Source organism: Mucilaginibacter sp., assembly GCF_035492695.1.
Lineage (GTDB): Bacteria > Bacteroidota > Bacteroidia > Sphingobacteriales > Sphingobacteriaceae > Mucilaginibacter.
The window spans coordinates 1-90824 of record NZ_DATJJC010000029.1 but is presented as its reverse complement, the minus strand read 5'-3'; the positions used below and the strand labels follow the sequence as shown (position 1 = coordinate 90824).

85 protein-coding genes, 1 tRNA gene and 1 pseudogene are annotated in these 90824 nt (G+C 45.6%); 41 read left to right on the top strand and 46 right to left on the bottom strand.

Going from position 1 to position 90824, the window contains the following annotated elements; all coding sequences use genetic code 11:
* The 3 genes and pseudogenes from VL525_RS18500 to VL525_RS22850 all read right to left on the bottom strand — a co-directional run.
* Positions 1-675, bottom strand: a pseudogene (locus VL525_RS18500) (hypothetical protein); the annotation flags it as partial.
* Between the two features lie 673 nt (positions 676-1348).
* Entirely contained in the window at positions 1349-2662 is a 1314-nt protein-coding gene (locus VL525_RS18495) for a TlpA disulfide reductase family protein (protein ID WP_325388520.1), read from the bottom strand.
* A gap of 60 nt (positions 2663-2722) precedes the next feature.
* Complete coding sequence (locus VL525_RS22850) at positions 2723-2923, bottom strand: bacteriocin-like protein (RefSeq protein ID WP_414684789.1); 201 nt, start codon at positions 2921-2923, stop codon at positions 2723-2725.
* 360 nt (positions 2924-3283) lie between these two features.
* Between VL525_RS22850 and VL525_RS18490 the strand changes: the two genes are divergently transcribed.
* Both VL525_RS18490 and VL525_RS18485 read left to right on the top strand, forming a co-directional pair.
* A complete protein-coding gene (locus VL525_RS18490; RefSeq protein WP_325388519.1) occupies positions 3284-5050 on the top strand; it encodes a DUF885 domain-containing protein in 1767 nt (588 codons plus the stop codon).
* A 238-nt stretch (positions 5051-5288) separates the two neighbouring features.
* Positions 5289-6209, top strand: a complete 921-nt coding sequence (locus tag VL525_RS18485) for a DUF6263 family protein (protein ID WP_325388518.1) — start codon at positions 5289-5291, stop codon at positions 6207-6209.
* Between the two features lie 507 nt (positions 6210-6716).
* On the opposite strand, the gene VL525_RS18480 is transcribed toward VL525_RS18485, so the two are convergent.
* The gene (locus tag VL525_RS18480; RefSeq protein ID WP_325388517.1) at positions 6717-6899 is read right to left on the bottom strand and encodes a hypothetical protein; all 183 of its coding nucleotides are present in this window, start codon (positions 6897-6899) and stop codon (positions 6717-6719) included.
* A gap of 526 nt (positions 6900-7425) precedes the next feature.
* Here VL525_RS18480 and ligA point away from each other — a divergent pair.
* The 3 genes from ligA (at position 7426) to VL525_RS18465 (ending at position 12950) form a co-directional block, all read left to right on the top strand.
* A complete protein-coding gene (ligA, locus tag VL525_RS18475; protein WP_325388516.1) occupies positions 7426-9438 on the top strand; it encodes an NAD-dependent DNA ligase LigA in 2013 nt (670 codons plus the stop codon).
* Between the two features lie 388 nt (positions 9439-9826).
* Positions 9827-10129, top strand: coding sequence for a GIY-YIG nuclease family protein (locus VL525_RS18470; protein WP_325388515.1), 303 nt, complete (start codon positions 9827-9829; stop codon positions 10127-10129).
* A gap of 370 nt (positions 10130-10499) precedes the next feature.
* Positions 10500-12950 carry a DUF5686 and carboxypeptidase regulatory-like domain-containing protein gene (locus VL525_RS18465; protein ID WP_325388514.1) on the top strand — a complete coding sequence of 817 codons (2451 nt, stop codon included), beginning with the start codon at positions 10500-10502 and terminating at the stop codon, positions 12948-12950.
* Positions 12951-13041: 91 nt separating this feature from the next.
* Here VL525_RS18465 and VL525_RS18460 read toward each other — a convergent pair whose 3' ends face one another.
* The 4 genes from VL525_RS18460 to VL525_RS18445 form a co-directional block, all read right to left on the bottom strand.
* Entirely contained in the window at positions 13042-13305 is a 264-nt protein-coding gene (locus VL525_RS18460) for a type II toxin-antitoxin system RelE/ParE family toxin (protein WP_325388513.1), read from the bottom strand.
* A complete protein-coding gene (locus VL525_RS18455) occupies positions 13302-13496 on the bottom strand; it encodes a hypothetical protein (protein ID WP_325388512.1) in 195 nt (64 codons plus the stop codon). The genes VL525_RS18460 and VL525_RS18455 overlap by 4 nt, the downstream gene beginning before the upstream one ends.
* 115 nt (positions 13497-13611) lie before the next feature.
* Positions 13612-14472 (bottom strand): sugar phosphate isomerase/epimerase family protein, encoded by an 861-nt coding sequence (locus tag VL525_RS18450; RefSeq protein WP_325388511.1) that lies wholly within the window; start codon positions 14470-14472, stop codon positions 13612-13614.
* Positions 14473-14479: 7 nt separating this feature from the next.
* Positions 14480-16075: a Gfo/Idh/MocA family protein gene (locus tag VL525_RS18445; protein ID WP_325388510.1), complete on the bottom strand. Its 1596-nt coding sequence runs from the start codon at positions 16073-16075 to the stop codon at positions 14480-14482.
* A 212-nt stretch (positions 16076-16287) separates the two neighbouring features.
* On the opposite strand from VL525_RS18445, the gene dapA reads away from it, so the two are divergent.
* Positions 16288-17187, top strand: a complete 900-nt coding sequence (gene dapA / locus VL525_RS18440; RefSeq protein ID WP_325388509.1) for a 4-hydroxy-tetrahydrodipicolinate synthase — start codon at positions 16288-16290, stop codon at positions 17185-17187.
* Between the two features lie 34 nt (positions 17188-17221).
* Here dapA and VL525_RS18435 read toward each other — a convergent pair whose 3' ends face one another.
* The 16 genes from VL525_RS18435 to mraZ all read right to left on the bottom strand — a co-directional run bounded on the left by VL525_RS18435 (position 17222) and on the right by mraZ (position 36526).
* Positions 17222-17398, bottom strand: coding sequence for a histone H1 (locus VL525_RS18435; RefSeq protein WP_147031674.1), 177 nt, complete (start codon positions 17396-17398; stop codon positions 17222-17224).
* 317 nt (positions 17399-17715) lie between these two features.
* Positions 17716-19140 carry a glycoside hydrolase family 125 protein gene (locus VL525_RS18430; RefSeq protein WP_414684791.1) on the bottom strand — a complete coding sequence of 475 codons (1425 nt, stop codon included), beginning with the start codon at positions 19138-19140 and terminating at the stop codon, positions 17716-17718.
* A gap of 86 nt (positions 19141-19226) precedes the next feature.
* A complete protein-coding gene (locus tag VL525_RS18425; RefSeq protein WP_325388507.1) occupies positions 19227-20471 on the bottom strand; it encodes an aminotransferase class I/II-fold pyridoxal phosphate-dependent enzyme in 1245 nt (414 codons plus the stop codon).
* 218 nt (positions 20472-20689) lie between these two features.
* Positions 20690-22285 (bottom strand): cell division protein FtsZ, encoded by a 1596-nt coding sequence (gene ftsZ, locus VL525_RS18420; RefSeq protein WP_325388506.1) that lies wholly within the window; start codon positions 22283-22285, stop codon positions 20690-20692.
* Between the two features lie 136 nt (positions 22286-22421).
* The gene (ftsA, locus tag VL525_RS18415; RefSeq protein ID WP_325388505.1) at positions 22422-23762 is read right to left on the bottom strand and encodes a cell division protein FtsA; all 1341 of its coding nucleotides are present in this window, start codon (positions 23760-23762) and stop codon (positions 22422-22424) included.
* A 1-nt stretch (position 23763) separates the two neighbouring features.
* The gene (locus tag VL525_RS18410) at positions 23764-24621 is read right to left on the bottom strand and encodes a cell division protein FtsQ (protein ID WP_325388504.1); all 858 of its coding nucleotides are present in this window, start codon (positions 24619-24621) and stop codon (positions 23764-23766) included.
* Positions 24614-25969: a UDP-N-acetylmuramate--L-alanine ligase gene (gene murC, locus VL525_RS18405; RefSeq protein WP_325388503.1), complete on the bottom strand. Its 1356-nt coding sequence runs from the start codon at positions 25967-25969 to the stop codon at positions 24614-24616. Before murC ends, VL525_RS18410 begins: the two co-directional genes overlap by 8 nt.
* Positions 25970-26038: 69 nt before the next feature.
* A complete protein-coding gene (gene murG / locus VL525_RS18400; protein WP_325388502.1) occupies positions 26039-27157 on the bottom strand; it encodes an undecaprenyldiphospho-muramoylpentapeptide beta-N-acetylglucosaminyltransferase in 1119 nt (372 codons plus the stop codon).
* 109 nt (positions 27158-27266) lie between these two features.
* Entirely contained in the window at positions 27267-28427 is a 1161-nt protein-coding gene (locus VL525_RS18395) for an FtsW/RodA/SpoVE family cell cycle protein (RefSeq protein ID WP_325388522.1), read from the bottom strand.
* Positions 28428-28508: 81 nt separating this feature from the next.
* Positions 28509-29858, bottom strand: coding sequence for a UDP-N-acetylmuramoyl-L-alanine--D-glutamate ligase (gene murD, locus VL525_RS18390; protein WP_325388501.1), 1350 nt, complete (start codon positions 29856-29858; stop codon positions 28509-28511).
* A 60-nt stretch (positions 29859-29918) separates the two neighbouring features.
* Positions 29919-31160, bottom strand: coding sequence for a phospho-N-acetylmuramoyl-pentapeptide-transferase (gene mraY, locus VL525_RS18385; RefSeq protein ID WP_325388500.1), 1242 nt, complete (start codon positions 31158-31160; stop codon positions 29919-29921).
* Positions 31161-31180: 20 nt separating this feature from the next.
* The gene (locus VL525_RS18380) at positions 31181-32641 is read right to left on the bottom strand and encodes a UDP-N-acetylmuramoyl-L-alanyl-D-glutamate--2,6-diaminopimelate ligase (RefSeq protein ID WP_325388499.1); all 1461 of its coding nucleotides are present in this window, start codon (positions 32639-32641) and stop codon (positions 31181-31183) included.
* Positions 32638-34767 (bottom strand): penicillin-binding protein, encoded by a 2130-nt coding sequence (locus tag VL525_RS18375; protein ID WP_325388498.1) that lies wholly within the window; start codon positions 34765-34767, stop codon positions 32638-32640. The genes VL525_RS18380 and VL525_RS18375 overlap by 4 nt, the downstream gene beginning before the upstream one ends.
* Positions 34757-35170 (bottom strand): FtsL-like putative cell division protein, encoded by a 414-nt coding sequence (locus VL525_RS18370; protein WP_325388497.1) that lies wholly within the window; start codon positions 35168-35170, stop codon positions 34757-34759. Before VL525_RS18370 ends, VL525_RS18375 begins: the two co-directional genes overlap by 11 nt.
* Complete coding sequence (rsmH, locus tag VL525_RS18365) at positions 35167-36069, bottom strand: 16S rRNA (cytosine(1402)-N(4))-methyltransferase RsmH (RefSeq protein WP_325388496.1); 903 nt, start codon at positions 36067-36069, stop codon at positions 35167-35169. Before rsmH ends, VL525_RS18370 begins: the two co-directional genes overlap by 4 nt.
* Positions 36062-36526: a division/cell wall cluster transcriptional repressor MraZ gene (gene mraZ / locus VL525_RS18360; protein ID WP_325388495.1), complete on the bottom strand. Its 465-nt coding sequence runs from the start codon at positions 36524-36526 to the stop codon at positions 36062-36064. The genes rsmH and mraZ overlap by 8 nt, the downstream gene beginning before the upstream one ends.
* 230 nt (positions 36527-36756) lie before the next feature.
* Here mraZ and VL525_RS18355 point away from each other — a divergent pair, with 230 nt between their 5' ends.
* From VL525_RS18355 to purU, 3 genes are all read left to right on the top strand, one after another.
* Positions 36757-37332, top strand: a complete 576-nt coding sequence (locus VL525_RS18355; protein WP_325388494.1) for a thioredoxin family protein — start codon at positions 36757-36759, stop codon at positions 37330-37332.
* Positions 37332-38033, top strand: a complete 702-nt coding sequence (locus VL525_RS18350; protein WP_325388493.1) for a hypothetical protein — start codon at positions 37332-37334, stop codon at positions 38031-38033. Before VL525_RS18355 ends, VL525_RS18350 begins: the two co-directional genes overlap by 1 nt.
* Before the next feature lie 69 nt (positions 38034-38102).
* Positions 38103-38927 (top strand): formyltetrahydrofolate deformylase, encoded by an 825-nt coding sequence (purU, locus tag VL525_RS18345; protein WP_325388492.1) that lies wholly within the window; start codon positions 38103-38105, stop codon positions 38925-38927.
* A 3-nt stretch (positions 38928-38930) separates the two neighbouring features.
* On the opposite strand, the gene VL525_RS18340 is transcribed toward purU, so the two are convergent.
* The 12 genes from VL525_RS18340 to VL525_RS18285 form a co-directional block, all read right to left on the bottom strand.
* Positions 38931-39359 (bottom strand): hypothetical protein, encoded by a 429-nt coding sequence (locus VL525_RS18340; protein ID WP_325388491.1) that lies wholly within the window; start codon positions 39357-39359, stop codon positions 38931-38933.
* A 57-nt stretch (positions 39360-39416) separates the two neighbouring features.
* Positions 39417-39761, bottom strand: a complete 345-nt coding sequence (locus VL525_RS18335; RefSeq protein ID WP_325388490.1) for a DUF1801 domain-containing protein — start codon at positions 39759-39761, stop codon at positions 39417-39419.
* A complete protein-coding gene (locus VL525_RS18330) occupies positions 39761-40105 on the bottom strand; it encodes a DUF1801 domain-containing protein (protein WP_325388489.1) in 345 nt (114 codons plus the stop codon). Before VL525_RS18330 ends, VL525_RS18335 begins: the two co-directional genes overlap by 1 nt.
* A gap of 3 nt (positions 40106-40108) precedes the next feature.
* The gene (locus VL525_RS18325) at positions 40109-40507 is read right to left on the bottom strand and encodes a cupin domain-containing protein (protein WP_325388488.1); all 399 of its coding nucleotides are present in this window, start codon (positions 40505-40507) and stop codon (positions 40109-40111) included.
* Between the two features lie 75 nt (positions 40508-40582).
* Complete coding sequence (locus VL525_RS18320; RefSeq protein ID WP_325388487.1) at positions 40583-42451, bottom strand: CocE/NonD family hydrolase; 1869 nt, start codon at positions 42449-42451, stop codon at positions 40583-40585.
* Positions 42452-42538: 87 nt separating this feature from the next.
* The gene (locus VL525_RS18315; RefSeq protein WP_325388521.1) at positions 42539-42829 is read right to left on the bottom strand and encodes a PIN domain-containing protein; all 291 of its coding nucleotides are present in this window, start codon (positions 42827-42829) and stop codon (positions 42539-42541) included.
* 99 nt (positions 42830-42928) lie between these two features.
* On the bottom strand, positions 42929-43159 hold the full coding sequence (locus tag VL525_RS18310) for a hypothetical protein (protein WP_325388486.1): 231 nt from the start codon (positions 43157-43159) through the stop codon (positions 42929-42931).
* Positions 43160-43242: 83 nt separating this feature from the next.
* Positions 43243-44433 (bottom strand): phosphoglycerate kinase, encoded by a 1191-nt coding sequence (locus VL525_RS18305; protein WP_325388485.1) that lies wholly within the window; start codon positions 44431-44433, stop codon positions 43243-43245.
* 158 nt (positions 44434-44591) lie between these two features.
* Positions 44592-45026, bottom strand: coding sequence for a GNAT family N-acetyltransferase (locus VL525_RS18300; RefSeq protein WP_325388484.1), 435 nt, complete (start codon positions 45024-45026; stop codon positions 44592-44594).
* Positions 45004-46020, bottom strand: coding sequence for a type I glyceraldehyde-3-phosphate dehydrogenase (gene gap / locus VL525_RS18295; RefSeq protein WP_325388483.1), 1017 nt, complete (start codon positions 46018-46020; stop codon positions 45004-45006). Before gap ends, VL525_RS18300 begins: the two co-directional genes overlap by 23 nt.
* A 110-nt stretch (positions 46021-46130) precedes the next feature.
* Positions 46131-47234 carry an MraY family glycosyltransferase gene (locus VL525_RS18290; protein WP_325388482.1) on the bottom strand — a complete coding sequence of 368 codons (1104 nt, stop codon included), beginning with the start codon at positions 47232-47234 and terminating at the stop codon, positions 46131-46133.
* Positions 47235-47304: 70 nt separating this feature from the next.
* Positions 47305-48051, bottom strand: coding sequence for a glycosyltransferase family 2 protein (locus tag VL525_RS18285; protein ID WP_325388481.1), 747 nt, complete (start codon positions 48049-48051; stop codon positions 47305-47307).
* 88 nt (positions 48052-48139) lie between these two features.
* On the opposite strand from VL525_RS18285, the gene VL525_RS18280 reads away from it, so the two are divergent.
* The 30 genes from VL525_RS18280 (at position 48140) to VL525_RS18135 (ending at position 79460) form a co-directional block, all read left to right on the top strand.
* Complete coding sequence (locus VL525_RS18280) at positions 48140-48958, top strand: polysaccharide biosynthesis/export family protein (RefSeq protein WP_325388480.1); 819 nt, start codon at positions 48140-48142, stop codon at positions 48956-48958.
* Positions 48959-51379 (top strand): GumC family protein, encoded by a 2421-nt coding sequence (locus VL525_RS18275; protein ID WP_325388479.1) that lies wholly within the window; start codon positions 48959-48961, stop codon positions 51377-51379. It abuts the gene before it with no gap.
* A complete protein-coding gene (locus VL525_RS18270; RefSeq protein ID WP_325388478.1) occupies positions 51380-51898 on the top strand; it encodes a UpxY family transcription antiterminator in 519 nt (172 codons plus the stop codon).
* Between the two features lie 178 nt (positions 51899-52076).
* Positions 52077-53864: an asparagine synthase (glutamine-hydrolyzing) gene (gene asnB / locus VL525_RS18265; RefSeq protein WP_325388477.1), complete on the top strand. Its 1788-nt coding sequence runs from the start codon at positions 52077-52079 to the stop codon at positions 53862-53864.
* A complete protein-coding gene (locus VL525_RS18260; protein WP_325388476.1) occupies positions 53857-54990 on the top strand; it encodes a glycosyltransferase family 4 protein in 1134 nt (377 codons plus the stop codon). Before asnB ends, VL525_RS18260 begins: the two co-directional genes overlap by 8 nt.
* Positions 54974-55840 carry an ABC transporter permease gene (locus tag VL525_RS18255; RefSeq protein WP_325388475.1) on the top strand — a complete coding sequence of 289 codons (867 nt, stop codon included), beginning with the start codon at positions 54974-54976 and terminating at the stop codon, positions 55838-55840. The genes VL525_RS18260 and VL525_RS18255 overlap by 17 nt, the downstream gene beginning before the upstream one ends.
* The gene (locus VL525_RS18250; RefSeq protein ID WP_325388474.1) at positions 55840-57093 is read left to right on the top strand and encodes an ABC transporter ATP-binding protein; all 1254 of its coding nucleotides are present in this window, start codon (positions 55840-55842) and stop codon (positions 57091-57093) included. Before VL525_RS18255 ends, VL525_RS18250 begins: the two co-directional genes overlap by 1 nt.
* Positions 57077-58063 (top strand): class I SAM-dependent methyltransferase, encoded by a 987-nt coding sequence (locus VL525_RS18245; protein WP_325388473.1) that lies wholly within the window; start codon positions 57077-57079, stop codon positions 58061-58063. The genes VL525_RS18250 and VL525_RS18245 overlap by 17 nt, the downstream gene beginning before the upstream one ends.
* A complete protein-coding gene (locus VL525_RS18240) occupies positions 58060-59385 on the top strand; it encodes a glycosyltransferase family 4 protein (RefSeq protein WP_325388472.1) in 1326 nt (441 codons plus the stop codon). The genes VL525_RS18245 and VL525_RS18240 overlap by 4 nt, the downstream gene beginning before the upstream one ends.
* Positions 59385-60323 (top strand): glycosyltransferase family A protein, encoded by a 939-nt coding sequence (locus VL525_RS18235; RefSeq protein WP_325388471.1) that lies wholly within the window; start codon positions 59385-59387, stop codon positions 60321-60323. Before VL525_RS18240 ends, VL525_RS18235 begins: the two co-directional genes overlap by 1 nt.
* Before the next feature lie 2 nt (positions 60324-60325).
* The gene (locus VL525_RS18230; RefSeq protein WP_325388470.1) at positions 60326-61303 is read left to right on the top strand and encodes a glycosyltransferase family 2 protein; all 978 of its coding nucleotides are present in this window, start codon (positions 60326-60328) and stop codon (positions 61301-61303) included.
* A 4-nt stretch (positions 61304-61307) separates the two neighbouring features.
* The gene (locus tag VL525_RS18225; protein ID WP_325388469.1) at positions 61308-62009 is read left to right on the top strand and encodes a hypothetical protein; all 702 of its coding nucleotides are present in this window, start codon (positions 61308-61310) and stop codon (positions 62007-62009) included.
* Positions 62010-62024: 15 nt separating this feature from the next.
* Positions 62025-62903: an FkbM family methyltransferase gene (locus VL525_RS18220; protein ID WP_325388468.1), complete on the top strand. Its 879-nt coding sequence runs from the start codon at positions 62025-62027 to the stop codon at positions 62901-62903.
* A gap of 10 nt (positions 62904-62913) precedes the next feature.
* On the top strand, positions 62914-64065 hold the full coding sequence (locus tag VL525_RS18215; RefSeq protein ID WP_325388467.1) for a glycosyltransferase: 1152 nt from the start codon (positions 62914-62916) through the stop codon (positions 64063-64065).
* Positions 64062-65312: an acyltransferase gene (locus VL525_RS18210; protein ID WP_325388466.1), complete on the top strand. Its 1251-nt coding sequence runs from the start codon at positions 64062-64064 to the stop codon at positions 65310-65312. The genes VL525_RS18215 and VL525_RS18210 overlap by 4 nt, the downstream gene beginning before the upstream one ends.
* Positions 65281-66258, top strand: coding sequence for a glycosyltransferase (locus VL525_RS18205; RefSeq protein ID WP_325388465.1), 978 nt, complete (start codon positions 65281-65283; stop codon positions 66256-66258). The genes VL525_RS18210 and VL525_RS18205 overlap by 32 nt, the downstream gene beginning before the upstream one ends.
* The gene (locus VL525_RS18200) at positions 66248-67459 is read left to right on the top strand and encodes a glycosyltransferase (protein WP_325388464.1); all 1212 of its coding nucleotides are present in this window, start codon (positions 66248-66250) and stop codon (positions 67457-67459) included. Before VL525_RS18205 ends, VL525_RS18200 begins: the two co-directional genes overlap by 11 nt.
* A complete protein-coding gene (locus VL525_RS18195) occupies positions 67459-68436 on the top strand; it encodes a hypothetical protein (protein ID WP_325388463.1) in 978 nt (325 codons plus the stop codon). Before VL525_RS18200 ends, VL525_RS18195 begins: the two co-directional genes overlap by 1 nt.
* Positions 68433-69710, top strand: coding sequence for a glycosyltransferase (locus VL525_RS18190; protein ID WP_325388462.1), 1278 nt, complete (start codon positions 68433-68435; stop codon positions 69708-69710). Before VL525_RS18195 ends, VL525_RS18190 begins: the two co-directional genes overlap by 4 nt.
* Positions 69707-70600, top strand: coding sequence for an FkbM family methyltransferase (locus VL525_RS18185; RefSeq protein WP_325388461.1), 894 nt, complete (start codon positions 69707-69709; stop codon positions 70598-70600). The genes VL525_RS18190 and VL525_RS18185 overlap by 4 nt, the downstream gene beginning before the upstream one ends.
* Positions 70597-71754, top strand: coding sequence for a glycosyltransferase family 4 protein (locus VL525_RS18180; RefSeq protein ID WP_325388460.1), 1158 nt, complete (start codon positions 70597-70599; stop codon positions 71752-71754). The genes VL525_RS18185 and VL525_RS18180 overlap by 4 nt, the downstream gene beginning before the upstream one ends.
* A 25-nt stretch (positions 71755-71779) precedes the next feature.
* Complete coding sequence (locus VL525_RS18175; protein ID WP_325388459.1) at positions 71780-73183, top strand: exosortase Y-associated Wzy-like protein; 1404 nt, start codon at positions 71780-71782, stop codon at positions 73181-73183.
* Positions 73180-74319, top strand: coding sequence for an XrtY-associated glycosyltransferase XYAG1 (locus VL525_RS18170; protein ID WP_325388458.1), 1140 nt, complete (start codon positions 73180-73182; stop codon positions 74317-74319). Before VL525_RS18175 ends, VL525_RS18170 begins: the two co-directional genes overlap by 4 nt.
* Positions 74312-74932: a class I SAM-dependent methyltransferase gene (locus VL525_RS18165; RefSeq protein ID WP_325388457.1), complete on the top strand. Its 621-nt coding sequence runs from the start codon at positions 74312-74314 to the stop codon at positions 74930-74932. Before VL525_RS18170 ends, VL525_RS18165 begins: the two co-directional genes overlap by 8 nt.
* Positions 74929-75801 carry a glycosyltransferase family 2 protein gene (locus VL525_RS18160; protein WP_325388456.1) on the top strand — a complete coding sequence of 291 codons (873 nt, stop codon included), beginning with the start codon at positions 74929-74931 and terminating at the stop codon, positions 75799-75801. Before VL525_RS18165 ends, VL525_RS18160 begins: the two co-directional genes overlap by 4 nt.
* On the top strand, positions 75782-76348 hold the full coding sequence (gene xrtY / locus VL525_RS18155; protein ID WP_325388455.1) for an exosortase Y: 567 nt from the start codon (positions 75782-75784) through the stop codon (positions 76346-76348). Before VL525_RS18160 ends, xrtY begins: the two co-directional genes overlap by 20 nt.
* Positions 76335-76886, top strand: a complete 552-nt coding sequence (locus tag VL525_RS18150; protein WP_325388454.1) for a putative colanic acid biosynthesis acetyltransferase — start codon at positions 76335-76337, stop codon at positions 76884-76886. The genes xrtY and VL525_RS18150 overlap by 14 nt, the downstream gene beginning before the upstream one ends.
* Before the next feature lies 1 nt (position 76887).
* Positions 76888-78459 (top strand): hypothetical protein, encoded by a 1572-nt coding sequence (locus tag VL525_RS18145; protein ID WP_325388453.1) that lies wholly within the window; start codon positions 76888-76890, stop codon positions 78457-78459.
* Positions 78460-78471: 12 nt separating this feature from the next.
* Complete coding sequence (locus VL525_RS18140) at positions 78472-79035, top strand: Crp/Fnr family transcriptional regulator (RefSeq protein WP_325388452.1); 564 nt, start codon at positions 78472-78474, stop codon at positions 79033-79035.
* Between the two features lie 68 nt (positions 79036-79103).
* Positions 79104-79460 (top strand): DoxX family protein, encoded by a 357-nt coding sequence (locus VL525_RS18135; protein WP_325388451.1) that lies wholly within the window; start codon positions 79104-79106, stop codon positions 79458-79460.
* Between the two features lie 71 nt (positions 79461-79531).
* On the opposite strand, the gene obgE is transcribed toward VL525_RS18135, so the two are convergent.
* The 6 genes from obgE to VL525_RS18105 form a co-directional block, all read right to left on the bottom strand.
* On the bottom strand, positions 79532-80530 hold the full coding sequence (gene obgE / locus VL525_RS18130; protein WP_325388450.1) for a GTPase ObgE: 999 nt from the start codon (positions 80528-80530) through the stop codon (positions 79532-79534).
* A 120-nt stretch (positions 80531-80650) separates the two neighbouring features.
* Positions 80651-81223, bottom strand: a complete 573-nt coding sequence (locus VL525_RS18125) for an adenylate kinase (protein WP_325388449.1) — start codon at positions 81221-81223, stop codon at positions 80651-80653.
* Positions 81224-81283: 60 nt separating this feature from the next.
* Positions 81284-81357, bottom strand: a tRNA-Arg gene (locus VL525_RS18120).
* An 85-nt stretch (positions 81358-81442) separates the two neighbouring features.
* Positions 81443-81904, bottom strand: coding sequence for a redoxin domain-containing protein (locus VL525_RS18115; protein WP_325388448.1), 462 nt, complete (start codon positions 81902-81904; stop codon positions 81443-81445).
* Positions 81905-82054: 150 nt separating this feature from the next.
* Entirely contained in the window at positions 82055-82480 is a 426-nt protein-coding gene (locus VL525_RS18110; RefSeq protein ID WP_325388447.1) for a hypothetical protein, read from the bottom strand.
* Positions 82481-82670: 190 nt separating this feature from the next.
* The gene (locus tag VL525_RS18105; RefSeq protein WP_325388446.1) at positions 82671-83747 is read right to left on the bottom strand and encodes a glycoside hydrolase family 76 protein; all 1077 of its coding nucleotides are present in this window, start codon (positions 83745-83747) and stop codon (positions 82671-82673) included.
* A 90-nt stretch (positions 83748-83837) separates the two neighbouring features.
* On the opposite strand from VL525_RS18105, the gene VL525_RS18100 reads away from it, so the two are divergent.
* Entirely contained in the window at positions 83838-84821 is a 984-nt protein-coding gene (locus tag VL525_RS18100; protein WP_325388445.1) for an NAD(P)H-quinone oxidoreductase, read from the top strand.
* Between the two features lie 2 nt (positions 84822-84823).
* Here the strand turns inward: VL525_RS18100 and VL525_RS18095 are convergent, their stop codons facing one another.
* The 4 genes from VL525_RS18095 to VL525_RS18080 form a co-directional block, all read right to left on the bottom strand.
* Positions 84824-85243 carry a DoxX family protein gene (locus VL525_RS18095; protein WP_325388444.1) on the bottom strand — a complete coding sequence of 140 codons (420 nt, stop codon included), beginning with the start codon at positions 85241-85243 and terminating at the stop codon, positions 84824-84826.
* A gap of 89 nt (positions 85244-85332) precedes the next feature.
* Complete coding sequence (locus VL525_RS18090) at positions 85333-86244, bottom strand: AraC family transcriptional regulator (protein WP_325388443.1); 912 nt, start codon at positions 86242-86244, stop codon at positions 85333-85335.
* A 148-nt stretch (positions 86245-86392) separates the two neighbouring features.
* Positions 86393-87727, bottom strand: coding sequence for an SGNH/GDSL hydrolase family protein (locus VL525_RS18085; protein WP_325388442.1), 1335 nt, complete (start codon positions 87725-87727; stop codon positions 86393-86395).
* Between the two features lie 19 nt (positions 87728-87746).
* A complete protein-coding gene (locus VL525_RS18080; protein ID WP_325388441.1) occupies positions 87747-88970 on the bottom strand; it encodes an OmpP1/FadL family transporter in 1224 nt (407 codons plus the stop codon).
* 282 nt (positions 88971-89252) lie between these two features.
* Here VL525_RS18080 and atpD point away from each other — a divergent pair, with 282 nt between their 5' ends.
* A complete protein-coding gene (atpD, locus tag VL525_RS18075; RefSeq protein WP_325388440.1) occupies positions 89253-90758 on the top strand; it encodes a F0F1 ATP synthase subunit beta in 1506 nt (501 codons plus the stop codon).
* The last annotated feature ends 66 nt before the right edge of the window (positions 90759-90824 follow it).

Below are 90824 nucleotides of genomic sequence, written 5' to 3'. Positions count from 1 at the left end.
TTCGCCGGGTAAGGTGATAATGGCTTTATAGGTTTTGCCGGCTTCTGGTATGAGTGCAAATGTTCCCATGCCCAGGTGTTGGGTGGTAAAGTCGGCTACTACATTACCGGTATTGTCTTGTACGGTTCCTTTGATGTTTTCACCAAGCCCGTTTGTCCCGGTGCATTTGACGGCTACCCTTGACCGTACGCCGTTCACCAATTCGCCGCCTTCGGGGAAGAACTGGATATCGGGCTGTTCTGTGGTTGCTTTGTTAGTCGTTTGCGGGGCGATGCCGCCTATCCTGATCTTTTGCTCATCGATGTATTCCGGCTTGTTTTGCATCCAGCGGGTGTAGGCGCGCAGGCGGTAGGTGCCTTGTTTCAAATTATGTTCCAGCGGTATTTCGCTCCAGCTGACGCCGGAGGCCAGCGGCAGGGCTTGCCGCGTTACCAGTGAGTCTTTCGGGCTGATGAGTTCGACATAAAGGACGCCGCTTAGTGCCGATAACTGGTGCTTTTGACCGATGACGGTATAGGCTTTGTACCAGATGGTGTCGCCGAAAGCGTAGTTGGGTTTGTCTAAGTGCAGGTAGATTTTTTCTTGTGCGGGCTGGCGGGTGAGGGTTGCGGTGGCGCGGCTGAGGAAGGCGCTATCAATTTGGGCAGCGGCAGAAAAACAACTAAATAATCCCATTATCAATAGCAACCGATACATTATATTTTTCGATTAGTTAGCAGTTTGATTTAATTAGTCAGCAGTCAGCTTTACGCCAAGCTATCGGAGCCCAATTTTTTTACGATGCGTCACTAGAGCCAAGCAGATATATAAACTCGCGTTTGAAGTTGCAAAGCTCGCCCAACCAATGGAGATTGAAGCCACGGCCACAATTTTTATTCACTAATCGTAGGCAACTGGCGCAGGAACCCATTCGTTAGGCTTGTTTGTAACACGAAAAAGACATGGTAGCAGAGTTGCTTTCTTACAAGTAATTCATATTCCAACAAATCCCTCCATACTATAGTATGGAGGGTACTGATCGTGTCTTGTTTTACCCACAAGAAAACGCTTGATGCGTAGTTGATCCATCCGCGTTTGTTGTACTTGACGAACAACCTTCATTATCCACCGACACGCAACTGCTCCCTGAACAAGTGACGCTTGAACCATCCGAACAACTTGCAGTACAGTCTGCAGGTTGCCCTACTCTACCGACAATCCGGCGCATATCGTTTCTGTCAAGCTTAACGAATTTTTCCATAACTCTATCTATTAGATTAACAATTTATATCGAAACCAAGCCCCGATATTTAGGCTGCATTTGTCTTTTAGGTAAATGCTACTTAATTGCTGGTCAACAAATACTTTCTTAATTAGATACTATTTTTGTTATTTTTTCCAAGTCTTCATCACTATCACCTGAAAAAAGCAGCCGGCCTGTTTGGTCGTACAAGCGATATGTCGGGTAAGACTGTACGTCCAATGCCTTAACTAAGCCATCGGGACTACCTCGGTCAATAAAATAACTACTCCAATTAATTTGATTTTTTTCATCAAAGCTGTCCACGGCTGCTTCCTGATAGTCATAAGCAATGCTTATGACTATTAATTTCTCCTTATATCTACTCTGAATATCTTTTATATGAGGAATTTTTTCTATACATGGCTTACACCATGTTCCCCAATAATCAACTAAAATATACTTATTGGAGTTGAGAAAGGGCTTCAATGATTCTATTTTTTTTGTTTTTACATTGCTCAAAAACATTGAAAATGTTGTATCGTTATGTCTTAATGGTGGAGAATGGTAAGTTATAAAAGCATTGATTTTTATATCATTTAGTTTTCTTACTGAATCGACTATTAATGAAATCTCATCATTATTGTATTCATCATTTAGTCCATATATTTTTTTCGATATTACACCGCGATCTTCGACCCTAAATTGGAGTGTCTGAATCTCATTACTAAACTGTTTTGATTCAAAAAAAAGATTATATCTCCTTTCTAATATCGAACATGAACCTTCCCAATCTTCGTTTCTGAGAAGGTAAAAACTAGTGAGCTTTTTTTGTTCATTGGGGTATTTATTGAAAGGCGGAAGTGGCACAATCCGAACGAACAAGGTTCTCTCCGAATCAAAGGATTTTTGCCTTAACACAATATCATTTCTGACCTTATCAAAAGTTTGATCTTTAATAAATTCGGCTATGTCGGATTGGGTAAATCTAAAAATTTCATTTTCTGAAATATCTCCGCTCTGATCTGCATCCGCCAGAATTATTTTGTTATCGTTTTCGTCGATTCCAGCTACGAAATGTATAATAGACGATCCAAATGTCTTTAGATTAGTCGCCATTAAGCTGGAATCTATTTTATAATGAGTATATAGTTTTAATCTTTTTATAAATTCGGCGCTATCTAATTCACCAGCTTTGTGCTTCCGAAAAACCTCTTCAATAGGCGCGATGTATGTATAATAGCGATTGTAAAATTTAAAATGAATACTATTTGGAATCTTTAAAGCACTTGAGTCTTCATCTGAAACAGGCTTACTTGAAGTAGACTGTGGTACTCGTCCTAATTTCTTTTCCAGGCTGATTTCAATATGTTGAGCACATAAGCAAATGCTTTTAAGCATGAAAGCGCTAAGTATTATGCTCCTCAATATATATTCTTTCATAAATACGTTTTCCTACAATTTGGCGCCAAGGGTTACCTACCGTTAACGCCAAATTAATGTTTATAAATCTGCACAACTATGCGAATCAGCGGTACCGGCGCTAGTTACCGCGTTGCAACCAGTTCCGTCCTGGGCGTAACAATCGGTTCCAGTGCATGTCACAGTCTTATTATCACCACAACTCGCGGAACAGGAGCCTGTAGTGACGCCCCCCTTAATTACTCTCATCTGATCGCGATTTAATCGCTTAAAATTTTTCATTTTAGTATAGTAAATTAAAAATATATTCCCGACACTAAGCCCCGGTAAATAGGCCACATGTATTATCAAAGTGCATGCTCCTTCATTTTGGCCAAAAAATATCTTATTGCTTATAAAGCATTGATTTAAATATAATTGCCCGGTGAACGGGATTATTCAAAAGCATAGGTTCAGATAATGTGCCTAATTTATGACCTCTATTTTCCCCGGTCAACCCGTGTTTTCACCGTATTTTTAAAAACGGACGAATAAGTATGTGCAGCCGTTAAAGGCTCGTTTAATAATTTTACTCCTCTATTTTACTTTGCCTTTGTGCAAATTGTTTTTAAGTTTATCCATCCAAGTTAAAATCCATCCGACGTGATAAAAAAGATAACGATCTTATTCCTGCTGACCTCCACCCTTATTGCATGTAAAAAAGACTCAACCGGGCCTTTGCAGGGTAGTATAGACGATGCCGCCTTCAACGATTATGAAAAGCATTTTCTCGACGAGTTTTGGAAACTGAATCCCGACTGGGCTACCAGCGTCGGTTATCATAAATACGACAGTGTATTGCTGGTTCCTGATAAGAAGAACCGGGAAAAGCTGATCAAATTTGCTAAAGTCCAGCTGGATTCACTTGGCCGCTATAACGCCGCTAATTTCCTGGAGTCGAACAAAATGGACTACGCCATTATGCAAAACCAGATGCAGTACATGGTATGGCGCGAACAGCAATTAAAAGCTTACGAATGGGACCCGTCATCATACAATGTCATCGGTACTTTTGCCTATATCCTGAACGAACATTATGCCCCGCTTGCCAAACGTTTAACCAGTTTTTATGAAAAAATGTCGGCCATCCCGGCCTTTTACAAAGAGGCTGAAAAACAGATAAAAAACCCCGTTACCGAGCTTACAGAACTGGCCATAGATCAGCATCTTGGTGGTGTAAGCGTGTTTGAAACGGACTTTGCCGACTCGCTCAAAAAAACAAATATCCCCGAGGCGACCAAAAAACTGATGCTCGACCGGGCAAAACTATCTGCTGATGCCATCAAAGGGTTTGCCGATTTTCTAAAGAACCTGAAAAATGACAAGCCCCGCAGTTTCAGGCTGGGTAAGGACCTTTACGAAGATAAATTCAAATACGAGATACAATCGGCAAAAACAGCGCAGCAGATCTACAACGCGGCTGTCGACCGTAAAAAAGCCGTACACCACGAAATGGCGAAGATCAGCGTTAAGCTATGGCCGAAGTATTTCGGAACAACACCTATGCCCGCCGACACGCTGGAACTGATCGGCAAAATGATCGATACATTATCGTCAAAACACGTACAGCCAGGCGAGTTCCAAAGCGCTATTGAACAGGAGCTGCCAAAGCTTACCGCGTTTGTAACCCAGAAGGATCTGCTTACGCTCGACCCGACCAAGCCGCTGATGGTGCGTAAAGAACCGGCTTATATGGCGGGCGTTGCGGGCGCATCAATGAGTTCGCCGGGACCATACGACGCCGGACAGAACTCGTATTTTAATGTAGGCAGTCTTTCAGGGTGGTCGCCGGACCGCTCTGAGAGTTACCTGCGGGAGTATAACGATTATATTTTACAGATACTCTGCATCCACGAGGCCATACCCGGTCATTATGTACAATTGGTATACGCCAATAAAGCACCCAGTATGATCAAATCCATCTTCGGCAATGGTGCTATGGTGGAAGGATGGGCCGTATATAGCGAACAAATGATGCTGGACGCCGGTTTTGGCGATAACTCGCCCGAAATGTGGCTGATGTGGTACAAATGGAACCTGCGCTCGGTATGTAATACGATATTGGACTACAGTGTGCATTGCCTTAATCTTTCCAGGCAACAGGCTATAACTATGCTCACCCGTGAGGCCTTTCAGCAGCAGGCAGAAGCAGACAACAAGTGGAAGCGCGTAAGCGTATCGAGCGTGCAACTGGATAGTTATTATACCGGCTACAAAGAGATCATAGACCTGCGCGATGATTATAAGAGCAAAATGGGTGATAAGTATAACCAGAAGGATTTCAATGAGCGGTTTTTGAGTTACGGAAACGCGCCGGTTAAGCTGATAAAAGAAGCCATGCTGGCTAAGGAAGCTCCCGCTCAGCATTAAGCCGGCATTCCCTGAAAAATGTACAGCGATAAATAAAATTTATCGCTGTTTTTTTATTGTATCAATTTAAACGCCACCTTAATCTTAATCCTTACAAAAATACTTTACACCAGTTGAAACTTTTTTTCCCGTAACGTGTTGTCAGATAGAAATTTACGCGAAACCCTAATGGACCCTGTTCGTATAAATATATTAATAATCAACGGCTTAGGCGTTCAAACGGTTTCTTACCCCTGTCATGAAAAAACTTATATCACTTAGCATACTGTTGCTTACGGGCATATACTCCTTTGCACAAAAATCAACCCTGGCGCTGCACCTAACCAAAGGTAACACCTATTATATGGTCACCAATACCAATATGGCGGTCAGCCAAACCATCAGTGGCCAGTTTCAAAATGTTAATTCCACCATTACGGCAAAAATGGCGTTCACGGTAACTGCTGTTATGGATACCGCCTATGCCATGCAGGTGCGATACGACCGTATAGGCATGCAAATGAGCCTGCCCGGCGGCACTATAAACTTTGAATCCGACAAAAAGGACCCAAATGATATCTTCTCGGTTATTATGGGCAACATGATCAACAAACCATTTTCGATAGTAATGTCCAAAACGGGGAAATTGCTAACGATAAGCAATACCGGGGCCCTGTCAAATGGATTGTTTGAAGGGGTAACGCAATTATCGAATGAGCAAATGACCCAGTTCAGGGAGCAACTGATGACGTCTTTCGGCCCTAAAGCATTCAAAAGCAATATGGAGGTCGGCACGGCTGTCTTTCCGGATGTGAAGGTTGCCAAGCATGATCAATGGTCGGTAAATACCGATATGCAAACAGCCATGCAAACCAAAATGACCACGACCTTTACTTTGAATGATATTACCGCAAGCGCCTATATGGTACATGGCGAATCGGTGATCTCGCCGTCAAATAACACAGAGTTTACTGAAATGAATGGCATGCCGATGAAATATAACATCAACGGCGTTTCGCAATACGACCTGAAAATTGACCGGGAAAGTGGCTGGATAGCGGAGGCACGTATAAACCAGGTAATTAAAGGTAACGTGGAGATCAAGGATAACCCCAAACTGCCCGGCGGCATGATCATCCCGATGACGATCACCGACGACCAGACGATCAGCGACAATTAGCCCTGATTTATGCGTTCGTTTCCCGGTTTAAAATGTGTTCACACACTGGCGCCTTTGCCATGCAAAAACGCCAACAAAAAGCACTGTAAATCAACAATTTACTTAGCAAATACGGCTAAATACGGCACGTTAAACAAATAAACTCGCCGTAAGTCATTAACCATCAGCCAATTAAGCGCTTATAGTATGTGCGCTTTTTTCATCATTTAAAGCATTAATAATCAAATAGTTAAAATGTGACAATCAAAAAAGTGGCTCATTTTTAACATTTCCGTGAACACCCGGGCGCGGGGACCTCAATGCCAGGTGATTAGAAGTTGACGAGATGCGCCATGCCCCTTAATATGCAACTTTCTGATTATCAAATCATTAAATAACCAGCGACATCATTGCACCATCATCTTCTTGCTGATTTAAAATACCACCGAATTAGCCATTGATTTACAGGAAGTTAGGCAGCATCAGCATCTTCTGCCGGCTTAATAATCTGTTAACAGAAGGATACTATTAATTAGCCCGGGCCAGTTTAGCTTCGCGGGCGGCATCAATCGAAATGGTGTTCAACATCACTTCAAGCACGTTTTGCTCCAGGTCGGCGACGGCAATGCCAGAAAGCACGAAGCCGGGCGTTTTACTGATGATGCACATGGCAAACTCAAACGAAGCGCCCTGTTTTGTAATGATGTCCACTACTAAATTTGTCCAGTAAGAATTGTTAACTGTTTTCATGTCCGAAGCCCTCCCGCACGTTAATTAATAATTAATTGTTTATGAATAGTGAAACGAGGTTTGCCGCCGATAAGTTACAGTTGTTATGAAAAATAAATAAGGGTTAAAGGAAAAAGTAAAAGTTGCGTTAGGGACGGAAAGGGATACCGGCGGGTGCCTAGTGCCCAATGTCATTAAGTTAAGGGAAAGATACAGGAATAATAATATCGAATAATGAATTTTGAATATCGAACGTCGAAGTTTTTACTTCATTATTCAGCATTCGGTGTTCGATATTAAAACCCCTTAACTTAATGACATTGGCCTAATACCTTGTGACGTATGAGTGAACGGCCCGAGCCTGCCTGCCGGCGGGCAGGGTACGAGGGAAACGCCCCGATTGTCTGAACGCGAATTTAGGGAATTCACCATTGACTATTGACTATTGACTATTGACTATTGACTAATGACTATTGACTAATGACCACCGACTCCCTATCTTCGCTCCATGTCATTTGAGGAAGCAAAAAAACGTACCGCGGCGCTATCGGCCCAGTTAAAGGAGCATAGTTATAAATATTATGTGCTGGCCATGCCGTCTGTCTCGGATTTTGAATTTGATAAGCTGCTGGAAGAACTGGTATCGCTGGAAACGCAATACCCCGAGCTGATAGATCCGGATTCGCCCACTCAGAACGTAGGCGGGTTTATTACCAAAGAGTTCCAGACAATAAAACACCGCTGGCCCATGCTGTCGCTGGGCAATACCTATAATGAACAGGAACTGATCGACTTTGACCAGCGCATCAAAAAGGCTATTGGCGACAATTTTGAATATGTGTGCGAACTGAAGTTCGACGGCCTGTCAATGAGCCTGACCTATGAGAAGGGCCACCTGGTACGTGCAGTTACCCGCGGCGACGGTACGCAGGGTGACGAAGTGACCACCAACGTAAAAACCATCCGCAGTATACCCAAGCGCCTGCATGATGGTAACTACCCGGATGATTTCGAAATTCGCGGTGAAGTGTTTATGCACCTGAAAGCCTTTGACCGGCTGAACGAGGAGCGCATTGAGAACGGAGAGCCGCCTTATGCCAACCCGAGAAATTTTGCGTCGGGCACTATCAAATTGCAGGACTCGGCCGAAGTGGCAAAACGTCCGCTGGATAGCTTTATGTATTTTTTGTACACCGAACGACGGCTATTTGCAACTCATTGGGAAAGCCTGCAGGAGGTAAAAAGCTGGGGTTTCCCGGTGAACAGCGAGAGCAGGCTGTGCAGCAATATCGATGAAGTACTGAAATTCATCAGCGATTGGGAAAGTAAACGTTTCAACCTCTCGTATGACATTGATGGTATTGTGATTAAAGTGAACAGCTATGCGCAGCAAGAGGAACTGGGCTTTACTGCTAAATCGCCGCGCTGGGCCATCGCTTATAAATACAAAGCGCAGCAAGTAGAAACCGAGCTGCAAAGCGTAAGCTACCAGGTGGGCCGTACAGGAGCGGTAACGCCGGTTGCCAATTTAAAACCGATATTTTTAGCCGGAACAACCGTAAAACGCGCCACGCTGCATAACGCGAATGAGATCGTCCGGCTTGACCTGCACGAGGGCGACTCGGTGTACGTGGAAAAAGGCGGCGAAATTATCCCGAAGATCATCAGCGTGAACCTGGAAAAACGCAAGCCAGGCGCCGCACCCATCAAATACATTACCAATTGCCCGGTATGCGGCACCACGCTGGAACGCAAAGAAGGCGAAGCGGCCTTTTATTGCCCCAACGATGAAGGCTGCGCCCCGCAGATCGTCGGTAAGATGCAGCACTTTACAGGTCGTAAGGTGATGAATATTGACGGGCTGGGCGACGAGACGATAGAGACGCTGTATGAAAAGGGCTTTATCTGCCACATCAGTGATATTTACGACCTGCATACCAAAGCCGATCAGCTAAAAACGATGGAACGTTTTGGCGAAAAATCGATCAACAACATGCTGGATGGTATTGAAAAATCGAAGCAGCAGCCCTTTGAGAAAGTGCTGTTCGGTTTAGGCATACGGTATGTTGGTGCCACCGTAGCTAAGAAGCTGGCGACGTATTTTAAGTCGATAGATGCTTTGATGGCTGCTTCATTTGATGAATTGAATGCTGTGGAGGAAATAGGGGACCGCATTGCCAAAAGCGTAATAGAATATTTCGACGACCCGCAGCACCGGGCGGAAATTGAAAAGCTGAAAGCCCAGGGCCTGCAGTTTACAGCCGAGGAAAAGGAGGTGGTGCTGGCAAGCGACAAATTAGCCGGCAAAAGCTTTATCATTTCCGGAACGTTCGAAAAATCGCGCGACGAACTGAAAGACATCATCGAGCAGAACGGCGGCAAAATATTAAGCAGCATATCGGCCAAGCTGGATTACCTGGTGGCGGGAGATAATATGGGTCCGGCGAAATTGGAAAAGGCGACAAAATTGAATATACCGATCATTAGTGATGAGAAGTTGATGGGGATGCTGGAACAATAAAGTTGTCATTTCGAACGAGGAACGAGGAGAAATCTTATAAAAGAGGACGGCGGCTATGCAAGTAGCCAACTTACATAGTGTATAAGATCTCTCACTATCGTTCGGGATGACATGAGTTTTAGAAAAAAGAGAATGTCATTTCAAACGAGGAACGAGGAGAAATCTTATAAAAGAGGACGGCGATTATGCATGTAGCCAGCTTGTATAGTGTATAAGATCTCTCACTGTCGTTCGAGATGACATGAGTGTTAGAAAAAATAGAATGTCATTTCGAACGAGGAACGAGGAGAAATCTTATAAAAGCGGACGGTGATTATGCATGTAGTCAACTTATATAGCGTATAAGATCTCTCACTATCGTTCGAGATGACATGGATTATTCTAATATATGTGGAACTACAACTTCTATATCTACATAACAACCAACCCGGAGAAAACTGTAATATATGTTGGCGTTACTAACGACCTGCGCATAAGGTTACATCAACACTATGAAAACAGGGGCAAGAAAAATTCATTCGCCGGAAAATACTATTGTTATAATTTGGTTTATTACGAACACTTCCATCATATCGAGCATGCCATTGATAGGGAAAAAGAGATCAAAAAATGGCGCCGGGCAAAGAAGATTGCCTTAATAGAATCCGTGAATCCGGAGTGGCGATTTTTGAATAATGATATATCAGATTAAAATTACAAGTTGTCATTTCAAATGAGGAACGAGAGAAATATCTTATACACGCCGACAGAAAGCTATGCATGTAGCCAACTCACATAGTTTATAAGATCTCTCACTAGCGTTCGAGATGACAGGACTTAACAAAATAAACAAAAATGTCATTTCGAACGAGGAACGAGAGAGAAATCTTATTAAAGCGGACTGCTGCTATGCCTGAAGCCTGCTTAAATAGTGTATAAGATCTCTCACTAGCGTTCGAGATGACAAGGGTTAAAAAAATGACATCTTTTTTAATCCAGAAATCTTGTTTTAACACTAATTAACACCTCGCCCCTCGTAACTATTCCAAATTAAATCCATCTTAGCATAAAGTCTGCTGCGTATGAGATTTGCCTTACCTGTTTTTATTTTTCTGTTCATTTGCACTGCTGCATCGGCACAAGTAACGCTGAGCGGCAAGATAACCGACCAAAACGGCAACGCCGTACCCTTTGCAAGCATTTATGTTAAAACCACCACCAAAGGTACCTCGGCAAACAGCGAGGGCGAATACACACTCAAACTGCAGCCGGGTCAATATGAAATTCAATACCGCGCCGTGGGCTACAAGCAGGAAAGCCGCAAGGTTGACCTGAAAACAAACACTTCTCTCAATATCACGCTCAATGCCGAAGTATATCAATTAAATGATGTAACCATCAGCGCCAAAGGCGAAGACCCGGCCTATGCCATCATCAGGAAAGCAATACGTAAACGCAAAGCCCATTTAAGCGAGATCAAAGCGTACACGTGCGATGTGTATATCAAAGGTTTGCAGAAGCTTGTAGCCGCCCCGAAGAAATTTATGGGCGCTGATATTAACCAACTGGGTAAAGAGATCGGCCTCGACTCGAACAGGCGCGGCATTGTTTACCTGTCTGAATCCGAATCAAAACTCAGCTATAAATACCCCGGCCAATTGCACGAGGAAATGATCTCGTCCAAATTCTCGGGCAGCAACCGCATGTTCAGCTTTAACCGGGCAACGGACGCGAAAGTGAACCTTTATGAGAATTTCCAGGATTGGCAGGGCTTGAGTAACCGGCCGCTGGTGTCGCCCGTTTCGGACAATGCCCTGTTTTACTATAAATATAAGTTGATGGGTACCTCGACAGAAAATGGTGTGCTCATCAACAAAATACGGGTCACGCCAAAACGGGGTCACGACCCATGCTTTGACGGCTTTATTTACATCATCGACGGCAGCTGGCGGATCTATGCGCTCGACCTGTATATTACGAGTCGTGCCAACATTAATTTTGCCGATACATTGCGTATCAACCAACAGTTTATGCCGGTCGATTCCAATAAATGGATGCAGTCGTCTAATAAATTTGAGTTTAGTGGTGGCTTGTTCGGTTTCAGGCTGAAGGGTTATTTCATTTCGGTTTATAAGGACTACGACCTTAATCCAGCCTTCAAAAAGCACGAATTCAACGAACTGCTGAACATCCCGCAAAAGGTAAGTAAAAACGATACCGCTTTCTGGAATAAAGAAAGGCCTATCCCGCTAACCCTGGAAGAACGGACAGACTATCAGAAAAAGGAAAAGCTGGCGGCAAAAAGGGAATCGAAAGCCTACCTGGATTCGCTGGACAAGGCGACCAATAAAGTGACACCTACCGGACTGCTGTTAACCGGTATCAATATCATCGACCGGTATAAACACTCTTTTTATCACCTCGACCCATTAGTAACGTCGATACAATACAACACGGTTGAGGGACCCGTTTTAAATTATGGCTTCAGTTACCGCAAACAGGCGGACAGCAACAGCAGGAAGTTTGTTGCGTTTGGCGCGAAGGTACGGTATGGCTTTTCAAATCATTTGTTTAATGCCAGTGCTAACACTACCCTGCCGGTTGGGAATTTTTACCTGAACCTGAGTGGTGGTACGGATGTAGTTGACCTGAATAATCATGAACCTATTTCGCCATTTGTCAATTCAATTTATACACTGTTCGAGCGCGAAAACTACGAGAAGTTATACCAGAAAAAGTTTGCAGCGGCATCGCTTTCAGGCAGGATAACCGGCGGCTGGCAGGCAAGCGCATCCGTGGAATGGGCCGACAGGAAATGGCTGCCGAATGCGACCAGTTACAGTTTTTTCCATCCCGGCGATCATGAATTTACATCCAACAACCCGCTAACCCCGGGACTGGATCAGCCGTTGTTCCCGCAGAATCAGTCGTTCAAAGTAACGGTGAGAACGACCTATGATTTCAGTAATAAGTATGAGACCTATCCTTTCGGTCGCCGTTATGTCCCATCGGATTACCCGACCATCGGCTTAACCTTTACCAAAGGCATCAAAAATATCTTTGGTTCCGATGTAGACTATAGCTTGCTTTCTGCCGATATCAGCAAGCAGGATATCAGCATGGGAATGTACGGGCACACTTCGTTCTTCATCGGTGCGGGCAAATTCTTAAATGCAAACAGCCTGTATTATCCCGATTTTAAGCAGTTCAGTGGTAACCAGGTAGTGGCTTACAAAAGCGGTATCAACAGCTTTTTACTGCTCGATTATTACCAGTTCAGCACGCCTGATAAGTATATCGAGGCACACCTGGAACACAACTTTTCCGGCTTCATCACCAACAAAATACCACTGATCCGCAAATTGAAACTACAGGAGATCGTCGACTTCAATTACCTGTCAACCCCGCAATTGAAAAATTACATGGAACTGGGTGTAGGTCTGCAATATTTTGGCTTCAGGGTGATGTACGGCACATCGTTTAACAGCGGCAGTAATATTAAGAATGGCTTGAGGATTGGGGTGAGTTTTTAAGTATAACATTGCGCTCGTCTGCGACGAATACTTAAAACGGAATAATGCTTGTATTGCGATCAACAAGAAGCGTCGTAGGTGCAGAACGATATTACCTATCGTAAATATCTTTCCTATGACCTATCCTTCTTATTTCAACAATCCTGATTATGTCATCTATGCAATATAACACACGATAATCTCCCACTCTGATGCGCCAAATATCTTCGGATTCACCTTTCAATTTTTTGCAGCCAACAGGTCTGGGATTTTCCTTAAGGTGGTCGATGGCTTCTACAATTTGAAGATTATCTTTTACAGGCAGAGTTGCCAGTTCCTTAAACGCCTTTTTGGCAATAGCTATTTTATAGCTCATAATTTGCCGGTGGATTTTAAATCCTCCTTAGCTTTCTCCCAATCTATCATCTCATCGTCTTTGCGGCTTTCAGCTATTAAAGCATCAATAAAATCATGTACATCATCCTCATGCTCTTCAATCGTTTTCAAGTCGATCACAACTGCTTTTTTGCGATTGTAATTATCAGTTATGTAACTTATACCTTCCATGATTACTTTTTTATAAAATTAAGCAAAATTCATAAAAAACCCACTTTACCGTAAACGGCAAAGTGGGTCGACGAACATAGCTATCGGGATCAGCGGTGAGTCAACGACTTGTGTCCTATCCAAGCAACCCGTGTATGTACGCTGCGCTGTCCTTATAAGTATCAAAATCCATTTCGACAAAGAAGTTCTTCACTCCGCCTGTTTTTGCCGCTGCGAAAAACTCTTTCCAATCGATAACGCCCTGCCCTACCGGCACTTGCTTTTTGTCGGCCGTCCAATCAGATAAATGAGCAGAAATGAACCTGCCCGGATATTTCTTAAAGTAATCCGATGCTTTGTAACCTAATTTGATCACTTCGGTCTGGAACTGCATTTTCACCAGGCCGCCATCCAACGCGCCCATAATGGCATCATAGATCAATTCGCCATCCAGCATTTTAAATTCACCTTCATGGTTATGCAGGCCGGTAGCCATCCCTTCGCCTTTTATCTTTGCGGCTATGGTATTTAATTCGCCGCAGGCCTGCTTAAAATCAGCTATTGTTTTCCCGGGTGTTTCCAGTCCGGGAGTAACCATTTGCGTCAGGCCAAGGCCGTGTGCAAAATCAATACACTCGCCAAAATTATTCTTCAGGTTGCCCATCCCAAAGTGGCAGCTTGGGCATTTCATCCCGGCATCTTCTATCATTTTACGCAAATCGGCAGCCTTCACATCTACCAGCGGGGCAAAACCTGCACCGGCATAACCTTTGGGGTAACACATTTCGGTATATTGATAGCCCAGGCCGGCCATTGTTTTCATGGCGCCTGCAAAATCTTTTGCTACCATATCCCTTATCGGGAAGGTCTGGAAACCTATCGGGTGCTTATATCTTCCTGCTGCGTCGGCTTTTAATAAGTCAGGCAGCAGCAGCATTGCCCCCAGCCCTACCGAGCTTTGAGCAATAAATTTTCTCCTGTTTAAGTTTTTCATCATACCAGTTTTAAATAGTTGCAGGGTCCCAGCCGGTCCTGTAATCGCGCTTCAGGTATTTATTAGCGTCGGCAATATTGGTTATCTGTTTGCTTGCAGCATCGTACTTCAGCAAATGGCCTACCCGCAGCGAAGTCGCGTAAAAATTCACTGCTTCCGTCAAGCCTTCTGCTTCAGGGAAACTGCCGGGGTATTGCGTGCCGCTTTTGCAGCTATTAGCAAACAAGGTCAGCGCGTCCACCATCTTATTTTGCGCATACGAATTAACTGCCTGCGTAGGAGCCGATACCGGTTTTTTCTTCTTCGAGAACAGCCTTGGGTTCTGGATGTTAAACCCGGCCAAAATTTTTCCTTTTTCACCCACAAACATCATCCCCTCGGCGGGCAGCTCTTCGTTGTTAGCTATCAACTCATCAGGCAACGCAGGTCGTATGCCGCCATCATACCAGATCAGGTCAATGGCGGGGCGATCGCCATTTTCAGGATATTTAAACCGTACCGAACTACCCATCGGGAACGAAAAATCGTTGTGTACCTGGTGGGGCACAACCCCGCTCATGGTGACAAAGTGGGTAAGGTTAGGTTCGATAACAGTCGGCGAAGTTAATTGCAGGGCATTAAACACCGTCCATAAACTGTAGTGCCCCATATCAGCCATCGACCCCCCGCCGAAATCATACCATCCGCGGAAGACCATATTGGTATACTCGGGTGAATATGGCCGGTTAGCTTCAGGGCCAAGCCACAGGTCCCAGTTCAGGCCATCCGGAATTGGCACAGTGTCGGTAGGCAGGGTTGGATATTGCGGCCATACCGGGCGGTTGGTCCAGTTATGCACCTCTTTCAGTTTGCCTATTTTGCCATGGTTTATCCACTCCATCACCTGGTCCATTGATCCGTTCGAATCCCAGGGGATCAGGTGTGTTACAATATTCGTTTTTTGGCGCGCCAGTTCTATCACTGCTTTCCCTTCCAGCAAACGGTTGGAAACAGGCTTATGCATCAGCACATGCTTGTTCCTTTTCAACGCAGCAATGGCAAACAAGCCGTGCAGGTGATCGGGCGTCATGATCTTGACCGCATCTACATCTTTTTCCTTCTCCAGCAATTCGCGATAATCCTCGTAGGCATTGCATCCTTTAAAATTATCGCCGCCGCGCTTATTGCTGTAAAAACTATCAACTATATCTTTACCGTTATCACGCCCGCCGGGAATAGTATTATCTCCCCCAGGGTTCCAGTCCGGCTTTCCAATGGCATTCCTGATCTCGCTTTTAAGGCCATTTGGCGACCAGTCCCTATAACCGATAGCACTTTTATTGGGGTCGCAAACTGCAACTACCTGTACATTGGGTACGGCCAGCAGGGGCAGCATTTCCCTGAAACCCTGGGTGCCGCAACCAACATAAGCCAGCGTTAGCTTATCGCTTGGCGCAATAAAGCCGTTGCCGCCAAGCACATATCTTGGGACAATGCTAAAAGCCAATGCCCCTGTTGCGGCGGTTTTGATAAATTTCCGGCGATCGATGTGCGAAGCACCGGCTTCAGATTTCTCTTCGCCGGCAGCCGGCAAACCATTACCATTTTGAGTAAGCTCTTTTTTCATTTTAGGTGGGTTTATAATTGGTGAGAAGAATAGCAATATTAAAATTGACAGAAAAAAAGGAATATAACAATCTATTTTTCGAAATTATAGGGTAATGCCACGAATCTGTTACACAATTCCCACCTATTTTATCGACTATAGGTAAACTAACTTAAACATTCGGTTGCCTGTAAAAACAAATTATTATCTTAGCGTCCTTTTTTATAACGACCATGAACAAATTTTTCGGCACAGGCGTAGCTATGGCAACCCCTTTCCAGACAGACGGGCAGGTGGATTACAATGCGCTGCGCGATCTCATCAATTATTTAATAGACGGCGGGGTTGAATACCTCGTTTCCCTTGGCACAACCGGCGAGAGCGTTACATTAAGTAAGGATGAGAAGAAGAAGGTGTGGGCCTTTACCGCCGAAGTAAACAACGGTCGCGTTCCGCTGGTAGCCGGCATTGGTGGTAATAACACCTATGAAGTTGTTAACGAAGTAAAAAGTTTCGATACCACAGGTTATGATGCCATCCTTTCGGCCAGCCCGAATTATAACAAACCAACCCAGGAAGGCATTTACCAGCATTACAAAGCGATAGCCGAAGCATCGCCCCTGCCCGTTATCTTATATAATGTACCAAGCCGTACAGGCAGCAACGTATCGGCTGAAACTACGGTAAGGCTTGCGCAAGATTTCAAAAATATCATTGGCATGAAGGAAGCGTCAGGTAATTTCGACCAGCTGAACCAGATCATGCGCGACAAACCGGAAGATTTCCTGCTGATATCCGGCGACGACCCAATCAGCCTGCCGATGATCGCATTAGGCGGCGCGGGGGTTATTTCGGTAGTTGGCAATGCCCTGCCGCGGCAATTCTCGGATATGATCCGGCTTTGTTTGAAGGGTGATTTCAAATCGGCTCAAAAAGGGCATTCCTCCATGATAGAGTTTACCCGCATGATGTTTGCCGAAGGCAGTCCGGCCGGCGTAAAAACTGCGCTTAAGGCGCTTGGTGTTTGCGGCGATACCGTACGCCTTCCATTGGTGCAGGTAAGCAGCACCCTTGCTGATAAGATCATTAAAGAAACCCAAAAACTGGACCAAATAAAAAGCCCGCAGGGTTAGTACGGGCTTTTAAGTGATAAAGTAAAGCTATACTTTATGCTTTGTTTTTTGATTCCTGAATTTCCAGGCGGATGGCTTGGGCTAAGTTCTTAAGATCTTGCATTCCTTTACGAACACGGGTTCCGGCCGCGCTGTTTCCTTTGTTGTAGAATTTGTCAGCATCAGCTTCTAAAGACGCAACAAGGTTTTTTACATCAGTAAATTTTTTCATTTGAGTTACTCCTTTTAAATATTGAGGTTTATTGTTTTAATTAAAGCTAATCTAAATCCTTTTTATTAAAAAAAAAACTTTTAACTATAAAAAATAATGCCTTAACAGTGGTTTTTTTCCACATTTTGAATATCTACATACCCCGTAGACAATTTTAATATTGAATAATACTTATAATCAAAAAATCATAAGTATTATACTATTTCAGTATTGAAGAATTATTTACCCAGCAATTAAATATAACACCAATTTTACATTAAATGCATTTAGAGGCATATTAATTTAAAATATCCATTATGCCAATAACAAAACAATAGTTATATAACCTGTTTTAATATTTGCGGGTGATTTTGATGGATTTTAATGATCAATTCGCCAAAAAGCGTGTTTGCCCAGGCAAACCACTTGCGCGTAAAGTCGGCCGGGTTATCTTTATTGAACGATTCGTGCATAAAACCGGTGCCGGCATGGGTGTTTTTTAACCATTTGAGGCAGGTTACTATCTCAGCATCGCTGGTTGAGGTGATCGCGCGGATAATAATACTCATGGGCCATATATAGCCAAGCCCAACATGCGGCCCGCCTATGCCTTCGGCAGCTTTACCCCTGAAGAAATAAGGATTGGCGGTGCTTAATACAAATTTACGTGTTGCCTGGTAAAGCGGGTCGCCTACCTTCATAGCACCTAAGTAAGGCAGTGCCAGCAAACTTGGCACATTGGCATCGTCCATAAACGATTGGTTGCCGTAGCCATCCACCTCATAAGCCAGTATATTACCGTAAACAGCGTGGTGCCCTACAGCATATTTTTGCAAAGCAGTATAAACTTCTGTAGCCAGTGCGCGGCATTCTTTGGCTGTAACGTGGTCATGGGCTATAGTATCGAACATTTCGGCTAACTGTTTCAGGCTCAATACGGCAAAATAATTCGATGGTACCAGGAAAGGAAAAATAGTCGCATCATCCGATGGCCTGAACATGGAGCAGATCAAACCAACAGGCCGTATGGGATTGCCGTAACCACCGTTCGGCACCGTATCGCTGGCAACTTCCGTCCTGCGCTGGAAGTGATAAGGCCCGTGATTCTTTTTGCGCTGCTGGGTTTTAAAGGTATGCAATATCAGCTTACCCGCATTTTGCCAGTCGGCATCAAAAAAGCTGCTGTCGCCGCTTATTTTCCAGTAATTGTAAGCCAGCCTTACCGGGTAACAAAGCGAATCGACCTCCCACTTGCGCTCGTGCAGTTCGGGCTTCATATCCGTGTTGTCTTTATCCCATTCGCTGCCCGTCGCCTTTTCATTAAAAGCATTGGCATAAGGGTCTATCTGTATACATTTACTCTGGCGGTTCAGTACGCCCAGTATCAGCGTTTTTAATTCCGCATCGCCTTTGATGAGCGGCAAATACGGCCAAACCTGCGCCGACGAATCTCGCAGCCACATGGCATCAATATCCCCTGTTATCACAAAGGTATCGGGCTTACCGTCTTTGTCTTTAAACTTAACCGTGGTGTCCAGTGTATTCGGGTAGCAGTTCTCAAAAAGCCAGGCTATTTGAGGGTCGCGAATCTCAGCTTTAATGTGGGTGATGGTACTTTCAACAGAGGTACTGGTAAACCGGCGCAAATTGGGGCTGATGCGCTTAGTTTCCAATTGTTGAACATCGAACCAGTTTGGTCTCAGTCCAATTCCCATTCCGGCGGCGGTAACGCCATTTAATTTTATAAAGTCGCGACGGTTCAGCATAGCAAGGTAAATGTTGGTTGGTGTAAAAATAAAAAAGCCTTTCGTATAACCGAAAGGCTTTTAAAAATGTTTTAAGAAGTTATTTACGCCACCTCCATTTTATTTTCTTTATAATAACCGGCTTTTAACTTTTCGGCCATTTCGCTATAAGCATTCAATGTGCGCTGCACATCCTCTAAACTATGGGCAGCGGTAGGTATCAACCGGAGCAGGATCAACCCCTTAGGAATAACCGGGTAGATAACGATAGAACAGAATATCCCGTAATGTTCGCGGAAATCGCGGGTCAGTGCGGTAGCTTCGTACAGGTCGCCTTCTAAAAATACAGGGGTGACCATGGTATTGGTAACGCCCAAATTAAAGCCGCGCTCCCTTAAACCAGCCTGCAGGGCGTTGGATATTTCCCAAAGTTTTTCGCGCAGTTCAGGTTTAGATTTCAATAGTTCAAAGCGTTTTTTAAGGCCGAGTACCATTGGCATCGGCAGCGCCTTTGCAAATATCTGCGAGCGCATGTTGTAACGCAGGTAACCGATCACTTCCTTATCACCGGCCACAAAAGCACCTATCCCGGCCATCGATTTGGCAAAGGTTCCAAAGTAAACGTCTATACCTTCAACACAATCCTGTTCCTCGTGGGTACCGGCGCCCGTTTTTCCCATGGTACCAAAACCGTGGGCGTCATCCACCAATATCCTGAAATTGAACTTCTTTTTCAGTTCAACAACTTCCTTTAATTTCCCCTGCGCTCCCGACATGCCAAAAACGCCTTCGGTTATCAGCAATATGCCGCCACCGGTCTGTTCGGCCCATTTAGTGGCCCGCTCCAGTTGCTTTTCGCAGCTGTCCATATCGTTATGCTGATACACAAAGCGTTTGCCCATGTGCATACGCAAGCCATCGATGATACAGGCGTGAGATTCGGCATCATAAACAATAACATCGTTCCGGTCGACCAGCGAATCGATGATCGATACCATACCCTGGTAGCCGTAGTTCAGCAGGTAAGCATCTTCTTTACCAACAAAAGCAGCCAGGTCATTTTCCAGTTCCTCGTGGTGTATCGAATTGCCCGACATCATACGCGCACCCATTGGGTAAGCCATGCCGTAGTCGGCAGCAGCCTTTGCATCTGCTTCGCGAACTTCCGGATGATTTGCCAGCCCCAGGTAATTGTTCAGGCTCCAAACCAGGTGTTCTTTGCCATTAAATTGCATGTGGGGACCAATTTCACCCTCCAGCTTTGGGTATGAGAAATACCCGTGCGACCACTTTTGATGCTGACCAAGCGGCCCGCCCATTGTCTTCGATATCTTGTCAAACAGATCCAATGTATTGTCCTTTTTAATGTTAAAAATACAAATATAGCCCTAAAACGCCGCTTTACCAAAGCTTATAACTTTTTATAATAGGTTATAACGGCCCAGGCGATAGCAAATTGTTCATAGTTTATGGCTATTCATGCCATAAAACCTATTAAACCAAAAGAGACACAAAACTATGTGCCTCTTTATGATATTATATGCTATGAACTATGATCCATGAACTGTCAATCCACATTATCATGCAGAAAGGAGTTGTTGTTCTTGATCTCGATATTTCCTTCTTCATCCTGCAATAACGAGAATCTTGATACCTGGCTCTCGTCGGACGGAGGCGTTTGCTGTAAAGCTATCTCCTTACGTTTGTAAGCCGGCACATTCTCCAGTTCCTGTATATTTCCGTTGCGCAGTTTCATGCTCAGGTCTTTCAAGCGCATAATACGCTCGCGCGATTTACGCAACTGCTCTTCTATCGACTCGTCTGTTTTATGATCATCCGCCCCAACTACCGGTTCTGGTTCCGGCTCCGGAAGCGTTTCCTTCACAGGCTCGAACTGCATTACCGAGTCGGCTATCTTAAAGGTCATCTCTTCCATCGCTTCGGGTTCGGCCGGTGCAGGCTCTTCGGCCAGGTTGTACCTTACGGTGTCCGCATCGGCTGTTTCTTCCTTAGCGCCAAACAGGTCGAATAACCCGGTTTGCTTTTGCGGCTCCTCCTTGGCCTTCATGTATGGCTCATTGGCCGCTGCCTCAACCGGTTTAACATGGTTGATGAACTCATTAACAACAGGCTTAACCAAATTATTATTTTCAGGCACCAGGTGAGTTACAACTTTCTTGTTGATCTGCTCTTTTTCGCGTTCATCCTTGGTTTGGAAACCTGTAGCGATAATAGTCACCGAAAGCTTTTCGCCCAGCGCCTCGTCGCGGCAATTACCCCATATCAGGTCGGCAGCCAGACCGGCCTCTTCCTGTATAAAATCGGTTATCACGCTCACTTCGTCCATCGTCACCTCCTGTTCGCCCGAACTAATGTTCAGCAGGATATATCTTGCACCTTCTATCTCGTTATCCTTTAACAACGGTGATAACAGGGCGCCTTCCACTGCTTTCAGGGCACGGTTATCGCCTTCGGCCGATGCGCTGCCCATAATGGCTACGCCGCTGTCCTTCATTACGGTACGTACGTCTTTAAAGTCGACGTTGATATAGCCGGGCAGCGTGATGATCTCGGCTATGCCTTTGGCGGCCGTTGTCAAAATGTTATCCGCCTGTGCAAATGCCGAACCCAGTGTCAGGTTACCAAATACCTGGCGAAGCCTGTCGTTGGAAATTACCAGGAATGAATCGACGTATTTTTTAAGTTCTTCCAAACCTTCTTCGGCCTGCATTTTACGGCGCTTTCCTTCAAATGAGAAAGGCGTTGTAATAATACCCACAGTAAGGATATCCATCTCGCGTGCAGCTTTGGCTATGATGGGGCTTGCGCCCGTACCGGTACCGCCACCCATACCTGCCGTAATAAACAGCATTTTGGTGTTAGAACCAAGCATCAATTTAATATCGTCGATATTTTCTATAGCCGAATTTTTACCCACTTCAGGTATCGAACCTGCTCCCATCCCCTCGGTTAAACTGGCTCCCAACTGTACTTTATTAGGGATAGGGCTAAGCTCCAAAGCCTGTGCATCAGTATTACAAATGATGAAGTCAACACCTGTGATACCTTGCTTATACATGTGATTTACTGCGTTGCCACCGCCGCCGCCAACACCAATTACTTTGATGATGGACGACTTTTCTTTTAACATCTCAAACTGCATATTCCTAATTTTCAGCTAAATGTGACCGACCTATTATTAATTTAACCTATCTGTAATATTATTACTTTTTCCACAATGTTTTTCCACAATTGTCAATATTGTGGAAAAGTCATTGATTGTGAATAAATACCGCTTTTTACTTCAAGAAATCTTCGTCTTTGATGTCGTCCTTGATAAATTTCTTGCCTGTCTCCAGCAGTTTACCGAACAACCCAAAGCGTTTATCCTCGCTGTATTTAACCTTTTCAGTCTTCACCGTTGTATTCACGGGCACCTCGTTGTACTCCATTTTCTGGATGCCTTTTATCAGCAAACCGATACCTGTTGCAAACGTAGGGCTTTGTAATTCTTCATAAATTGGTTTTGGTAAAACCTCATTTTTAGCAAGGTGTTCGTTAGGATAACCTACTCGGCAATCCAGCCCGGTTACGTACTCCACCAACTGCGGTAAATGCTTCAACTGGGCGCCGCCACCTGTTATCACGATACCTGCTATCAGCTTTTTCTCGTAGCCGGATGATTTGATCTCGTAGTACACATGCTCTACTATCTCCTCCATCCTGGCCTGTATTACGTAAGCGAGGTTTTTTACCGATATTTCCTTTGGTTCGCGGCCACGCAAGCCGGGTACGCAAACTATCTCGTTCTCCTTATTTTCTTCAGCCAGGGCCGAACCAAATCTTACTTTCAGTTGCTCCGCGATGTTGCGCATTACCGAGCAGCCTTCGCGGATATCCTCGGTAACGCTGTTACCGCCAAAAGGGATAACCGCGGTATGGCGAATGATACCCTCATGGAATATGGCCACGTCTGTAGTACCGCCGCCAATATCCACCAGCACCACGCCTGCTTCTTTTTCCTCGTCGCTCAATACCGATTCGGAAGATGCCAATGGTTCCAGTATCAGTTCCTGGCTTTCCAGTTCGGCTTTATTGACACATTTCACAATATTTTTGATAGCCGTAACCTGGCCGGATATGATATGGAAGTTCGCTTCCAAACGCACCCCTGCCATGCCTATCGGATCTTTAATACCCGGCTCGTTATCTACCGTAAATTCCTGCGGCAGCACATGGATGATCTCTTCGCCCGGGGGCATCACCAGGTTGTACATATCTTCTACCAGCTTGTCTATATCCTTGCGACTGATCTCCGACTGCAGGTCGCGGCGGGTTATTAAACCACGGTGCTGCAGGCTTTTGATATGCTGCCCTGCAATACCCACGTTCACCACCCTTATCTCGACATTGGATTGCGTACCCGCGACATCAACCGCCTGGATAATTCCCTGCACGGTTTTATCTATATTAGATACCATACCACGGGTAACGCCGGCTGATTCGGCTTTACCAATGCCCAGCACTTCGATCTTGCCGTTTTTGCTGCGGCGACCAACGATGGCGCATATTTTGGTGGTACCAATGTCCAATCCAACTACAATTGGCGAACTTTTCTCTTGTGTCGAACTCTTGTCCATATTAATTTACTATTTGAGATGTGTCTTGTTTAAGTTTCATTGAATCGGCCCGGGCAACAGCCTTCAGCGAATCCTTTTTAAAATTATCGCTCTTAACACCCACTACCTGGTTGCCGTATTTGATGTTGATAGTTTTATACCTGTCCCAGCCAACCTGCGGTATGGCCTTTTTGTAAAAGGTATACAGGTTGGCAAACTTACTTTCCAGCGAGTCGGCATTGCCGAGCATAATGCGGTTGGTGCCTACCCGGGGTATCAGTTCTATCTCGTGGTTTTGATTCACATATATTTGCGCCACCTGTGCGCTCCAGAGCGAATCGCGGCTTATAAAGTTCGCCGCTTTTAGTATTTGTTTGGCTATATCGGTATGCAGTGTATCCACCTTTTTGCCAAATATCTCGTCGATGTAACCATTGGCCGCTATTACCCGCGCGGTAAAGTTATCCGACAGCGGTATTTTGAGGCCGTTCTGATCGATATAAAAGTTTTGATCGAACTGGTTCATCACCCTCACTACCGGCTGGCGCTGACTTATCTTAACCCTTATCACTCCGTCCATATCCGCATATACCATTGCCGATTCGATGAAAGGGTTGGCTTTCAGCTTTTCTTCCAGGTTGTGAATATCGATCTCATCCATCTTCCGCCCCACCAGTTTGTGGCGGTGTATCTTCAGGATATTATCCACTTCTTCCCTATCGATGAAATATTGATTGCCGGGGATATAAACCTTCACATCCTTGCAAACCACGCCCGCCTTTTTAAACTCGATGAAACTCATCAGCACAACCAGTCCACCCAGGGTAATAGCCCATGCCGAACCAATTAAAATATGCCGCCAGATGCGTTTCTTAAACATTTTCCAATACGTTTTTTAAGGGTTGAACCAACTGGTCGATATCGCCTGCGCCTACCGTTAAAAGTAACTCAGGTTTTTCAATTCGCACAAGCTCAACAACTTCTTGTTTTCCACATTTGCGCTTATTCAACATTTTCATCCTGTCCAGTATCATATCTGCGCTAACGCCTTCAATAGGAAGCTCCCGCGCCGGGTAAATATCCAGCATAAGCAGTTCGTCGCTCATATCCAGTACCTCGGCAAAGCCATCGGCAAAATCACGGGTACGGGTAAATAAATGGGGCTGAAAAATTGTTGTGAGTTTTTTGTGCGGATACAGTCTTTTTACCGAGGCGATAGCCGCACGCAGTTCCTCTGGATGATGGGCATAATCGTCGATATAGATATGCTCCTTCGTTTTTACGATATATTCGAACCGCCGCTTTACCCCTTTAAACGATTCCAGCGCACCTTTGATCAGATCGGGGTCGATGTTCAATTTAAGTGCTACCTCGATGGCTGCCGTCGCATTTTCTATATTATGAACACCGGCAATACCCAGTTTAATATCATTGATAGCGGTGTCGCTGTTCTTAAAATCAAAATAGAAATCGCCGTCTTCTACCCGGATATATTGCGCCTTCACGTCGGCCGGGCCTTGTCCGCTGTAAGTAATGCCACTCATCAGGGGCAGGTCCTCGTGAAATATCAATGTACCGTTCGGCTTGATCTGTGATGCGAATTGCCTGAACGACTCCGTAAGCTGGCTGTGGTTTCCATAAATATCGAGATGATCCGCATCCATTGATGTGATGACAGCGATATCGGGATATAACGTCAGGAATGAGCGGTCGTATTCGTCAGCTTCAACTACTACAATGTCGTTCTTACCAAACAGAACGTTGGTGTTGTAATTGGACGATATGCCACCAAGAAAGGCCGAGCAATCGGTTCCTGAATATTTCAGGATATGCGCTATCATGCACGAGGTGGTGGTTTTACCGTGTGTGCCGGCAACTGCAATGGTAAATTTGCTTTTGCTGATCATACCCAAAACCTGCGACCGCTTGTATAATGTAAACCCGCGGTCGCGGAAGTAATTGAATATTTCTGAAAAACGCGGAATGGCCGGCGTATAAATAACCAGGGTGCAGGCATCGGGAGTTTGAAAACTCATGGGTATCCAATCCTCGCGGTCGTCATAAATGATCCGTATACCTTCGTTATGCAGTTCCCTTGTCAGATCGGTGGATGTCCTGTCGTAACCACAAACAATGCATCCCAAATGGGCAAAGTAGCGGGCAAGGCCGCTCATCCCTATGCCGCCTATGCCTATTAAATACACCCTTTTTATGTTTTGGAGTTCCATTGACTTATGATTTCACTTTTTATGATCTCACCGATCTTAGTCCGATTACACCGATCTATTTATTTTTGCTTAATTATTTCCTTCTGCCATTTTTAAAACTTCTTTCGCTATTACTTCATCCGCATACGGCAAGGCCAGTTTTTTGATGCTGTCGCCTAATATTTTCCGTCGCTTATCATCGTTCAAAAGTGCCATTGCCTTATTGACCAGGCTCCGGCTGGCTTTCCGGTCGGCAATGTATTCAGCAGCGTTAAACTGTACCAGTGTTTTGGCGTTTTTGGTCTGATGATCCTCAGCCACATTTGGCGATGGCACCAGGATAACCGGCTTCCCTACTATGCACAATTCTGCTATAGTGCCGGCTCCCGCCCTCGATATAATAATGTCTGCGGCGGCGTATGCCAGGTCCATCCGGTTCAAAAACTCCAGCATACAAACGTTCGGGTGGTAATTAGCGCTCAGTATCCTTTCAATATCTTTATAATAATGCTTACCTGTTTGCCAAATCAGCTGTATATCAGCAGAAATAAGCCGGTCGAGGTCTGTTATGATGCAGTCGTTCAAAGTACGCGCCCCAAGGCTGCCGCCGATCACCAGGATGGTCTTCTTTTCGGGCGAGAGTTTAAATTCCTTAAATGCTTCTTCACGTTTTCCTTCAATTTCAACCGATTGCCTGCGCACCGGATTTCCGGTCTTCACGATCTTATCTTCCGGGAAAAACTCTTCCATCCCGTCAAATGCCACACATATTTTTGCAGCCTTTCTGCCCAGCCGCTTGTTTGTTACCCCCGCGTACGAATTTTGCTCCTGCACCAGGTAGGGCAGCTTTTTAAGGCCGGCTGCATATAACAACGGACCAGAGGCATACCCGCCTACGCCAACTGCAGCGTCGGGTTTAAACTCTTTTATGATCCGCATCGATTTCATTACACTGCCTATTAGTTTGAACGGGAGCGCCAGGTTCTTTAATAACGACTTGCGCTGTATCCCCCTGATATCCAATCCAACTATTTTATAACCCGCCGCCGGCACACGTTCCATCTCCATCCTTCCTAAGGCGCCCACAAAAAGTATCTCAGTCGACGGGTCGAGTTTCTTTAGCGCATTAGCTATAGCTATCGCCGGGAATATATGCCCGCCAGTGCCGCCGCCGCTTATGATTATTCGCTTACCTTTTCCTGATTTCACTGATTATATTTTAATTTCACCGATTCCTTTATTGGCATTGGGCACCAGTCATTAGTCATTACCTTCTTTCACTATCTCCTATTCATCTGCACATCCGCACATTTGCATATCAGATAGCCATTTCAACTTCTCTTATTTCGCCTACTACCACTTTCTTCGGCTCTTCAATATCCCTGCTTACCGACAGGATGATGCCGAACGCCACGCTTGTAAATAATATCGACGTCCCCCCCATACTCACCAGCGGCAAGGGCACACCCGTTACCGGCCCCAGCCCTACGGCTACCGCCATATTAGCAAAGGCCTGTATAGTAAGGCTAAAGCTTAAGCCCGCAGCCAATAAGGCCCCGAACGCCTTGGGCGCTTTGGTTACTATTTTGATGCAACGGTATAACAGGAACAAATAAATGCCCACTAATGTTATACCACCTATTAAGCCATATTCCTCTACAATGATGGCGTATATCTCATCCGAATAAGATTCGGGTAAATAATTACGTTCGACACTATTACCCGGACCGCGACCTAAAATTCCGCCGTTAGCAATAGCTATCTTGGCATGGTTAGCCTGGAAAGCTTTATCTGGATCGACCTTTTCGGGATGCATGAACGTGTTTATCCTGGTTACATACATGTGCCGGCGCGGACCTAAAAACATGATACCGGCAAGCAAAACGGCGCCGGCCAGGCAAGTTATCCCGATCTGCTTGATGCTGATACGGCCCATGATGAGGAGTAAAATACTTACGCCAAACAGCATTAAACCGGTAGACATATTGGCCCAGGCTATCAAAGCGAAGACGATACATACCGCGCCCATTATGGGGGCGAAGGACTCTTTTACATTTTTGATATTTTCCTGCTTGCGCGATAATGTTCGTGCGAGGAATGTGATCAGTGCCAGCTTGGCCAAATCGGAGGTCTGGAAGCTTAAACCCGTTCCCGGAATAGGTATCCACCGGCTGGCATTATTGATATGTGCCCCAAAAACCAAAGTATACAATAATAAAGGAATAGTAATGATCATCAGCAACTTGGAGATACCTGCGTAATAGCGATAATCAACTTTATGCGAGAAATACATTAACGCAATGCCACCTACCACCATTGCCAGGTGTTTCATCAGGATGGATTCGACCCCCACCCCTTTTTTGAAGGCAAGCGTCCCGGTGGAACTATAAACCGCCAGCAGCGATATAGCCGAAAGCATAATGACAATAAGCCATATCCAGCGGTCTCCTTTTGTATTGTCTAATATCCTATTCACGATTACACCGATTATTTTTGATTACACCGATTCCATTTTGTCATTGGGTCATTTGCACATCTGCACATTTACTCATTTGCACATTTACAACTCTTTAACCGCCTGCTTAAACTGCCTGCCCCTGTCTTCATAATTTTTGAACAGGTCGAAACTGGCGCATGCCGGTGATAACAATACGGTATCGCCTTTTTTTGCCAGGTGATAAGCTACCTGCACAGCTTCCTGTGCCGAAAATGTATTTACTATCACTTCCACGTCATCTTCAAATGCATCATGAATACGGCGATTGTCCTTACCCAAACACACAATGGCTTTTACTTTATGCTTTACCAGGTCCTTCAGCATACTGTAATCATTACCCTTGTCGACACCGCCGAGGATTAGCACCACTTCGACGCTCATGCTTTCCAAAGCATACCAGGTCGAGTTGACGTTGGTCGCCTTTGAATCGTTGATGAAGCTGATGCCGGAAATCTTGGCGACAAACTCCAGCCTGTGCTCGATGTTTTTGAAACCGCCCATACTCTCCCGTATGGTTTCGTTCCTTAATTCAAGCACTTTGGCCACGATGCCCGAAGCCATCGAGTTGTAAATGTTGTGTTTGCCCTGCAGGGCCAGCTCATTGATCGACATTTGAAAATGTTCTTTTAGTATGTTTATAATTAATTGGTCCTGGTCGAGATATGCTCCCGGTGAAAGTTTTTTTTTAATTGAAAATGGAAGTTGCTGTGCTTCTATTTTCTTGCCCTCCATTACTTTTAGCGTCTCCGGGTCGTCTTCACAATAAATGAAATAGTCGCTGCCGGTTTGATTCTGCGCGATGCGGAATTTCGATGCCGCGTAATTCTCCAGCTTGTAATCGTAGCGGTCTAAATGATCGGGCGTGATGTTCAGCAGCACAGCTATATTCACCCGAAAACGGAACATGTCGTCGAGCATAAAGCTGCTTAATTCCAACACATAATGGTCGAACTTCTCCGTAGCCACCTGGTAGGCAAAGCTTTTGCCTATGTTGCCCGCTAAGCCCACATTTAACCCGGCATTTTTTAAAATGAAATAGGTAAGACTGGTGGTGGTGGTTTTACCATTGGAGCCTGTGATGCCGATGATATTTGCATTAGTATAGCGACCGGCAAATTCTATCTCCGAAATAACCGGCACACCCTTTTCTTTCAGCTTTTTGATGATAGGCGCCTTTTCGGGAATGCCGGGACTTTTAACTACTTCAGTTGCGTTTAATATCTCTGCTTCTGTGTGCTGATTTTCTTCGAAGCGGATATTCCAATCCTGTAGGTGCTTTTTGTATTGATCGGCTATTGTCCCAAAATCAGAAACAAAAACATCATAGCCCTGCTGCTGCGCAAGATATGCAGCCCCCGCACCGCTTTCGCCGGCACCGAGTATCACAAGTCTATTTTGTTTTTTAGGTTCCATTTATTTTTATATTGATCACACCGGTCATCTTTTGATTTCACGGATGCAAACTTTTCAGTTTTACCTTAATTTCAGCGTTATTATCGTCACTATTGCCAGCATGATACCGATGATCCAGAAGCGTGTTACGATCTTCGCTTCATGGAAACCCTTCTTCTGGTAATGGTGATGCAGCGGCGCCATCAGGAATATCCGGCGGCCTTCGCCCGATCTTTTCTTGGTATACTTAAACCACGAAACCTGCATAATCACCGATAAATTCTCGATAACGAAAATGCCGCAGAGCAAAGGCAGCAGCAACTCCTTACGTATCATGATGGCAAATACCGCAATAATACCCCCAATGGCCAAACTCCCGGTATCGCCCATAAATACCTGCGCCGGGTACGAGTTGTACCAAAGGAAACCTACGCAGGCCCCGACGAATGCGCCGGCAAATACCACCATCTCGCCCGAATTGGGGATGTACATGATATTCAGGTAGTCGGCTATTACCGTGTTACCCGATACATAGGCCAGTACGGCCAGTGTTATGCCAATAATAGCCGACGTACCCGTCGCCAGGCCGTCTATACCGTCGGTAATATTGGCGCCGTTGGAGATGAAGGTGATGATCACGATCACGAAAAACATAAATACGATAAGCCCGTATTTTTCAAACCCTTTGCCAAAAACAGTCAGTACCTTGCCGTAGTCGAACTCGTTGTTTTTGTAGAAAGGCATCGTCGTCTTGGTCGAGCGTATATCCTGCGTATAAACCGGTTTATTGCCTTTCATGTGAAACTCGACGGGTACATTATATTTTATCGGTGGCTTTACTTCCTGGCGGATGATGATACCAGGCGCGCTATACATAGTAAGGCCGATGATAACCGCCAAACCAACCTGCCCGATGATCTTGAACCTGCCGGCAAGGCCCTCTTTGTTCTTTTTGAATACTTTGATGTAATCATCCAAAAAACCGATAGCACCAAGCCACAGCGTCGTGATCAGCATCATGATCACATAAATATTTTCCAGTTTGGCGAACAGCAATGTTGGTATAACTATACCCAGGATAATGATGATACCGCCCATGGTTGGGGTGCCTGCTTTTTGCATCTGGCCTTCCAAACCCAGGTTGCGTACGGTTTCGCCCACCTGCTTAAAGCGCAGGTAATCGATCAGCCTGCGGCCGTAAACCGTGGTGACGATAAGCGAAGTTATAACCGCCATAGCCATCCGGAAGGTGATGTATTGAAACACCCCGGCTCCCGGTATGCTAAAGTTCTTCTCCAAATAAGAAAACAGGTAATACAGCATTTTCTTCTTTTTATAGCGGATTAACTGATTTGGTCAAAAATTGCCATCAATTCTTCCTTATCATCAAAATGGGTTCTCACACCCTTTATTTCCTGGTATTTTTCGTGGCCTTTTCCGGCTATTACAACTATGTCTCCGGGCTGTGCAAGGTTGACGGCAACCTTTATCGCCTCGTGCCGGTCCACAATGCTCATCGTATGCCTTTTAAATGCCGGGTCGACTCCTTCTTCCATGTCCTTAATGATCTGAGCCGGGTCTTCCGAACGCGGGTTGTCCGAAGTGAATATCACCTTGTCACTCCATTCGCAGGCCACGCGCGCCATAATCGGGCGCTTGGTTTTGTCCCTGTCGCCGCCGCAGCCCAAAACCGTTATCACTTTTTCCTTGCCTTTGCGCACGTCGTGCACAGTGCTCAATATGTTTTGCACAGCATCGGGCGAGTGCGCGTAATCCACAATACCGATAGTGCCGTTGGCAGCGATCACATAATCAAACCGGCCGCGTGCTCCGGTCAATTTGCTCAGGCTCACCAAAACCTTTGCCTTATCCTGCTCCAGCAGCATAGCAGCAGAATACACGGCCAGTAAATTATAGGCATTGAAAGTACCAACCAGTTTGAACCACACCTCTTCCCCATCTATATTCAAAAACAAGCCGCTGAATTGGTTCTCAATTATTTTTGCGCGGTAGTCGGCCATGTTTTTCATACCGTAGCTCTTTTTATGTGCTATGGTATTTTGCAGCATTACCATCCCATTCTTATCGTCGGCGTTGGTTAACGCAAATGCATTTTTTGGCAAATAATCGAAGAATGCTTTTTTCGCATCGCGGTAACTGTCAAACGTTTTGTGATAGTCGAGGTGATCGTGTGTGAGATTGGAGAATATTGCCCCTGTAAATTTCAACCCTTCAATACGGTGCTGCACAATAGCATGCGAGCTTACTTCCATAAAGCAGTAATCGCAGCCTCTTTCCACCATTTCGCCCAGCAGCATATTCAACACCACCGGGTCGGGAGTAGTATGCGTAGCCGTTACCACCTGGCCGTTTATCTGGTTTTCAACTGTCGATAGCAGGCCGCATTTATAGCCCAGGTCGTAAAATAATTTATAAAGCAGGGTAGCAATGGTGGTTTTACCGTTCGTTCCGGTTACGCCAACCAGTTTCAGTTTTGAAGAAGGATTGTCGTAGAAGTTGGCAGCCACTATACCAAGCGCGATGGCTGAATTAGCGACCATGAAGAAATCGACCTCGCCGGTTACATGGGCGGGTAACTCCTCGCAGATAACCGCCACGGCGCCCATGCTTATTGCCTGTTCGATATAATCGTGTCCGTCAACCTGCGTGCCTTTTACGGCAACAAACAGGCAATTGGGTTCCACTTTGCGCGAATCGAACACGATCGCGCTGATCTCCATGTCTGCACTGCCCTGAAGCTCGGTAAAGGCCAATCCATCTAATATGTCGCTCAAATACTTCATTGCAGTTCTATAGTTAATTTAGCACCCTTAGGTATGGTGCTGCCACCTGTTACTGATTGTTTTATCACCGTTCCGCTGCCGCGCGCCACCACTTTATAACCGGCGTTGCCCAAAATATACAATGCATCGCTCAGGCCCATTCCCGTTACATCGGGCACCGTGCCTTTTTGATATTTAACATCTTCAAAAGCCAGTCCGCCGCTGGTATCAACACTTGCCGTGTTTGAGGCATACAAGGGTTTTATATTCAGCTTACTGAACACTTCCTGCACGGCCTTGCGGTTACCCAGCTTGGTTTTAGGCAAACCGGTGTTTCCCACGTAATGCAGCGGCACACTTTGGTTCATTTCAAGGTCGCTGGAGTAAACCCTGTCGGCTATCGCCCTGAAAACCGGTCCGGCAATTTTGGCTGCCAGGTATTCGCCCTGCGGGTTGCTAACCACTACGATCATCGAGTATTTTGGATGATCGGCAGGGAAATAACCACAAAATGAGGCCTGGTGCTTTTTAACTGACCCATAGCCGCCGCTTCCGTTGGCTATTTGTGCCGTACCCGTTTTACCTGCTACCGTGTAGAGGTCATTTTTAATGACATTTTTCCCGGTGCCGTCCTGTACTACGCCTTCCAGCAGGCTCCGCATAAGTTTTAAAGTGCGGTCCGAACATATTTTGGGGTTTATAACCCTGGCGTTGAAACGCTCTACTGTATTATTCAGCCGGCGTATCTCTTTCACAAAAATGGGCGCTATCATCCTGCCATCGTTAGCTACGGCATTGTAGAAAGTGAGCATTTGCAGAGGGGTTAGCTTTTCCTCGTAACCATAAGCCATCTGCGGCAATGTCAGCTTGCTCCAGCTCTTTGATTTTGGCGTTTTTATCAGCGGCGACCCTTCGCCGGGTATATCCAGGTCAAGCTTATCATTCAGATGGTAACTGTACAACGCGTCGGTAAAATCACTTGGATCGTCGTGAAAAGCATTATAAACAAACTTAGCTGCGGCCACGTTCGACGACTCTTCAAATGCGCGGCGCGCACTTATAATATGATTATCTTCTACATCAGTAACCGTATACTTGCTATTACCGGGCAGGACGTGGCTTCTGCCACCCTCACAATCTATCGTTGAGCTGGTGTCTATCTTATGCTGCTCAAACAAGGTCATGTAAGTAGCCAGTTTAAAGGTCGAACCTGGTTCTGTGGCATACCCCAAAGCGTAGTTCAATCTTTCTGCATAGTCGCCATCTTTGGTTCTTGTAAAATTAGCGATGGCTCTTATCTCGCCTGTCGATACTTCCATTAATGCCACACAACCGTAATCGGCCTGGCTCACCATCATTTCTTTTTTAAGGGCGGCTTGCGCTACGTCCTGAAGGTTCACATCAATGGTCGAAATAATATCCGCGCCCTGTTTGGGGGCAATCTCTTCCTCGCCGTTATTCACCGGCATCCACGAACCGCCGGCAATACGCTGCATAAGCCTTTTGCCATTTTCACCGTTAATATAATTGGCATAAGCGCCCTCCAGGCCAACGGCAACCGGCTTAGGGTTCCCGTTAGCATCTACAGAATTATAGTTCTTATAGCCGATAGTACGGGCGGCCAAATCACGGAACGGCAGGATGCGTTTGTTTTGTTCCACCGCAATCAGGCCCCCTTTATATTTACCCATATTAAAGATCGGAAACTTGCGCACTGCCTTCAGTTCCTGGTAAGTAACCCTGCGCCTGATAAGTTGATAACGGTCGCCGTCTTTGCGGGCCCCGCGCAGCATGTGCAGGTATTCACGGGTCGATCTGTCGCCAAAAAAGTGCGAAAGAGCCGCCGCCAGCGAGTCCACCTTCTCGTTAAAAACATCGTCTTTTTCGATGCCGCCAGCCTCCATATCCATGTGCAGTTCATATTCGGGCACCGATGTAGCCAGCAGACTGCCATCATTGGCAAAAATGTTACCCCGGGCAGCCTCCACATTCATATATTCTGTCGACATGGCTTTTGACATGGCTTTCCATTTCGATCCCTGCACGAATTGCACCCTGCAAAGCTGCACCACAACCGCCCCGGCAAACAGCAGTATCAGCCCGAAAGCCAGGTAAACCCGCATTAATATATTGGTCCTAATGCTCATCACTCACCTCCTCTGCTTTCAGCTTTTGCGGCGGCACTATAGATTCTTTTATGCCGAGGGTATCGGCACGCTTGGCCACCTCGGACAAAGTGCTTTTGAATGCCAGGTCGGCTTTGCTTGTCTTATAATCCCAGCTTAGTTCTTTTACTTCCTTTTGTGTTTTTTCAATATCGCGGATGCTTTTTTCGGCCATGTGCATGTTGCCGATATAGATCATGCCTAACAGCGTCAAAAACAGCAAAAAAGGCAATGCGTCAGTTGCCTTTTCAGCATTGACGTTCTTTTTAAAAAGCTGCCAGAGGGCACTCTCGGAAATTTCCTTTGCAGGCTGTTTTTTTTCCTCGACTACCAGCTCCTTCTCAACTTCCTCTTCCTGAATTTCTGTACGTAAACGATTGGTCATTTTTTTACAGCTATTCTTAGTTTAGCGCTGCGCGCACGATTATTATTTTTTATCTCTTCGTCCGATGCTGTTATGGCTCCGCGACTTACCGCATCAAACGGTTTCTGATCATTACCATAAAAATCCTTCTCTACCTCGCCGCTGAATTTGCCTTTAGCTATGAAGTTTTTTACCAGGCGATCCTCGAGCGAATGGTAGGACATCACGACCAGCCTGCCACCCGAGATCAGCACCTCGGCCGACTGGATCAGAAAATCTTTCAACGCCTCCAGTTCCTGGTTAACCTCGATACGCAACGCCTGGAAAACCTGCGCCAGGTATTTATTTTCCTTGCCGCGTGGTATCAAACCCGATATGGCATTCTTCAGATCAGCTACTGTATTGATCGGCGCATTCAACCTGGCAGTAACAATAGTTCTTGCTAATGACTTTGCGTTTTGTATCTCACCGTATATACCGAATATGCGATGCAGATCGGCCTCGCTGTAGGTATTCACCACCTCTTTGGCGGTAAGCGAGCCGTTTTGATTCATTCTCATATCCAGGTCGGCATCAAAACGAATGGAGAAGCCACGTTCGGCCTGGTCGAACTGGTAAGACGAAACCCCCAGGTCGGCCAGTATGCCATTTACCGGGAGAGCATTATGCAAACGGGCGAAATTTTTGAGATAACGGAAATTCTGATCTATAAACTCAAACCTGTCATCGTCGATCAGGTTTTTTTGCGCGTCGGCATCCTGGTCAAAAGCCAGTAGCCGGCCGTTTTTACCCAGCTTCTTAATGATCGCCCGCGAATGGCCGCCACCGCCAAAAGTTACATCGACATAGGTACCATCAGGCCGGATATTCAACCCCTCTATACATTCATTCAGCATCACCGGGTTATGGTAGCTATTCATCGGCTACCCTCCTTCCGCCGCCCATTACCTCTTCAGCCAGTCTTGCAAAATTCTCAGGTTCGTTATCCAGCTGCGTATCGTAAGCCTCCTGCGCCCAAACTTCTATTTTATTGAATTGACAGGCCAAAACCACATCGGTTTTAATACCCGCATACTCCTGCAAATTTTTCGGCAAAAGCACCCTTCCGGCAGCATCGAGCGACAATTCCGACGCGCCGCGGGTGAAATAGCGGATAAATTCGCGCGTCTTTTTCTCGTACGAATTGAGTTTGCTCAGGTCCTCCACTATCTTTTCCCATTCCTTCCGCGTGTAAATAACCAGGTGCTTCTCAAAGCCACGATTGATCACAAGACCCTCTCTTTCAGCTTCCGGAAGCTGTTTTTTGAGGCCCTGGGGGATCATCATCCTGCCCTTGACATCCAGTTTACATTCAAATTCGCCTAAAAAATGGGCCATACGCTACTCGGCGGTATTATCGCTGAGTAAAAGTAAAGTACTTTTTTCAATTTTTCCCACAAATTCCCATTTTTTCCCACCAAAAAGTTTTCAACAATAAATTACTTCAGTTTGCTCCCACTTTATATTGATTGTTACCTTATTAACACAACACATTTTTCAGAATTGATAAGCAGCAGCTTGCAAATACCCTATAATAAGGATAGCTTTATCGTACTATTATTTTTTAAATGAAAACGTACCTTACCGTCATCCTAACCCTTACACTCAGCTATACAGCACTTGCACAAAGCACGCCACAGCCAGCCGAAACAATAATGAAAGAGGCCTATGCCAAAGCAGCAAAAGAGAATAAAAAAGTGTTACTGATATTCCATGCATCGTGGTGCAGCTGGTGCCGCAAAATGGAAGCGTCGATAAACGACCCGGCCTGCAGCAAGGCATTTGACGGCAATTATGTGATAGCTTACCTGGACGTATTGGAAAACGCCGGCAAAAAAGCGCTGGAGAACCCAGGGTCGGACGAATTGCTGAAAAATTTTGATGACAAAAATTCGAGCCTCCCATTTTTCATCATCCTTGACGCTAAAGGGAATGCTATAACAGACAGCAACATTCGCGAGAACGGAAAACTGGCCAACCCAACCGGGGATAATAACATGGGCTGCCCTGCTTTAGAGAAAGAAGTTAATTATTTTGCGCAGATGTTACGATCGACCTCGAAATTAAGCGATGATGAACTGGCTGCTATCAAAGCGCGATTCCGTAAAAATGAAACGGTAAAAACCACAACAGGTACCAATTAATGCAGTTCCGATGGCTCTTCCTTCTTACCTGCACTGCCTGCAGTTGTTTTGCACAGGAGAAGCAACGTATCGTCCAAATAGATGTCTCAAAATTGCTAAATGCAAGGCCTGTTACCACCTTCGCCGGCAACAAATTGATAAGCTGGAATAAAGGAATAGACGGCAACGGCGATGGCGACGGGTACCTGACACATGCTGCCGCTTTATTTAATAAGGACGATACTGCACATGCCTTACCTGACAACCCGGTTTTTCCTTCAACCCGGTCGCACCCGGAAATACAGCTTCACTATAATAATGCCGACAGTGTCCATAACCAGGCAAGGTTTGTATCGGGCGAAGGCGGATTTTCGATCAACGTCCCACGGAAACACTACGCTGCAATTTATCTCGGCCTGACGAGCTCGGAGGGGCCGTCGGCACTTGAGTTTGAGTTGGTATACACCGACGGAACGGAAATAAAAAAACATTTATTACCCGATTACTACGATAACATTTCGCCCAAAGACCCCGACGTGAGCTACGTAGCAACAAACCTGGCTAAATGGAACAAAAAAGATGTAATGGCAGAAAAGGATCACCACAATATCCACCTGCTTAAACTGAGTATCGATCCGCGTAGAAAATTAAAAAGCATAGTCGTCAGAAAAGCAAAAGGTGGTTACCTGATGTTTTGGAGCGCTACCGGCGTTACCTATTGATCACAGTTTCAGAAACTTCACAAGTCTTTAACTGCCAGCAATTACAATTATTTTGCTTTATTTGACCCTATGATCGTAGTTATACAATGCACTGACCGGGTTGGACTGGTTGCGAAAATATCCGGGTTAATGGCCGCTGAAAACCTGAACATTGTTGCCATGCACGAGCATGTGGATAAAGGCGAAAACATGTTCTTTATGCGACTTGAAGTAACGGACCAACCAGATGCAGATTTGCTTGAACAAAAGCTACTGCAGTTGTTACCCGAAGGAGCCATTGTGCGGGTGAACCCTAACCCGGAAAAGAAGGCCATTGTGCTGGTAACCAAAGAGTACCATTGCCTGGCGGATATTTTAGTGCGGAATCATTTTAAAACGCTCGGAGCTTCCGTACAATGTGTTATTGGCAATTACACCAACCTGGAAGATATTTGCAAGCGGTTTGACGTGCCGTTTTATCACGTGGCCTTTGAAAACTCTAAGGAAGAAGCGGAAAACAACCTGCTGAATATCATCTCGCAATACGACTATGATTACATCGTTTTGGCCAAATTCATGCGTGTGCTGTCACCCGGTTTTGTGAGCAGGTTCCCCAACCGGCTCATCAATATTCACCACTCGTTTTTACCGGCTTTTGCAGGCGCAAACCCATACCGGCAGGCTTACGAGCGAGGTGTAAAACTGATAGGCGCTACAGCCCATTTTGTGACCGACGAACTGGATGAGGGCCCAATCATAGCCCAGCAGATCATATCTGCCGACCATTCCTTTACGGCGCCTGATATGATGAAAGCCGGCAAAGAAATAGAAACCGCTGTGCTGGCAAAGGCCCTGCGGATGGTTTTTGACGACCGGGTTTTTATCTGTAAGAATAAAACTGTGGTATTGGAATAATACTTAATTGAATTTTAGCGAGTCGGGCCCCGACACCCTGCTCACGTGGCAATTACAACCACCTGAAACTTTTACAACGGCTGTTTTGATTTCGCGGGTTACCGAATTAGTAGCGGATATTTGAACATCATCGCCATCGTCCGATAGCTTATCAAGATCGTTGTCGTCCGCCACATTATAATAAGGAGGGTAAACGCCGGGCACCAGGATACTATTGTCGTGCAGTAATATACCGGTGCGCATATTGGTGGCTGTATAGTTATCAACGGTTACCTGGTTGCCGTCCTTATCCAGGAACTTCATCGAAATTGTCCTGAATTCCTTGGTACATGGCCGGGAGGCGCAAGCGGGTCTTTCTGTTTGATCGCCCAGTGGCTTGCACGATACAAGCACCATTGATACAAACATCAATATTCCGAATTTATAGCTCATAACACGTAGGTTTATAATAGATTACGTAATCGGGCAACGTTATGCTACAAACTGAAATTATTTATACAAGTTCAGGGCGATTTCTAATATTTCGTCGATAGCTTGCAACGGCAGGTCGCAGGCCGGATCGACAAACATGATCTTCATTCTTGCCCTTTCCTCCTGTATCAATAAAGGGTGATCGATCTTTCGGCCTTCAACGATACCGATATAAGGCAGGCCATTTTTTTTATGCGTCCACAGGTAGCAGAACATCTTCCCTTTATAACAATAAAAGGGCATCCCGTATTTCCATGCCCCGGTTATATTTTCGTCGAAATTAAGAATATGGTCTCGCAGAAAAAGCAGGCAGCTTTTCACCGGCTCCTCTTTTTGCAGAAAGTAATTATCAATTTCGCGCATCAGTCGTAAATAACTGTAGCCGCTTTCAAAATAGAACCTATCGTTTCAACCGGTAACGGTTTAGTTGGGTCAACCATAAATATCTTAATGCGGGAACGATCTTCAAAGACCAATCCAGGGTGATCGATCCATTTGCCATCGTTAAATCCGAGGTAAGGCGTACCCAGCTTACGGTCGACTTTAAAATAACAGAACCGGTTGCCTTTATAAAAGAAGAATGGCATGTTGAATTTCCAGGCTTCGGTTATATGGATATCAAAAGCAAGTATATGCCCCCGCAGGGTCGACAGGCAACTTTTGTTCGGCTCATCCAGTTGAAGATAGAAAAGATCGAGCTCCTGCATAGCTTAATAGGTTATAATAATAACCAGGTCGGCTTTGCCCGTTTGTTTTAAGCCGTGCGAACTGCCGGGGCGGGTCAAAATGGCGTCGCCGGTTTTTACCGGGAAGGCCTTGCCGTTCATCTGCATTTCGCCGGTGCCGCTCACGATGTAATACACTTCGTCAACTTCCTGCAAATGGTAACCCACGGCTGCACCCGGGTGCAATACCCGTTTTCGGAAGGTTTTTTTCAGGCTGTCGGCTTTAGCGAAAAAGCTATAGCCTACGGTTTCGCCTCCGCCGTTATGCGGACCGGGTTCGTTTTTGGCGATGTCTTTTTCGTGCTCGAGAATGTAGGGCTGCTTTGCCTGCGAAAATGCAGAAACAGAAAACAAGCAAAAAATGACAATCAATAGCTTTCTCATGGCAATGGTTTATAAACAAATATAGCGATGAGTTCGAACCTCATCGCTATATCTTAATCATGTTTTAGCTAAACCTCAATTCATCACCCTCACCTTCAAAAAACTCGGGTGTTCTTTCGAAGTATAAACTTTATGCGCTTCCTTTTTAAAGTCTGTGTCTTTAGCCTTCATAATATCCTGGAACTGCTGCGTATTGCGGTCGATAAGCGGAAACCAGGTACTTTGCACCTGTACCATAATACGATGTCCTTTTTTAAAGGTGTGCAGTACGTCCTGCAGCTCAAAGTTTACCGGGGTTACCTGGCCGGGTACGAAAGCTTCAGGTTTACTAAAATCGTCACGGAATTTGCCGCGCATAGCTTCGCTCCGTACCATTTGCTCATAGTTGGACATGTAAGTTCCCTTAGCCGTAAACTTGTTATTTTTGGCCGAATCGGGGTAAACGTCTATCACCTTCACCACCCAATCGGCGTCGGTGCCGGTTATGGCAACTTTCAGGTCGGCCCATATATTGCCGGCCAGGGTCACATCATGGTCAAGCACATCCGTCTGATACGTTAATACGTCAGGTCTGCGGGCCGCAAAACGCTGGTCGCCAACCATGTATTCGCGCTTCATCCCAAGATCGATGCCATCGATAAAAGGCACAGGCTTGTTAGGGTCCGATGTATATTCATCAAAAGTGTCCTTATCACCATTTGGCGCATCAAAGGAAAGTTTGCCGCCCGGCAGCAGGTATAAGTTTTTATCTTCCGCTTCCTTTGGCGGCCAGGTGTTATAAGTTTTCCATTGGTTAACGCCAGTCTCAAAAGCTGATACGGGTTTCAGGTCCATATCCGTACCCTTCAGGTAATGGCTGAAAAACGCAAACTCGATCTTGTCACGATAGAATGGCCCGGTCGGTCCGCCAAAATCAACATCCCCTAAATGGTCACCATCACCGCGCGACCAGCCGCCATGCACCCATGGGCCCATCGTGAAATAGACCGGTGTATTCGGATTATTCTTTACTAATGTTTTATAGGTATTAATAGCGCCGTACAGGTCCTCGGCATCATACCAGCCGCCGGTAACCAGGGTAGGCGTTTTTATGTCGTGCAGGTGATATAGCACGTTACGGTCCTTCCAATGCTGGTCGTAATTAGGGTGGTCAAGCATTTCGTTCCACAGGCGGATAGTGTCCTTGTAATATTTATCGTTCGAATTCTTTACTGAGCCCATGTTCATATAAAACTCGTAGCCATCGGCAGTGCCGTAGTTTAAACGACCGCCCTGGCGTTGAGTGGGTTTATCATCCTGCCGGTTTGTAAAATAGGGATAGAAACCAAAATTAGCTGCCAGCATAAAGGCGCCGTTATGAAAAGCGTCATCGCGGTATAGGTCGGCCATGGGGGCTTGCGGGGATGCTGCTGCTAAAGCCGGGTGGCGGCTCAATAAAGATGCTGTAGTAAAAAATCCCGGATAGGATATGCCCCACACCCCTACTTTACCGTTGTTGTTCCTGATATTTTTGATCAGCCAGTCGATGGTATCATAGGTATCAGTGCCTTCGTCCACATCATTTTTGGTTTTATGCAGTTCCTTTTCGGGCGTCATTTCCTCAAATATGCCCTCACTCATCCAGCGGCCTCGTACATCCTGGTAAACGAAAATATAACCATCGTGCAGAAACAGCGACGATGGGCCGAGCGAACTTTTGTACCTGTCAGCTCCGTATGGTGCCACACTGTAAGGCGTGCGGTCCATCATGATGGGATATTTCTTCGACTGATCTTTGGGCACATAAACCGAGGTGAACAGTTTTTTGCCATCGCGCATCGGTATTTGGTATTCAAATTTGGTGTAATTGGCTTTTACATAATCCGCATCAGAATTATTAGGCTGTGCATAGGAGCAAAAAGCTAAAAGCACAAAGCCGTAAGCGAAGAGTAGAATTCGTTTCATTAGTTAATTTTGAGAATTGAAAGATAAAAGTAGACAATAAAACAAAAACGCCCCAATAAATTGAGGCGTCACAAGGTTGTTACTGTTCTAAGCCACAGTATTAAACAAACGTAAATTATCGATAAACCTGTAGTCCCTCAAATTATATGTAAAGAGTGTAAGATTGGAATATAAAGCACTCGCTGCTATGATGGCATCCGGAATATCGATTTTATGACTCAACCTATAGGCTTCTACCAAATTTAAAGCGATCGATGTAATTTGAGGATTGATCAGCAAAATATTAAATCGATGGATATTTTTATTTAAGAGCTTTAATTCGGCTTTATTAGCAGCACCTGCAATCAGTTCCATTTTGGTGATTGCAGATAGTACAATGTTGTCGATACCTAATTTGGGATTCTAATATTTGCCTGGTCGATTGATGTCTTGGTTTTGTATTATCAAAATAATCGATCAATACATCTGTATCACAAATTACCTTTTCCACATTTCTTTTCTTAGGTCCTTTGCGTCCAGGTTCTTACCTGTAAAAACCTGATTTAACGACGAAATATCAAGGGTTCTATCCCCTGGTATTAATATGTCATCGAGTGCTTTTTTTTGCTTATCCTTTGGTGAAGAAATTTGAAAATCAAAATACTTAGCCAGCCCTTTTAAAATCTTCAGGGTCTCCGGCTTTTTATATTTTATAGTCACTTCTGGCATAACTCAACTTTTTTATAAAGTTACATGAATAAACAAAAAAGGCAAGTGGTTAACTTGCCTTTCTTAGTATGGTATTAAAAATATCACTCATTAATGGCCTTCACACCCGGCAATTCCTTGCCTTCCATATATTCGAGCAAAGCGCCACCGCCGGTGGAAACATAGCTTACGTCGTTGGTAAGATTGAATTTGGCCACAGCAGCAGCAGAATCGCCTCCGCCTATCAGCGAGAAAGCACCACCTTCCGTTGCTTTTACTACGGCATCGGCAATGGCTTTGGTACCTTTTTCAAATTTTTCCATTTCGAAAACACCCATCGGGCCGTTCCATAAAATGGTTTTTGATTCTTCAACCACTTTGCTGAATACTTTAATTGAACCCGGACCAATATCCAAACCCATCCAGCCATCTTTTATGTTATCGTTTTGTGCGGTATCGGTGTTAGCATCATTGGAGAAATTATCGGCAATGATAGAATCGGTCGGCAGCAGCAGATTGATACCCCTTTCTTTCGCCTTTTTTAATATATCGTTCGCAAGGTTAAGCTTATCTTCTTCCACCAGCGACTTGCCGATCTTGCCACCCTGTGCCTTCGCAAAAGTATAGGCCATACCCCCGCCAATGATCAGGTTATCCACCTTGCCCATCAGTTGTTCTATCAGTTCTATCTTATCCGAAACCTTAGCGCCACCCATAATGGCCGTGAAGGGGCGTTCCGCGTTATTCAATACCTTTTCGGCGTTGTTTAATTCTGCAGCCATCAGGTAGCCGAAACACTTTGCATCCGGGAAAAATTGTGCTATTACAGCAGTAGAAGCATGTGCCCTATGTGCCGTACCAAAAGCATCGTTCACATAAATATCGCCCAGCGCCGCCAGTTTTTCGGCAAAGTCTTTATCGCCTTTTTCTTCTTCTTTATAAAAGCGGAGGTTTTCCAGCAACAGTACTTGCCCGGGAGCCAATTCTTTTGCTTTGTCTACCGCTTCCTTACCAATGCAGTCATCAGCAAATTCAACATGCTGACCTAAGAGATCGGATAAGTGAGGGATCAAATGTTTTAGCGAATACTTTTCCTCCGGGCCGCCTTTTGGCCTGCCCAGGTGCGACATCAGGATCACCGCGCCGCCATCGTTCAATATCTTTTTGATAGTAGGCAAGGCAGCCGTCATCCGGTTATCGTCGGTTATATTATAATCTTTATCAAGAGGAACATTAAAATCGACCCTGATCAGGGCCTTTTTTCCCAAAAATTTGATTTGATCTACTGTTTTCATACGTTTAGAGCAGTGGCTTGTTTACGGGCAGCCAAATTCAGCAATTAATTCTGAAATCTGAACGCAAAAATGAAAAAGGTGTTTTAAAAAGGTGAAAGAGTCCGGAAGTCCGGGGTCGGAAAGTCAGAAAGATAGGATAAGTTAAAGTATCAATTGGTTTACTGTATTTTTAAATAGAGCACGCGATGCGGCCCAATATCGGGCACTTCAAATTCATCGGATATAACTTCAAACCCAATGCCTGCATAAAATCTCAAAGCGTTCTTGCGGGCATTGCACCAAATGTAGCTGGCCTTTTGGCCGCGCAGGTAAACAATACCAAAGTTCAACAACTGGTTGCCTATACCCTTTCCCCGGTAGTCATCCAGCGTTGCCATGCCCCGTAACTGAAATCCCTGCCCCGAAAACTCGCCGTGATTTTGCTTGTGAAATGTTGCAACTGATACCAGTTTATCCTTATCGAAATAGCCAAGATGAAAAGAACTTTCCGCCTCGTCGCCGGGAAACCGGCATTGCTCCAATGTTAGTTTACCCCCGCGCAATATTTGGTTGCGAACGGCAAGCGTATCCTCAACCGGTATAAACCTGATCATGCTTGGCAACGCTTATTTTGGTAACGAGGTCGGCCAGCCGGCTCGAATACCCCATTTCATTATCGTACCAGCCCACAACTTTTACAAGGCCACCAACTACAGAAGTTAGTTTTGAGTCGAAAATACAGCTATGCGGGTTGCCTAAAATATCGGTTGAAACGATGGGATCTTCGGTATACTCCAATATATCTTTCATGGGTCCGTTGGCAGCCTGCCTGAAAGCAAGGTTGATCTGTTCAACCGTCGGCAATTTTTTTAGGCTGCAGGTAAAATCGGTAAGTGAGCCATTGAGAACCGGCACGCGTATGCCGGCGCCGCCTAATTTGCCATCGAGGTGTGTAAAAATATGGGTTATGGCCTTAGCGGCCCCGGTTGTAGTTGGGATGATGGAACCGGATGCTGCCCTCGCCCTCCGCAAATCCTTATGCGGTGCGTCATGAAGACTTTGATCGCCCGTCATGGAATGTACCGTTGTGATGTAGCCGTCGATAATACCCCAGTTATCATCCAGTATCTTCACCATCACTGCTACATTATTGGTGGTGCACGATGCATTTGACAGTATGGGGGCATGCAGATCGGCCAGATCGTCGTTAACTCCGATCACGATAGTGGGTATGCTTTTATCGGCAGACGGCGCCGAAATGATAACTTGTTTTGCACCTGCATGCAGGTGTTGCTGAGCTGCCTTTTCTGACGTGAACTTTCCTGTTGATTCGATCACCAGGTCGATATCCAATTCGGCCCAGGGCAGGTTAGCCGGTTCTCTTTCGCTGATGATCTTTATCGGTTTGCCGTTGATATACAGGTTACCTGCATCAGCCTTTACCGTGCCGTTGAATGTACGGTGTACCGAATCGTATTTAAACAAATGCGCAAGTGTAGCCGTGTCGGCCAGGTCGTTAATGGCAACCACCTGTATTTCCGGGTTGGAAATGACGTTTCTAAGAAATATCCTGCCGATACGCCCAAAACCGTTTATGGCAACTCTCATACACACTATAGGTTTTATAATGATACAAAGTTAGCTAAATAAACAGGTTTTTGTAACCGGGCTTTAACGCTGAGCCCGGATTATGACATGCAGCAAACTAAAAAAGTGCGTTACACGAACAGGTTGCGTAGGGCCAGGTTTTCGCGCTCTCTCGAACGGATCAGGAAAGTGATCGTCCAGTTGAACAACAGGCAAACAGCCAGTATCAACCCGATCAAAACCGAATTGCCGTAACCCTGGAAGAAGATCACCATACCAATGCAAAGCACATTAAGGCCCGCCAAAATAAGCGTAGTTTGCAGGTGGTTAAAACCAAGCTTCAACATGCGGTGGTGTATATGGTTGCGGTCGGCCGTGAAAGGCGATACGCCGGTAGATAAGCGCAGAATAAAGACCCTTAAAGTATCGAATATCGGGCCTATTAATATAGCAACAGCCAAAGCCGGGGCCGAGAAAATTTCGGGTGTTTTACTACCGGTGAATTTATTTAATTCAATAAATTTTATGGCCATTACTACGGAGATCAACCCGATGAGCAGCGACCCCGTATCCCCCATAAATATCCTGGCCGGGGTAATGTTAAATTTTAAAAATCCGAATATGGCGCCCACCATTGCCAGCGAAACGGCGGCAAGCTGGTATTGGTGAGTGTAGATAAACAACAGCGCAAAACAACCGTTGGTTACGATACCCGTGGTTGCTGCAAGCCCATCGATGCCATCGATAAGATTGAAGGCATTTACGATAAGTATGATCGTCATAATGGATAATGCCGCGCTTGGCCAGTAAGGCAGGTTATGGATACCAAAAACGCCGTACATGCTGGTCAAACGGATATCGCCGAATAGTACCAATATGGCCGCTACAGCAAACTGTATAACGAATTTTGTGCGTGAGTTTACCCCGGAAAGATCGTCCTTTAAGCCCATGGCGAACAGGATGATACAAGCTGTAAGCAGGTAATTGATCGGTAGCGATTTATCCGTCATGCTAAAAAGCAGCGAGGTAATAGTAAAGCTTACGAAAATTGCCACACCGCCTAAACGCGGAATACCGTGGTCGTGCTGCTTCCTGAAGTGACCAAGATCATCATACAAGTGCCTTGCGCGGGCAACGTGAATAATTGAGGGGATGGCCAGTGAGGTTATTAAAACCGAAAAAGCTACGATGACCGGGTAATAAACGAGATAGTACGAATGTAGAAGTTCTGTCATGGATATCCTAAATAGTATTAATTAGATATGTCATAATCAGGCAGCCAAAATAAGCAAATTTTCATAATTGTTAAAAAAATTGCAGTATTTTACGTAGAGGCTTATAAACTACAGTTATAAATGGAAATAAAATATCGTTATTTCGCATTGCCTTTAAATCAAAACGCAATGCTTTTACGCGATTAATTAAATTTTTGTTACTGACCCCGCCGACATACATTTTCACGATCACTTTTTGAAGATAAAACACGCTCATTTTATTTGCGTGCAGGAACCGGAGCATCAATTCGTAGTCGGCAGCGCTGCCGTAGTCAAGCCTATAGCCACCCAATCTTTCAAACAACGTTCGCTTGCAATAAAATGTAGGATGCGGAGGCATCCAGCCCCAGTTAAACTTACCGTATTTGTACCCTCCCGATCTCCACTTACGAACAATATTCCCGTCCGGTTCTATAAAATCGAGGTCGCCATACAAAACGTCGGTTTCCTGACTGGCAAATGCCGCTGCAATATCGATCAACACTTCATCGTTTGCCAAATAATCATCTGCATTTAATGTGCCAATAATGTCCCCGGTCGCCAGCCTAATACCTTTGTTCATAGCATCGTAGATGCCTTCGTCGGGCTCGGATACAAAAACCTGTATGTTATTGCTGTATTTTTTGATGATATGAACCGTATCATCCGTCGATCCGCCGTCGATAACAATATGCTCGATATTGTTGAATTTTTGCCTCGCTACGGAATCGAGGCATTTTTCTATGGTATTTTGGGCATTATATACCACAGTCACGACCGATATCTTTAAATTTTGCATTTCAGGGAAAATACATTTTTAATCTGCGCAAAATATGTAATTTTGGAAATACTGCGTAATTATAAACAAAACGGCAACCCGATTGTATATGCGATTTTATACCGCCCTAAGTACCACCCTGTTATTTTTCAGCATAATTATCTTCCAGTCCTGCTCCACCAAACAGCAGCAAATATTGTTTCAGCAACAAATGTCGGCAGCCGATAGCCTTAAACAGATCAGTGAGGCCAATGCAGGTTCGGGCACAAGTGACTATCATATTCAGTCGCAGGACATTTTGCAGATCAGGAATTTACAGAATGCCAGGTATATAGTTGATGCAACGCCGTCAACGGTATCTGCCGGCGGGGCATCGTTGGGTGCCAGCGGAACAACATCGGGCGAGGGACAAAGTTACCAGGTGCAGGACGATGGCACCGTAGCCCTGCCGCTAATTGGCCATGTACAGGTTGCAGGGCTTACACGGGCCGAGGCTCAAAAAAAGATAGAAGCTATTTATAGCAAGGATGTTTTGGTAAACCCTATTATCGATCTCAAGATCACTAATCTGAAGGTAACTATCCTGGGCGAAGTAAAGGCCCAGGGAAACTATCCGCTTATAAAGGATAAAACCAATTTGATAGAATTGATAGGAGAAGCAGGTGGTTTTACAGACAAGGCAAACGAAAAAACGGTTAAGATCATCCGCGGCGATCCCAAAAAACCGCAGGTAACCGAGCTTGACCTGAGCCAGGTAAAAACTTTGGCCGACCCGAGAATAATCCTTAAGAACAACGACATTATTTATATTGCGCAAAATAAACGGGCAATAAAGAGTGACAACCTGCAAAGCGTTACTACAACCTTGCAGCCTGCTTTGATCATTCTGAATACAGCGCTGATCATTTACACGCTTATACATCGTTAAATGCAAGAAACGGAGAAGATAACCAGGAAACTGCCCAACCAGGAGGTTGACTACTACAAAATTGCCAAAATATTATTAAGCCGCTGGTATTGGATAGCCGCCTCGGTACTTATCTGCGTGCTGATCTCGTACATCTATCTTTGGGTAACGCCAAAAACCTACGCCACCTCATCGACACTAAAAATAGAGGAAAAAAAGTCCGAGTTCTCCGATCTTGTCGGCGTCATCAGCAATAACGACAGGGGGCCATCTAAAATACAAAGCGAAATATTCGTACTGCAAAGCAGGACTTTGATCCTGAATGCGATCAAAGACCTGGATTATCGGGTTAGCTTTTATATCTCGGGTAAGGTGCGTACCACAGAGGTTTATCCTCAGAAACTTCTCGATATCCGGTTACTGAAATTTGACAGCCTGAATTTTTTCCGCGACCTGATCACCTTCAAACCTGTAACCGATAAAACCTGCGACCTGAGTTACAAGATAAGCGGGAAACCGGCTCACCAAATTGTGAGCTACGATAACCCGGTTACTATCGGCAATACGTCGTTCAGCATTAAAGATCCGGGGTATGTTGTAAAAAATGCAGTTTACATCTTCAAGTTCAACGTACCCGAAGACTTTATTGGCCGGGTAAAAGGCGGCCTGCATACCAGCGAGGTGGTTAAAAATTCGAATATCATTTCGATGCAGGAAACGGATTCGAACCCCCAGTTTGCAGCGGATGCGCTTAACGCAGTGATGAAGGAATATCTTACTTATGATAAGAACCTGAAAACACAATCGGCAACCAACATGATCAAGTTCATTGATGATCAGCTGGAATCCTTGTCGAATAATGTGAAGGGCTCGGAAAACTCGATAGAAAAATTTAAAACAAACTCAAAGATATTAAGCGTTAGTTCGGCCAGTGACCTGGAATTGGGAAAAATAAGAGAAATAGAATCCCAACGGTCGATATTAAAGATACAGTTGATCGCCATAGATCAGTTGAAGGACCAGATAACAAAGGAAAAGGACAACGTTAGCCTGAACCTGAACCTTGAAGGTGTAATTGACCCTCTTTTGGCCGGGTTGGTACAAAGCCTGGATAACTTACTTGCCGAAAAGAACACGTTGTTAAAAACCTACAATGCTAATTCGCAGGTAATTAAAGATATTAACCAGCAGATACTGCAACTAAAGAATGCCGCGCTAAATAATATCGAAGGGACCAGCACCCGTATCAATAAGAATATTGATTACCTGGATGCACAGGCGCAAAAGGTAAACGAAAAAATCTCGACGTTACCTGCTGCCGAACGCGACCTGATAAGCCTGCAGCGCGATTTTGAGATCAACGATAAAGTTTATTCGTTCTTGTCAGAAAAAAGACTTGATGCACAGATAAGCCGTTCGGCCATTACGCCGGGGGCCTCTATTGTTGAGCCGGCGGAGGCAAACTTCAGCCCAATATCGCCTGATGAACATACGATACACCGCACGGCGCTCATCATCGGTGTTGCTATCGGGCTGGGATTGATCATTCTTATCAGGATACTGAATCCATATATCTATGACAAGGAAACCGTTGAAAGCCTTACAACTATCCCGATCATTGGTGTTATCCGCAAATTCCCTGACGAAATTGATGAGGACAATACACAGATACTGGCCGTCAGCCGGCCGAAATCGATCTTTGCGGAATCGGTGCGCTCAGTTCGCACAAACCTCAATTTTATTGCTTCGGAAAAGTCGAGTAAAATTATTTGTATCACATCCGAAGTAGCGGGCGAAGGAAAATCATTCATCGCCGTAAACCTGTCAAGTACGCTTTCGCTTATCGATAAAAAGATCATCCTGATAGCCGCGGATTTAAGGCGATCGAGATTGCACAAAACCTTTCACATGCCGAATGACATCGGGCTGAGCAATTTCCTGGCAAACCAGTGCGGCGTCGACGATGTGATCCGTAACACCAGCCAGCCAAATCTCGATATTATCCTGTCAGGCCCGGTACCGCCAAACCCTTCGGAGTTATTGCATAGCAAACGAATGAAGGAGATGATAACCGAACTAAAAAAACGGTATGATATCATCATGGTAGATACTGCCCCTATAGGCCTGGTATCAGACTCCATACCGCTCATCCGGATGAGTGACATCAATATTTTTGTGATAAGATCGGGCAAGTCGAAGTTTTACGCGGCGACTGTTCCGCAGCGCATCGCAAATGAATATCATTTGGATAACACGGTTATCATCCTGAATGCTTTTGCCGAAGACCTGTTGCATTCGCGTTATTACACAACGAAATTTACGGGGGAATATACCGGTTCGCATTACTACTATTATTCGGATTACAGCGGTTACGAAGGCTCAGATTATTACGTAGACAAGAAAAAATTTAAGTGGTGGGATATCAGGCGGTGGATAAAATAAATGGATAACGCGAGATCGAAGACAGCATCACATAAATGGTACCCGGTTTACACAAATCCGCGGGCTGAAAAAAAGGCCTGCCAGGCCCTGGCAGGTAAGGGTATCGAAGCCTATTTGCCGTTGAGACGGCAGCTAAAACAATGGAGCGACAGGAAAAAGTGGGTGGAAGAGCCTTTTATAAAATCTTATCTGTTCGTCCATGTTTCAGAACATGACCAGGCCGAAGTGCTGATGACAAAAGGCATTGCCCGCTTCATTTATTTCGGCGGGAAAATAGCGACCATGCCCGACCGCCAGGTGGATGATCTTAAACTGCTGATGGCAAGTTCGATTGAATTGGAGATAACCGAAGAAAACCTGTTGCCTGGAGAAAAGATCGTTATTAAAGCAGGTCCGTTGAAAGGAATGACCGGCGAGATCATATCCTACCGTTCGCAAAAACTACTGGCGCTGCGCCTTGAAGGCATTGGCTGCTCGGTAATAATACATATTGCGGCTTCTTTAATAGGCAGATTTTAACATTCCGCACCCTAATGTGAATAAGTTTTATACAGGGCTAATGCTATTTTTTGACTTAATTTAAAACCGTTATATATTAACAACCGGCTTTTTTTAAGGAATTTTAAAACGCTGTAAATTAATAAGTTATGCTTTGGCCGTGTGACTTACCGGGCGAAGCTTTGAATATACCTTTACTATGTGCCGTATTGCGGGAATGATATCTAAAAGGCTGCCTGCAGCCGTGTTGCGTGAGAAAGTTACCATGATGTGCCATGCGCTGGAACATGGCGGCCCCGACGACGAGGGAATTTATTCGGATGATAAAACCGGCCTTGTTTTTGGTCACCGGAGACTCTCTATTATTGACCTTAGCCAAAACGGTCACCAGCCAATGACCGATGTACAGCAAAAGGTTTGGATAACCTTTAACGGCGAGATATATAACTATATCGAACTTAAAGAAAAGCTGGCAAGGCTTGGGGCAAAATTCCGCTCCAATACGGATACTGAAGTGATCATACAGGCCTATATACATTGGGGAATGGCTTCCTTTTCGATGTTAAGGGGTATTTTTGCCTTTGGTTTATACGATACTGAAAAATCGCTTACCTACCTGGTTAGGGACAGTTCGGGTGTGAAACCGCTGTATTATTACATTAATGACGGCGACCTAAGCTTTGCGTCGGAGGTTAAGGCGCTGAAAAAAGCAGGCATAGCCACAGAACCTGATAGTAACTGGAAAGTACGTTTCCTGGCTTATGGGCATATCCCCGAACCTTTTACTACGCTTAAAGGTGTTTTTAGCTTGCCGAAAGGTGAATTTTTATGCTGGAACCATAAAAAAGGCACCTGCGATATCCATTCCTACCATGTAGCTGCCAATAAGACGATCATTACAGATCTGGACGAAGCACACAGGTCGATCCACGATGCGCTGATTTTTGCCGTTAACCGCCAACTGATAGCCGATGCGCCGATAGGCGTGTTCCTGAGTGGTGGTACCGATTCAAGCTTGATCACCTTACTCGCCAATCAGCAAAAACATGCCCGGCTAAAAACAATATCCATTTTTTTTAACGAAAAGGCTTATGACGAACGCATGTATCAAAGCCTGATACTACAGGAAATTGAAGGAGAAAAATTTGCACACCTGGTAAAACAACAGGACTTTGAAGAATTTTTACCCCAGATAATTGAAGATATGGATATGCCCACTACCGATGGCATCAACACCTGGTTCATCAGCAAATATGCGCACGACGATGGTTTGAAGGCGGTATTATCGGGCGTTGGGGCAGATGAGTTGTTTGGCGGTTACCCTTCATTCAACAGGATCAAATATCTGAAAAAGATGAGGCAGGTACCGCGGGTGTCGTTTGCGGCAGCCAAGTATTTCACATCCGACAGGTATAAAAAAATATCTTTCCTGGCTTATAACCACCCCCTTGCCGACTACCTGCTTTTGAGGGGCCATTACGCCCCTTTGGATATCGCAAAAATATTGGAGACGGACCTGGCCAATGTCGAGGATATATTATTTAACGACAAACCGATGCCCAACATCATCAAATACAACGAAGAAGATGCGGCATGGTTCGAAACAAACCTGTACATGCAAAATCAACTGCTGCGCGACACCGACGTGATGGGGATGAGCCATGCGCTTGAAGTGAGGGTGCCTTTCCTGGATGAAGATTTTAAAAAATTAGCCGAAAGCATTGCGCCTGAGATCCGGTTCGACATGAATCAGCCCAAAAAAATATTGATAGATAGTTTTAAGGATATTTTGCCGCGGGCCATCTGGGACAGGTCGAAAATGGGCTTTACGTTTCCGCTGCAGCAATGGATGCGTACCCATGCTGAAATAAACGACGAGAGTTTATATCAAAGCAAAAAAGCGAAAAGTATAATCAGCGATTTCAAAAGGAATACCATGCACTGGTCAAAAATATTTGCCTTGTACCAAATACAAACGCATGCCTAAAAAAATCGTCCTTTTTTCCTTACAAACTTTTAGCAGCACCGGCGGCATTCAAAAAATGACGCGCACGCTGGCTCATTCGTTATACCATTTATCGCAGCAACAGCAATGGGATTTTGAGCTTTGGTCGGTTTATGACTCCAGGTACGACCTGATGCGTCAGTACCTTGCCCCCGAAAACTTTGTCGGCTTCGGCCGTAACAAATTTAAACTTGGGATGGAAACCCTGGGCAAGGCAACCAAATCCGATATAGTGATATTGAGCCACGTTAACCTTGCCCTCTTGGGTTTCATTATTAAACTGGTCAATCCAAAGTGCCAGGTGTGGATGGTGGCCCACGGCATTGAAGTATGGCGACCGCTTACCCTGATAAAAAAGCTATTCGTTCGCCGTTATTGCGATAAATTTATTTGCGTGAGCGCCTTTACCCGTGATCAGATGATGCAATGGCATAATGCCGATCCTGAGAAATGCATCGTCCTGAACAATGCCGTCGATCCCTTTATCAAACATCCGGACGAATTCGAAAAACCGGAATATCTGCTGAACAGGTACAGTTTGAACGCGGAAAACCAGGTACTATTTACACTAACCCGCCTGGCCTCGTCGGAACAATATAAGGGCTATGAGCAGGTGATAAAAGCGGTTAGCCGCTTGAAAAAGCGTTTCACCGGCATAAGGTATATTCTTGCGGGGCCGTACGACGATGCCGAGGAAACACGCATTAAGGAATTGATAAAAGCTTGCGGGGTAGAAGAAAATGTTATCCTGACCGGCTTCCTTGAAGAAAAGGAGCTTGCGGACTATTTCCTGCTTGCCGACCTGTTTGTATTACCCAGCAAAAAAGAAGGCTTTGGTATCGTTTTCATAGAGGCGCTTACCTGTGGGCTGCCCGTTATTTGCGGCAATGCCGATGGCAGCGTGGATGCGATAAGGAACGGCGAACTGGGTACCGCCATTAATGTTAATGACCTGGACGAACTGGAAAAAACCATTGTGGCCTACCTGGAAACACCGCTGACCGTAGCAAAAAGAGAGCAGTTGCAGAAAACCTGCCTGGGCTACTTTAACGAAAAACATTACCGTGAAACCCTATTACAACTGATAACTAATGAGTTTGCAGCCTGAGGAAAATTGGGACATTGAGATCAGCCCGCAAAACAGTCTTTTCGACCTTAGGCTGAAGGATACCTGGCACTACCGCGACCTGCTGCTTTTGCTGGTGAGGCGCGATTTTGTATCATTTTACAAACAAACCATTCTCGGGCCCTTATGGTTTTTTATACAGCCCGCTATTACGGTTGCTATTTATACGCTGGTGTTCAGCAATCTTGCCGGTATATCCACCGAGGGCATACCCGCACCTTTGTTTTACCTGGCGGGTACGGTGATCTGGAACTATTTTTCGGAATGCCTTACCAAAACGTCTACCGTTTTTAAGGACAACTCGGCCATGTTGGGCAAGGTATATTTCCCCCGGCTCATTATGCCGCTAAGTATCGTATTCTCAAACCTCATCCGGTTCGCTGTACAGTTCCTGTTGTTCATCGCCCTGATGCTGTTCTTCGTGTTTTTCAAGGGAGCCAACATTCATATTACCGTATATGTTCTGCTTTTCCCCTTGCTTATCGTTTTGATAGCCGCACTGGGCCTGGGTTTAGGAATGATCATATCCGCAGTCACCACCAAATACCGCGACCTGGCATTCGTAGTCACTTTTGGTGTGCCTTTATTGATGTATACAACTACGGTTATTTATCCACTGTCAACTGCTATTAATAAATATCCGGCTTACGGCTGGGTGATCAAATACAACCCCATAACGCCCATTATCGAAACGTTCCGGTATGGATTTTTCGGCGATGCTTCATTCAGTTGGGGGCTGCTGGGATATAGTGCCGGGGTAACGGCGGTTATCCTGTTGCTGGGTATCATCATATTTAACAAGGTGGAAAAAACATTTGTAGATACGGTATAATGGCAACGGCGATAAAAGCGGAACATCTTTCAAAAGCTTACCAGCTCGGCGACTTTGGCACAGGCACCATATCGCGCGACCTGGAGCGCTTTTGGGCCCGTGTGCGGGGCAAAGAAGACCCGTTCCTGAAAATAGGTGAAAGCAACGACCGTACAACTAAAGGCGAAAGCGATATTGTTTGGAGCTTGCGGGATTTAAACTTCGAAATAGAGCAAGGTGATGCCGTGGGAGTAATAGGCAGAAACGGCGCCGGAAAAAGTACGCTGTTAAAAATATTGAGCAGGGTAACCTCCCCTACCACCGGTTCGGTTAAGATAAAGGGCCGCATAGCGAGTTTGCTGGAAGTAGGTACCGGTTTTCACCCGGAACTGACGGGGAAGGAAAATATATTCCTGAACGGCGCCATTCTTGGTATGCGCCGGGCGGAAATAAAACGAAAGTTTGATGAGATAGTCGGTTTCGCAGGCGTGGAGCGGTATATCGACACGCCGGTTAAACGCTATTCATCGGGTATGTATGTGCGTTTGGCTTTTGCGGTCGCAGCTCACCTTGAATCTGAAATACTGATAGTGGATGAGGTTTTAGCGGTAGGCGACGCGGAGTTCCAAAAGAAATGTCTGGGGAAAATGGGTGATGTTAGCAAAGGTGAGGGACGAACGGTACTGTTTGTGAGCCACAACATGGGGTCGATATTAAACCTTTGCAATACAGGCATGCTGCTTAACAATGGGCAACTGTACTCATCCGGCGAGATCAGCCATGTGTTGACCGATTACAATAACCTGCTTAATACCGGCAGCAACATCGAAGGAGTATTTAATGGCAACCTTAAAGGACAGCTTGAATTCAACTCCATCAGCATAAACGGGCAAAAAAACAGCAATGTGCTTGCGGCGGATAAAGCCATCAATATTACAGTTGAGGGCACGGCAGCCACGCCGTTCGAACGTGCCATATTTATAGTATCGCTTTACTGCAACGGTGTGCGCCTGTTCACCCTGCGCGAAACGGCCGAAGGTCGTGCCGTGGCAAATGGAGATTTTAAAGTAAACTTCGACATATCGTCAGCCGTATTAAGGCCCGGAAATTACACGCTGGCCCTCGGCGCATGGGGCGACCATGACGACGATTGGATATGGGGCACCGATATGTATATGCTTACCATTGCCGAAACATGGACGGAAGCAATAAGAAGAACAGATGAAGGTATTTTTAACGGTGAATTTTTAAGGAACAATGAGCGAACACTTTAAATCATTGGTCCCCCTTATCGAAAAGAAATCAAATATCAGCGATCCTGCGAAATTCCACGCCGCGGTCAATGTGATATTTCATGATATTGAATCCAAAGATTACGACGCCCTGCATGGCGAAATGTGGGATAGCCTGGGTGTGCAGTATGAACTGCTATCGGCTGATCTCGCTCCATTTTTCCACGATAAATCGAATCTTAAACTCCTTGACATTGGCTGTGGCACCGGTTTGGCGACAGATATGCTGTTGAAAACATCAGCCGGCGGGAAGGTAACCGAGGTGAATTTATTGGATACCTCGGCCAGTATGCTTGGGCTGGCCAAAAAAAGGGCAATGTCATGGGGAAAAGGGATAACTACTATTGAAGGCACTGTGGATAAGGCTACCGGCGGCTATGATATCATCCTGATATCCTCGGTCTTACACCATATCCCTGATCTGGCTGATTTTCTGCAACATGTAATGCGCGTGCAAAACCAGGGCGGGGTACTTATTACCATACAGGACCCGGTTTCGCTTTCATCCTTATCGGAAACCTATCACGGTAGAGTTAAAGAATACCAGCAGCATGCCGCCAAAGATCCGCGCAGAAATAAAAAGTCGCTTGGCGAACGGATAGCGAATAAGGTAAAACGCGCGTTAAATATCCCTACCTATATTGACAAGGTTAACGATCAATTGCTGAAAGAAAACGTGATCAAACAACCGCTGACAGAAACCGAGATATGGAGCGTAACGGATATCCATATAGAGGGTCTGCCCTACTCTATCGGCAAGGGGATAGAAAAAGAAAGCCTGGCAAAAAACTTAGCGCAGTATTCGCAGACAAGTTATCGCACTTATGGCTATTTCGGCATGCTGATGAGCAACCTGGACGAACAATATCAACTGACTGAAAAAGAACTGGCTTCGAAAAATGATCAGAATGGCCGTTATTTTTGTTCGGCCTGGACCAAAAACAGATCTTGAATATTCTATTTATTCTTCCTGAATATTACCCTCATTCTGGTGGCGGGATATCTACCTATTACCAGCACTATATTCCCGCGCTAAAATCTTCAGTCGGCCAAATAAAAGTGATCGTCGGCAGCGGGTATGTGCAAAGCGAGGACACTTATAATTTAGATGGTATCGAGATAGAATATCTTAAACCAGCCATTTATTCAAAATATTTAACTGCATTCTCGCGGTTCGATCTTTTGCCCGAATTCAGGAATAATCTTGCTGCCGCCTGGGCCATGTATGAACAAACCAACTATGGCAAAGGGTTCGACATTATAGAATGCACCGATTTTGCCCTCGGTTTTATCCCCTGGGTAGTCGAGCGTAAAAAACCTGTGGTTACCCGCATGCATGGCAGCAGCGGGCAGATAACCTTTAAGGAAAACGACATTCAGAATACTTTACAAAACGATTTCGTGCGGCAAACAGAACTGTTGCTGCTGCCTCAATGTGATACCCTTATCTCTCACAGTTCGGCCAACAAGCATTGGTGGGAGTCGCTTATCTCAAAGGAGATCGCACATATCTTCCCGGTTTATCATACGGCTGCGTCAGCACCAATACCGTTTTCAGAACGGGATAACTACGGGATAGTTACTGCCCGGATACAGGTTTGGAAAGGCCCGGTACAGTTGTGCCAGGCAGTTTCCGATACCAAAGATGGCATCAAACCAATTAAATGGTACGGACGCGATACCTCCTATTCGGAATACGGCAGCATGTCCGCGTATCTTCAGCATACATTCCCCTCGGTGTGGAACAAAACCGTTCTCCCGGAAAACGCAGTCCAAAATGACGAGGCCAGGGAACTGCAAAGCAAGGCATTATTTGGCGTGATATGCTCCACCTGGGATATGTTCAACTTTACCTGCCTGGAATTTATGGCCGCAGGCACCCCGGTTGTTTGCTCGGATGGCGCCGGTGTTTCTGAGCTTATCCGTCACGGGGTGAATGGGTTTAAATATGAGGCGCAAAATTCCAATGAGTTAGCCGAATGCCTGAAAAGGGTATCAGCCCTGGGTAAAGACGAATTCGACGAAGTAACAGCGGCGGGTATAGCCACCGTCAGGCAGGAATTATCTGCCGGAAAATTGATGCCCGAAAATCTGCACCAGTATGAAAAAGCTTCTGCCGATTTTAAACCAACCATCGCCAACGATTTTATGAGGCACATGTATAGTCCGTCCGATCATCATACCGATATTGGCTCGACATTGGACGGGCAGCCTGTGAAACAATTGGCCAAATATCTTGTAAAAAGGATCCGTTCTAAAAGATCAAAACGTTAATGCCCACGTTAGCCCTTTGCATACCGGCTTACAATGCCGAAAAATACCTGCCGATGATATTGGGTTCGGCAAAAAAGCAGTCGATACCGTTTGATGAGATACTGGTATACAATGATTGCAGCACCGACGATACCGCCCGGGTAGCCGAAGAATTAGGGGCCAAAGTAGTAAACGGCAGTGTGAATAAGGGATGCTCCTTCGGCAAGAACCAGTTGGCTAATGCGACCAGCTGCGACTGGCTGCATTTTCATGACGCGGATGATGACCTGCTGCCGGATTTTACCCAAAAAGTACACCAATGGATCAAAAACCATGGCGAACAATTCGAGGTCCTGCTATTGAATTTTGAATATATCGATTTCGAAACGCGCACCGTGTTCGGCAATGCTAACCACAACGCAGAAGAGCTGCATGCCGATCCGCTGAAATATGCGATCAACCATAAGATCGTCAACTTTGGGGTTTATAAACGTGAAGCTTTTTTAAAAGCCGGCGGTTTCGACCTGGATGAAAAGGTACTTTATAACGAGGATAACGCCTTTCACCAGCGCCTGGCAAAGTTCGGGCTAAAGTTTGACTACCTGCCGGATATTACCTGCATTAATTACCGTTACAAGGCGAGCATGTCGGCATCTAACCAGTTAAAATGCGCCCAGGCGAATTATAACGTGATAGCCAAAACAGCAGCTACCCACGGAAAAAAATACCCGCTGGAGCTAACCCGGCAATTGTGGCTTTGTATTGCCAGCCTTGCCGCAGGGCAGGATTGGGAGCACGTGAAAAAGGCAGTCGCCCTATCAAAAAGCCTCGGCTATAATTATGCACCTGAAGGCGGTGGCTTGTTCAAAAGCATGACGCATATTGGCCCGTTCTTCGCCGTATGGACCCGGGAAAAATTGATCAGGCTATTCAAGCCTGGCTTGCGGACTAATCAATAACTATGTTGGAATACCCGTTAGTATCCATCATTATACCTGTTTATAATTCGGAAAGATACCTGGGCGAGGCTATTAAATCGGCAATAGGCCAAAGCTGGCCCAATAAGGAGATCATTGTTATAGATGACGGCTCGACGGATGATTCATTGAAAATTGCCAATAGTTTTGGGCAGGGCTTAGTTGTTTGCACGCAAAAAAATAGCGGGGCAAGTGCCGCACGCAACCACGGCTTTTCAAAAGCCAAAGGCGATTACATCCAATTCCTGGATGCCGACGACATACTTGGAGCAGATAAGATAGCAAACCAGCTAAAACTACTGCAGCAAAACCCGGGGAAAATAGCGGTGTGCAGTACGGTACATTTTGCGGACGGATCAGATCATACCAAAAACAAGCCTTCGGAATATGAAGAAGAATTTCTTACAGACGCTAAGCCTTTGGACTTTCTGATCAATTTGTGGGGTGGGTATACCAACAAAGGCTCGATGGTACAGCCCAATGCCTGGCTGGTGCCAAAAGCCATTGCCGATAAGGCCGGCAAGTGGAACGAAGACCTGTCCCTCGACGACGATGGTGAATATTTTTGCCGCGTGATACTGGCTTCGGAAGGTATTGTGGTAGCCCGCGAAACTTTTAACTATTACCGGAAAAATCCGGGCCATACGTTATCAGGCAAACGCGATCTGAAAGCTTTGCAAAGCCTGTATCTTTCTATTTGTTTAAAGCAGCAACACTTGCAGCCGTTTAGAGATGAATTAACAGATAAAACCATGGCCCGCGCCTTTGCTTCGTTGTTAGTGCTTACTTATCCGCAGCATAAAACATTATCTGCTGAAATTTTCAAAAAGATAGAGGAACTGGGCGGGTTCGGATACCTACCGGTATTGGGCGGCGGGGGTGTAGAATTTTTAAAGAAAACCTTCGGGTGGAAAACCGCACGAAATATCCAGTATTACTACGCCAGGGTTTTCAGGAACTAATGATATGATAGCCGTTGTTTCATCGACCATAAAACCTGTTATACAAGCTGGAAAAACCCTGAGCGCTTTTTCATTTGAAGAACGGCTCGATCAAACCAAACATACCCTGACGCGGCTGCGCGAATGTGGATTTGACGCTATTTTCCTGGTGGATAATTCACCGCTGTTAAGCCAGACGGAGCTTGAAGGCCTGCTAAGCGACTTTGTAAATGTCAAAGCCTTTCACCTGCTGCAATACCAATTCCAAAACAAAGGCATTACTGAACTGCTGATGCTGCTGTTTGCAACTGATCATTTGCCACCCGGTCAGCCTGTATTTAAGATAAGCGGACGCTATTATCCCTCAGCTGATTTCAAGAAACCAGATTTTGAAGATTTTGCCGTACGGAAATATGTTTTCGAAAATAAAGCAGAGATGATATCGACCCGCGGGTATTGGGCGAAGGACGCGAAAACCCTTGAACATTTTCTGCTGTGGTGCCTTGACGAGGTTTTTGCTTACCCGGAAAGGGTTGTAGGCATCAAGAGCTTTATCGGTAAACTGTTCCGTAAAAAAGATATTATCAACAATCCGTTAAATATTTCCATTGAATTGGCAGCGGCAAATATTTTGAAGAAATATAACAACCGGGTAAGCCTGCTGGACAATATCGGCATCGAGGGTTACGTTGCCGGCATTGGCCATACCGAAAAAATAGTCGAATAAATCATATAGCAAAGCATGCAAAACGACAGCTTATTTAAAAAATTCATCAGCAGGATCAGCATCAACGATGCAGGCGGCCTGGCTTGTTATTGGGGACGGCGAAATGTTTTAGTTCCAATGCTGCTGCAAAAAATGGGTGTTAACAAGGAGGTGAATGTCCCCCTGTTTTTTGGCAGCAGGATGAATGTTATTACCGGCGAGGTTGTTTCGACAAATATTATAGGTTTCGGGTATAGCGAGGTGGCGTTAACAGCATTAATGTTAAAGGTTGTTACAAAGGGTCAAAATATAGTGGATATAGGTACTCATTTTGGTTACGAGGCATTGCTGGCATCGGTACTGGTGGGAGAAACAGGCAGTGTGAACTCATTCGAACCTAATCCGCATACTTTTGCCATCGCTTCAAAAAATTTAAATAAGCCCAATATCAAACTGCACAATAAAGCCGTTGGGGACCATAATGGCAGTGTTAAAATGCAGGACAAGCCCGTCACCGAATCGGCCTTTAATTATGTTTCGCACGACAACAGTGAGGACAACCTGATAGAAGTTGACCTCGTCACACTCGACTCGGCGCTGGCTGGTCGTAAAGCACCTGTCGATTTTATGAAATGCGACGTGGAAGGGTTCGAGATGCAGGTGCTGAAAGGCGCTGCGGACATTATTACAAAGGACAAACCCTTAATGGTGTTGGAAGCTGATATGCCGTCGGAGAGTGACCAAAGGGCCAATGAGATCAGCAAATTCCTTTCAGAGTTTGGCTATAAAGGTTATTCATTCGACCTGAAAGACGATAAATTAGTTATCGCTGACCTGCACAGTTTCGCGGTATCCCACGCCAATATCTTATTTGTTCATCAATCGAAACAGGCGGTTATTTCGGGGCTGTTATAAGGGATCCATTTTGAATATATTTTTATCATTCTTTCAATCCGAATACAGGCATCCCATACCGGCTTATGATTTCTGGCAGTATTACCTGAAAAACGGCATAGAAGAAGCCGGTGTAAAATGGGCCGAGTGCCCTGGTGCTGATTGGGCTTTAGGGTTGGTACCGAAGGACAAACACGGCCAGCAAAAGTGGAAGGACGATACGTGGGGTAAAACGGTAGAATGGCTGAAGAAAAACCCGGCGGATATCTTTCTAAGCTATTTATATCCGCAGCAAGTCGATATCTCAGCGGTAAAGGAAATACAGAAAATGGGCATCCCGTGTGTCAATTTCTTTTGCGACCATATAAGAGACTTTAAAACTCTGCCGCCCGAATTCAAAGTATTTGACCTGACCTGGGTTCCGGAATATCAGGCAGTCGACTTTTATAAAAAAGCCAAACGCCCGTTTTTGAACCTGCCGATGCCCATGTGGGTTGAACCAAAGCGCCGCGTGGCAGGCGAAGAAAAGCTGGAACAGGTTACCTTCATCGGCTCACGGGATATACAGCGGGTGCTGCTGTTTGAAGAAGTGATGCACCTCGATCCTAAATTACCGCTAAAAATCTATGGCAATAGCTGGGAACAAGGGGGCACTGCCTTCCGCGAACCGGGGAGCGGGTATACGCTATCGAAAAAAGTAAAATACAATCTTGACTTTATAAAAAAGCATGGCCTTGCCGCATATTACCGCAAAGTTGAACACCGCGGCATCCAAAAAAAACTAAAGAACAACCTGGGCCCGGTTGTCAACTCATCGCCGGGGTTTGAAGACTACAACCTGCTGACCACCCGGAGCATGATAACCCTTGGGGTCAACCGCTATCCGTCGTTTAATTTCCCCTCCTCAAAACCGGGTACCTACTCAAGGCTGCGGGACATCGAGGCGCCAATGCTTGGGGCCTGTTACCTAACGGAATATGCAAGCGGCATTGCAGAGTTGTACGATATTGGCAGCGAGATCGCCACCTATCGTAATGCGGATGAAATGATCGGCAAGATCAGGCAACTCGAAGCCGACCCTGCGCTGCGGAAAAAATTAAGAACAAACGGGCAGAAACGGGCGCTTAGAGATCATACCATCCCCAACAGTATTAATAAGATACGACAGGCCCTCAACTTATGACCTTTTTAAAACAAACCATTTCGCCACCGGGCTTAAAACACACGTACAGTATGCGGGTGGAACAGTACCGAGGCGTGTGTGCGCTTTTAGTTTTGCTGGCGCATGGCTCGGGCGACGAAGGAATGCTGGTGAATAACTTCAGGTGGCCGAATATGATCCATTATTTCAATGCAGGTTTACTGTCGGTCATGGTATTCTTTTGCATATCGGGCTATGTGATCGGCCTAAACTATGACCGTAATAAGATCAAAATAAAGGAGTATCTTAAAAAAAGGGCCATCAGATTGTTCCCGATATACCTGTTTGCATTGATACTTTGCGTGCTGGTTGCGGGCTTCCCCCAATGGCATGTACTGCTTGGTAACGCTTTGTTCCTGCAAACCGACCAGACCTATTTCGGCATAAGCATTCCTATTTTTGTCAACTACCCGGCATGGAGCCTGAATTTTGAAGTAGTTTATTACCTGGCATTCATCGGCATATTTTTTTGGCGGCCGGCCGTGTGGAAGATACTATTGATCATGGCGGCGATCACTATCCTGTCCTTGTTCATGGGCGATCACCTGGTGCTGTTGTCAGATTACGTTAACGGCTTTTATTTCTGGATGATGGGTCTGATGATCGCCTGGAAGATATTCGATACCACCGACAGTGAAGACATTGCTGTACCATTTTTTAGCATATTGTTTTTACACATGAGCCTCCATCATCTCAATGTGGGCGAAATTGCAATGCATTTATTGGGTATCCATACCTTGAACAATACCAGTTGGCTATTCAATATTCCATTTTCATTGATGGTAATGTGCACACTGACCGGGAGAAGCAACAGCTTTTTAAAATTCAACAAAATACTGTGCTATTGCCTGCCTGCCATGGTATTCCTATACCTCGGTATCAACCACCGGCTGACCGAAGACACCAGGTGGGTAATGTGCCTTATCTTTTGGATATTATCATTGATCTTTTATTTTGAAAAAAGGGTATCCGGATTTGTACTCAGTAAATTAACGGGTCTTGGCAAAATATCCTATGCCCTGTACCTGATACATGTCCCTGTAGCGAAACTGATCAAAAAAACAATATTTATCCAGAACCAGGGGTTAGAAGTAGCTGTAAAATACAGCTTATGGATAGTCATCACTTTCGGATTAGCCTATCTTTTGGAACGTCGATTGCAGCCGGCTATCAAAAAGTATTTTTCTGCAAAACAAGTTGATAAACATCTATTTCAGACACCCGCCTGAAGGGGACAAGTTTTTACCCGGCGACAGGTATATCATTCCACTGATAAGGAAACTTATCCGAAGGAAACGGACCAGCGGCATGAAAAAAGTGTTCCTTGGGCTTTGCCGGGGGCTGGACGAACTTAATATTCCTTACAAGGCCAATCCGCCTTTTAAAAAGATCAAACCAGGCGATGCGGTTATCGTGCTGGGTGTGGGAAGATATGCATTAGAAGGGTATAACCGCCCCAACAAAGTAATTGCCGGTATCGGTTTGATGACCCTGCCTACTGCGTGGCCCGACCTGTGCGAAAAATACCCGGTAGCCAAATACCTGCAGCACTCGGAATGGACTAGGGACATTTATGTTCCTTACTACGGTGCTGATGTTTGCGACCTTTGGGCCGCCGGGATCGATACAAAAAAATGGTTCCCGGATAATTCTGTGGAAAAGAAATATGATGTATTGGTTTACAGCAAGATCATGTGGAACAGGGAGCAGACAGCCCAAGAAGTAAAACAGCCGATACTGGATTACCTGGACAAAAAAGGGTTATCGTACCAGGTGATAACCTACGGTAAATACACCGAAGACGATTACCATACTGCGCTGGCCGAAAGCAAAGCTATGATATTTTTATGCGAGCACGAAAGCCAGGGCATTGCCTGTTGCGAAGCATTAGCAATGAATGTGCCTGTGCTGGCATGGGACCAGGGGAAATGGCTCGACCCGGTTCGTTTCGAGTTGAAAAATCCGGACGTGCCCGCTACATCTGTTCCGTTTTTTGATGAGACTTGCGGGATGAAGTTTAAGGATATCAGGGAGTTTGAAAACAACTTTGAATTATTTTGGAAAAAAGCGTCGGCAGGCGAATTCCATCCCCGGGATTACATCCTTGAAAATCTCACCATAGAAAAAAGCACGCGCCGTATGCTGAGCCTGATTACGGAGGTGTATGGCGATTAAACATATCTGCATCGTTACACAATCTCATTTATGCCGCAACCCCAGGGTGTTGAAAGAAGCGCTGACATTGGCGGAGGCAAAATTTCGGGTCACCATCGTCAATAGCACCTATAGCGCTGCATTAGCCGCTGAAGATATAGGATTGATAAACACGCACGACATTAAAATTGAACCCGTATCCGCATTGGAAAAAGGTGGCTTTCGGGCCTTTAAAGACAAGTTAATAAAGAAGATCGGCGATAAAATGGTTAGGGTATTTGGCGTACAAACGCCAATGGCCCTTGGTTATGGCGCCGGGCGATTTGTTAACGCAGCGCTAAAACCAAATGCCGATCTGTATATTTGCCACCAGGAAACAGGGCTTTATGCCGGTGTAAAGTTGATAGGTAAGGGGAAGCAAGTGGCGTTTGATTTTGAAGACTGGTATTCTGAAGACCTTTCGGAAGAAGCCAGGCTTGAGCGGCCTATCGGACTGCTAAAAAGACTGGAAAAAACAGCCTTGCAAAAAGGAGTATTTTGTTTTACAACATCAGACGTAATGGCCGCAAAACTGGCCGAAACTTACGACGCTCCCATACCCGCCACGCTCTACAACACGTTCGGTGTTGACGAAAGCCTTTTAACCATTCCCAAGCGGTACACGCCACCGGTCAAGCTTTTTTGGTTCTCGCAGACTATCGGTCCGGGTCGCGGATTGGAAGAATTTATCGGGCTAATGAGCCAAATCGAAACCAGGCTGGAACTTCATCTGCTCGGGGCTGTGTCCGAAAGTTATAAAAACGAACTCTCAAATATACAGCATACCCATCCGATATTATTTCATCCCCTGGTTAGCAATGAAAAGCTGCCAGCCAAAATTGCGGAGTTTGATGTTGGCCTTGCGCTTGAACTGGACAAACCGCTTAACAGGGATCATACCGTTACTAATAAGCTTTTTCAATACATCGTTAGCGGCCTGCCTGTCATCGCCACAAATACAAAAGGGCAACAGGAGGTGATCGGAAAATATGGAGGCGGTGTATTGATTGACATGAAAGATACAGACACTACCTTGCCGCAGTTGCGGGAACTGTTAAATAACCCGGCCCAACTTCTTGAATTAAGGCAGCAAGCTATCTACGCAGCTTCGCAGCTCGACTGGGAGAATGAAAAGGGCAAGATATTGAACAAAATAAACCAATTACAAATCACAATTGATTAATGGACAAGGTTTCATTAAAAATAAGCATCTCCCCGAGGGATTTTCGCATTCTAAAATATTTACTTCCTCACCAGTTAAAAGTATGGCATGGGCAGGTCGACGAAGTATTGATCGTTTTTGACTATCACGGCTACGATAAGGGACCGTATAAAAAACAGATAAGCCAGATCACTGAATTTATTTGTGAACTGGAAAAAGAGTACCCCAAATTATGCCTGGTAGCCGTTGATTATTCGGATGAAGCAAAAGCTGAAGTAAGCCGGGCGTACTTTGGCAACAAAACCGTTCCTGAAAAAACACATCGCTACGGGCCTTATTATTCGTATTTCTATGGTTTATACCATACCAAATACGACTATGTGATGAACCTTGACTGCGACCTGTTCTTCGGTGGTAACAATCCAAACTGGACCAGGGAAGCCGTTGCGTTAATGAAGTCGGACGCGTCGGTCATTACCTGTAGTCCGCTCCCCGGCCCGCCTACAGCGGACGGTAAATTGGTAACACAGGCAGGCCAGATGGATGATTCTGAGTTACGGAAAGTGCTGTTCGACAGTTTCAGCACCCGGATATTTTTCGTTTACAAACCTTCGTTCATCAGCCAGCTTTGCCCGATACCTGTTGAAGTGGCCGAATTATCGTCGCTGGTGAGGGCCGTAGCCAAACGTAAACCGATATGGGCGTTGCCCGAAGATATCCTGACCAACACGATGCGCAGGAAAAAGCTTAAACGTGCCGACTTTTTAGGTACGGGCGAGGGCTTGTGGTCGTTGCACCCGCCGTTCAGGAACGAGGAGTTTTTCGAAAAACTACCCGAACTGGTTAAAAGGATCGAAACAGGCGATATTCCCGATGCGCAACGTGGCGATTACGACATTAACGATTCCATGATAAATTGGGACGATGCCTGGGAAGAACTGAAGAATGCCAGCATAAAACGAAAAATTTACAGTGCGCTCGGCGTAAAAAAGTCTTGAAAAAACTGCTGATCATTTCTCCTTTTTTTCCGCCGTCTAACGCAGCCGATATGCAAAGGGTACGCATGAGCCTGCCTTATTTTAAGCAGTTTGGCTGGGAAGCAGAAGTAGTAACCGTTGATCCCGCCTATTCGGAAATGGTTAAGGACGACCTGCTGATGCAAAGTGTGCCACCGGATATTCCTATACATTACGTAAAGGCATTCAGTAAAAGCTGGACATCTAAATTCGGGTTGGGCAGCCTGGCGTTACGTTCGATGATTTTTTACCGGGCTAAAGTCAGCCGGATATTGGAGAGGACCCATTATGATCTTATTTATTTTTCAACTACGCAATTCCCATTATGTATACTGGGCGCTTACTGGAAAAAACGTTTTGGCGTGCCTTATGTCATTGATATGCAGGACCCCTGGCATTCCGAATATTACAAGAGTAAGCCCAAACATGAACGCCCTAAAAAATACTGGTTTTCGTACCGTTTAAATAAAAACCTGGAACCTATAGCGATGAAAAGCGCCGGCGGATTGATAAGTGTTTCCGACGACTACATTACCGACCTGAAAACCCGGTATCCGGAAATAAAAAACATACCAGCGGCAACCATAACATTTGGTGCGTTTGAACCGGATATGCAGATAGCTAAAGATAACGCAGCAAAATTTGAGCCTTTACTCGATAAACGATCCGTCAGCCTGGTCTATATAGGTCGCGGCGGCGCGGATATGTACAAAGCGGTAGCTAAACTATTCAGGTCGTTAAAACAAGGACTGGAAAAGGAGCCTGAAAAGTTTAAAAAATTCAGGGTTTATTTCATCGGCACAAGCTATGCTCCGGCAGGTCAGGCTAAGCAAACTATTATGCCTGTAGCGGAAGAGTTTGGAGTTAATAATATGGTAACGGAGATCACCGACAGGATCAGTTATTTCCACACACTGGCTACCTTACAGCAGGCAGACGCTTTGTTTATACCTGGTTCGGACGACCCCCGGTACACCGCATCAAAAATATATCCGTACCTGCTGACAGAAAAGCCGCTGCTGGCCATATTTCACCCGGAAAGCCCCGCAATTGAAGTGTTGAATGAATTTGGTTTGGAGCATGTATATAATTTTGAAAATTCCGCCGAAACGGACGAACAGATATTCGATTTTCTAACTCAATTGGTTGAGGGAACATTGGTATCTCCAAAACTTAATATCGAAGCAGAAAAGAAATATTCGGCTGAAAATATGACCCGGAGGCAATGCGAGCTTTTTGAACAGGTGGTACTATGACAGATTTCAGGATAACCTACGATTTTTTCCTTAGTCATCCTTTAATCAAACGCCACCCCATCAGAAGTTTTTCAGTGTTTTTATGGTGGCAGTTGCAAAGCAGGCTCCGGCCCTCCAAATTTTTTGAAAAGAATTTTATCCCGCCTTTAAAACTTTACGCCCGCAAAGGATTGGCCGGGGCGACAGGTAATCTATATGCCGGCTTACACGAGTTTAACGAAATGGGGTTTCTTTTACATGTACTGAAGCATGGAGACACCTTTTTTGATATAGGTGCTAACATCGGGTCGTACACACTTTTAGCGTCGGGGATATGCAAGGCTAACAGCGTAGCCTTTGAGCCTGTCGCTTCCACATTCGATATATTGGCCCAAAACATAGCGCTTAATCAGTTACAGGATAAAGTGATATTGAAAAATGCGGCAGCAGGGGCGCGCGAAGGAAATATCCTTTTTTCAACCGGCGAAGATACCACCAACCATGTAATAGCTAACGATGAACCAGGCGATCCGGAAAGTATAACTGTACCTGTTCTGACTGTGGATGCTCTCGCGGCAAATCAACCGCCCTTGCTTGTCAAGATCGATGTGGAGGGCTTTGAAACCGAGGTTTTAAAAGGCATGCCCCAACTGCTTGATTCAAGTATCCTGAAAGCCATAATTATTGAATTGAATGGAAGCGGCGACCGGTATGGTTTTAATGATGATGCCATTCATCAGCTTTTAATAAGTAAAGGGTTCCGTCCATGCAGTTACGATCCGTTTTCGCGTAAACTTACCATCCTGTCAACTTACCAAACTGAAAATATCATCTATTGCCGCGACCTGGACCTATTGAATGAGCGGGTGAAAACTGCTGCAGCTATAAAAGTAATGGGCGAATTGATATGAAGAAGCGCCTGGCCGTCGTAACCACGCACCCCATACAATATTACGCACCCATTTTTAAGCTGCTTAAGCAAAGGGGTGCAATTGAAATAATGGTATTTTATACCTGGGGCGAACAATCAGCAAAAAAATATGATCCGGGTTTTGGCGCGACGGTCAGCTGGGATATACCGCTGCTTGATGGCTATCCTTATACCTGGATTGAAAATACATCCGCTGATCCGGGCACGCATCACTATAAGGGGATCATAAACCCTGAACTAAACCATCAAATCAGCGACTGGAAACCTGATGCCATTATGGTGATCGGCTGGGCATGGCAGAGCCATTTAAAGACCATCCGGTTTTTTAAAGGTAATATCCCGGTTTATTTCAGGGGCGATTCGACCTTATTGGCGGAACCAAAAGGCATTAAAGGGTTGATCAAATCAATATTCCTTAAGTGGGTGTATAAGCATGTTGATGTTGCCTTTTATGTCGGCATCAACAATAAAGCCTATTTTAAAAAATACGGGCTAAAGGACGATCAATTGGTTTTCGCCCCGCATGCGATCGATAACGAACGCTTCGGGCAAGATTGTTCTGTACAAGCAAATGAGTTGCGGTCGTCCATCGGGTTAAAGCATGATGACATACTCGTTTTATTTGCAGGTAAGTTCGAACCTGTAAAAAACGTGGCTCTATTAGTTTCAGCTTTTATAAAACTTAACCGGCCGGGTGTCCACTTGCTGTTGGTTGGCAACGGCATGCTCGAAGGGCAGATAAGGGAATTGGCTGCTAATGACAGAAATATCCATTTTAAAGGATTCACCAATCAGTCCGAAATACCAGGCGTGTACCAGGCGTGCGACCTGTTTTGCCTGCCGTCCGTCAGCGAGTCGTGGGGTTTAGCGGTAAACGAGGCGATGGCCTGCGGCAGGGCGGTTTTGGTTTCGGACACCGTGGGCTGTGCCGCCGACCTGGTAAAAGAAGGCAGCACCGGTTCCGTGTTTAAATGCGGGGATGAAAACGACCTGCTTAGCCATTTGGAGTTATTAACGCGTTCGAAGGAAGAATTGACTAAATTCGGTGGCAATTCAAGAGACTCCATACAGCAGTGGAGTTTTGCTAATATTGCCGTGGCTATTGAAAATAAACTTTGCCCTGATAACGCGTGACCAACGGCTGTTAACCATTTAAAAAATGAAGAAAGCGCCATTTGAGCGATATGCAGTTTTGTATCTTCCCTGGATCCTGTCGCTTTTATTCGCGTCCTCTCCGCAGGCGTCTTACCTGATAGCCTGGCTGGGATCTTTTTTCATTTTTTACCTTACCCTGAGTGGTTGGGTAAAACCACTGCCCCATGACCTGAGCATGGCCGAACAACTCATGCGGCCTATCCTGCTGGTGCAGATCATATTTGCAGGCTATACTTGCTGTACTTCTATTTTCTTTTACCTTAATGTACTGGGTTACCAGGATTTTCATAAGATCAGCAAATACTATCTTATCGACTACGAATTGCTGGAACATACCGCCCAATGCCAGCGTTATTATTGTCTTGGCCATGCGGCGTTCGTTACCGGTATCCTGGCGTCTATGCGTTACCCGGTACAAAAGAAATATTATATCGAACATGAAAAGGTCGCCAATTTACTATTTGCGGCGGCTATCATTTCATTTCCTGTTTCCATCATTTTTCAAAAAGTCCCCGGGTTAACACAGTTTTCAAACCAGTTCAGCTCATTAAGTTTCATCGCGGGCACGCTCGCCCTTGCGTTTGCCATACCCCAGCACAAGATATGGAACACGCTTATCTGTATCATCCTTTACGTATTCAACTTTTACCAGGCGCTAATTTCCGGTTATAAAGAACCCATCATCATCAGCGTGATGGTTTTGGGCATATTTCTTTACCCTACCTATAAACGGCTGGTAACCGTTATTTTCGTTCCGCTATTGCTTGCCATTTTCATGCTTCTGCCAACCTACAACCGCATATTTCGTCAAAATGCCTGGGCGGAAGATGTCAATGCCGACGAGGCGTCGCAACTGGCGCTTGATGCTGCATTGGGAAAAGGCGGCTCGGATGACGACAGTAACTGGGGCTTCCTGACCTACCGGCTCAGCGAGATAGAAATGTTTAACGATTTTGTTAAATCGACCCCTGATAAGATCGACTTTTATGGCTTCCAGTTGCTAAAACAATCTGCTATTGCCGTCGTTCCGCGTATCTTCTGGCCGGGCAAACCTATAACGGAGGACCTGGTGATGGAGCGGGTGTACGATGCCGGGGTGGTTTACCGCGGCTCCAATGTTTCGGCAAAGCCGGCATATATTGTTGACACCTATCTGAGCGGGGGCACCCTTGGTGTATTCATCGGCATGCTGATCTACGGTATAGTGGCCCAGGTCATTTCGCAAAATGCCGAAAAGCTTTTCGGCGGCTATGTTTTGGGCACCGCGCTGATATTCAGCGGGCTTTTCCAGATCATGTGGCGGGGCCTTAGTTTCGAGTTTTTGATCAATTCCGTTTTTTGGGCGTATATCAGTATGCTGCTTATTCACAGGCTATTATTAGCTACGCATACCTTGAAAAAGATTTGAAACTGCTCCAGGTAAATGCATCTTATAAACCCGCTTATATTTATGGCGGGCCTACCATGTCGGTATCCAAATTAAGCGAGGAGATGGTACTTGCCGGAACAGAAGTAGAAGTTTTTACAACCACCGCCAACGGGCCCGATGAACTGGAAGTTGAGCATGGGAAAGCTATCAGTATAGACGGTGTCAAGGTTACCTATTTTAAACGCCTTACAAAAGATCACAGCCATTTTTCGCCTGCGTTGTTAAAACACCTGTGGCATACCGTTAAAAGTTTCGATGTGGTTCACGTCCATGCCTGGTGGAACCTGGTATCGGTACTATCATGCTGGATAGCTGTTAAGCGTGGCGTACCCGTTGTAATTTCGCCGAGAGGCACTTTAAGCGCTTACTCATTTACCAATAAAAACAACTTATCGAAAAGTTTGATGCACAGCCTTATCGGGAAGCGCCTGTTAAAAAAAAGCGCCATTCACGTAACTTCTGACAGGGAAAAGCAAGCGATGGAGGAACTGATCAGCCCGAAAAAAATATTCAACATACCTAATTTCATCAAGCTGCCCGATCAGGTCCCGTTCCTGTCGCCACCGGACGACGGCTGCCTGAAATTGATCTTCCTTTCGAGAATTGAAGAAAAAAAAGGCCTTGAGATATTATTTAATGCGCTTACTTCGGTAAACATCTCTTATCACCTTACTATCGCCGGTGACGGAGACCCTGTTTATGTCCAAAAACTCCGGGCATTGGCGGCGCAACTGGATATTGCCAAAAACGTCACCTGGCTGGGTTTTGTAAAGAATGACAAATTTGAAATTTTGCATCAGCATGATCTGATGGTGCTTCCGTCTTATGATGAAAATTTTGGCAACGTGGTGATCGAAAGCCTGGGCGTAGGAACGGCGGTACTGATAAGCAAAAACGTTGGTCTTGCTAATTATGTGGAAGAGAATGGTCTGGGTTGGGTATGTGATAACGATACGGGTTCGTTCAGCAAGCTGATCAATTTGATAGGGAATGAAAAAGATCAATTAAACCGCATCCGGCGGGAAGCCATAAACCGTATAAAGAACGACTTTAACGAAGAAGTGCTTAGAAAAAAATACGTGGACATGTACGCTCAAATCATAAATAATGGCTGATTATAAGGATTACGGTTTTACCACCGGCAGCCCGGCGCATACATTCGGCTATTTGCAGGAACCTTTGATGGCATTGCTGGATAAGCAGAAAAATCAAAGCATACTTGATTTGGGTTGCGGTAACGGATATCTGGCTACCTATTTACTTAAGCAAGGGTATAACGCTTACGGCACTGATGCATCGGCTGAAGGTATAGCGATAGCCAAACGAGAATATCCTGACCGGTTCTTTTTACAGGACCTTTCGACCGGGAAATTGCCGGATGAACTGTTATCGGCCAGATTTGATACCATTATATCCACCGAGGTCATCGAACATTTGTACGACCCGGCAGGTTTTATTGATTTTTGTAAGAAGTGCCTCCCTAATGGCGGTGAATTAATTATTTCGACCCCCTATCATGGGTATTTGAAAAATCTTTCGCTCGCCCTATTCAATCATTGGGATAAACACCTGAGCCCCGAATGGCATGGCGGGCACATCAAATTCTGGTCGAGAAAAACATTAAGCAAACTACTGACCGATAAAGGATTCCGGGTAACTGATTTTAAAGGGTGCGGCCGTATGCCGTATTTTTGGAAATCCATGATCATCAAAGCAGAACTCAATTGAGCGCACAATTTTCCTTCATCATCCTGACTTTTAACGAGGAGCTTCACCTGCCGAGGCTGCTGGAATCTATCAGCGGACTTGGTGCCCCGGTATTCATATTAGATTCGGGAAGTACTGATACGACAGTGGAGATAGGCACGCAATACGGCGCACAATTTTTACAGCATGCTTTTGAGAATCATCCGAAACAATGGGATTTTGCACTCAGGAATTTCGCGGTCACGACGCCATGGGTCATTTGCCTGGACGCCGATCAAATTGTCACCCCGGAACTGAAGACACGATTGCGTGATTTTAAAGATGAAGATCATGCGGGGATAGATGGGATCTATTTCAACCGGAAGAATTTCTTCAAGGGCCGCTGGATAAAACATGGCGGGTATTATCCTTTTTACCTGTTAAAAATGTTCCGTTTTGGTGTGGGATACTCGGATACAAACGAAAACATGGATCACCGTTTTATCGTCCCGGGCAAGACCATCGTTTGGAAGGACGGCATCATCCTGGAAGAGAACCTGAAGGAAAACAACATCCGTTTCTGGATAGACAAGCATAACCGTTACAGCGACCAGGTGGCGCAGGAGGAAGTGGAACGCATGAAACTGGCCCGCACCCAAACTGTACAGCCCAATTTTTGGGGTTCGCCGGATGAGCGTACCGCCTGGCGAAAACAACTGTGGTGGCGGCTGCCGCGCTACGTGCGGCCTATGCTTTACTTTACACAGCGCATCATTTTCCAATTGGGTTTCCTCGACGGCAGGACCGGCATCATTTTTCATTTTTTGCAGGGGTTTTGGTTCCGGCTTATTGTGGACATTAAGATAGACGAACTATTAAAACAGGAAAAGAATGGAAAAGCGACTATTTGAAAAAGGCTCGCCTTTACGGTTCCTGGCCGTATTCCTGTCGCTTTTCCTGCTGTTCTATTACTTCAACATATTCTTTTTCGGCATCACTTCGCCGGGCAACCATTATAACGATTTCCTGGCCAGGCATTTTAATTATATACAAGCTTTACGCACATTTTTGCTGGCAGCTACGAAAACTGTGCTTTCCTGGTTTGGCTTTACGTCGATCTACAACGAAACTGAAATATTGGTGGTCGGTAAGGGTACGCTCATACTGATCTACTCTTGCCTGGGGTTAGGGCTGATGAGCTTTTTTAGCGCTTTTGTTATTGCCTACCCCAAAAAATTGAACTCCAAGATCCTGTTTCTCATTTGCGGGCTCGTTGTTATACAAATTCTCAATATCATTCGTTTTGTTTTGCTGGCAATCTTTTGGCAGCATCGGGATGGGTTGATACTCGACCATCACACTATTTTTAACATCATTATTTACCTGATTATCGGTTTAAGTCTTTACATTTGGGTGAAGTCAGCCGAAAGAACATCCGCAGGCCATGCAGAAAACTGATCTTTCAGCCTATAATAATTCCCCTTACAACCCCGGGGGAAATGCTTTGAAAAGGGTGCTTTGGTATTATACCAATATTCTTTTTTTCAAAAGTGCGCTGTTCCCATTTTATGGTTTTAAAGTAGCGCTTTTGCGGGCCTTTGGCGCGAAGATAGGCAGGAAAGTCCAGCTCAAGCCAAGCGTCAACATCAAATACCCCTGGAATCTGACAATCGGCGACGAGGTGTGGATAGGCGAAAATGTTTGGCTGGATAGCCTGGCGATGATCAGCATCGGTTCGAATGTATGTATCTCACAGGGAGCGACATTGCTCACCGGGAGCCATAATTATAAAAAAAGCAGCTTCGACCTGATAACCAGGGGCATCACGCTCGAAGACGGCGCCTGGATAGGGGCCGGTGCGATAGTGAACCTTGGAGTTACCGCCCGTTCGCATGCCGTACTTACAGCCGGCTCAGTAGCCACAGGCGACCTGGAAGCTTACGGGATATACCAGGGTAACCCTGCAGTCAGGATACGTGAACGAATAATAGAATGATATGATGACCGCAAATCAAAATCTTCCAAAAGCCATCATGGCCTTTTTATACCTGGCCGTAATAGTATTGGGTATCATGATATTCATTGCCCCTCCGTCTATTTTCCCCGACCCGGCCAATGGCTTCCATGTGATGCGATCTATGCAGCTGGGTGGCGGCTTTAACCGGCTTATAACACCTGATGCCGATAACCTTACTCAAAACACCTCCGAATTTTTAACGTGGTGGTCGCCGGGGCAATACCTGGTGCCGTATGCATTCAAGCTGCTCTTTAGCGTTAACACGGGGCAGGCCTCGGCGTTGACGATAACCTTGTGCCAGTTGCTTGGTTTAGCAGGTTTTTATGCCTTTTTCAAAAAGGTCGGTTTTAGTCCGCTTATTGCTGCTTTGAGTTTATTGTTCATCGGCTGCCAGCAGTTTTTTGTAGTGCCTTATGTATTTTACAACGGCGGCGAAATACTGTTGTTTGCGTTTTTGGGCTGGTTCCTGTATGGCTGCACTGCGTTAAAAATGGCCGGCTGGCAATTGACCCTGTTCGTGTTGCTTTCAGGCTGGGTCGGATTCTTTTGTAAGTCATCCGTGGTTTGGATGTATGCCGCAGGGTTACTGTTCCTTTGGATAAGGCTGTCGTCGCAAAGGCCGTCAGCCGAATGGATCAGGAATGCCCTGTGGGTTGGCTTGCCGGCGATTGTTTCCATGGCGTCCATCTGGCTGTTCTTCCTTTCCAAAGGGCAAAACCCGGCCTCGGTTGCAGCGGGGATCAAGCTTAGTGTCAAGGCTATCTTCTTCCCCCTCGCCTCGCCCATCCTTTCAGGATTCTCTGTTGACGATCTTTCGCACGGTCTTGTCTATCATACAGGGAAAGTGATATTTTCAAATACTGAGGCTATCATCCTGTTAGCCCTGCTTGCATTTTTAAGTTTATGGTTAGTACGGGCAATCCTTAAAACCGTCCCCGACAAAAATTACCGGCTGCTTGTCCGTGTGTTTTACATCGTGTGTATTGTATTCTTTTGCGTCGCTTATCTCAGGCAGATGACTATCTCTTATGAGGCACGGCATTTCCGGATCATCGGACTTATCGTCATTCCCGGTACGTTGTATATTTTGAGTAAAGTTAAATTGCCTGTATACCGCATAGCATTTGGTTTGATATGGGCCGGCATCGCTGTTTCAAGCGTTATTTACGTCGCTAAAGGCTACAGTTTTAACGATACCAAAAGCGCGCGCGGCGTTACGGGTATAGCGCAGCAGGCCATAGACCAGAAAGCGCTGAACGAAGTGATAGCGCTGGACAAGCAAAACAAGAATGTTATTTTTGTTTTTGTGAACGAAAGCCTCGGCCTCGAAATAAAACATAACCGGGTAGTTACCTTAAACCCTATTGGTGACGACCTGCGTATTGATTATGACGATTACGAGCAGGGTGGCCACGCCGGGCCTCTGTACATTATTCTGCCGGAAAGCTATGCCGGACCGAAGGAGAAATTCATTCTAAAATCCTTCCCGGATTATCGCGGGTGGTACGGTAGTATGCTAAGTGATAATTACGTGATGTACCAGGCGAAGTGATGCCAGCCGCCAATGGATAAATTCTTCGAAGTAACCTCCCAACTCACCCACCTTTCACCCCAATCAAAAGACGCCCTTGCTTCTATTGCAAAAAGACTGGAGCTACCGAAGGGGCACATTCTCGTAAAAGAAAACACCATATGCAGCAATCTTTACTTTGTTGAAGAAGGTTTAACCCGGACCTTCTATTTTAAGGATGGAAAAGACGTTACCGACTGGATAAGTCCCGAAAATACTTTCGCCGTTTCCATACTCAGTTTTATTACCCGCAAACCCGACAGGCGGATGATCGAGCTTTTAGAACCTTCCGTACTCTATTCTTTCCCGCACGACAAACTGGAGCAACTTTATTCTAAGTTCCACGAGGTAGAAAAGCTGGGCCGCCTGCTCATCAGCTCGGGTTTGGTGCAATTGCAGCAGAAGTTCGACGATATGCATTTTACTACGGCCGCCCAGCGTTACCAAACGCTTATGGAAACCCATCCCTCCTTTCTTCTCCGCGTGCCGCTCGGCATTATCGCGTCGTACCTTGGTATGACGCAGGAGACCCTCAGCCGCATCCGTTCCCAGGTTTGATTTTTTGATAAATATCAAAAGGACTTAATTAAGTCTGCCCGAACTTTGTTAAAAAAAATCAGATCATCATGAACACAATAATCTGGATAGTACAGGCATTATTGGCAGGGTTATTCCTGTATTCAGGCACATGTAAAACACTTCTTTCACAGCAAAAGCTTCTTGCTATCGGGCAAACCGGCGCCGAACTTCCGATGACGTTGATACGTTTCATCGGCGTGGCTGAGATACTTGGCGCCATCGGGCTTATACTCCCTGTAATATTGGGCACCGCTCCCGAACTGACCGCAATGGCTGCCATCGGCTTTTCCATTATTATGGTGCTGGCTGCCAGGTTCCACTATCACCGGCACGAAACCAAAAACGTTGTTTTTAATATTTTGATACTATGCCTCTGCGTGGCGGTGGTATGGTACAGGTTTTAAAACCATTAAAAAAACAGAAAACCCGGCATCTGACCGGGTTTTCTGTTTTATAAAATTCGAAATTCGTAATCTTATCTATTGATCTCTTTCCAAAGCAGATCCTTCAGCTGATCTATCCCTTTTTGTGCCACGGATGATATAAATACCGATGGCACATCAGCCGGAACTTCCTTTTTCAACTCGGCCAGCAATTCATCGTCCAGCATATCCGATTTGGTAATGGCCAGCACCCGCGGCTTGTGCATCAGCTCGGGGTTATATTCTTTTAATTCGTGCAGCAATATCTGGTATTCTTCCTTAAGGGTACGGCTGGTGTCGGCCGGTATCATAAACAATAGCACCGAATTACGTTCGATATGCCTTAAAAAGCGGAAACCTAACCCTTTGCCCTGTGATGCTCCCTCGATGATCCCCGGGATATCTGCCATGATAAACGACCGGTTATTGCGGTAAGCTACAATACCCAGGTTAGGTACAATAGTAGTAAACGCGTAATCGGCTATTTCCGGTTTTGCCGCGGAAACTACCGATAACAAAGTTGATTTCCCTGCGTTCGGGAAGCCAACTAAACCAACATCAGCCAGGAGTTTAAGCTCGAGTATGTTCCAGACTTCCTGCCCTGGCTCGCCAGGTTGCGCAAACCGCGGCGTTTGCTGCGTAGCCGATTTAAAGTGCCAGTTACCCAAACCGCCACGACCGCCGGGCGTCAATATCTGAGTTTCGCCGTCCTTCGTTATCTCGAATAATATCTCGCCCGTTTCGGAATTTTTGGCGATGGTGCCCAACGGCACTTCCAATATTTCGTCGCGACCGGTTTTGCCGGTTTGTAAGGACAATCGGCCGCCTTCGCCGTCGCCGGCGATAACGTGTTTGCGAAATTTAAGGTGAAGCAGGGTCCATAACTGCGCGTTACCTTTTATAATAACGTGCCCTCCCCTGCCGCCATCGCCGCCATCAGGGCCGCCTTTGGCGGTAAGCTTGTCGCGGTGCAAATGCGCAGAGCCCGCCCCGCCATGCCCCGAGCGGCAACATATCTTCACATAATCAACAAAATTGGAACCCTGGGACATGATTATTTTTTTGGTCGGAAAGTCCGGAAGTCGGGAAAGTCCGGAAGATGTTTTTTAATAAACTAAACGCCTGCCCGAAATCAACCTTTCGGACTTGCGGTCTTTCCGACTTTCGGACTATTATAGTTTCTCTATGATCGCATTAACAGAGCCGAAGATATCTTCTTTCGACCCTATGCCGTTAACACGGTAGAATTTGTTTTGGTTTTTATAGAAATCAGCTACAGGCGCTGTTTTATCATTGTATTCTTTGATACGCTTACGGATAACTTCAGGGTTGGCGTCATCTGCGCGGCCCGAATCTTTGCCGCGCAACAACAGGCGGTGTTCCAGCTCTTCGTCACCTACTTCCAATGCGATCATGCCTGCTATCGGCTCATTCTTGCTTTTAAGCAATTCGTCCAATGCTTCGGCCTGCGCCACGGTACGCGGGAACCCGTCGAAAATAAAGCCGACTGCGTCCTTATTGGCGTCCAGTTTATTGCTGATCATGCCAATTACGACAGCATCGGGCACTAACTTGCCCTCATCCATCAGTTTTTTGGCCTCAAGGCCCAATGCCGTACCCTGCGCAATTTCGCTGCGAAGCATATCGCCGGTAGAAAGCTGCATCAGGCCATATTTTTCAATAAGTTTTTGCGATTGTGTACCTTTTCCGGCCCCGGGCGGGCCAAACAGAACTAAGTTCAGCATACGTTTTGGTTGAACATTTAAAAGGCCTTCCGGTAAACTTACTGAAAGGCCTAAACTTAGTGCACTTGTAGGGATTCGAACCCCAAACCTTCTCATCCGTAGTGAGATGCTCTATCCAGTTGAGCTACAAATGCAGTTTTATATAACCGCAAACCTTGCGGTTTTTAACGGACTGCAAAAATAGGATTTCTTTTTGAATCCGCTATAAATTTTTCAAAATTACTTAACAGCCTCCGCTATTGCGTTAAAATCAGGCAGGTCGCCGGCATTTTCAAGCACCTCGGCATAGCTGATGTTCTGCTGCTCGTCAATCACAAAAGCAGCGCGTTTGGATACGCCTTTAAGGCCGAAAGCGAAAGAATCATATAAGGCGCCATAAGCCGCAGAAACTTCTTTGTTAAAGTCAGAAAGCAATGGGAACTGATAATTATTTTCTTCTTTGAATTTCGCCAGGGTGAACGGAGAATCGACAGAAATACCAAATACCTGTGCGTTCAGGCCATCGTAATAACCAAAATTATCGCGCATGGTACACAGTTGTGTTGTACAAACGCTTGTAAAAGCAAAAGGGAAAAAATGCAGTATTACTTTCCTGCCTTTAAAATCTGACAGCGATACTTCCTTCTTTTCAGAAGATACCAGGGTGAACTGAGGTGCGGGTTGACCGGGTTGTAGTGACATAAATATTTATTTTGAGCAAATAAAGAACAATTTAATCAAAGGATGTTCCCGTTAAAGTAAAAAATATTTGTTCCGGGTTTAAATATAGAAATCCCCGAATGGTGTATCCGGGGTTTCTATATTAATTTAAGTTATCAAAGCCTGCCCGATTTAAAAATAATTTACCACATGTCCATATTCCACATACACGCCATGCCCGCTACCCACTGTTGTGCCGTCTGAACATACGCAAACTACCTGTATCCTGATGCCATAGTTGGGAGAATTGATTGGCATGGTAAGCGTAGTAGCAGTAGTATTGGTATTAGGGATTGTTACTACACCGGGAAAACCGGTTCTATTGTAGTAACCGCCATAGTTAAAAGATGCAGGGCTACCGGAATATGTCCATTGCATAGTAACTGATGTTTGACTTACAGCCGTGACTGTAAAGCCGGTAATAGTTGCTACGCAGTTAGAAACTTTTTTAGCAGCTACATGTTTTTTAGGCGCATGTTTCTCTTTGGTTAAAGTAAATGATAACAATGCCACGGAAAATAATCCGGTTAATAAGGATAATAATAAGATCTTTTTCATGATTTTTTTAGATTTAATAAGGTTGATAACATGTTTTTTGGTAAGCAGGCTTTGATAACAAGCAAAGGCAATATACCTAATTATTTAGTTAATATTAATCAATATTTAAAATAAATATTTCCTATTAATAAATAATGGCACGGCATCCCGTATAAGGAGCGTGAAAAGAGCAACAGAAGTAACTTATAGCTTAGTGTGCATCCAACTGCTGCAGCCGCGCACATATCTCTATCATCGCGGCCTGGTCTATCAAAGCTTTGGCTGGCTTTTTACCAACCATGTTATCGGCGTCGCGTTCGGTATTCCAAATCGCGTCGGCATCCTGCTCATAAAAATCAACCCAATTTTTATTCTTATCTATTTTATACAGTTCGATATATCCCCGCAGCATTACGGCGTTGAACCAGTAATTATCGGGCAGGCGCCCGTTTTTAAAGAAATGTTCTTTCCCTGCTTTGGCAATGCGTTCGGCTTCTGCCAGGTAATGTTTATTGCCGGTTAGGTTATACAACAGTACATTGGCCTGCAGCATGGTGCCGGTGTTGTAAGTGTACGTTGCTTTGGCGATATTCATCGACGGTATTTTGATATTATCATAATAAACACCTTCGGGAGATTGCAAATGTTGCTTAGTCCATTTGTAAACGGCAAGCGCCGTATTAAGATATTCAGGTTTATGAGTGATCTGGTATAATTGCAATGCCACCAATATAGCCGGCCCGTTTGAACAGGTGTTTTTGGTGGTTTTATCGCCTTCTTTCCAATACAAGCCACCTCCTGCTGCTGTATCCAAACCGCCCATCATAAAGCGGTAAATCATTGTAGCATCATCCAAATATTTCTTTTTATGATTTCGATGATAAGCATCCAGGTAAGCGATAGCTACCCATTGATTATCGTCGTAAAAACGGCTGCTAACCCTTTCCTTATAAGGATAATCCTGGTAACCTGGCCGCGGGGGCTTATCACTATAATATTCATCGATGGCTTTGGTTACCGGCTCCATATAATTTTTCCCCGGTTCAAGCACCTCCATTTCATTGGTCGCCTGTATCAAAGCACACAAGGGCCATAACCATGAATGCGGGTTTTCATTTTTGCTGATGTCGGTGGTCTCGTAATAGAGTCCCGCTTTGGTATCGGTCAATTTTGAATCAATACCTGAATAAAGCAATTGAATGCGGGTTTTATAATCAGTTTTTTGCGCTTTGGCGAATGTGCATGAAAGGCAGGCGATCAATAAAACAAAGGTTGACTTCCGGTTCATAAATATTCTTTACAGGTGATGGCCGGCAATTTATTGTTTATAACAGAACATAACAACCCGATTGAAGTTTACACCTAATATATTTACACAATGAAAGCCATCGTCATCACCCAACCCGGCGGACCAGAAGTATTGCAATTGGAAGAAAGGCCCATTCCCGCCATTTCGGGCAAAGAAGTATTGATCAAAGTAATGGCAGCGGGTATTAATCGCCCTGATATTTACCAGCGAAAGGGCAACTACCCGCCGCCGGCCTGGGCATCGCAGGATATACCAGGTTTGGAGATAGCCGGCATCATCGAAGCTATCGGCACTAACGGATCGCGCTGGAACGTTGGCGATAAGGTTTGCGCGCTGGTTAGCGGCGCGGGTTATGCCGAATATTGCAGCGTGCCCGAGGGCCAGTGCCTGCGCATACCGGGCAATTTAAGTTTTACTGAAGCAGCATCGTTACCGGAAACGTTTTTCACCGTTTGGAGCAACGTTTTTGACCGGGGACAATTGAAACAGCATGAATCGTTACTGGTGCATGGCGGCAGCAGCGGCATAGGCGTGGCAGCCATACAAATGGCAAAAGCGCTGGGCAGCACTGTTTTTGTTACCGCCGGAACCGATGAAAAATGTCTTTTTTGCGAACAGTTAGGCGCGGATAAGGGAATCAATTATAAAACTGAAAATTTCAAAGAAAGGATAGACGTGCTAACCGATGGCAAAGGTGTTGACGTGATACTGGATATGATCGGCGGCGACTATGCCAATGACAATATGCATTCGCTTGGTAATGACGGCCGTTTGGTGCTCATCAATACCATGAAAGGCAAGGAAGCAATGGTAGACCTGTCTTTAGTGTTGCGAAAAAGGCTGACTGTAACCGGGTCGACCCTGCGAAACCGCGATACGACCTTCAAAAGCGCCATCGCTACCAAACTGGAACAGAATATCTGGCCCCTGCTGGCATCGGGCGAGATCAGGCCCGTAGTAAACGCTGTATTCCCGGTATCAGAAGCTGCCAAAGCGCATCAATTGATGGAAAGCGGCGACCATTTGGGAAAGATCGTTTTGAGTTTTGAATAAAGCTATTGCTGCTTCCGCGGCCAGTATGCCCACATAATACCGGACAGGCACGCTATCAGCGTTATGCTGTATTCCATGCCGTTTCTGCCGGCCCCAACTACAAACCATCCTTCGGACATGTGGATATAAAATACTCCAACCATCAGTACGATCAGGTTGAACATACAGGAAAGCACCACAAAGCGATTGAATATTAAACCAAGACAACCAGCAAATTGGCAAGCCACGATCAACCATGGCAGGGCAAGACCAAAAGGGAAGCCATCGGCACTTAAGCCCTCGCCGAACGAGCGCATTCCTGCCGGATCGATTATGCCGTGTATGGGATGCACTATTAAAATAAGTGCTATCGCCGTGCGTATAATGGCGAGGCCCTGAACAGGTTTTGGTGCAGGGATATTTTTTAAAAGATCTGTGTTCATAAAACGGGCTTGTGCTGATTACTTTTTGCTTATCAGCACAAATATGATGGCTTGCAGCGAACACACATGTGCAGAAATGCTCAACTTTATCAGCACGCAGCCCTGAAAGCAAGGGGTTGTACCCCAAAAGCGGTTTTAAACGCCCGGCAAAAGGCGCTGGTATCCTCAAAACCACACATCCAGGTAATTTCATGGACGGGCAATGGGGTTCGCTTTAGCAAGTCAGTTGCATGGGCCAGCCTGATGCGGGTAAGATATTGATGGGGTGTGGTTTGAAAAACTGCTTTAAACTGCCTTACGAGCTGGGGAACAGACAGGCAGGCTTCGCTGCTTACAGCCTGCAAATTTAATTCTTCGGTAAACGACGATCGCAGCAGGTCGCGGGCAATACAAAGGCGTTTGTGTATCTCGGTTTTTGTATGGGTTTTTACGGCGTCCACCCGCCCGGCCAGTTTCAATTCCATTTTATGAGTCGCCAGCAATTGGCGCATGACAAAAACCAGTTGTTCATCAACCACCCAGTCATCATAACCTTGTGTTTCCAAATCGGCAACAAGGCATGATAATCGCTGCTGCAATGGGGCATCGATGGGGTTCAGCGTTTGAAAAAATTCCGGCGCACTGCCGGACGTATTAAAAGGATCATCAAGCGAGGCTGCTTCGCCGACAAGGGCATCTGAAAATACCGAAGCGGCAAACTCCTTTTTAAAAAAAATCGACAACACCCGTACCTTCTCCGTGGTGTCGATATTACAGGAATAGTTTTGATCGTTGTTTAATATCAGGAACTGCCCGGGCCTTACGGCAAGGCGCCGCTTGTTTACGCCATACCATTCCTCGCCGCTTAGCACAGTTTTTAGTGAAAGGCACCCGACATGATCGTCGCAACTGCTTTTGCTGCTCAGCGCATTAAAAATAATATTGTGCTTTTTAAACTTGCTGAAATGCAATTGCTCGTCAAATCCGGGTGCAGTGTGATCGGGCAGGCTCTTGAAATACATTTTTGCGTATCGCCGAAACTTGCTTGTTCCGGCTTTTTATTGCAAGGTAGTTATTTATGCGGAAAAGATAATTTTAAGTTGACAGTAGCCAGTTGGCAGTTTTCAAAAATTATAACTGCCAACTGGAAACCACACACTGCCCACTAACTTACGGGAATTTAACCGCCCTGTAATTGGTAATATCAGCTAAAGGGATACTCGACTTGTAAGTAGCGTTTATAGCTTTTATAAATTCATTCGCCACAATAGCATAACCGCGCGGGGTAAGATGAACACCATCCAGCGAAAATATGCCACCGCTGATATAGCCTGAGCTCATCGAAATACCATTTACCAACAGGCCATGCGCTTTCACATTATTCAGGAAAGTATAGGAATCAAATACCGCTAACCCCTTAGCTGCCGCCGCAGTTTTTATGGTGTTATTATAAGAGGCGATATAATCTTCGGTTAAGGTTACTTCATTCTCATCCAATACGTATTGGTTCTCGATAGGCGCGTACTGCGTTAAGCCATAAGGTACGGGGCCGGCTGGCGAGTCGACCACCTGCCCTATTTTGCTGGTTGGGAAAGTGAGCACGATCAGATCCTTTGTTGTAGCGGCACGTGGCGCATACCCATCGCTAAGGCCCGAGCCTGTTTTTGCATTAATGTACAGCGCCTGTACTGCCGGGTTCACTTTTTGCACACCTGCTAACACAGCGCTTACTGTAACAGTATTAAAGTAAGGTACCGCCGTAACATCGGGGACAGTAGCCACTACACCTTTTGCACCGCTCGCCGTCATCGAATTGATGAGCAGGTTGTACAATTGCTCAAACACCGCTTTATCTGTTAGCACATCGCCTGCCCCACCTGATGTTGCATAACCCAGCGCATCGTTATTGCCAAGCCAGTTGGAAAAGAAAGTGAAATTGCGGCCGGTAGTAACAAAATCGAGATACGATTCGGTATTGGCCGGCGCGGCAGGGCCCAGCATACGCTCGTAAAAACCGTTCAGGTTACCGTAGGGCGCATAGGTGATCTGCTGCAATTTAATACCGGGTACGCCCAGGTTGTTAAATTCGCCGCCGGTGTATTTGTTGTATAAGGTTACATTACCGAAGCCGGGTATGGCTATCTGTCCGCGTATGGCAAGGTTTGACGTAACGGTTTCTGTTTTGGGCGTACCATCGGTATTGAATCCGGCAAGCCTCAGATAACCCGAGCCATTTGCCTGGTCGGCGCTGAACAGTGGTTGCTTGAATTCGCCCCCGCCGACAGCCAGCATTTGCTTGGCTATAATGGATGGATAAGAGTTTTCCTGACCTTCCAAATAAAGCCCGCCATCGGCATAACCTGCGGTCAGCGAATTGCCTACCGAAATATACTTGCTAAAATCGGCCGTGCCTTTGGATGGGCTTACCGGGTTTATTTCGGGCTTACAGGCGCCAAGCAACAGTAACCCCGCAATAAGATATATGTGTTTTCTAAACGTTTTCATGTATTAATTTCTTTAAGGATTACCAGTGATAAGCAAGCGAGATGCCCGGTATATAAACATTGGATTTAAAGGTGCCCGATAACTGGGTTTCGATGTTGGTTTGCGTACGGCTATTCAGGTGCTCATACTCAAATGACACATCCACATCCAGGTGTTTGGCGAATGTGTAACCCAGGCCCAGCGTGCCATAAACACGGCTTGCATCAGGCACTTCGGGCGTAACATAGCCATCCGGCGCCGCCGCCGTTACATACCCGCCACCAAAGCGCAAAGCAAGATCGGGCTTAGCCTGGTACTGCGCACCCGCCCTCAGGCTCACCGTATTTTTATAGTTGCGTGGCGAGTGGGTGTCCTGTAAGGCAGTTGTATTGTTCTTATAATCGAATGATAAAGCCTTGAACGAATTCCAGCCAACCAGGTTAGCATCCAACGCTACCGTCCATTGTTTGGTTGGGTAAAAGCCGAACCCGATACCATTGGTTGCCGGCAGCGGAATGCTTGCCGTAAACTGGTTAGGTGATGGGAAATTACCTTGTATCGACGCCGGCACGGTAAATATCGCATCGCCGTCCTTGATCGTCGTTTTAACTTCGGAACGATGCGTGAAGCCGATGGTTAGTTTGGATGACGCTTTAAAGTAAATACCCGCGTTCCACCCATACCCTTTGCCGCTGCCCTTGATCTCGGCTTGCCCCGACTGCCCCGAACTATTGTCGAGCGGTATGCCGCGCGTCAGGTCGACACTCGAATGATTGTAAACAAAGCCCGCGCCGATACTCAGCCGGTCTGTTAACCTATAGCTTAATGTCGGCTGAAAGAAGATAGCCTTCAGGTTCAGCATTTCGGCCGTGTATTTTCCCGGCCAGGTAGTTCCCCAATCGGTCAGTCCGCCAAAAGGCGTGTAAACACCCAGGCCAACTTTCCACTTTGCCGCTTTCGGTCCCCATGCCCCATAAAAGGTGAATGGCGGCGCAACCTTATCAGCTGTGTGAAACTGTTCGTTCGTCCCGGCAGGGTTAAAAACCGATTTGAACATCAGCGGGCTTATACCCGCCTGGAAATAGTTTTGGGGTAAAGCAGCTACCGCCCCGGGGTTAAAGAACACGGATGCTCCGTCCTGCGCTATACCGGTCCCGGTGTGGCCCATACCTATCTGCTTATTGCCTTCCAGGTTTACCTGGAAACCTTGCGCAAACGACAGCACGGGCGCCATGGCGAGCGCCAGAAGTAAAATTTTCTTCATGAAATTAATTGTCTTAGGGGTTATAACTGGTTCGTTAATTATTATGCAAACATAATAATTTGATAATAACAAGGTAACGAATTTTTGACAAATGCAAGCGGTAATTCACACACGCTCATCGTCCTGATTTAGTGCATGGTATAAACCAAACCCTGCCCGGCAAAAATATTTCCCACACTCTTTATTTATTTGCCAAATAATCTTAGCTTTGCGCCTCGAAAGAAGAGCATCTTTTAAAGATATATTTTTGATTTATAAATTCTTTTAATTACCCGGTTATATATGCCAAACATTGGAAAAATATCACAGATCATCGGTCCGGTAGTTGACGTTAGTTTCTCTGGCGATAGTCATCTTCCCCGTATCTATGACGCCCTGGAGATCATCAAAGACAACGGCCAAAAGATCATTTTAGAAGTTCAGCAGCACTTAGGTGAAGACCGCGTGCGTGCCATAGCGATGGACTCGACCGACGGTTTACTGCGCGGAATGCCCGTAACCGACCTTGGTTCGGCTATTAAAATGCCGGTTGGCGAAGATATCAAAGGACGTGTATTTAACGTGGTTGGCGCTTCTATCGACGGCCTTGGCGATTTGGATAACACCAACGGTAAATCTATCCACAACGAACCGCCGCGTTTCGAGGATCTTTCAACTGAAACCGAAGTACTGTTTACCGGTATCAAGGTTATCGACCTGCTGGAGCCTTATGCAAAGGGTGGTAAGATCGGTTTGTTCGGTGGCGCAGGTGTAGGTAAAACCGTATTGATCCAGGAACTGATCAACAACATCGCTAAAGCTTATGCCGGTCTGTCGGTATTTGCCGGTGTGGGTGAGCGTACCCGTGAAGGTAACGACTTGCTGCGTGAAATGATCGAATCGGGCATTATCAAATATGGTGACGAATTCCTGCACTCGATGGAAAAAGGCGGCTGGGATCTTTCCAAAGTAAATAAAGAAGACCTGAAGGACTCCAAAGCAACCTTCGTATTCGGCCAGATGAACGAGCCCCCTGGCGCCCGTGCACGTGTGGCCCTTTCGGGTTTAACCATTGCCGAATACTTCCGCGATGGCGATGCCGAAGGCAAAGGACGCGATATCCTGTTCTTCATCGATAATATATTCCGCTTTACACAGGCAGGTTCCGAAGTATCGGCGCTGCTTGGCCGTATGCCATCGGCGGTAGGTTACCAGCCAACGCTGGCCACCGAGATGGGTACCATGCAGGAGCGTATCACTTCAACCAAACGCGGTTCCATCACTTCCGTACAGGCCGTTTACGTACCTGCGGATGACTTGACCGACCCGGCGCCGGCTACAACCTTCGCCCACTTAGATGCTACTACTGTACTTTCACGTAAAATTGCCGAGCTTGGTATTTACCCAGCGGTGGATCCTTTGGATTCAACTTCAAGGATCCTGAGCCCAGCTGTTTTAGGTGACGAGCACTACAATACCGCTCAACGCGTTAAAGAAACTTTACAACGTTACAAAGAGCTTCAGGATATCATCGCCATCCTTGGTATGGACGAGCTTTCTGAAGAAGATAAGTTAGTTGTATCACGCGCCCGTCGTGTTCAGCGTTTCTTGTCACAACCGTTCCACGTTGCCGAGCAGTTTACCGGTTTAAAAGGTGTATTGGTTGACATTAAAGATACCATCAAAGGTTTCAACATGATCATGGACGGTGAAGTTGACGAATACCCTGAAGCAGCCTTCAACTTAGTTGGTAACATCGACGACGCTATCGAAAAAGGCAAAAAGCTGTTAGCTGAAGCTAACGCATAAAGTGAATGGTGAATGGTCAATAGTGAATAAAAACCATTGACCATTGACTATTGACCATTGACTAAT

Excerpts from the sequence above, each read along its gene's own strand:
- VL525_RS18495 (WP_325388520.1), bottom strand. The coding sequence starts at position 2,662 with ATGAAAGAATATATATTGAGGAGCATAATACTTAGCGCTTTCATGCTT.
- VL525_RS22850 (WP_414684789.1), bottom strand. The coding sequence starts at position 2,923 with ATGAAAAATTTTAAGCGATTAAATCGCGATCAGATGAGAGTAATTAAG.
- VL525_RS18485 (WP_325388518.1), top strand. The coding sequence starts at position 5,289 with ATGAAAAAACTTATATCACTTAGCATACTGTTGCTTACGGGCATATAC.
- ligA (WP_325388516.1), top strand. The coding sequence starts at position 7,426 with ATGTCATTTGAGGAAGCAAAAAAACGTACCGCGGCGCTATCGGCCCAG.
- VL525_RS18470 (WP_325388515.1), top strand. The coding sequence starts at position 9,827 with ATGTGGAACTACAACTTCTATATCTACATAACAACCAACCCGGAGAAA.
- VL525_RS18465 (WP_325388514.1), top strand. The coding sequence starts at position 10,500 with ATGAGATTTGCCTTACCTGTTTTTATTTTTCTGTTCATTTGCACTGCT.
- VL525_RS18460 (WP_325388513.1), bottom strand. The coding sequence starts at position 13,305 with ATGAGCTATAAAATAGCTATTGCCAAAAAGGCGTTTAAGGAACTGGCA.
- VL525_RS18455 (WP_325388512.1), bottom strand. The coding sequence starts at position 13,496 with ATGGAAGGTATAAGTTACATAACTGATAATTACAATCGCAAAAAAGCA.
- VL525_RS18450 (WP_325388511.1), bottom strand. The coding sequence starts at position 14,472 with ATGATGAAAAACTTAAACAGGAGAAAATTTATTGCTCAAAGCTCGGTA.
- VL525_RS18445 (WP_325388510.1), bottom strand. The coding sequence starts at position 16,075 with ATGAAAAAAGAGCTTACTCAAAATGGTAATGGTTTGCCGGCTGCCGGC.
- dapA (WP_325388509.1), top strand. The coding sequence starts at position 16,288 with ATGAACAAATTTTTCGGCACAGGCGTAGCTATGGCAACCCCTTTCCAG.
- VL525_RS18435 (WP_147031674.1), bottom strand. The coding sequence starts at position 17,398 with ATGAAAAAATTTACTGATGTAAAAAACCTTGTTGCGTCTTTAGAAGCT.
- ftsZ (WP_325388506.1), bottom strand. The coding sequence starts at position 22,285 with ATGCAGTTTGAGATGTTAAAAGAAAAGTCGTCCATCATCAAAGTAATT.
- ftsA (WP_325388505.1), bottom strand. The coding sequence starts at position 23,762 with ATGGACAAGAGTTCGACACAAGAGAAAAGTTCGCCAATTGTAGTTGGA.
- VL525_RS18410 (WP_325388504.1), bottom strand. The coding sequence starts at position 24,621 with ATGTTTAAGAAACGCATCTGGCGGCATATTTTAATTGGTTCGGCATGG.
- murC (WP_325388503.1), bottom strand. The coding sequence starts at position 25,969 with ATGGAACTCCAAAACATAAAAAGGGTGTATTTAATAGGCATAGGCGGC.
- murD (WP_325388501.1), bottom strand. The coding sequence starts at position 29,858 with ATGGAACCTAAAAAACAAAATAGACTTGTGATACTCGGTGCCGGCGAA.
- mraY (WP_325388500.1), bottom strand. The coding sequence starts at position 31,160 with ATGCTGTATTACCTGTTTTCTTATTTGGAGAAGAACTTTAGCATACCG.
- VL525_RS18380 (WP_325388499.1), bottom strand. The coding sequence starts at position 32,641 with ATGAAGTATTTGAGCGACATATTAGATGGATTGGCCTTTACCGAGCTT.
- VL525_RS18375 (WP_325388498.1), bottom strand. The coding sequence starts at position 34,767 with ATGAGCATTAGGACCAATATATTAATGCGGGTTTACCTGGCTTTCGGG.
- VL525_RS18370 (WP_325388497.1), bottom strand. The coding sequence starts at position 35,170 with ATGACCAATCGTTTACGTACAGAAATTCAGGAAGAGGAAGTTGAGAAG.
- rsmH (WP_325388496.1), bottom strand. The coding sequence starts at position 36,069 with ATGAATAGCTACCATAACCCGGTGATGCTGAATGAATGTATAGAGGGG.
- mraZ (WP_325388495.1), bottom strand. The coding sequence starts at position 36,526 with ATGGCCCATTTTTTAGGCGAATTTGAATGTAAACTGGATGTCAAGGGC.
- VL525_RS18355 (WP_325388494.1), top strand. The coding sequence starts at position 36,757 with ATGAAAACGTACCTTACCGTCATCCTAACCCTTACACTCAGCTATACA.
- VL525_RS18350 (WP_325388493.1), top strand. The coding sequence starts at position 37,332 with ATGCAGTTCCGATGGCTCTTCCTTCTTACCTGCACTGCCTGCAGTTGT.
- purU (WP_325388492.1), top strand. The coding sequence starts at position 38,103 with ATGATCGTAGTTATACAATGCACTGACCGGGTTGGACTGGTTGCGAAA.
- VL525_RS18340 (WP_325388491.1), bottom strand. The coding sequence starts at position 39,359 with ATGAGCTATAAATTCGGAATATTGATGTTTGTATCAATGGTGCTTGTA.
- VL525_RS18335 (WP_325388490.1), bottom strand. The coding sequence starts at position 39,761 with ATGCGCGAAATTGATAATTACTTTCTGCAAAAAGAGGAGCCGGTGAAA.
- VL525_RS18330 (WP_325388489.1), bottom strand. The coding sequence starts at position 40,105 with ATGCAGGAGCTCGATCTTTTCTATCTTCAACTGGATGAGCCGAACAAA.
- VL525_RS18325 (WP_325388488.1), bottom strand. The coding sequence starts at position 40,507 with ATGAGAAAGCTATTGATTGTCATTTTTTGCTTGTTTTCTGTTTCTGCA.
- VL525_RS18320 (WP_325388487.1), bottom strand. The coding sequence starts at position 42,451 with ATGAAACGAATTCTACTCTTCGCTTACGGCTTTGTGCTTTTAGCTTTT.
- VL525_RS18310 (WP_325388486.1), bottom strand. The coding sequence starts at position 43,159 with ATGCCAGAAGTGACTATAAAATATAAAAAGCCGGAGACCCTGAAGATT.
- VL525_RS18305 (WP_325388485.1), bottom strand. The coding sequence starts at position 44,433 with ATGAAAACAGTAGATCAAATCAAATTTTTGGGAAAAAAGGCCCTGATC.
- VL525_RS18300 (WP_325388484.1), bottom strand. The coding sequence starts at position 45,026 with ATGATCAGGTTTATACCGGTTGAGGATACGCTTGCCGTTCGCAACCAA.
- gap (WP_325388483.1), bottom strand. The coding sequence starts at position 46,020 with ATGAGAGTTGCCATAAACGGTTTTGGGCGTATCGGCAGGATATTTCTT.
- VL525_RS18290 (WP_325388482.1), bottom strand. The coding sequence starts at position 47,234 with ATGACAGAACTTCTACATTCGTACTATCTCGTTTATTACCCGGTCATC.
- VL525_RS18285 (WP_325388481.1), bottom strand. The coding sequence starts at position 48,051 with ATGCAAAATTTAAAGATATCGGTCGTGACTGTGGTATATAATGCCCAA.
- VL525_RS18280 (WP_325388480.1), top strand. The coding sequence starts at position 48,140 with ATGCGATTTTATACCGCCCTAAGTACCACCCTGTTATTTTTCAGCATA.
- VL525_RS18275 (WP_325388479.1), top strand. The coding sequence starts at position 48,959 with ATGCAAGAAACGGAGAAGATAACCAGGAAACTGCCCAACCAGGAGGTT.
- VL525_RS18270 (WP_325388478.1), top strand. The coding sequence starts at position 51,380 with ATGGATAACGCGAGATCGAAGACAGCATCACATAAATGGTACCCGGTT.
- asnB (WP_325388477.1), top strand. The coding sequence starts at position 52,077 with ATGTGCCGTATTGCGGGAATGATATCTAAAAGGCTGCCTGCAGCCGTG.
- VL525_RS18260 (WP_325388476.1), top strand. The coding sequence starts at position 53,857 with ATGCCTAAAAAAATCGTCCTTTTTTCCTTACAAACTTTTAGCAGCACC.
- VL525_RS18255 (WP_325388475.1), top strand. The coding sequence starts at position 54,974 with ATGAGTTTGCAGCCTGAGGAAAATTGGGACATTGAGATCAGCCCGCAA.
- VL525_RS18250 (WP_325388474.1), top strand. The coding sequence starts at position 55,840 with ATGGCAACGGCGATAAAAGCGGAACATCTTTCAAAAGCTTACCAGCTC.
- VL525_RS18245 (WP_325388473.1), top strand. The coding sequence starts at position 57,077 with ATGAGCGAACACTTTAAATCATTGGTCCCCCTTATCGAAAAGAAATCA.
- VL525_RS18235 (WP_325388471.1), top strand. The coding sequence starts at position 59,385 with ATGCCCACGTTAGCCCTTTGCATACCGGCTTACAATGCCGAAAAATAC.
- VL525_RS18230 (WP_325388470.1), top strand. The coding sequence starts at position 60,326 with ATGTTGGAATACCCGTTAGTATCCATCATTATACCTGTTTATAATTCG.
- VL525_RS18225 (WP_325388469.1), top strand. The coding sequence starts at position 61,308 with ATGATAGCCGTTGTTTCATCGACCATAAAACCTGTTATACAAGCTGGA.
- VL525_RS18220 (WP_325388468.1), top strand. The coding sequence starts at position 62,025 with ATGCAAAACGACAGCTTATTTAAAAAATTCATCAGCAGGATCAGCATC.
- VL525_RS18210 (WP_325388466.1), top strand. The coding sequence starts at position 64,062 with ATGACCTTTTTAAAACAAACCATTTCGCCACCGGGCTTAAAACACACG.
- VL525_RS18200 (WP_325388464.1), top strand. The coding sequence starts at position 66,248 with ATGGCGATTAAACATATCTGCATCGTTACACAATCTCATTTATGCCGC.
- VL525_RS18195 (WP_325388463.1), top strand. The coding sequence starts at position 67,459 with ATGGACAAGGTTTCATTAAAAATAAGCATCTCCCCGAGGGATTTTCGC.
- VL525_RS18185 (WP_325388461.1), top strand. The coding sequence starts at position 69,707 with ATGACAGATTTCAGGATAACCTACGATTTTTTCCTTAGTCATCCTTTA.
- VL525_RS18180 (WP_325388460.1), top strand. The coding sequence starts at position 70,597 with ATGAAGAAGCGCCTGGCCGTCGTAACCACGCACCCCATACAATATTAC.
- VL525_RS18175 (WP_325388459.1), top strand. The coding sequence starts at position 71,780 with ATGAAGAAAGCGCCATTTGAGCGATATGCAGTTTTGTATCTTCCCTGG.
- VL525_RS18165 (WP_325388457.1), top strand. The coding sequence starts at position 74,312 with ATGGCTGATTATAAGGATTACGGTTTTACCACCGGCAGCCCGGCGCAT.
- xrtY (WP_325388455.1), top strand. The coding sequence starts at position 75,782 with ATGGAAAAGCGACTATTTGAAAAAGGCTCGCCTTTACGGTTCCTGGCC.
- VL525_RS18150 (WP_325388454.1), top strand. The coding sequence starts at position 76,335 with ATGCAGAAAACTGATCTTTCAGCCTATAATAATTCCCCTTACAACCCC.
- VL525_RS18145 (WP_325388453.1), top strand. The coding sequence starts at position 76,888 with ATGATGACCGCAAATCAAAATCTTCCAAAAGCCATCATGGCCTTTTTA.
- VL525_RS18140 (WP_325388452.1), top strand. The coding sequence starts at position 78,472 with ATGGATAAATTCTTCGAAGTAACCTCCCAACTCACCCACCTTTCACCC.
- VL525_RS18135 (WP_325388451.1), top strand. The coding sequence starts at position 79,104 with ATGAACACAATAATCTGGATAGTACAGGCATTATTGGCAGGGTTATTC.
- obgE (WP_325388450.1), bottom strand. The coding sequence starts at position 80,530 with ATGTCCCAGGGTTCCAATTTTGTTGATTATGTGAAGATATGTTGCCGC.
- VL525_RS18125 (WP_325388449.1), bottom strand. The coding sequence starts at position 81,223 with ATGCTGAACTTAGTTCTGTTTGGCCCGCCCGGGGCCGGAAAAGGTACA.
- VL525_RS18115 (WP_325388448.1), bottom strand. The coding sequence starts at position 81,904 with ATGTCACTACAACCCGGTCAACCCGCACCTCAGTTCACCCTGGTATCT.
- VL525_RS18110 (WP_325388447.1), bottom strand. The coding sequence starts at position 82,480 with ATGAAAAAGATCTTATTATTATCCTTATTAACCGGATTATTTTCCGTG.
- VL525_RS18105 (WP_325388446.1), bottom strand. The coding sequence starts at position 83,747 with ATGAACCGGAAGTCAACCTTTGTTTTATTGATCGCCTGCCTTTCATGC.
- VL525_RS18100 (WP_325388445.1), top strand. The coding sequence starts at position 83,838 with ATGAAAGCCATCGTCATCACCCAACCCGGCGGACCAGAAGTATTGCAA.
- VL525_RS18095 (WP_325388444.1), bottom strand. The coding sequence starts at position 85,243 with ATGAACACAGATCTTTTAAAAAATATCCCTGCACCAAAACCTGTTCAG.
- VL525_RS18090 (WP_325388443.1), bottom strand. The coding sequence starts at position 86,244 with ATGTATTTCAAGAGCCTGCCCGATCACACTGCACCCGGATTTGACGAG.
- VL525_RS18085 (WP_325388442.1), bottom strand. The coding sequence starts at position 87,727 with ATGAAAACGTTTAGAAAACACATATATCTTATTGCGGGGTTACTGTTG.
- VL525_RS18080 (WP_325388441.1), bottom strand. The coding sequence starts at position 88,970 with ATGAAGAAAATTTTACTTCTGGCGCTCGCCATGGCGCCCGTGCTGTCG.
- atpD (WP_325388440.1), top strand. The coding sequence starts at position 89,253 with ATGCCAAACATTGGAAAAATATCACAGATCATCGGTCCGGTAGTTGAC.